The 115343-nt window shown below is 50.4% G+C and carries 107 protein-coding genes and 2 pseudogenes (1 of these 109 running past the window's edge); 47 read left to right on the top strand and 62 right to left on the bottom strand.

Annotated elements, in window-relative coordinates; genetic code table 11:
• Both dgt and EYB30_RS07570 read left to right on the top strand, forming a co-directional pair.
• On the top strand, nt 1-67 hold the 3' end of the coding sequence (gene dgt, locus EYB30_RS07575) for a dGTPase (protein ID WP_166838313.1). The gene continues 1391 nt to the left of window position 1, outside the view; the window shows 67 of its 1458 coding nt (coding positions 1392-1458); its start codon lies off the left edge, out of view; it ends in the stop codon at nt 65-67.
• A 61-nt stretch (nt 68-128) separates the two neighbouring features.
• Nucleotides 129-638: a DUF3617 domain-containing protein gene (locus EYB30_RS07570; protein WP_166838312.1), complete on the top strand. Its 510-nt coding sequence runs from the start codon at nt 129-131 to the stop codon at nt 636-638.
• A gap of 23 nt (nt 639-661) precedes the next feature.
• Here EYB30_RS07570 and EYB30_RS07565 read toward each other — a convergent pair whose 3' ends face one another.
• The 5 genes from EYB30_RS07565 to EYB30_RS07545 all read right to left on the bottom strand — a co-directional run bounded on the left by EYB30_RS07565 (nt 662) and on the right by EYB30_RS07545 (nt 6625).
• Nucleotides 662-1306, bottom strand: a complete 645-nt coding sequence (locus tag EYB30_RS07565) for a TetR/AcrR family transcriptional regulator (protein ID WP_166838311.1) — start codon at nt 1304-1306, stop codon at nt 662-664.
• A gap of 2 nt (nt 1307-1308) precedes the next feature.
• Complete coding sequence (locus EYB30_RS07560) at nt 1309-2757, bottom strand: coniferyl aldehyde dehydrogenase (protein ID WP_166838310.1); 1449 nt, start codon at nt 2755-2757, stop codon at nt 1309-1311.
• A gap of 116 nt (nt 2758-2873) precedes the next feature.
• The gene (locus EYB30_RS07555; protein WP_166838309.1) at nt 2874-3872 is read right to left on the bottom strand and encodes a LacI family DNA-binding transcriptional regulator; all 999 of its coding nucleotides are present in this window, start codon (nt 3870-3872) and stop codon (nt 2874-2876) included.
• Nucleotides 3873-3909: 37 nt separating this feature from the next.
• Nucleotides 3910-5268 (bottom strand): glycoside-pentoside-hexuronide (GPH):cation symporter, encoded by a 1359-nt coding sequence (locus EYB30_RS07550; RefSeq protein ID WP_166838308.1) that lies wholly within the window; start codon nt 5266-5268, stop codon nt 3910-3912.
• Between the two features lie 19 nt (nt 5269-5287).
• The gene (locus EYB30_RS07545) at nt 5288-6625 is read right to left on the bottom strand and encodes a GH1 family beta-glucosidase (protein ID WP_166838307.1); all 1338 of its coding nucleotides are present in this window, start codon (nt 6623-6625) and stop codon (nt 5288-5290) included.
• Between the two features lie 151 nt (nt 6626-6776).
• Here EYB30_RS07545 and EYB30_RS07540 point away from each other — a divergent pair, with 151 nt between their 5' ends.
• On the top strand, nt 6777-8024 hold the full coding sequence (locus tag EYB30_RS07540; RefSeq protein ID WP_166838306.1) for a sugar MFS transporter: 1248 nt from the start codon (nt 6777-6779) through the stop codon (nt 8022-8024).
• Between the two features lie 11 nt (nt 8025-8035).
• Entirely contained in the window at nt 8036-10570 is a 2535-nt protein-coding gene (locus tag EYB30_RS07535) for a glycoside hydrolase family 3 protein (protein ID WP_166838305.1), read from the top strand.
• A gap of 192 nt (nt 10571-10762) precedes the next feature.
• Here EYB30_RS07535 and EYB30_RS07530 read toward each other — a convergent pair whose 3' ends face one another.
• Nucleotides 10763-13774: a TonB-dependent receptor gene (locus tag EYB30_RS07530; protein WP_166838304.1), complete on the bottom strand. Its 3012-nt coding sequence runs from the start codon at nt 13772-13774 to the stop codon at nt 10763-10765.
• A gap of 23 nt (nt 13775-13797) precedes the next feature.
• Nucleotides 13798-16428, bottom strand: a complete 2631-nt coding sequence (locus tag EYB30_RS07525) for a glycoside hydrolase family 16 protein (RefSeq protein WP_241697994.1) — start codon at nt 16426-16428, stop codon at nt 13798-13800.
• A 380-nt stretch (nt 16429-16808) separates the two neighbouring features.
• Between EYB30_RS07525 and EYB30_RS07520 the strand changes: the two genes are divergently transcribed.
• The 4 genes from EYB30_RS07520 to EYB30_RS07505 are packed head-to-tail and all read left to right on the top strand — an operon-like array spanning nt 16809 to nt 21041.
• Nucleotides 16809-17948: an efflux RND transporter periplasmic adaptor subunit gene (locus tag EYB30_RS07520; protein ID WP_166838303.1), complete on the top strand. Its 1140-nt coding sequence runs from the start codon at nt 16809-16811 to the stop codon at nt 17946-17948.
• Nucleotides 17932-18642 carry an ABC transporter ATP-binding protein gene (locus tag EYB30_RS07515; RefSeq protein ID WP_241697993.1) on the top strand — a complete coding sequence of 237 codons (711 nt, stop codon included), beginning with the start codon at nt 17932-17934 and terminating at the stop codon, nt 18640-18642. Before EYB30_RS07520 ends, EYB30_RS07515 begins: the two co-directional genes overlap by 17 nt.
• Nucleotides 18635-19852, top strand: a complete 1218-nt coding sequence (locus EYB30_RS07510; protein WP_166838302.1) for an ABC transporter permease — start codon at nt 18635-18637, stop codon at nt 19850-19852. Before EYB30_RS07515 ends, EYB30_RS07510 begins: the two co-directional genes overlap by 8 nt.
• Nucleotides 19845-21041 carry an ABC transporter permease gene (locus tag EYB30_RS07505; protein WP_166838301.1) on the top strand — a complete coding sequence of 399 codons (1197 nt, stop codon included), beginning with the start codon at nt 19845-19847 and terminating at the stop codon, nt 21039-21041. Before EYB30_RS07510 ends, EYB30_RS07505 begins: the two co-directional genes overlap by 8 nt.
• Nucleotides 21042-21072: 31 nt before the next feature.
• Here the strand turns inward: EYB30_RS07505 and EYB30_RS07500 are convergent, their stop codons facing one another.
• A complete protein-coding gene (locus tag EYB30_RS07500; protein WP_166838300.1) occupies nt 21073-22722 on the bottom strand; it encodes a methyl-accepting chemotaxis protein in 1650 nt (549 codons plus the stop codon).
• A gap of 257 nt (nt 22723-22979) precedes the next feature.
• Between EYB30_RS07500 and EYB30_RS07495 the strand changes: the two genes are divergently transcribed.
• The 4 genes from EYB30_RS07495 to EYB30_RS07480 all read left to right on the top strand — a co-directional run bounded on the left by EYB30_RS07495 (nt 22980) and on the right by EYB30_RS07480 (nt 24149).
• On the top strand, nt 22980-23162 hold the full coding sequence (locus tag EYB30_RS07495) for a ribosome alternative rescue factor ArfA (RefSeq protein ID WP_166838299.1): 183 nt from the start codon (nt 22980-22982) through the stop codon (nt 23160-23162).
• 78 nt (nt 23163-23240) lie between these two features.
• Nucleotides 23241-23582 carry an FKBP-type peptidyl-prolyl cis-trans isomerase gene (locus EYB30_RS07490; protein WP_166838298.1) on the top strand — a complete coding sequence of 114 codons (342 nt, stop codon included), beginning with the start codon at nt 23241-23243 and terminating at the stop codon, nt 23580-23582.
• 81 nt (nt 23583-23663) lie between these two features.
• Entirely contained in the window at nt 23664-23852 is a 189-nt protein-coding gene (locus EYB30_RS07485) for a hypothetical protein (protein WP_166838297.1), read from the top strand.
• Between the two features lie 9 nt (nt 23853-23861).
• Nucleotides 23862-24149 carry a type II toxin-antitoxin system RelE/ParE family toxin gene (locus tag EYB30_RS07480; protein ID WP_166838296.1) on the top strand — a complete coding sequence of 96 codons (288 nt, stop codon included), beginning with the start codon at nt 23862-23864 and terminating at the stop codon, nt 24147-24149.
• A 373-nt stretch (nt 24150-24522) separates the two neighbouring features.
• On the opposite strand, the gene EYB30_RS07475 is transcribed toward EYB30_RS07480, so the two are convergent.
• The 6 genes from EYB30_RS07475 to EYB30_RS07450 form a co-directional block, all read right to left on the bottom strand.
• Entirely contained in the window at nt 24523-24975 is a 453-nt protein-coding gene (locus EYB30_RS07475) for a hypothetical protein (protein WP_166838295.1), read from the bottom strand.
• Between the two features lie 91 nt (nt 24976-25066).
• Nucleotides 25067-25363 carry a type II toxin-antitoxin system RelE/ParE family toxin gene (locus EYB30_RS07470; RefSeq protein WP_166838294.1) on the bottom strand — a complete coding sequence of 99 codons (297 nt, stop codon included), beginning with the start codon at nt 25361-25363 and terminating at the stop codon, nt 25067-25069.
• On the bottom strand, nt 25360-25593 hold the full coding sequence (locus EYB30_RS07465) for an addiction module protein (protein WP_166838293.1): 234 nt from the start codon (nt 25591-25593) through the stop codon (nt 25360-25362). Before EYB30_RS07465 ends, EYB30_RS07470 begins: the two co-directional genes overlap by 4 nt.
• A gap of 127 nt (nt 25594-25720) precedes the next feature.
• Nucleotides 25721-27550, bottom strand: a complete 1830-nt coding sequence (gene glmS, locus EYB30_RS07460) for a glutamine--fructose-6-phosphate transaminase (isomerizing) (RefSeq protein WP_166838292.1) — start codon at nt 27548-27550, stop codon at nt 25721-25723.
• Nucleotides 27551-27595: 45 nt separating this feature from the next.
• A complete protein-coding gene (locus tag EYB30_RS07455; RefSeq protein WP_166838291.1) occupies nt 27596-28363 on the bottom strand; it encodes a DeoR/GlpR family DNA-binding transcription regulator in 768 nt (255 codons plus the stop codon).
• A 59-nt stretch (nt 28364-28422) separates the two neighbouring features.
• Complete coding sequence (locus EYB30_RS07450) at nt 28423-32307, bottom strand: two-component regulator propeller domain-containing protein (protein WP_166838290.1); 3885 nt, start codon at nt 32305-32307, stop codon at nt 28423-28425.
• Nucleotides 32308-32552: 245 nt separating this feature from the next.
• Here EYB30_RS07450 and EYB30_RS07445 point away from each other — a divergent pair, with 245 nt between their 5' ends.
• A complete protein-coding gene (locus tag EYB30_RS07445; RefSeq protein ID WP_166838289.1) occupies nt 32553-34343 on the top strand; it encodes a flavodoxin domain-containing protein in 1791 nt (596 codons plus the stop codon).
• Here EYB30_RS07445 and EYB30_RS07440 read toward each other — a convergent pair.
• Complete coding sequence (locus tag EYB30_RS07440) at nt 34340-34897, bottom strand: YceB family lipoprotein (protein WP_166838288.1); 558 nt, start codon at nt 34895-34897, stop codon at nt 34340-34342. The genes EYB30_RS07445 and EYB30_RS07440 overlap by 4 nt on opposite strands.
• A gap of 156 nt (nt 34898-35053) precedes the next feature.
• On the opposite strand from EYB30_RS07440, the gene EYB30_RS07435 reads away from it, so the two are divergent.
• On the top strand, nt 35054-37960 hold the full coding sequence (locus EYB30_RS07435; protein ID WP_241697992.1) for an EAL domain-containing protein: 2907 nt from the start codon (nt 35054-35056) through the stop codon (nt 37958-37960).
• A gap of 130 nt (nt 37961-38090) precedes the next feature.
• Nucleotides 38091-39230, top strand: coding sequence for a dicarboxylate/amino acid:cation symporter (locus tag EYB30_RS07430; RefSeq protein ID WP_166838287.1), 1140 nt, complete (start codon nt 38091-38093; stop codon nt 39228-39230).
• A gap of 173 nt (nt 39231-39403) precedes the next feature.
• Here EYB30_RS07430 and glmU read toward each other — a convergent pair whose 3' ends face one another.
• From glmU to EYB30_RS07385, 10 genes are all read right to left on the bottom strand, one after another.
• On the bottom strand, nt 39404-40768 hold the full coding sequence (gene glmU / locus EYB30_RS07425; RefSeq protein ID WP_166838286.1) for a bifunctional UDP-N-acetylglucosamine diphosphorylase/glucosamine-1-phosphate N-acetyltransferase GlmU: 1365 nt from the start codon (nt 40766-40768) through the stop codon (nt 39404-39406).
• Between the two features lie 97 nt (nt 40769-40865).
• Entirely contained in the window at nt 40866-41750 is an 885-nt protein-coding gene (locus EYB30_RS07420; RefSeq protein WP_166838285.1) for a TraB/GumN family protein, read from the bottom strand.
• A gap of 51 nt (nt 41751-41801) precedes the next feature.
• On the bottom strand, nt 41802-42155 hold the full coding sequence (locus EYB30_RS07415) for a hypothetical protein (RefSeq protein WP_166838284.1): 354 nt from the start codon (nt 42153-42155) through the stop codon (nt 41802-41804).
• Nucleotides 42156-42163: 8 nt separating this feature from the next.
• Nucleotides 42164-43414: an HlyD family secretion protein gene (locus EYB30_RS07410; protein ID WP_166838283.1), complete on the bottom strand. Its 1251-nt coding sequence runs from the start codon at nt 43412-43414 to the stop codon at nt 42164-42166.
• A 191-nt stretch (nt 43415-43605) separates the two neighbouring features.
• Complete coding sequence (locus EYB30_RS07405; RefSeq protein WP_166838282.1) at nt 43606-43839, bottom strand: hypothetical protein; 234 nt, start codon at nt 43837-43839, stop codon at nt 43606-43608.
• A gap of 119 nt (nt 43840-43958) precedes the next feature.
• Nucleotides 43959-44843, bottom strand: coding sequence for an ATP-grasp domain-containing protein (locus tag EYB30_RS07400; protein ID WP_166838281.1), 885 nt, complete (start codon nt 44841-44843; stop codon nt 43959-43961).
• 161 nt (nt 44844-45004) lie between these two features.
• Complete coding sequence (locus tag EYB30_RS07395; protein ID WP_166838280.1) at nt 45005-47098, bottom strand: peptidase domain-containing ABC transporter; 2094 nt, start codon at nt 47096-47098, stop codon at nt 45005-45007.
• Between the two features lie 150 nt (nt 47099-47248).
• Complete coding sequence (locus tag EYB30_RS18750; RefSeq protein WP_277816731.1) at nt 47249-47371, bottom strand: hypothetical protein; 123 nt, start codon at nt 47369-47371, stop codon at nt 47249-47251.
• 379 nt (nt 47372-47750) lie between these two features.
• A complete protein-coding gene (locus EYB30_RS07390; protein ID WP_166838279.1) occupies nt 47751-47945 on the bottom strand; it encodes a microviridin/marinostatin family tricyclic proteinase inhibitor in 195 nt (64 codons plus the stop codon).
• 26 nt (nt 47946-47971) lie between these two features.
• On the bottom strand, nt 47972-48967 hold the full coding sequence (locus EYB30_RS07385; protein WP_166838278.1) for an MvdC/MvdD family ATP grasp protein: 996 nt from the start codon (nt 48965-48967) through the stop codon (nt 47972-47974).
• Nucleotides 48968-49375: 408 nt separating this feature from the next.
• Here EYB30_RS07385 and EYB30_RS07380 point away from each other — a divergent pair, with 408 nt between their 5' ends.
• The 4 genes and pseudogenes from EYB30_RS07380 to EYB30_RS18785 form a co-directional block, all read left to right on the top strand.
• Nucleotides 49376-49576 (top strand): hypothetical protein, encoded by a 201-nt coding sequence (locus tag EYB30_RS07380; RefSeq protein ID WP_166838277.1) that lies wholly within the window; start codon nt 49376-49378, stop codon nt 49574-49576.
• A gap of 127 nt (nt 49577-49703) precedes the next feature.
• On the top strand, nt 49704-51107 hold the full coding sequence (locus EYB30_RS07375; RefSeq protein WP_166838276.1) for a radical SAM/SPASM domain-containing protein: 1404 nt from the start codon (nt 49704-49706) through the stop codon (nt 51105-51107).
• 187 nt (nt 51108-51294) lie between these two features.
• Nucleotides 51295-51498 (top strand): annotated as a pseudogene (locus EYB30_RS18790) (transposase); the annotation flags it as partial.
• Nucleotides 51497-51664, top strand: a pseudogene (locus tag EYB30_RS18785) (DDE-type integrase/transposase/recombinase); the annotation flags it as partial. The pseudogenes EYB30_RS18790 and EYB30_RS18785, both read left to right, overlap by 2 nt.
• A gap of 191 nt (nt 51665-51855) precedes the next feature.
• Here the strand turns inward: EYB30_RS18785 and EYB30_RS07365 are convergent.
• Nucleotides 51856-51993 (bottom strand): class IIb bacteriocin, lactobin A/cerein 7B family, encoded by a 138-nt coding sequence (locus EYB30_RS07365; protein WP_166838275.1) that lies wholly within the window; start codon nt 51991-51993, stop codon nt 51856-51858.
• 19 nt (nt 51994-52012) lie between these two features.
• Nucleotides 52013-52156, bottom strand: coding sequence for a hypothetical protein (locus tag EYB30_RS07360; RefSeq protein WP_166838274.1), 144 nt, complete (start codon nt 52154-52156; stop codon nt 52013-52015).
• A 306-nt stretch (nt 52157-52462) separates the two neighbouring features.
• Between EYB30_RS07360 and EYB30_RS18745 the strand changes: the two genes are divergently transcribed.
• Nucleotides 52463-52594 carry a hypothetical protein gene (locus EYB30_RS18745; RefSeq protein ID WP_277816730.1) on the top strand — a complete coding sequence of 44 codons (132 nt, stop codon included), beginning with the start codon at nt 52463-52465 and terminating at the stop codon, nt 52592-52594.
• Between the two features lie 22 nt (nt 52595-52616).
• Nucleotides 52617-52745, top strand: a complete 129-nt coding sequence (locus tag EYB30_RS18740; protein WP_277816729.1) for a hypothetical protein — start codon at nt 52617-52619, stop codon at nt 52743-52745.
• 1041 nt (nt 52746-53786) lie between these two features.
• Here the strand turns inward: EYB30_RS18740 and EYB30_RS07355 are convergent.
• The 18 genes from EYB30_RS07355 to mioC form a co-directional block, all read right to left on the bottom strand.
• The gene (locus EYB30_RS07355) at nt 53787-53948 is read right to left on the bottom strand and encodes a hypothetical protein (protein WP_166838273.1); all 162 of its coding nucleotides are present in this window, start codon (nt 53946-53948) and stop codon (nt 53787-53789) included.
• A 40-nt stretch (nt 53949-53988) separates the two neighbouring features.
• On the bottom strand, nt 53989-54636 hold the full coding sequence (locus EYB30_RS07350; protein WP_166838272.1) for a helix-turn-helix transcriptional regulator: 648 nt from the start codon (nt 54634-54636) through the stop codon (nt 53989-53991).
• 28 nt (nt 54637-54664) lie between these two features.
• Nucleotides 54665-54850: a hypothetical protein gene (locus EYB30_RS07345; RefSeq protein WP_166838271.1), complete on the bottom strand. Its 186-nt coding sequence runs from the start codon at nt 54848-54850 to the stop codon at nt 54665-54667.
• Between the two features lie 107 nt (nt 54851-54957).
• Complete coding sequence (locus tag EYB30_RS07340; RefSeq protein ID WP_166838270.1) at nt 54958-57030, bottom strand: winged helix-turn-helix domain-containing protein; 2073 nt, start codon at nt 57028-57030, stop codon at nt 54958-54960.
• Nucleotides 57031-57257: 227 nt separating this feature from the next.
• Nucleotides 57258-57674, bottom strand: coding sequence for a F0F1 ATP synthase subunit epsilon (locus EYB30_RS07335; RefSeq protein WP_027670541.1), 417 nt, complete (start codon nt 57672-57674; stop codon nt 57258-57260).
• Nucleotides 57675-57696: 22 nt separating this feature from the next.
• The gene (gene atpD / locus EYB30_RS07330; RefSeq protein WP_166838269.1) at nt 57697-59082 is read right to left on the bottom strand and encodes a F0F1 ATP synthase subunit beta; all 1386 of its coding nucleotides are present in this window, start codon (nt 59080-59082) and stop codon (nt 57697-57699) included.
• A gap of 33 nt (nt 59083-59115) precedes the next feature.
• A complete protein-coding gene (gene atpG, locus EYB30_RS07325; protein WP_166838268.1) occupies nt 59116-59979 on the bottom strand; it encodes a F0F1 ATP synthase subunit gamma in 864 nt (287 codons plus the stop codon).
• A gap of 52 nt (nt 59980-60031) precedes the next feature.
• Nucleotides 60032-61573 carry a F0F1 ATP synthase subunit alpha gene (gene atpA / locus EYB30_RS07320; protein WP_166838267.1) on the bottom strand — a complete coding sequence of 514 codons (1542 nt, stop codon included), beginning with the start codon at nt 61571-61573 and terminating at the stop codon, nt 60032-60034.
• A 14-nt stretch (nt 61574-61587) separates the two neighbouring features.
• Nucleotides 61588-62121 carry a F0F1 ATP synthase subunit delta gene (gene atpH / locus EYB30_RS07315; RefSeq protein WP_166838266.1) on the bottom strand — a complete coding sequence of 178 codons (534 nt, stop codon included), beginning with the start codon at nt 62119-62121 and terminating at the stop codon, nt 61588-61590.
• Nucleotides 62122-62132: 11 nt separating this feature from the next.
• Nucleotides 62133-62603: a F0F1 ATP synthase subunit B gene (atpF, locus tag EYB30_RS07310; RefSeq protein ID WP_166838265.1), complete on the bottom strand. Its 471-nt coding sequence runs from the start codon at nt 62601-62603 to the stop codon at nt 62133-62135.
• 44 nt (nt 62604-62647) lie between these two features.
• Nucleotides 62648-62881 (bottom strand): F0F1 ATP synthase subunit C, encoded by a 234-nt coding sequence (atpE, locus tag EYB30_RS07305; protein ID WP_166838264.1) that lies wholly within the window; start codon nt 62879-62881, stop codon nt 62648-62650.
• Nucleotides 62882-62930: 49 nt separating this feature from the next.
• The gene (gene atpB / locus EYB30_RS07300) at nt 62931-63791 is read right to left on the bottom strand and encodes a F0F1 ATP synthase subunit A (RefSeq protein WP_166838263.1); all 861 of its coding nucleotides are present in this window, start codon (nt 63789-63791) and stop codon (nt 62931-62933) included.
• 15 nt (nt 63792-63806) lie between these two features.
• The gene (locus EYB30_RS07295; RefSeq protein ID WP_166838262.1) at nt 63807-64187 is read right to left on the bottom strand and encodes an ATP synthase subunit I; all 381 of its coding nucleotides are present in this window, start codon (nt 64185-64187) and stop codon (nt 63807-63809) included.
• 132 nt (nt 64188-64319) lie between these two features.
• Entirely contained in the window at nt 64320-65195 is an 876-nt protein-coding gene (locus EYB30_RS07290) for a ParB/RepB/Spo0J family partition protein (protein ID WP_166838261.1), read from the bottom strand.
• Nucleotides 65196-65237: 42 nt separating this feature from the next.
• Nucleotides 65238-66032, bottom strand: coding sequence for a ParA family protein (locus tag EYB30_RS07285; RefSeq protein ID WP_166838260.1), 795 nt, complete (start codon nt 66030-66032; stop codon nt 65238-65240).
• A 19-nt stretch (nt 66033-66051) separates the two neighbouring features.
• Nucleotides 66052-66669 carry a 16S rRNA (guanine(527)-N(7))-methyltransferase RsmG gene (gene rsmG, locus EYB30_RS07280; protein WP_166838259.1) on the bottom strand — a complete coding sequence of 206 codons (618 nt, stop codon included), beginning with the start codon at nt 66667-66669 and terminating at the stop codon, nt 66052-66054.
• A 9-nt stretch (nt 66670-66678) separates the two neighbouring features.
• Nucleotides 66679-68568 carry a tRNA uridine-5-carboxymethylaminomethyl(34) synthesis enzyme MnmG gene (gene mnmG, locus EYB30_RS07275; protein WP_166838258.1) on the bottom strand — a complete coding sequence of 630 codons (1890 nt, stop codon included), beginning with the start codon at nt 68566-68568 and terminating at the stop codon, nt 66679-66681.
• Nucleotides 68569-69148: 580 nt separating this feature from the next.
• On the bottom strand, nt 69149-69586 hold the full coding sequence (mioC, locus tag EYB30_RS07270; protein ID WP_166838257.1) for an FMN-binding protein MioC: 438 nt from the start codon (nt 69584-69586) through the stop codon (nt 69149-69151).
• A gap of 163 nt (nt 69587-69749) precedes the next feature.
• On the opposite strand from mioC, the gene EYB30_RS07265 reads away from it, so the two are divergent.
• From EYB30_RS07265 to EYB30_RS07240, 6 genes are all read left to right on the top strand, one after another.
• Nucleotides 69750-71519 (top strand): DEAD/DEAH box helicase, encoded by a 1770-nt coding sequence (locus EYB30_RS07265; RefSeq protein WP_174978735.1) that lies wholly within the window; start codon nt 69750-69752, stop codon nt 71517-71519.
• Between the two features lie 156 nt (nt 71520-71675).
• Nucleotides 71676-74177: a M1 family metallopeptidase gene (locus EYB30_RS18645; protein WP_241697990.1), complete on the top strand. Its 2502-nt coding sequence runs from the start codon at nt 71676-71678 to the stop codon at nt 74175-74177.
• Nucleotides 74177-74665: a DUF6702 family protein gene (locus EYB30_RS07255; RefSeq protein ID WP_166838256.1), complete on the top strand. Its 489-nt coding sequence runs from the start codon at nt 74177-74179 to the stop codon at nt 74663-74665. The genes EYB30_RS18645 and EYB30_RS07255 overlap by 1 nt, the downstream gene beginning before the upstream one ends.
• A 66-nt stretch (nt 74666-74731) precedes the next feature.
• Complete coding sequence (gene trxC / locus EYB30_RS07250) at nt 74732-75154, top strand: thioredoxin TrxC (protein WP_166838255.1); 423 nt, start codon at nt 74732-74734, stop codon at nt 75152-75154.
• A 26-nt stretch (nt 75155-75180) separates the two neighbouring features.
• Nucleotides 75181-75672 carry a YbhB/YbcL family Raf kinase inhibitor-like protein gene (locus EYB30_RS07245; protein ID WP_166838254.1) on the top strand — a complete coding sequence of 164 codons (492 nt, stop codon included), beginning with the start codon at nt 75181-75183 and terminating at the stop codon, nt 75670-75672.
• Nucleotides 75673-75785: 113 nt separating this feature from the next.
• Nucleotides 75786-76967 carry a YbfB/YjiJ family MFS transporter gene (locus EYB30_RS07240; RefSeq protein WP_166838253.1) on the top strand — a complete coding sequence of 394 codons (1182 nt, stop codon included), beginning with the start codon at nt 75786-75788 and terminating at the stop codon, nt 76965-76967.
• Here EYB30_RS07240 and mnmE read toward each other — a convergent pair whose 3' ends face one another.
• The 5 genes from mnmE to rpmH form a co-directional block, all read right to left on the bottom strand.
• Nucleotides 76968-78332, bottom strand: a complete 1365-nt coding sequence (mnmE, locus tag EYB30_RS07235; RefSeq protein WP_166838252.1) for a tRNA uridine-5-carboxymethylaminomethyl(34) synthesis GTPase MnmE — start codon at nt 78330-78332, stop codon at nt 76968-76970.
• A gap of 180 nt (nt 78333-78512) precedes the next feature.
• On the bottom strand, nt 78513-80150 hold the full coding sequence (gene yidC, locus EYB30_RS07230) for a membrane protein insertase YidC (protein ID WP_166838251.1): 1638 nt from the start codon (nt 80148-80150) through the stop codon (nt 78513-78515).
• Between the two features lie 3 nt (nt 80151-80153).
• Complete coding sequence (gene yidD, locus EYB30_RS07225) at nt 80154-80417, bottom strand: membrane protein insertion efficiency factor YidD (protein WP_166838250.1); 264 nt, start codon at nt 80415-80417, stop codon at nt 80154-80156.
• Complete coding sequence (gene rnpA, locus EYB30_RS07220) at nt 80372-80740, bottom strand: ribonuclease P protein component (RefSeq protein ID WP_166838249.1); 369 nt, start codon at nt 80738-80740, stop codon at nt 80372-80374. Before rnpA ends, yidD begins: the two co-directional genes overlap by 46 nt.
• A gap of 18 nt (nt 80741-80758) precedes the next feature.
• Complete coding sequence (gene rpmH / locus EYB30_RS07215; RefSeq protein ID WP_008222343.1) at nt 80759-80896, bottom strand: 50S ribosomal protein L34; 138 nt, start codon at nt 80894-80896, stop codon at nt 80759-80761.
• A gap of 439 nt (nt 80897-81335) precedes the next feature.
• On the opposite strand from rpmH, the gene dnaA reads away from it, so the two are divergent.
• The 6 genes from dnaA (at nt 81336) to glyS (ending at nt 90384) form a co-directional block, all read left to right on the top strand.
• Nucleotides 81336-82703 carry a chromosomal replication initiator protein DnaA gene (gene dnaA / locus EYB30_RS07210; protein WP_166838595.1) on the top strand — a complete coding sequence of 456 codons (1368 nt, stop codon included), beginning with the start codon at nt 81336-81338 and terminating at the stop codon, nt 82701-82703.
• Between the two features lie 12 nt (nt 82704-82715).
• On the top strand, nt 82716-83819 hold the full coding sequence (gene dnaN / locus EYB30_RS07205) for a DNA polymerase III subunit beta (protein ID WP_166838248.1): 1104 nt from the start codon (nt 82716-82718) through the stop codon (nt 83817-83819).
• A 3-nt stretch (nt 83820-83822) separates the two neighbouring features.
• A complete protein-coding gene (recF, locus tag EYB30_RS07200) occupies nt 83823-84941 on the top strand; it encodes a DNA replication/repair protein RecF (RefSeq protein WP_166838247.1) in 1119 nt (372 codons plus the stop codon).
• Entirely contained in the window at nt 84925-87342 is a 2418-nt protein-coding gene (gyrB, locus tag EYB30_RS07195) for a DNA topoisomerase (ATP-hydrolyzing) subunit B (protein ID WP_166838246.1), read from the top strand. The genes recF and gyrB overlap by 17 nt, the downstream gene beginning before the upstream one ends.
• Nucleotides 87343-87403: 61 nt before the next feature.
• Nucleotides 87404-88327 (top strand): glycine--tRNA ligase subunit alpha, encoded by a 924-nt coding sequence (gene glyQ, locus EYB30_RS07190; protein WP_166838245.1) that lies wholly within the window; start codon nt 87404-87406, stop codon nt 88325-88327.
• Nucleotides 88327-90384 (top strand): glycine--tRNA ligase subunit beta, encoded by a 2058-nt coding sequence (glyS, locus tag EYB30_RS07185; RefSeq protein WP_166838244.1) that lies wholly within the window; start codon nt 88327-88329, stop codon nt 90382-90384. Before glyQ ends, glyS begins: the two co-directional genes overlap by 1 nt.
• A gap of 115 nt (nt 90385-90499) precedes the next feature.
• Here the strand turns inward: glyS and EYB30_RS07180 are convergent, their stop codons facing one another.
• Nucleotides 90500-91168, bottom strand: coding sequence for a GGDEF domain-containing protein (locus EYB30_RS07180; protein WP_166838243.1), 669 nt, complete (start codon nt 91166-91168; stop codon nt 90500-90502).
• Nucleotides 91169-91373: 205 nt separating this feature from the next.
• On the opposite strand from EYB30_RS07180, the gene EYB30_RS07175 reads away from it, so the two are divergent.
• The 3 genes from EYB30_RS07175 to EYB30_RS18640 all read left to right on the top strand — a co-directional run bounded on the left by EYB30_RS07175 (nt 91374) and on the right by EYB30_RS18640 (nt 92992).
• A complete protein-coding gene (locus EYB30_RS07175; protein WP_166838242.1) occupies nt 91374-92246 on the top strand; it encodes a S1 family peptidase in 873 nt (290 codons plus the stop codon).
• Nucleotides 92247-92337: 91 nt separating this feature from the next.
• A complete protein-coding gene (locus EYB30_RS07170) occupies nt 92338-92553 on the top strand; it encodes a hypothetical protein (protein WP_206674589.1) in 216 nt (71 codons plus the stop codon).
• A gap of 136 nt (nt 92554-92689) precedes the next feature.
• Nucleotides 92690-92992 carry an excalibur calcium-binding domain-containing protein gene (locus tag EYB30_RS18640; RefSeq protein WP_166838240.1) on the top strand — a complete coding sequence of 101 codons (303 nt, stop codon included), beginning with the start codon at nt 92690-92692 and terminating at the stop codon, nt 92990-92992.
• Between the two features lie 9 nt (nt 92993-93001).
• Here the strand turns inward: EYB30_RS18640 and tusA are convergent, their stop codons facing one another.
• From tusA to fadB, 3 genes are all read right to left on the bottom strand, one after another.
• Entirely contained in the window at nt 93002-93250 is a 249-nt protein-coding gene (tusA, locus tag EYB30_RS07160) for a sulfurtransferase TusA (RefSeq protein WP_166838239.1), read from the bottom strand.
• A gap of 419 nt (nt 93251-93669) precedes the next feature.
• A complete protein-coding gene (gene fadA / locus EYB30_RS07155; protein ID WP_166838238.1) occupies nt 93670-94833 on the bottom strand; it encodes an acetyl-CoA C-acyltransferase FadA in 1164 nt (387 codons plus the stop codon).
• Nucleotides 94834-94849: 16 nt separating this feature from the next.
• Nucleotides 94850-97003 carry a fatty acid oxidation complex subunit alpha FadB gene (fadB, locus tag EYB30_RS07150; protein WP_166838237.1) on the bottom strand — a complete coding sequence of 718 codons (2154 nt, stop codon included), beginning with the start codon at nt 97001-97003 and terminating at the stop codon, nt 94850-94852.
• Nucleotides 97004-97192: 189 nt separating this feature from the next.
• Between fadB and EYB30_RS07145 the strand changes: the two genes are divergently transcribed.
• From EYB30_RS07145 to EYB30_RS07135, 3 genes are read left to right on the top strand one after another with little or no spacing between them, the layout of a single operon-like run.
• Entirely contained in the window at nt 97193-99106 is a 1914-nt protein-coding gene (locus tag EYB30_RS07145; protein ID WP_241697989.1) for a transglycosylase SLT domain-containing protein, read from the top strand.
• A gap of 45 nt (nt 99107-99151) precedes the next feature.
• Entirely contained in the window at nt 99152-100477 is a 1326-nt protein-coding gene (pepQ, locus tag EYB30_RS07140; protein WP_166838236.1) for a Xaa-Pro dipeptidase, read from the top strand.
• Nucleotides 100478-100499: 22 nt separating this feature from the next.
• Nucleotides 100500-101951 (top strand): TrkH family potassium uptake protein, encoded by a 1452-nt coding sequence (locus EYB30_RS07135; RefSeq protein WP_166838235.1) that lies wholly within the window; start codon nt 100500-100502, stop codon nt 101949-101951.
• Nucleotides 101952-101985: 34 nt separating this feature from the next.
• Here the strand turns inward: EYB30_RS07135 and trkA are convergent, their stop codons facing one another.
• From trkA to def, 4 genes are read right to left on the bottom strand one after another with little or no spacing between them, the layout of a single operon-like run.
• Nucleotides 101986-103362, bottom strand: coding sequence for a Trk system potassium transporter TrkA (trkA, locus tag EYB30_RS07130; RefSeq protein ID WP_166838234.1), 1377 nt, complete (start codon nt 103360-103362; stop codon nt 101986-101988).
• Nucleotides 103359-104678, bottom strand: a complete 1320-nt coding sequence (rsmB, locus tag EYB30_RS07125) for a 16S rRNA (cytosine(967)-C(5))-methyltransferase RsmB (protein ID WP_166838233.1) — start codon at nt 104676-104678, stop codon at nt 103359-103361. The genes trkA and rsmB overlap by 4 nt, the downstream gene beginning before the upstream one ends.
• Nucleotides 104675-105631, bottom strand: a complete 957-nt coding sequence (gene fmt / locus EYB30_RS07120) for a methionyl-tRNA formyltransferase (protein WP_166838232.1) — start codon at nt 105629-105631, stop codon at nt 104675-104677. The genes rsmB and fmt overlap by 4 nt, the downstream gene beginning before the upstream one ends.
• A gap of 12 nt (nt 105632-105643) precedes the next feature.
• The gene (def, locus tag EYB30_RS07115; RefSeq protein WP_166838231.1) at nt 105644-106159 is read right to left on the bottom strand and encodes a peptide deformylase; all 516 of its coding nucleotides are present in this window, start codon (nt 106157-106159) and stop codon (nt 105644-105646) included.
• A 123-nt stretch (nt 106160-106282) separates the two neighbouring features.
• Here def and EYB30_RS07110 point away from each other — a divergent pair, with 123 nt between their 5' ends.
• From EYB30_RS07110 to EYB30_RS07095, 4 genes are read left to right on the top strand one after another with little or no spacing between them, the layout of a single operon-like run.
• On the top strand, nt 106283-107392 hold the full coding sequence (locus EYB30_RS07110) for a LysM peptidoglycan-binding domain-containing protein (protein WP_166838230.1): 1110 nt from the start codon (nt 106283-106285) through the stop codon (nt 107390-107392).
• Between the two features lie 24 nt (nt 107393-107416).
• Nucleotides 107417-108508: a DNA-processing protein DprA gene (gene dprA / locus EYB30_RS07105; RefSeq protein ID WP_166838229.1), complete on the top strand. Its 1092-nt coding sequence runs from the start codon at nt 107417-107419 to the stop codon at nt 108506-108508.
• Between the two features lie 2 nt (nt 108509-108510).
• Entirely contained in the window at nt 108511-108984 is a 474-nt protein-coding gene (locus EYB30_RS07100; RefSeq protein WP_166838228.1) for a DUF494 family protein, read from the top strand.
• A 15-nt stretch (nt 108985-108999) separates the two neighbouring features.
• Nucleotides 109000-109542: a DNA topoisomerase family protein gene (locus EYB30_RS07095; protein ID WP_166838227.1), complete on the top strand. Its 543-nt coding sequence runs from the start codon at nt 109000-109002 to the stop codon at nt 109540-109542.
• Nucleotides 109543-109557: 15 nt separating this feature from the next.
• On the opposite strand, the gene EYB30_RS07090 is transcribed toward EYB30_RS07095, so the two are convergent.
• Entirely contained in the window at nt 109558-110691 is a 1134-nt protein-coding gene (locus tag EYB30_RS07090) for a 5-(carboxyamino)imidazole ribonucleotide synthase (protein ID WP_166838226.1), read from the bottom strand.
• Nucleotides 110688-111179: a 5-(carboxyamino)imidazole ribonucleotide mutase gene (gene purE, locus EYB30_RS07085; RefSeq protein ID WP_166838225.1), complete on the bottom strand. Its 492-nt coding sequence runs from the start codon at nt 111177-111179 to the stop codon at nt 110688-110690. The genes EYB30_RS07090 and purE overlap by 4 nt, the downstream gene beginning before the upstream one ends.
• A 118-nt stretch (nt 111180-111297) precedes the next feature.
• Here purE and tsaC point away from each other — a divergent pair, with 118 nt between their 5' ends.
• Nucleotides 111298-111852, top strand: a complete 555-nt coding sequence (tsaC, locus tag EYB30_RS07080) for an L-threonylcarbamoyladenylate synthase type 1 TsaC (RefSeq protein WP_166838224.1) — start codon at nt 111298-111300, stop codon at nt 111850-111852.
• A 4-nt stretch (nt 111853-111856) separates the two neighbouring features.
• The gene (gene hemF / locus EYB30_RS07075; protein ID WP_166838593.1) at nt 111857-112786 is read left to right on the top strand and encodes an oxygen-dependent coproporphyrinogen oxidase; all 930 of its coding nucleotides are present in this window, start codon (nt 111857-111859) and stop codon (nt 112784-112786) included.
• On the opposite strand, the gene EYB30_RS07070 is transcribed toward hemF, so the two are convergent.
• On the bottom strand, nt 112783-113205 hold the full coding sequence (locus EYB30_RS07070) for a group II truncated hemoglobin (RefSeq protein ID WP_241697988.1): 423 nt from the start codon (nt 113203-113205) through the stop codon (nt 112783-112785). The two genes, hemF and EYB30_RS07070, sit on opposite strands and share 4 nt — an antisense overlap.
• A 29-nt stretch (nt 113206-113234) precedes the next feature.
• Between EYB30_RS07070 and aroE the strand changes: the two genes are divergently transcribed.
• Both aroE and EYB30_RS07060 read left to right on the top strand, forming a co-directional pair.
• The gene (aroE, locus tag EYB30_RS07065; RefSeq protein WP_166838222.1) at nt 113235-114053 is read left to right on the top strand and encodes a shikimate dehydrogenase; all 819 of its coding nucleotides are present in this window, start codon (nt 113235-113237) and stop codon (nt 114051-114053) included.
• On the top strand, nt 114050-114286 hold the full coding sequence (locus tag EYB30_RS07060; RefSeq protein WP_166838221.1) for a DUF1488 family protein: 237 nt from the start codon (nt 114050-114052) through the stop codon (nt 114284-114286). Before aroE ends, EYB30_RS07060 begins: the two co-directional genes overlap by 4 nt.
• Here the strand turns inward: EYB30_RS07060 and EYB30_RS07055 are convergent.
• A complete protein-coding gene (locus tag EYB30_RS07055) occupies nt 114283-114816 on the bottom strand; it encodes a gamma carbonic anhydrase family protein (RefSeq protein ID WP_166838220.1) in 534 nt (177 codons plus the stop codon). The genes EYB30_RS07060 and EYB30_RS07055 overlap by 4 nt on opposite strands.
• Nucleotides 114817-115343 lie beyond the last annotated feature (527 nt).

Below are 115343 nucleotides of genomic sequence, written 5' to 3'. Positions count from 1 at the left end.
CAGCGGCATGACCGATCACTTTGCCTTTGATGAGTATCAGACACTGGTCAACTGTGTCAGTCGCTAACTGGAAAAGCCGCTGCCGGCCAGCTATGGTTAGCAGCATTTAGTGCGACAAGGAGCCAAGCATGAAAGCAACAGCAATACTGCTAAGTTTGTTCGTCAGCAGCGCCACACTGGCGGCGCCAACGCTGGAGATGGAGCCGGGCCGCTGGCAGCACAGTTTTACCCTGCAAAGTGCTGACGGCGAGTTAGAGCGGGCGATGGCCGAAATGCAAAAGCAGCTGGCAGCGATGCCGGCGCAGCAGCGGCAAATGATGGAAGCGATGATGCAAAGCCAGGGCATGGCGATTGGCCAGAATGGCGGCAGTATAGAGGTATGCTTAAGTGCTGACGACATTGCTAAAGGCCAGCTACCGCAACAAGATGGCTGCCAGCAACAGCTTACTGAGCAAAATGGCAGTTTTAAGATAAGCTTTCAGTGCAATACCAAACCGCCTAGCAAAGGCGAAGGTGAATTCCGCCTGCTTAACCGCAAAGCCTACGAAGGCCAGCTGCGGGTTAACACCACACATAACGGCAAACCCCAGCAAATGACTATGCAACAGCAGGGAAAATGGCTCGGCCCCTGCAGCTAACCTACAACCAACCCTGAGTTAACTTAGCTGACAGTGCCGCGCCACAGTGCAATAAGGGCGTAGTGCAGCTCGGTGTTAAAATCACGCTGCAACTGGCTCAGCCCGGCCTGCTGCAGCAGCGCCAGCACCGCCGGTGGCAAGCGGGTGCTTTGGTATAAGCCCAGCGTTAATGCATAGCTATTTAGTAATAACTGGCTGGCGCCGGTTGCTGTCAGTTCGGTAAAACGCTTTGCTAACTGGGCGCCGAGCGTATCCAGTGCCTGCGCCAGTTGCTGTTTAAATGCCAGTAACTGTGGCTGCGGCAGGTTTTGCTCCAGCACCGCATTTAACAGCGCCAACAGCGGCAGCAGGCTGTCGGACTGCTGCAGCAGGCGCAGATAACCTTTGGCGAAGGGCTCCGCCGCTGCGACGAATGGCTGCGGCAGTGCAGTAACAACCGTTTCCAGCTGGCTAAACAAAGCAGCAAAGTCTTCGCTTAGCAGTGCGAGGAAAATCTGCTCTTTGCTCTGAAAGTAGCGATACACAGTGCCTTTGGCTAAACCGGTGTCAGCGGCAATATCGGCCACTGCCGGCAGCCGCTGCTGCTGTAAAAATAAGGCTCTGGCCGAGCGCAGAAAATCAGCACGCCGCTGTGCTTTGGCCTCTGCTGTAATGGCGTTTTGTTTCATGCTCAGCCTTTTAGTTTAATCAGCCAGTCGGTCATTTTTTCGGCCAGCCTGCCATAGGGCGGCAGCAGCATGCTGACACTGTTATAAGCGCCCTGCTTAAACACCGGCCGCAGCTTACTGAACGTTAAAAAGCCTTCATAGCCATGATAATGCCCCATACCGCTGTCGCCAATGCCGCCAAAGGGTAAGTCATGCTGGCCAACATGTAAAATAGCATGGTTAATGGTCACGCCACCCGACATGACGTCAGCCAGATAGCGCTGTTGCAAGGCTTTATCATGGGTGAAAGGGTAAAACGCCAGTGGTCGTGGTTTGCTATTAATATAGGCAATCACTTCGCTGGCATCGCTGTAGGTTTTCACCGGCAACAGCGGGCCAAAAATTTCGCGCTGCATCACCTGCATATCGTCGGTGACGTTAAACAGCAGGGTAAGCGCAAATTTTCGTGAACCAGGTGCAGCAGTCTGGCCCGGCATCAGGTTAACGGCAGTGGCACCTTTAAGAATTGCATCATCCAGCGTTGCCTGCAAACGCTGATAAGCACGCTCGTCGATAATGGCGGTGTAATCGTTGCTGTTAATGTCGGGGTAGCGCTGTGCTATCAGTTTAAGCGCCAGCTCAGTAAAGGCCTGCTCGCTGCCTGCCGGCAGAAAAAGATAGTCGACATTGGTGCAAATTTGGCCGGCATTAAAGGCTTTAGCCCATAAAATACGGTCAGCGGCTTTATGCAGCGGAAAATCAGGCGCGACCACCGCCGGAGATTTACCGCCCAGCTCCAGTGTGACCGGGGTCAGGTTTTTGGCCGCACTGGCCATCACCGCGCGGCCGGTTTGCGCCGAGCCGGTAAAAAATAAGTGGTCAAACGGTTGGGCGGAAAACGCCGGCCCGCTGCCATTATCATCAGCGAAAAACTGCAGCTTATCGGCCGGAAAATACTGTGGCGTCAGTTTAATCAGTAGCCGGGCTAACTGGTCTGAGTTTTCTGACATCTTCACCATAGCCCGGTTGCCGGCAGCAAAAATGGCCACCAGCGGTGCCAACGCCAGCATAATCGGGAAGTTCCATGGCACTATCACGCCGACCACGCCCAGCGGCTGTGGTATCACAGTGCAGCTGGAGGTGGGAAACAGCAGCCGGTCGATATGGCGCCTTTGCGGTTTAAGCCATTTTTTCAGCTGCTTTTGCGTGCGGGCGATATCTTCCAGTACCATTAAAATCTCTGAGAAGCGGGTTTCAAAGCGGCAGCGGCTGCCGTAATCAGCATTTACGGCCTCGACCAGCGCCGCTTCGTTATCGCGGATCAGCGCTTTAAGCGACTCTAAATTGGCCAGCCGTTGCGCCAGTGTCGGTACAGGGTCAGCATGATACGCCAGTCGCTGCTGTGCCAGACAGGCGGAAAATTGCGCAAACGCCGGATGCGTTTCGGTAGCGGCAGCTGTTGCAGTATTCATGCTTTCCTCAAAAGTGACTAATGGTCATTTATGCTGAAAGCTTAGTGACCATTGGTCATTTTGTCAACTGAGGGGGCAAGGCTTGAGCTGTGACCAACGTATTGCGAATGTTATAACTAGCGTGCGCAGGCCGATTCGCGGCAAACCAGTGCCGGCTCAAACACGTTTTTCAGCGTTAACGTCTGCTGTTGGTAGATATGCTTTAGTACCCAGCGTGCGGCCATGCGGCCCATTTCGCCAATTGGGTAATCGATGGTGGTGAGTTTGGGGTGAATATAGCGCGCTAAAATCAGGTTATCAAAACCGACTATCGATAACTGCTCCGGCACTTGTAAACCCTGCTGACGCGCCACTTCCATCGCGCCGGCAGCCATTTCATCGTTAGCGCACACTAAGGCGGTAAACGGCAGCTTTTTATCCAGCAGCTGCTGCATACAAGCACTGCCGCTGCTGTCCTGAAAATCACCTTCGGCAAATAATGCCGGGTTAAATGTTGCCCCGTATTCGGCCATCGCTCTTAAGTGGCCGGCGTAGCGATCTTTCGCATCACTTTTCCACATCGGGCCGGCAATATAAGCCAGTTGCCGGTGACCTTGTTGCAGCAGTTGTTTAGTGGCCAGATAACCACCTAATTCATTGTTTAAACAAATGCAGTTGTCAGCCAGTTGCGGGATATAACGGTTAATCAGTACCACAGGGATATTGCCCGCCGCCAGCTTAATTAAATAGTCATCTGACACGGCTTCAACATGCAAAATGAGTGCATCACAGCTGCGGCTGATCAGAAATTCGATACCGTCTATTTCGCTGGCCTCTTCACTGTGGCCGGCGGCGATAATAACGTGCTTGCCAGCGGCACGGCACTCGTTTTCGATGCCGCTGAGCATTTCGCCATAAAACGGGCCGTGTAATTCAGACACCAGTATACCCACACTGTTTGAGCGGTTTGATGCCAGCGACTGGGCAATAGAATTAGGCCGGTAACCCAGCTGATCCATCGCTGCCAGCACTTTATTACGCGTCGCCTCGCTGACACGGGCATTGTTGTTCATTACCCGCGATACTGTCGCCAGTGAAACACCTGCCAGTTCTGAAACCTGATAAATCGTTGCCATCGCCTGCCCGTGTGCTTGCCTGCCAGTGTATTAACAATTAAGCGCTTACTTTAGCATGCTGTGCTGCGCTGTCACCAGCTTGCTGCAACTGCTGATGAATTTGCAACACCCGCTCGCCGTGTAAACGGTACCGGCTCATCACCAGCGCCACCAGCACCGAGCCAATAGCCGGCAATATCGTAAAGCTGAGTAAAATGCCCTGCTGTGTGGCAGCGGTTTGAGCGACATCGGCCTGATAGTTATAAAACGCCAGCAGCCAGCCGGCCAGGGCACCACCGAGCGCCAATCCTAACTTGATAAAAAATACGATAGAGGAATACACCAGGCCGGTAATGCGGATACCGGTTTTATACTGGCCGTAATCCACGGTGTCCGCCATCTTCGCCCACAACAGTGGCGTGGCCATCTGCAAAAAGAAGCCCCAGAAAAAATACAATGCAAACGCCAGTGTCAGTTGTTCGCTGCCAACAAAGAAGCTCAGCACACAGATGGCTGCCGAAATCAGCTGTAAGCCAATATAGGCTTTTACTTTATCGACATAACGGCTAAGCCACTGTGCTGCGGCGCAACCGGCAATATTGCCAATCATACCCAGCGTGACAAAAGCGGTGATTAAATCTTCACGGCCAAGAAAATACTTTACGTAAAAAATGGCCAGCGTGGTGCGCAGTACCATGCCGGTTAGCAGAAAAAACGCCGCCACACAAAGAATACGCCATTGATCGTTTTGCCACAGCGAGGCAAAGCTGCCGCGCAGTGTCAGTTGCTGCTGCACCGGAGGGTTAACCCGCTCCCGGGTACCGGCAAAACACAGCAAAAACAGCACTAACCCCAAAGCGCTCATCGCCGCTATCGTTAGCTGATAGCCTTTAGCGTTATCGCCGTTGCCAAAAAAATTCACCAGCGGCAAGGTACAGGCCGTTACCAGCAAGCCGCCCAGCATGCCAAACACAAAACGATAACTTTGCACCGACACCCGCTCGGTTGGATCTGCCGTTAACACCCCGCCTAATGCTGAATACGGAATATTAATCGCGGTATAGGCCAACATTAATAAGGTATAAGTTGCAAAGGCATAGATCACTTTGCCGTTGGCAGATAAGTCGGGCGTGGTAAAGGCCAGCACGCTGCACAGTGCAAACGGCAGCGCCAGCCACAGCAGATAAGGCCGGTATTTGCCATGCCGACTGGTGGTTTTGTCGGCCAGTGCGCCCATTAACGGGTCAGTTACCGCATCAACAATGCGCACCAGTAAAAACATACTGCCAACCACCGCCGGCGAAATACCAAAAATATCAGTATAAAAAAAGGTTAAAAACAGCATCACCGTTTGAAATACGATATTACTGGCGGTATCGCCAAGGCCATAGGCCACTTTTTCGCGCTTTGTCAGCATCGCCGCTGCCCTGCCTTTGTTAGTTATTTTTGCGCCCGGCAAACACATCACGCAGCGCTATCGCGCTGGCCTTCAGCGTACGCTGCTGCGTGGCGTAATCAACATAGACTATCCCAAAACGCTTGGCATAGCCCTCAGCCCATTCAAAGTTATCCATCAGGCTCCAGGCAAAATAACCGTCGATACGCATACCGGCGTTGATGGCGTCTTCTGTTGCCTGCAAATGCTGCTGAAAATAGACCACGCGAGCCTGATCCTGCACTTCGTTGTTTTCCAGCTTATCAGGCATAGCCGCGCCATTCTCAGTGATATACACCGGCGGCAGCGTATAACGCCGGTGCATCGCCAGTAAGATTTCGGTTAGCCCCTGCGGATAAATTTCCCAGCCCATATCGGTAAGCGGCGGCTGTGTCGGCGGCACATCGCTAAACCAGGCTTTGCTATTGGCGCGATACACGGTGCGGGTGTAGTAGTTAATACCAAGAAAGTCCAGTGACTGGGCAATAATGGCCATATCGCCGTCTTGTATCTCCGGCTTATCTTCCGGCGCCAGCTCGTTTAACAGCGGCGGGTAACAACCTTCTAATAATGGCTGAATATACCAGTGGTTATGATATTGATCGGCCATCCGGGCGGCACGGCGGTCCGCTTCGCTGTCTGTCGCCGGATGGCAGGGGCTGAAGTTTAACACTATGCCATTTAGCGCCTGCGGTGCGTATTGCTGTAATGCCTGCATGGCCAGGCCATGTGCCAGTAATAAATGGTGTGCTACCTGCCGGCCCTGCTGACGGTTTTGCACGCCGGGGGCATGGATACCGGCCTCATAGCTTAAATAAGCGCTGCAAAATGGCTCGTTTAACGTAGCGTAAGAGTGCACCCTGTCGCCGAAAGCCTGCGCCACCACTTTGGCATAATCAGCAAATTTATAGGCGGTATCGCGGTTTAACCAGCCACCGTTATCCTGCAGATACTGCGGTAAGTCCCAGTGGTACAGCGTAACAAAGGCCTTGATATTACGTGCTTTTAATGCGTCCAGTAGCTGCAGGTAAAAATTCAGCCCCTGGCTATTAATACTGCCGTCGCGGCGAATAATACGCCCCCAGGACAATGACAGGCGATAGGCATCCACCCCCAGCGCGGCGATTAGCTCAACATCTTCGCGCCAGCGCTTGACATGATCGCAAGCAGTAAGGCCATCAGAGCCATCTTTAATCCGGCCGGGTGTGGCGCAAAAGGTATCCCAGATACAGGGCTCGCGGCTATCGGCCGAGCCTTCAATCTGAAAAGCGGCAGTGGCAACGCCAAATATAAAATCAGGCCGTAGCAGGCGTGAGGTGTGAGCTAAGGTTATCTTCATCTGTTTTGCCAGGTTCCAAACGGGCTGCTGTGCCAGGCACAGGCAACAAAATTATTGCTAACAGCAGGATATATGCTATAAATGAAAGCGCTTACATCATACTAGACGGCGGTTTTGCCGCCGTCAATAAAAATGCATCACGGGGGACAAGATGGCTGCATCACCACTCACTAACGACGCTATCGCCGAGACAGCGCCAGGCCAGAGCAATTACCGCTTTGCGCTAACGTCATTAACTTCGTTGTTTTTTATCTGGGGCTTTATTACCTGCTTAAATGACATCCTGGTACCTTATTTAAAAGGCTTATTCGACCTGAATTACACCCAGGCGTTGCTTATTCAGTTTTGCTTTTTCAGCGCCTATTTTGTCGTGTCGGTACCGGCGGGCATGCTGGTTAGCCGCATTGGTTACCAATCGGGCATCGTTACCGGCCTGCTGATCGCCGGTGCCGGTTGTTTACTGTTTTACCCGGCCGCCGCCGCGCACTATTACCCACTGTTTTTACTGGCGTTGTTTGTACTGGCCAGTGGCATTACCATTTTGCAGGTCGCCGCCAACCCTTATGTCAGTGTGCTGGGCAAGCCAGAAACCGCTTCCAGCCGGTTAACCATGACACAGGCGTTTAACTCGTTGGGCACCACAGTAGCGCCGTTTTTTGGCGCCTGGCTGATATTTGGTGGTATGGACGCGCCTAAACCGGGCGAAGTCACCGAATCTACCGTGCAGCTGCCGTATTTATTGTTAGCCACAGCCCTGATTGTAATGGCGCTGATTTTTGCCTTTTTACGCCTACCCAAATTAGGCAAAAAAGATGCCGATATAACCGTGACCGGTGCAGCCTGGCAGTACCGTCATCTGGTACTGGGCGCACTGGGCATTTTTGTCTATGTTGGCGCTGAAGTGGGTATTGGCAGCTTTTTGGTCAGTTTTATTACCCAGCCGGATATTGGGGCGCTGGAGGCCAAAACGGCCTCGCACTATATCGCCTGGTACTTTGGCGGTGCCATGCTGGGCCGTTTTGTCGGCGCTGTGGTGATGCAGTATCTGGCACCGGGCAAGGTACTGGCGTTTAATGCTGTCTGTGCGGTGCTATTACTGGCGGTCACCATTCTGAGCGGCGGCAAGCTGGCGATGTTTGCTGTGCTGTTGGTTGGCCTGTGCAACTCTATTATGTTCCCAACCATTTTTAGCCTGGCGATTGCCGGTTTAAAACAGCATACCAGCCAGGGCTCAGGCATTTTATGTCTGGCTATCGTAGGTGGCGCGGTACTGCCGCTGGCGCAGGCGGCGCTGGCTGATAACTTTGGCGTGCAACTGGCCTTTATCATTCCATTGCTGTGTTATGTCTACATCGCCTGGTATGGCGCTGTGGGCAGTAAACCCAAAACCACTGCCTGAAGGAGTATCGAATGACAGCTCAGTTTAAACCCTCTTTACTGGCACTTAGCTGCGCGTTGATCCTATCTGCCTGCGGCAGCGCAGATAAGCCGGCAGCGACAACAAGCAGCGATGCCCAGCGCGCTGCCGCTATCTGGCCACAGTTAAACTTACCGGTGGCGCAGGACCCGGCAACGGAGCAACGGATCAGCGAAATGCTGGCCGGCATGACACTGGCACAAAAAGTGGCACAGATGATCCAGCCGGAAATTCGCGACATTACTGTTGAGGATATGCGTAAGTATGGCTTTGGCTCGTTTTTAAACGGCGGCGGTGCTTTTCCGAATGACAACAAGCACGCCACTCCAGCCGACTGGATAGCACTGGCCGAGGCGATGTATCAAGCCTCTGTAGATGACAGCCTGGACGGCAGCACTATACCAACGATGTGGGGCACCGATGCGGTGCATGGCCATAACAATGTCATCGGCGCTACCTTATTCCCGCACAATATCGGCCTGGGTGCGGCCAATAATCCGGCGTTAATCGAACAGATTGCCCGCGTTACCGCCCGCGAAGTGATGGTGACCGGCATTGATTGGGTGTTCGCGCCGACGGTAGCCGTGGTGCGCGATGACCGCTGGGGCCGCACTTACGAAGGTTACTCGGAAGACCCCGCCATAGTGCATGATTACGCCGCCGCTATTGTTGCCGGCTTGCAGGGCGCGGCTGACGCCGACTTTTTAGGTGATGAGCGGGTTATCAGTACGGTAAAACACTTTGTCGGTGACGGCGGTACCGTTGGCGGTGACGATCAGGGCGACAATATTGCCAGCGAGCAGGATTTATTCCGCATTCATGCTCAGGGTTATGTTGGCGGCTTACAAGCTGGCGCTCAGTCGGTGATGGCGTCGTTTAACAGCTGGCATGGCAGCAAAATTCATGGTGATAAGTATCTGCTGACCGACGTGTTAAAAGATCGCATGGGCTTTGATGGTTTTATCGTCGGCGACTGGAACGGCCATGGCCAAATTCCGGGCTGTACTAACGACAACTGTGCTCAGGCGGCTTTGGCCGGTTTAGACGTGTACATGGTGCCGACACCGGCCTGGAAACCACTGTATTACAATTTAATTGCCCAGGTTGAAAGCGGCGTCATTCCACTAAGCCGTATCGACGATGCGGTGCGTCGCATTTTACGCGTTAAGCTGCGTGCCGGTTTATTTGATAAACCCAGCCCGGCTAAGCGGCCGCTGTCGGGCAAGACCGAGCTGATTGGTTCGGCCGAGCATCGTGCCGTAGCGCGCCAGGCCGTGCAGCAGTCTTTGGTGCTGCTGAAAAACAACGATGCCATACTGCCCCTGAAGCCGAATCAACGTATTTTGGTCACCGGTGAAGGCGCGGATAATATCGGTATGCAATCCGGCGGTTGGACCATAAGCTGGCAGGGCACGGGCAACAGTAACAGCGACTTCCCCGGTGGCAGCTCTATTTATGACGGTATAAAAGAGGCGGTTGACGCTGCCGGTGGCAAAGTAGAGCTAAGCCAGGATGGCAGCTACCAGCAAAAGCCCGATGTAGCTGTAGTGGTATTTGGTGAGCAGCCGTACGCCGAAGGTAATGGCGATTTAGACAACCTCGAGTACCAGCGCGGCAATAAAACCGATTTAGCCCTGTTACGTAAGCTTAAGGCCGATGGCATTAAAGTGGTATCACTGTTTATCAGCGGCCGGCCACTGTGGGTAAATCCAGAGTTTAACGCCTCTGATGCCTTTGTCGCGGTATGGCTGCCGGGCAGTGAAGGCGCCGGCGTCGCCGATGTCATCATGGCGAGCGCTGATGGCAGTATAAATAAGGACTTCCACGGTAAGTTATCCTTTAGCTGGCCGGCCACACCACAGCAACATGCTAACGTCGGTGATGCAGAGTATCAGCCATTGCTGCCGTATGGCTTTGGCCTGCGCTATGGCCAGCCCAGCAGCTTAAGCAACAGCCTGAACGAGCAGGTAGCGGCCGATAACAGCCTGGACGATTTAGTGTTGTTTGAGCGCGCTGTTAAACCACCGTATCAGTTGGTACTGCACAGTGATGGCCAAAGCCAGAATATGGACAGCAGCGTGGCGCAACTGGGCAATATCGCCGTGCGTACCTTTGACAACAAGGTACAGGAAGATGCCCGTCGCTTAAGCTTTAGCGGTGGGGCTAAAGTCAGTTTAACCAGCGCTTTTCCAGCCGATTTACGCGCTTATGCCGAGGCCGGCAGCGCCTTAACAGTAGAGCTACAGTACCGTGGCAACCTGCCAGAGCAAGTACTGCTGGGCATGAGCTGCGCACAAAGCTGCGACGCCAGTGTCGACATTACGCCAACACTGCGTTCCCTGCCAGAAGCCAGCTGGCATAGCCTGAGTGTCGATTTAGCCTGCTTTGCCAAACAAGGCGCAGATTTCAGCCAAATCTTTACCCCGCTATCGCTGCAAGCCAGTGGCGCGGTAGAGCTAAGCTTTACCGATATCCGCTTGCTGCCCGGCAAAGCGAATAGCGCAGACCTGCGCTGCCCTGCCGAATAACAACCTTAATTTCTCTCGTGTGTGTGTTCTGCCGGCGAAAGCCGGCAGTTTTTTATCCGGCCTTTACCAAAGTAAAGCATACCGAACACTGCAACAGCCTCTGGCTAAACCCAAGCCATAAAAAAAGCCCCACTGCTAACAGTGAGGCTTTGATGCCTGGCTTACCAGCCTGATGAGCCAGGCTGGACTGGGCTAATTACCCATGGTGTATCTGACACCTATGGCATAGCGTGGGCCGTATTGCGCCGCACTTAAGAACTGCCGCTCGAACCGGCCAAAGCTGCGCTCGGTTTCGTTGGTCAGGTTAATGCCTTCGAAGAATACCGTCAGGTTGTCGTTTACCGCGTAGTTAACGCTTAAATCCCACTGCAGATATTCTTCAACATAGTTTGGCGGCGCGTCGGTGGTGTCTGGCTGGCCCTGGCCGGCCAGATACTCGTCACGCCATGCGGCGGTTAACTTGACTGACCAGCCGTGTTTCTCATAAAACACCTGCCAGTTGGCCGAGTTACTTAAGCCTGGCAGTATTGCCTGTGCCGCCAGCACGAAATTATCGTACTCGACATCACCGTCTACCAGGGTGCCATTGATGCCTGTACCGAAACCGCTGTCACCAAACACGTGCTGCACCGCAAACTCCAGGCCGTTTACTCTCCTGGAGCCTACGTTTTCTGGCGAGTTAATGGTCCACTGAATCAACGGGTCGGTGTTAGGGTCTGGTAATACCCGGTTGTTTTCACCTAACCCCACGCCATTGGCCACGATTTCATTGTAAATCGCGCCGTCGGTAGCCTGCTCGCCACGTGCCTCAATAGCGGCAACTGCATCATTCCAACGCTGGCCCAGATACACGTCATGCAAGCCCTCGAAGGTGGTAGTAACTTGTGAGTTATCGATCCAATCGTCAACGTCTTTCCAGAATAGCCCTATGGCGGCATAGCTGGCGTCGCCATAGTAATACTCCAGCGACAGATCCAGGTTGGTTGACTCAAATGGCTTCAGATTAGGGTTGCCACGGCTACCACTGCGGGCGCCAATCTTAGGTGAAGGCGTCAGACTCAGATTACCCAGCATTTGTCCCAGGGTGGGCCGGGTAATGCTCTTGCCTGCCGAGAAGCGTCCCACCCAGTCATCGGTAATATCTACTTTGACGTCAAACATCGGCAGCAGCAAGTCATAGTTACCGGTGAACTCAACCTCTACCAGTTCCCCACCGCTGGCGAACTGAGTCAGCCACTCTGAACCACCGGCCCAATACACATATTCAGGCACGCGGCTTTTCGCCGGGCTGACAATGTCGGTTTCTTCGTAGCGCAAACCCAGGTTTACATCGACATAGAAACCTTTAACTTCAAATTCCCACTCAGTTGATACATATAGGCTGACGGTTTCTTCTTCAATACGATTCACCGGAAACATGTCTGGCCCGAAAGTGCCTATCTCGTAGGCATCAGCGCCCAGTACATCTGCAGTAAGCGCTGCCAGTTGCCGGGTAATGGCTTCATCGATATTAAAGGTGTAGGCATAGCCAGGCGATACCCCACCTGCACCGAAGGAGAACTCATCCAAAAAGTCACTCAGGTCAACCCGGGTAAACATGCTATCCGGGAAGATTTCAGCAAAGGTACCATTGTTAAAGCCCGGCGCGTTGGCGTTGTTAGAGCCGCCAGAGCCACTGAGCGATTGTTCGGTGTAAGCGGCGCCGAATGACACAGCCGCCAGGCCATAACCGAGTTCAGGCAGCCACTCGCCGCCAAACTGATACTGCGTCACTTCTGATTCACCCGGCGTGCGGGTGAAGATGCTGAAGTTCGAGCCTATTTCATTCGGGCTAAGTTCATTGCTGCCGTTTTGCCAGCGGATGTTGTAACCAGGAACATCACCGTCGCGGAAAAAATATTCCTTCGATGACAGCGCCGCCGAGCCCAGAATAACCCGCGCTTGCGCCCCGATGCCCTTATCTTTGCCATTGTCCGTGGTAGTTTTAGATGTATGTGCATCAAAGTTGAAGCTTAATGCATCAGAAAACGCCCAGGCCACATTAAAGCCAGTGGCTTTGGAGTCGACTTCGCTGGTTTCCCTAAAGCCGGTAAAAGAGCCATCATCGCCAGATGAGTTGTAATAAATGGCGGTACCATTTTCATCCAACTCATAGGCATTGGCGTTGCCGCCGAAAGAGCCGTTCCATACCCCCCAGGACAGCGAGTTATTGCCAGTCACCGCATTGGAAATAGTGTGATCCAGCGTCAGGATCACATTATCCGTAGCGGCAAACTGCAAGGTTACCTGACCATTGGTGCGCTCACGCTGAATATCATCGCGGGCGAAACTGATTTCCTGCGGAAAGAATGCAGCTGAGACAGGTTGTAAATCGCCGTTTTCATCGGGTCTGAAGAAACGGGGAATAACGTCGCCGTTGGCATCCACTGGCCGGCCATCAACAATATCCGCCTCATCTACCGACAAAGACGGGTTCAGCTGCCAGGAACGCACATTGGCTGACTGACGCTGGAAGTCCCGGCGGTGGAAGGAAAAGTTAGCGCTAACGCCAAAACGGTCATCTATAAAGGTATTGCTGTAGATACCCGCAAGTTCAGGCGTCAGATCATCACCGGCTTTATTTGAGCTGTCATGCAGCCCTTTTGCCATCAAAGAGTAACGCTGCCCCGGGTTTTGCAAAGGTTTAGCGGTAACAATATTCACCGTTGCGCCCAGGCCACCTGTGGGTACATCGGCACGGGCGGTCTTGTAGATTTCTAACGCGCTGACGCCCTCGGAGGATAAGTTTTCAAAGTTGAATGACCGTGAAAACCCCGTTCCCGCCATCTGACGACCATTAAGCGTCACCAGGTTAAATTCAGGACCAAAACCCCGCACAGTGATCTGGCTGCCTTCACCGTTGGCCCGGCTTACCGACACGCCGGTAATACGCTGCAGCGATTCGGCCAGGTTGGTATCGGGGAACTTACCCATTTCTTCTGCTGAAATGGCATCCATCACGCCCGAGCTGTCGCGTTTCATGTCCATTGAACGCGCCAGCGAGCCACGAATACCCTTTACCTGGATCACTTCGACTTCAACGTCTTTGGCATTATTTTCCGTTTCGGTTTGCTGAGCCTGAGCAGGCAACAGCAAGCCGGCACCTAACACCACAGACACGGCAAGCGCGACACGATTTTTATTAAATAAGGTTGATTTACGCATTTTTATTATCTCACCGTGCTGAATTAGTTTTTAGAAATTTCAACGTTATCAATCTGGTATACCGCACCCTGGCCAGTGCCCCACCCCGGGAATACCATCAGTACGTTGATATCGCTGATATCTAAACCAGCATCAAATAAACTCTGCAGGCTGAATGTGTAAGTAGCCCACTCGCCCGTTACCGGTGCTGGCCCGCCTGCTGTTAACGGTAGCTCTACTGCAGTCGCTGCGCCGGACGATTCGATTTTAAAGAACCATTCCACATCAGGGGCTGACGGTGCACCTACCACGCGCATATCAAAGCGCACTGCACCATTGCCCAGTATGGCTGAGGCATCATGCGACACATCAGTATCCGCCTGGAAACCCAGTACGGTCTCTGGCGAGCCCAGAATTTCAAACTGGGCTACCGCACCGTAAGGCTCGTCGGTAAACACGCGCTGTGGCGTAGAGCCTGCACAGCAATCCCATAGTTTCCAGTTGCTGGCAACATTATGACGGAACAGGGTAATTTCACTGTTGACTGCGTTAGGGTCAAAGATGCGTACGTTATCCAGCCGGAATACCGCACCGTCACCGGTACCCCAAGCTGGGAATACCATTAATACATCTATGGCGCTGATATCTAAGCCGGCATCAAACAGGCTTTGTAAGCTAAAAGTGTATGTAGCCCACTCACCGGTGACAGGCTCCACGCCACCACTACCATTACTTAACGGCACCTCTACTGCTGACAACGTTTCGCCGGCGGTAGCTTCAATTTTAAACATCCAGCTCGAATCCGGGTTAGTCGGTGCATTTACTACCTTCATTTCAAACTGCACCAGGCCGTTTGCCAGTATGGCTGAGGCATCGAAAGGCTCGCCCGCACCGATATTTTCACGGCTGTTAAAACCCACCACTGTTGGTTCGGCGCCAATACTGAACTCGGCCACTAAACCATGAGCTTCATCGTCAAACTGCTCTGTTGGTTCATTGTTGCCACAGCAGTTCCACATGGCCCAGGCGGCATTTTCACCATCGGTATAAATATCTACAGCAATGTTTTCTACCGGCTGAGCAATTTGTACGTTGGTTACGCGGTATACCGCACCTTCACCGGTCGTCCAGGCCGGGAAGACCATGACAACATCAATCGCCGCTAAATCCAGGCCGGCATCGGCCAACATTTGCAGTGGGAAGCTATAGGTTTGCCACTGGCCGGTCACCGGCGCAACGCCATCACTACCGTTGGTCAACGGAATTTCAACGGCGGTAAAACTGTTGTCGCTCTCAACTTTAAACATCCAGGTAGACGCCGTATCATTTGGCGGCGACACGACCTGCATATCAAAGCTGATGCTGCCGCGTTCAATTAAGCCTGTAGCATCAAACGGGCTGGCCTGACCATTTTCATCGGTAATAAATTCGGTACGGCTGATAAAACCGTTTACCGTAGGCTGGGCGCCGACGACAAATTCATACACGCTGCCAAACTCGGCATCGTCAACCAGGGCCGGGGTTGAGCCACCACAGCAATCCCAGGCCGGCCAGTTCGGGTTAGGCGTGCCACTGAAAATGGTCAGGTTTTGTGGAATGCTACTTGGCGGTGGCGGCGGATTTGGTGCCTTACCTTCTACCAGCGTCTCGGCATCATCGTAACCTGCGCGTATGGTTTCGCAGCCTTTACCGCTGTCTAAATCCTGTCCGCACTGGTATACCCGTACATAGTCAATTTCATAGGTTTGACCATCAGCAAAGGCTTCAGCGTCAATACCCAGATTATTCACATTCTCTGGCCAGTTACCGCCTACCGCCAGGTTTAACAGCAAGTGGAAGCGCTGATCAAAGGGTGCGGCATTCCACTGGGTTTCCAGCTCGCCACTGGCAATATTAAAATACTCGGCAAACCAGCCACGGTGGCTTAAAGACACGGGTATACCGTCCGCATTGCGCCGTAGTTGAGAGGCGCGCTGGGTTTGATACAGATAACCGTCAACATACCAGCGAATTTCGCCTTCCTGCCACTCTATGGCATAGGTATGAAAATCATCGGCCGGGTTAATGTCATCCGGCAGCAAATAGGCTTTACCTGAACTTTCATTATTGGGGAAGTCACGGCCATAATGCAGGGTGCCGTGCACATTGGCTTCGGCCACGCCTTCGGCATTCACTGTTTTCAGGTTTACCGCTTCCATAATGTCGATTTCGCCGGACTTTGGCCAGCCGCCATACACCTCATCCGTGGGTAGCATCCAAAACGCTGGCCAGGCACCCTGACCAGAGGGCAGCTTGGCGCGCATTTCAAAACGGCCGTATTTAAAATCGCCCTGATATTTCGTGTTTAACCGTGCCGAGGTGTAAGGCAGCGGTGAGCCCTCTGGCGCCGGCAGTGCGACGATATGCAGCTTACCGTCGGCGACAAAAGCGTTATCCGCGCTGTCGGTGTAACACTGTTTTTCGTTGTTACCACCGCCGGCACAGTTTACTTCGTGGGTCCACTTGTTACTGTCGATACTGCTACCATCAAATTCATCACTCCACACTAATTGCCAGTCGCTGACCGGCTCGGTGGGGTTAACCGCATTAACATCGGTATTGGTGGCGACATCGCCACCGCATCCGGCTAAGCCGGCCGCCATAAGCACGGCGGTTAACGCTGAAAGTTGTTTCATTTTTATTCTCATCCCCTGGGTTTTGCTACCTGCTGACTGAAATGCCATACCAAAAAGGTACCTGCAACATAAATGTAAGCGCTTACAAAAGGTAGATGATTAAATTTCGCCCGTCAATAGCCAGGCACTAAAAAGCCGAACCAGAACAGGGCGAACTATGTCAACAAAATGAATTTTATATTAAATTTCAAACGGTAAGCTTGCACCAACAACACAGCCGCCAACTCTGGTTGCTAACTTTTGGTGCAGTACAGCCCTGTTTCTGGCTGGCATTAGCGGCCATGAGGTTTAACGCCGGTTTTTGATCTAAGCCAGCCCAGCGGATAGCGATGCCAGCTACACTTAGCCATAGGTCCTATGGTTAAAGCCTGAGATAGCCGATGAAAAAATGGGTGTTCGTTGCGTTGCTTGCTGTAGCAGTTGTTAGCTGGTGGTGGCTAACACCAACGTCGGCATTACCGGTAAGGCTGGTTGCCGCTACTACCGGCCCTGTTGCACAACTGGTAGCCAATACCCGCGCTGGTACAGTGCGCGCCTGCCAGCGTTCTAAGTTATCGCTGACCGGCGGGGGTACCGTGGCCACGCTGCAGGTGCAAAATGGTGATCGGGTGGAGCCAGGCCAGCTGTTAATGTCGCTGTGGGATCAGGATCAACAGGCCAGAGTGCAACAAAGCGAAGCGCAGCTCACCGTGGCAGCGCTTAGCAAAGCCGAGCGCTGTGATGTCAGCGAGCGGGCCAGCCGCGAGGCAAAGCGGGCACTCAGCCTGGCCAAACAGCAGCTGTTATCTGATGAAGCGCTGGATCAGGCGTTAACCAACGCCGAACTTGCCCGCCACAGCTGCCAGCGCGCCGAGGCCGAAATTAGCGTCGCCAAAGCGCAATTAGCACTGCAGCAGGCCCTGCTTAGCCAGACCCGCTTACTGGCACCCTTTGCCGGCGTCGTCGCTGAAATTAACGGCGAAGTCGGCGAATTTGTTACGCCGTCACCACCGGGCATTCCAACCCCGCCGGCGGTGGATTTAATTGATGATAGCTGCCTGTATGTGCGCGCGCCGATAGATGAAGTCGATGCCGCCGGCATCCGCGTTGGCATGCCGGTAGTGGTTACGCTGGACGCCTATCGCGGCCGCCAGTTTAGCGCCACGGTCAGCCGCATTGCGCCCTATGTGCAGGATTACGAAAAGCAGGCGCGCACTGTGGATGTCGAAGCCCGCTTTAATCAGCTACCAGACGATGTGTTGCTACTAATTGGCTACAGCGCTGACATCGAAATTGTGCTTAAGCAGCAAGACAACACACTGCGCCTGCCCACTGAGACTATTTTTGCGCAAAATCAGGTATTGGTGCTGGGTAACGACAACCGGCTGCAGCTGCGTACTGTCAGCACGGGTATCAGCAACTGGCGCTGGAGCCAAATTACCAGCGGCCTGACAGAGGGCGAACAGGTGCTGCTTAGCCTGGATACGCCAGAGGCAGTGGCTGGCGCCCTGGTAACCCCTGCAGATGACAGCCATGATTGAACTGCATCAGCTATGCCGTAGTTTTTTGCTCGGTGACCAGGCCGTAAAGGCGCTGGATAACATTAACCTTAGCATCCGGGCGGGTGAGTATATTTCGGTAATGGGGCCATCCGGTTCGGGCAAGTCGACGCTGCTGAATATGCTGGGGCTGCTGGACGCTCCCGACAGCGGCCAATATCTGCTGCAGGGCACCGACACCACCCTGCTAACCGATAACGAGCGCGCCCGTTTCCGCCGCCAGCATATTGGCTTTGTGTTTCAGTCGTACCATCTGGTGCCGCGCTTAACCGCACAGGAAAACATCGAGCTGCCTCTGGTGCTGGCCGGCGTGCCGCCGCAGCAACGTAAGCCAAAAGTTGCGGCGATACTGGCTCAGCTTAGCCTGACAGAACGCGCCAGCCATCTGCCGAATCAGCTGTCCGGCGGCCAGCGCCAGCGCGTCGCCATCGGCCGCGCCATCGTGATGCAGCCGCAACTGCTGCTGGCCGACGAACCCACCGGCAACCTTGACTCGCAGTCAGGCTTAGATGTAGTAAATATACTGGAGCAATTAAATCAGCAGGGCATTACGCTGCTGGTGGTAACACACGACCCGGCACTGGGCCAGCGTGCGCGCCGGCGGATCCGCATGGTGGATGGCCGTATTGTTGCCGACGAGCAGCACAGTACAGCGGCAGGCACACTGCATGCGTAGCGCCGATTTACTGCACTTTAACCTGCAACTGGTATTGCGCCACCGTTTTCGCAGCCTGATGATTTTGCTGGCGCTGGCCATTGGTGTGGCGGCGGTAAACCTGCTGACCGGCCTGGGTGAAGGGGCCAAAGCCTATGTACTGAGCCAGTTTTCGCTGCTGGGCAACGAAACCCTGATCCTGCTGCCAGGCAAAAAAGAAACCCGTGGCACCATGCCGCCGCTAACCGGCGAGTCACCGCGCGATATCACACTGGACGATGCCAGTGCGATCAGCCGCCTGCCTGGCGTGGTTGCAGTAGCACCACTCTCTGTTGGCATGGCACAAGTACATATTGGTGCCCGCACACGTGAGGTGATCGTTACCGGCACTAACAGAGCGTTTTTTGATATCCGCCAGTTGCAGCTGCAGCAGGGGCAAATGCTGCCAGCGCGGGATCTGGATATTGCCAGCCCGGTGGCGGTGATTGGCAGCACGCTAAAGCAGGAGTTGTTTGGCAATACCCCGGCACTGGGGCAATGGCTAAAAGCCGGCGACAGCCGTTTTCGGGTAATAGGCGTGCTGGACAGCAAAGGCCAGGCCATGGGCATGGATATGAATGATCTGATGCTGATACCCATCGCCAGTGCACAGCGCTTGTTTAACAAACCGGGCTTATTCCGGCTGTTTATCCAAAGCCAGAGCAGTGATGCGATACCCGCCGTAAAGCAACGGGTAGAGCAACTGATGCAGCGCCGCCAGGGCGGTGTCGCCGATATTACGCTGGTAAGCCAGGATGCTATTTTAAGCGCCTTTGCTGACATCCTCAGCGCGCTGAATCTGGCCGTTAGCGGCATCGCAGCAATTAGCCTGCTGGTAGCCGGTATTCTGATCATGAATGTAACGCTGATTTCGGTTAGCCAGCGCACCGCTGAAATAGGGCTGTTAAAAGCCTTAGGCGCCAGCAACAGTGATGTTCAAACGCTGTTTTTAACCGAGGCGCTGCTCATGGCACTGCTGGGCGCCGCGGCCGGCATTTTGCTCAGTGAGCTTGGCCTGTGGGCAATGCGGCTGCGTTTTAGCGATCTGGCCTTTTATAGTCCCTGGTGGGCCAGGTGGCTGGCACTGGCCATCGCGGTTGCCACCTCAGTGTTGTTTGCCTGGGGGCCGTCACGCCGCGCGGCCGGTTTGCAGCCGGTTAACGCACTACAGGGTAGGCGCACAGATGCGTAGCGCCGATTTTGTTAGGCTTATTCTGCAAAGCCTGAGCGCCGCCAAACTGCGCAGCAGCCTGACGGCGCTGGGTATCGCCGTTGGCATATGTGCCGTCACCTTACTCACCTCTTTAGGCGAAGGGGTGCGCGACTATGTGCTAACCAACTTCTCTCAGTTTGGCAGCCGCATTATCGCCATTAACCCTGGCAAAACCATCACCGGCGGCATGGGCGGCCTGCTGCAAACTGACCGGCCATTAACGCTGGACGATGCAGAGGCATTAACCCGGTTGCCGCATGTAACGCACGTTGTGCCGATAGTGCAGGGCAGCGGCACCGTTGAAGCCGGCGGCCGCACCCGCAGCACCGACATTATTGGCGCCAACCATGCCATTCACAGTGCCTGGCAGTTTGATCTTGCCTTAGGCCGTGGTTTGCCAGCAGACGAGAGCGGCCGCAGCCGCAGTTTTGCCGTACTGGGCCATAAACTGCAGCAGGAATTATTTGCCGGGCAAAATCCGCTGGGCCAGAGCATCCGCGTTGGCGGTATGCGCTTTCGCGTGGTTGGCGTAATGGCCGCCAAAGGCCAGATGCTGGGCTTTGATTTAGACGATATGGTGTTTATTCCGGTAGATAAAGCACTGATGCTGTTTAACCGCAACGGCCTGATGGAAATAGACGTTGTGTTCGCCGACAGCGCCAGCACAGATAAGGTATTAGCCAGTATCCGTAAGCAATTAATCACCCGCCATGGTGCTGAAGATTTCAGCCTCATTTCGCAAGACGATATGCTACAAAGCCTGGATAATATTTTGCAGGTGCTAACCGCCGCGGTAGCAGCGCTGGGGGCGATTTCGTTACTGGTGGGTGCCGTCGGCATTGTTACCATTATGAGCACCGCCGTGCGCGAACGTACCAGTGAAATTGGTCTGCTAAGCGCGCTCGGTGCCAGTCAGCGCCAGATATTGCTGCTGTTTTTAGCCGAAGCAGTGGCGTTATCTTTTGCCGGCGGTATTGCCGGTATTGCGGTGGCCATCTCGCTGGTGCTGAGCCTGCAGCTGTTGCTACCGGCGTTACCACTGCAGCTAAGCCTGTTTTATTTAAGCCTGTCGCTGCTGTTATCCATTGCTATCGGCCTGGCCGCCGGCATTACCCCGGCGCGCCAGGCTGCCATTATGCAGCCGATAGCCGCGCTAAGGGCAGAGTGACAACCAACCGGTAGCGCCAGCTTTTTACTGCCTAACTGGTTTTAAACCGGCTAACCTGGCCGCTTAAGCCCTGCGCTACCTGCTGCAATGCTGCCACCACACCGCGGTTTTGCTGCATAGCCACTGCGGTTTCGCGCGACATCGACGCTATTTGCTCAATGTGTTGGGCCAGCTCACGCACCGCAGCAAATTGCTCAGTGGTAGAGCGCGACACATCTTTGACATTATGCAGCGAATCGTCAGCCTGGCTGCGGATTTGCTGTAACATCGCCGCCGCCTGATTCGCCAGCGCTAACCCCTGGCTAACCCGCGGTGCCGAGGTTTCCATCGCCTGCACCGCCTGCTGGGTTTCATCCTGCACCAGTTGGATCATAGCGGCAATTTCATTGGTTGCCTTGCTGGTGCGCTCAGCCAGCTGCCGTACTTCATCGGCAACGACCGCAAAGCCACGGCCAGACTCGCCGGCTCTGGCAGCTTCAATAGCAGCATTTAGCGCCAGTAAATTGGTTTGCTCGGCAATACTGCGAATAACACCAGCAATACCGGCAATATCTTTTGAGCGCTGCTGCAAGCTGCTGATTTGTTCAGCCGATTGCTGTACTGTCGCCGCCACTTCAGCAATTTCTGCCGCGGCATCTTGCACCAGGCTGGCACCCTGTGCTGATAACGCCGCCGTTTTTTGCGAATTTTCTTCTGTTTGCTGCACCGTATTAGCCACATTGTTCAGGCTGACCGTCATTTGCTCAATGCTGGCAGCAGAGGCGGTAGACGATGAAGCCTGCAATTCAGCAGCGTGTAAGGCTTCTTTTGACGCCAGATCCAACTCGGTCGACTGCACAGAGACTGTACCGGCAGCATCTATGACCTTTTGCAGGGTTTGCCGCAGCTGTTGCTGCATCTGCGCCACGGCAGCCAGCATACTGTTTGGCGGGCATTGGCCAATAGCCGTGGTGAGATCGCCACCGGCAATCTGGCTTACCACGCCGGCCGCCACAGCCGGCTCACCTCCCAGTGCCTGACGTAAATAACGGCTAATGTACCAGGCCGTACCACCGCCAATAACAATGGCCAGCAGGGTCAGTAACACCATAGACATTGCAAAACCGGCCGCCACGCTGCGGGCATAGTCGGTCGCCTGCTGATTTTTTTGCTCCTGAAAATCAATAAACGCATTGATACTGGCCAGCCAGTCAACGAAGGCCGGGCTCATTTGCTGCAACAATAGCTGCTGAGCCTGCGCCTGCTGGCCTTGCTGGCGCAAACGGATCACTTCAGCCGCCAGTGGCTGAGCACGGCGTTCAACCTGATGGATCGCCTCAAGCAACTGCCGCTCCTCAACACTGATACCTGCTACCGATTGAAACAACTGGTCCATCGGTTGGCGCGATGCCTGATAGAACGTTTCCAGCCGGCTTATTTCTGCCTGCACCGCCGGCAACGCTGATAAGTTGGGTACCAAAGTAACATCGCGCAGCGCTATGGCTCTGTCATGCACACTGCCACGAAAATTAATGGCATAGCGCTGTTTCACCGAGTTTACTTCAGTAATATCGGTCAGGGTTTTGTTGATCTGACTCACCCGCTGCACACCAAATAAGGTCAGGCTCAGCATTAGCACAAGGATCACGCCAAACCCCAGACCAAGCCGCATCGCTACGGTCATTGACTTAGTATCCTGCATACCGCTTACTCCACAATGTCACGCACCGGACGTGCGCAGTTTCAGGCACTATAGCGGCAAAGAGTTATCGAATCTATTGAATAAAACTGCGCCACTCTATCGATAAAAAAGATTGATCCATAACGCCAGTGTAACGTAGCCAACTTGGTAACATGACAAAATACGCGCTGTAACCTGGCTTAAAACGGAACTTATGCCTGTTGCGACAACCTAAAGCCGCAGGTACACTGCGAGCGGTTTTTAATCAGGAGGAAAATATGGCCAAAGCAGCCGCCGAGCATGGCCGCGGTGAGATCCGCGACAATGCGATTAAGGCATTAGTTACCAGTAAGTTGTTTCAAACTAAAATAGTGAAAGCGAAAAAGGGCAAAGGCTCATACAACCGCAAAGGGCGTAACTCGAAAGATTACGCCCTTGTTGTTTCTGCCACAGCACACTGATAATACCCGCTTTTTTACTAACAAACCGCCCTACCTACACGTTATACTGCGGCAAAACAAATAAATGCCGTAAGCATTATGACTGCTGAAGTAAAAATTAAAGATATCATCGAAGGCACCGGCAAAGCCGCCGAGCGTGGCGCGCTAATCACCGCGCATTACCGCGGCTGGTTAGAAGATGGCACCGAGTTTGATTCCTCCTACAAGCGCGGCGAGCCGTTTCAAATAGTGCTAAGCAACAACCGCGTTATTCAGGGCTGGATTCTAGGCTTAAAAGGCATGAAAACCGGCGGCAAACGCAAACTCTGGGTACCGGCGGCACTGGCCTACGGCGAGCGGCAGATTGGCACTATGATCCCACCGAACAGCAATCTGGTGTTTGAGATAGAACTGCTGGAAGTGCTGACGCGGGATGATTGATAGCAATAATTCGATGCCGGTTTAAACATTGCTTTTCAACATAAAGCGGCTAACAATTAAGCCTCTGCCGGAGAATTAACTATGCCAAGCCCGTTAAGAAAAGATGAAGCCCACAAACTGATCGACCAGTTGCCCGCCGATGCCACCTGGGAAGATTTAATGGAGCAGATTTATGTGCGTCAGGCCATCGAACAAGGCCTTAGCGATAGCGAGCAAGGCAAACTGCAATCGGTGCATGAAATCCGCAAGAAATATGGTTTAACGCAATAAGGTCAACACATGAAGGTGCTTTGGACCGATAACGCCGCTGAACACCTTGATGCCATATTTCATTACATCGCCGCTGATTCGGCTGTGTATGCACTAAAAACCGTTGATGAAATTACCCGCCGCTCAGCACAAATTGCTGACCACCCATTATCCGGTCGGGTTGTCCCCGAGTACAACCAAACACAAATCCGCGAAGTGCTGTACCGCGACTATCGAATCATCTATTACATCAAGCCTGATCAAATTGAAGTATTAGCGGTGATCAGTAGCAGGATGCGGCTATCTGATAGTAATTAGGCATTTTACCATTCATATAGAAAACGTTATTTTCTATACATTTCAGGCCGGACATATATAGATTATTGCGTTTTCTATACATGTTTATCGTATCGTCAAACTAAATCCATCAAGCAAAAAAAATGTGTTCATCAAAGAAACTTGTTCATTGCGAATGAACAACAGCGATCATTGAACAAGAAATAAAAGAGTAGCGCAAGTGCTCCGCCAACACCGCGCCAGCAGGCCTTGGTGAAGTTTTACCATAAAGGCTTTACCAATCTGGCGCTTATTACCCTGCCAGCCACAGTGCTAATTATTATGTGGCTGGCAATGTCAAAGCAAGCGATTTGGTGAGATTACAACAACAAACGTTAAGTTTGTCCGAACCCGATTATTCAAAATGAAAAACTCTGCTATCCAGCCCGGCATTGTTTCCCAGTTCGGAATCGTTAAATTCAATCAGATAAAAGGACTCAGACGAGTTGGGCCTGTCATCAGTAACGACTTTAAAGTAAAAACGATTTGTGAAAAAAATGGAGTTACTGCCGTAAACACCGGTAATTTTGAACATAGAGCCAGCAGCAACGTTAGTTCTTGATAGCACTTCTGGACCAGAGAAGTTAGGCTCTGGAACAATATAAACGTAATCTATTTTCTGATCTCTTATTGAGCCAAAAGTAACGCCTAAGGCTTCAGTTTCAATCTTTGTGCTGATGTTTTTACCGATGAAAGCGCTAAATCTGACATAGTCACTGATATCGACGTATTTTGTCGGTGTACATGACGCCAGAGTCAGTAATGACAGCAAAAACAAGGCATGGAAAGTCTTAAATTTGGCAATCAATATGTAAATCCTTTTAATTTCTTAATACCCTAAACTTGGTTATACAAAAAGCAAAACGATTTTTGGTACAAGGGCAGTGTGGTGTAAAGGCTTAAGCTTTACGACTGTGCCAGAAACCTGGTCTGCGGCTTTGGTGCATTACGGCAACTACATATAGCTCGTTATTAAATGGAAAGTACACTACGGCAAATGGAAAACGATGCAGTAGAAAACGGCGGGCCTTTTTACCAAATTTGGGCCAGCTTTGTGGCATTTGGCTTATTAAACTGTAGGCTGACTCCAGCTCGTTGATAAAGTCATCACCCAGGCCATCTAACTGCAATTGATACCAGTTGTAGGCATCGGCAATATCCTGATAGACCGCGGGGTGAAACTTAAGCGGTGTCATTCAGCTAGGTCTTTACCCAACTGCTTTTTTATATCCTGCCACGACACAGCAGCTACATAACCAGCTTCAATTTCGCCTACACGGTGCTCAGTTGTTGCCAGCCACTGCTGTTCGGCATCGTCATCCTGTTGCTGATCGAGGCTGGCGATCAGCGCATGCGCCAATCTGGCGCGCTCATCTGCTGTCAGGCTTTTACTGGACGCCAGTACTTGTTCAAATAAGGTAGTCATGTTTGCTGCCTTAACGCTGTGGAATTTTGATTGTAGCAGCTTGGTTTACTGAGCCAAGCTGGGAAAATGGCAATAAAAAAGGCCATCACAGTAAACTGTTGATGGCCTTATTATTTTTAAGCGTAAATTATTCTACCGTTACACTCTTCGCCAGGTTGCGTGGCTGGTCTACGTCGGTGCCTTTGATAATGGCGACGTAGTAGCTCAGCAGTTGCAGTGGCAGGGTGTAGACGATAGGTGCCAGGATGTCGGCGACGTGTGGCACGTTAATTACCCGCATAGTGGCGTCAGACTGGAATTTGGCATCGGCGTCGGCGAAGACGTATAAAATACCGCCGCGGGCGCGCACTTCTTCGACGTTAGATTGCAGCTTTTCTAACAGCTCATTATTCGGTGCGACCACGATAATCGGCATTTCTGCGTCAATCAGCGCCAGCGGGCCGTGCTTTAACTCGCCGGCGGCATAGGCTTCAGCGTGAATGTACGAAATTTCTTTTAGCTTTAACGCGCCTTCCATTGCAATCGGGTATTGATCGCCACGGCCTAAGAACAGCGAGTGGTGCTTGTCGGCAAACTCTTCGGCCAACGCTTCAATTTGCGGCGCTAAAGTTAAGGTTTGCTCTAGCTTGGCAGGCAGGCTCTTTAAGGCGTCGGTCAATTCACGTTGCTGCGCCGCGGTTAGGCCGTTGTACTTACCAATGGCCATCGTCAGCATGGCCAGGCCTACCAACTGAGTAGTAAAGGCTTTGGTGGAGGCGACACCGATTTCAGCGCCAGCGCGGGTCATAAAGGCGAGATCTGACTCACGTACCAGTGATGAGCCCGCCACGTTACAGATGGTTAAGCTGCCCAAATAGCCGGCTTCTTTGGCTAAGCGCAGCGCGGCTAAGGTGTCGGCGGTTTCGCCGGATTGCGAAATGCTGACCAGCAGGCTGTTTGGCTGTACGAACGATTTGCGGTAACGAAACTCTGAGGCGATTTCAACGTTACAGGAAATGCCGCCTAACGACTCTAACCAGTAGCGTGCCACCATACCGGAATGGTAACTGGTACCACAGGCGACGATTTGCACGTGTTTTACTTGTTTGAACAGTTCGGCAGCGCCGTTACCAAAGGTTTCGTCCAGCACAGAATCGGCGCTTAAACGGCCTTCCAGCGTGTTGTTAATAGCATGCGGCTGCTCGTAAATTTCTTTAAGCATAAAGTGGCGGTACTGGCCTTTGTCGCCGGCGTCGTAGCTAACGTTAGACTCGTGCACTTCACGCTCTACCGGCTTGCCGTCTTTATCGAAAATGGCCACGCTGTGACGGGTAATTTCGGCCACGTCGCCTTCTTCTAAGAAGATAAAACGGCGCGTTACCGGCAGCAGCGCCAGCTGATCAGAGGCGATAAAGTTCTCACCGATACCCAGGCCAATGACCAGCGGGCTGCCAGAACGGGCCACCACTACGCGGCTGCTATCGGTTTTATCCATTAATACGGTGCCGTAAGCGCCATGTAACTGCTTAACCGTGGCTTGCACCGCCGCTAACAGTGAACTGGCGGCTTTTAACTCTTCTTCCACTAAATGGGCAATAACTTCGGTGTCGGTGTCCGAGGTAAACACATAACCTTTGGCTTTTAACGCTTCACGAAGCACAGCGTGGTTTTCGATAATGCCGTTATGCACCACGGTAATGTTGCTGGACACGTGCGGGTGGGCGTTGCGCTCGCTTGGCTCGCCGTGCGTAGCCCAACGGGTGTGAGCAATACCAGTACCGCCGCTAACCGGCTGGGCAGCAACGGCATCAGATAACTCTTTTACCTTACCTAAACGGCGCAGCCGGGTTAATTCGCCGCTTTCGGTGACCACTGCCACACCGGCCGAGTCATAACCGCGGTATTCTAACCGGCGCAGGCCTTCTACCAGAATGTCTACTACATCACGCTGCGCTACTGCGCCAACTATGCCACACATATGTCTTCTCCAGAATTTAAAATCGTATTGGTTATAGCAGGGCGTTTACACCGCAACGCGGATAACTTTGACGCCCTGTTGTTCAATTTGTGCCGCATCTGCTGCGGCTAAGCCTTCATCGGTTACCAGCACTTTAATCATTGACCAGGGCAATTCCAGATTGTGGATTTTGCGCCCCAGCTTGTCAGACTCCAGCATGACGATCACTTCGCGCGCCACTTCAGCCATCACCCGGCTTAAGCTGTACAGCTCATTATAGGTGGTGGTGCCGCGGGCCAGGTCGATGCCGTCGGCACCGATAAACAGCTGATCAAAGTCGTAATTGCGCAGCATTTGCTCAGCCAGCTGGCCCTGAAAGGCTTCTGATTGCGGATCCCAGGTACCGCCGGTCATCAGCAGCGTTGGCTCGTTTTCCAGCTCGCGCAGCGTATTGGCAATGGCCAGTGAGTTGGTCATCACCACCAGGCCGCGCTTGCTTGCCAGCTCCGGCAGCAGGGCGGCAGTCGTGCGGCCACTGTCGATAATAATGCGGTAGTGATCTTTGATCAGGCTGGCGGCGGCTTTGGCAATGGCAAGCTTTCGTTTTGAAACCTTTTCTAAACTGCTGTCGCTGACAAAGTCCTGCGGTACCGGCACAGCGCCACCATAGCGGCGTAGCAATAATCCGGCCTGCTCCAGCACAGTGAGGTCTTTGCGAATCGTCACTTCTGAGGTATGAAACTGCTCGGCCAGCTGCTCAACCGACAGTTCGCCCTGTTGCTGCAGCTGGCTGACAATCAGATGCCGGCGTTGTTGAGTATTGCGTTTATTCATATCTTTCGATTAAGTTTCAAAACGAAAGATATTTTAGCGACATTTAAGAATTTTGCAACTTACGCTGACGATTTATCCGCCGCCCTAACACCAGGCAGACGAATACTGTACTGCAACCCCGCTCCTGGTGGGCTACTGACGTCAATTTGACCTTTTAACCGCACCGTAACCAGATTGTAGACGATATGAGTCCCCAGGCCGGTACCGCCCTGATGCCGTTTGGTGGTGAAAAACGGATCGAACAAACGCTGCAGATTAGCGGCGTCCAGGCCACTGCCGTTGTCGCTGTAGTGCCAGTGCAATTCTGTGTGTTCGACGTGCAGCTGCAAATGAATTTGCGGCTCTGCTACATCGGTAATGCCATGCAGCAGACTGTTCATGATCAGGTTAGTTAATATTTGTGCTATCGCCCCGGGATCGGTATGCATGTTTAACTGCTCAGGCGCCTTTAGCGTGACATTGCAGCCGTACTTTTTTAACTGCGGCTGCAAAGACAGCAGCACATCACCGATATAGCTGACTAATTCTATATCACGCACGCTATCGTTTGACTGATCGACTGAGATTTGTTTAAAACTTTGTACCAGATCGGCCGCCCGGCGGATATTACTGTGCAATATGCGCAAACCGTCGTTAAACTGCAGTAAAAAGCGCTCAAATACACTTTTTTGCATCCCCCCCTGCTGATAACTGCTTTGTAGCAGGCTAAGTTCTGTTTGCAGATGACTGGCCGCAGTAACACAGATACCCAGCGGCGTATTAATTTCATGCGCTACGCCGGCCACCAGGCTGCCCAAAGACGCCATTTTTTCCTGCGTAACCAGCTGTTTCTGCGTCGCCTGCAACCGGGTATAAGAGTCTGCATTGGCCAGGGCAATGGCGATATAGCTGGCAAGCGTGCGCAACAGCGCAATTTGCGATTGACTGTAGGCATAAGGCCGCGGACTTTGTACCGATAACACCCCAACCGCTTTATTCCCGACAACCAGCGGAAAGTACAGCACTGACTCCATGCGCTCGCCATACAGTGGCTCGGGTAAGCAAGGTACATAGTGCAGAAAATCGGACCGCTGCATCACTAACAATTCTTGCTGCTGGCGAAAGCACACTACCGGTAACGCATCGCTGTTATTCAGGCTGATCTCAAATACCGGTGCCAGGCTGTTGTTTTCCATCCAGAATACAAATTCCAGCTTATGTTCTTGTTCGCGGTGCAAACCAATAATCAGCACATGCGCATCCAGCATCTGGCTTAAATGCTGATGGCAGCGCAGTAATACCTGCTCGGTGTCCAACGAGGCGGTAATTTCCCGTCCCAGTTGCTGCAACAACGTCATATCCTGATATGACAACTGCAATGCCCGATGCTTTTCCTCCAACTCGGCGGTGCGTTCTGCAACCTGCTGCTTTAGCATTTTACGAATAGTGCGTTCACGACGGATCCGCTGCACCAACCAACCACCAACAGCCAGTAAAACACTGGCGATACAAAGCAAACGAAACCACCAGCTCATCCACCAGGGAGGTAATACCGTTATCGGCAAGCTGATTTCATGCTGCCACAGCCCCAGCGGTAACCGGCTGGCCAGTAAAAACTGATAGCGACCTGGCGGCAACCGCGTATAGGTAGCAACCTTGTTGCCGGCACTGGTTTGCAGCCAGTCCCGGTCAAACCCCTGCAAGCGGTAACGGTATTGCCGCAACTGCGGTTGCACAAAGTCGGGGGCGGCAAAATGCAGACTAAACATATCCTGGCGGTAGTTCAGGCGAAGCTGCGATAAATAAGGCAAGGCAACCGGCAACAGGTCGTTATCTGCACTGGCCGGCGTTACCGGCTGATTAAATAAACTAAGGCCGGTAAACTGCACCTTTACCGGATCGGCTGCCGCGCTAAGCCGGCCAGGTTGGTAGTAATCCAGCCCATAGCGGCCTCCGCGAAACAACCAGCCCTGCGCCAGTGCCCAAGCGCCAATCCAGGTAGTACTTTGTAAACCATGTGCCTCCGACAGCGGCAAATAACCTTCGCCGTGCGGCAATAAATAGTTGCGATACAGCATACGAAAGCCGTTGGCACTGCGATAAATGTTGTCGTCATCGGCACTGCTGCGATAGGCTTTAAAACCGCTGACACGGCCCGGCTTAGCCGCATCGCGCAGCACACGGTGATCAACATTACCTGCGCGCACCCACAGTTGGCCATGTTGTTCGTACAACAACTGGATACCGTTAAATAATAAGCCGTGGTTGCTGCCGGCATGCTGTTGCCAATAATCCATCTCTGCAGCTGACAATCGCACCAAACCTTTGTCGGTAGACCCCAGCCAGATGGCGCCGAAATAATCTTCCGTGATGGCGGTAATAGCGTCAAACGGCAGTTGATACTGCGCAATGTCAGCCTGGGGATGGTAGTGCGCCAACACGCGGCGATCAGGGCCGAGTAAAAACACACCGTCACCACGGCTGCCTACCCATAGCTGCTGTTTAGCATCCTGATAAATGACGCTGATATGCGGTTGGCGCGATGCATTCAGTAAGGGAAAGCGTTGCCAATGCTGCTGCGCCGGCGCCAGCAGAAACAAACCCTGGTCGGTACCCACCCACAGCTGCCCCGTGGCATCCTGCTTTACCGCGCGCGCCAGCGTAGGCGAATGCTGCGCCAGTTGCGGTAAGGCTAAATGTTGTTGCAAACGATGTGTTATAGCGTTAAACCACAGCACGCCCCCCTGCCGGTTTGCCAGCCACACTTGTTCAGGCGACACTATATCGATGCCAAAAATATCAGCCGCCGGCAGCAGGGCACTGTTATCGGCCTGGTGCGGCAAAGTCCGTATTTCGCGGGCAAAACGACTTAAGCCACTAAAACCGGCCTGACTGAGTAGCCACAGTGTCCCCTGACGATCAAACAGCAGCCTGCTCAGGTTATTGTCCGCCAGACTAAACGCCAGCTGTGGCTGGTGGGAGAAATGCTGCCAGTGTTCGCTGTGTGCCGGCCGGTACCACAACCCCTGGCCATAAGTTGCCAGCCACACCCCGTGCTGGCTATCAAATTGCAAATCGGTAACCGGCGCCTGTAGCAGCGCGGCAGGTTGTTGCGCTGGTAACGCAATATTGCCATCGGCATTAACTGTTGCGATGCCACCACCATAGGTGGCCAGCCAAATCATATTGTCGTTGCCAACCTGAATACGGCTAACTGAATCAGCCGGTAATGCCGAATTAGCGCTGTGATAGCCGCGTAACTGTCCGCTTTGAGGCTGCCAGCTAATCAGGCCGCCGGTCTGCTCTGCCGCAGAGCGCAGAGGGGCATTGCCACTGCCCAGCCAAAGCCGGCCATCGGCCGCGGCATAAATGTCATTAATATAACGGCTGCTAACACCGTCAACCAACGCAGGTAGCTCTACCCGCTCTAAACTCTGGCTATCAGCCTGCCACTGAAACAAGCCCTCACCATAGCTCCCCAGCCAGATCGTACCCTGGTTGTCCTGGTGGATTGCTGAAATTTCTACCGTTGCACTGTCAGGCTGTAATAATGGCAGCGCAATGCGGCTAAAGCGCTGCGTTAGCGGATCATAAAGGTTTAAGCCGCCATAGCGGGTACCTATCCATAAACGTCCATCAGCGGCAACCAACAGCGCCGACACCCAATCGGCCGATAAACTGTCAGCATCATCGGCAACAGCGCGAAACAACTGCACATTATCACCATCAAACCGGTATAAGCCATGCTGAGTACCCAGCCAGAGAAAGCCGGCCTGATCCTGGGCGATAGCCGTGGCCAACGGCGAAATATTGTGGCGTGCCGACAGATGAATAAAGCGGCTATATACAGAGGCAACTGGCTCAGCGGCCGCAGCAGATGTCGCGGCAGTGGTAGCAGAAGGTAATACTAACAAAACCGTCGTCAGCCAGAGCAGCAGTGCTAAACGGCTACTTGCAGTGTTCACATCACACCCGCCTGCGGTTCATCCATCCTTGAAGTATTGCCGCAAATGTTAACAGCTGCAAGGCAACAGCTGACCGCAAATTATTAATGATAACTATTTGCATTTAATAATAGTTCGTATTATAGTCATTGCCGTCAACGGACTGACAGCGGTAACCGGCCCCGGATGGGCTTCTCTGGTTGTTGTTTTACTTGTCTTGCACATTAAGGGGTGGGTTTTGCCGCCCCTGCTTTTTCTGAGGCTTTATGTTACAGCGCTGGCAAAATATGCTGGAATGGCTCAGCATCGCTTTGATATTGCTGCTCCCCCTGCATCAGTTTTATTATCACCCCGGTGAACTGCCCAGCGCTGCTATCCTGTTATACCTGCTGCACAGCATTACCGTTGCCGCCAGCCTGCAGCTGAAGCACCATTGCCCGCCCGTGCCCACCATACAAGGCTTTGCCTGGCTGGAGCAGTTTTTACTGCTGGCGCTGCTAATAACACTGCTGTACTACTGGTATTTACCGCTGGCGCCGTTCAGCGCACCGGCGATACAGTGGCTATGGCTGGGCTGTCAGCTTAGTAGCGCCGGCCTGATATTACGCCTGTACCTGACGCTAACACGACGGAATGTTACTAACACGGTAAATACCAACAGTCCCGAGCCAGCTCAGCGCTGGCTGGTTGCTTATGCCAGTCAGTCAGGTATGGCGCTACAGTTGGCCCGGCGCAGTGCGCAGCAATTGCAGCAGGCTGGCTTTAAGGTGCTGCTGACTGAACTGAATCAACTGAGCCGGCAACAGCTGGAGCAGTATCAGAAAGCGTTGTTTATCGTCAGCACCTATGGCGAAGGTGAGCCACCGGATAACGGCCAGCAGTTTTATCGCCTGGCACAACAATGGCAGCATAATTTGCAACAGCTGGAATACGCTGTACTGGCATTGGGCGACCGCAGTTACCGGCAATTCTGTGCCTTTGGCCATTGGCTGCAACACTGGCTACACAGCCGCAACGCTACAGCTTTACAACCCCTGCTGGAGTTGGACAGCGCTCAGCGCGATAGCAACAGCTTACAACAGTGGCAGCAGCTAATAAGTGGTGTTAGCGACAGCAACGCTGTGCTAACTGAGCCAGATTGGCTGCAGTTGCCCCTGCTGAGCCGCTATGTCGCCAACCCCGGCAGCACCGGCTTACCCTGTTATGTTATTAAGCTGGCATTGCCTGCCGGCCAACAATGGCAGGCCGGCGACCTTATTGAAGTACAACCCGAAAATAGCAAATGCGACGTTGCGCTGTGGCTGACCCGGCAGCAACTGCACGGTTGTCAGGCGGTACGCTACCAGGGCCGGCATGTGCCGCTGTGCTGGGCACTGGCCGAACTGCAGCTGGACAAGGTGCAGCACCCGGCCGCTGACGAACCACTGGACATCTGGCTTAGTAACCAACCCCGCTTACCGCTGCGTCGCTATTCGATTGCGTCAACACCGGATGAAGGCTGCTTAATGCTGCTGGTGCGCCAGGTACAGCGCCCTGACGGCCGCCTGGGCATAGGTTCCGGCTGGCTAACTGCCTGGGCGACAGAACAACAACCAGTGCGGCTACGGTTGCAGGCGCATCATCAGTTTCATTTACCCGACACTCACCGGCCATTGATTTTTATTGCCAATGGCACCGGTATCGCCGGTATCAGAGCACTGCTGGCACAACGGGTAAAGCACGGCCAACGACGAAACTGGTTGCTGTTTGGTGAGCGGCGCCAACAAAGTGATTTTTTCTTTGCCCGGGATATTCAGCAGTGGCAGCAACAAGGCTTTATCAGCCATTGCGATTTGGCCTTTTCACAGGATCAGACGGAAAAACGTTATGTGCAGCACCTGCTGGCAGAGCAACAACAGCGCCTGTTACAGTGGCTGGCACAGGGGGCGGCCATTTACGTTTGCGGCAGCCGGCAGGGCATGGGGCAAGCGGTGCATCAATCTTTGCTGGCCGCCGTGGGCGAAGACGGCCTTAATCTGTTACAACAGCAAGGCCGCTATCGGCGTGATCTGTATTAATTTTTACCCGGCGTAAAGCTAATACGGCCGTTTTGTACCGCCATATTCAGCGGCACCGCGCTGAGCAACTTTAACGTCGGGTTACTGCTATCCAGTTTATACACCGGATTATTGGCTAAATAACCATTCACCAGCTGCAGTAGCTCATTGCTGACCGGCGCTAAATTACCGCGATAGCCTGCGGCTTCAATGCTGGAATCAAGCAACTTAACCGAGCGTAGGTATATTGCCTGCTGCGCGGCATCATAATAAGGCACGCCCTCGATCTGCAATTGCAGATTGGCCGGGTAACTTAAACCAAACAAGGATAAAGCGGCACTGGCCGTGGTATTTAACCGCACCAGCTCAGAATTATCCGGGCCTATATCTACCTGCATCGACTCCACCTGCATTTTCAGCGGGATACCGGCAACATTCGCCTGCCGTGTCAGTTTCGGCACCTGCTGGCGTAGCAGCTGCTCTACATCTGCCTCTGTTACGTGATAGGCCGACAGCTGTTGTAGCTGGCTACAGGCAGTTAACAATAGCACTATTACCCAAGGTATAAACTTCATCTGTGCTCCTTTATATGGCCTGCCTCAGGCAGCGCCCGCCACTGTACTATTAAAAGCCTTAGCCGCCGCTGAACACCGGCTGGCAGCACCTGCGCCAAATCAACCTTGGCGCTAAAGTATATCGGCAGAATGCTTGAATAAACAACTAAAGCAGGTATGCTCACTTTAGTAGTAATTACTAATTTAACGAACGACACCAACGCCCTGATGCCAAACCCTATACCCGTTTATGTTATCGCTGCTCCGTCATTAGCCAAACCGGCGCTGTTCTTGCTGGGGTTAACTTTATTGACCTTTTTTCCCCTGCTATTCGGGCTGAATTTACCCCAGCTGCCACATGACGTCTATTTGCCATTGCATACTACGCTGGAAGTGATCGCCGTGGTTATAGCGGCGATGATCTTTGCCATTATCCGCGAACAGGCGCTGGTACAGATGACATTACGCGGCGCCGTGATTGCCAGCGCTTTTTTTGCCGTATTCTGGTTAGATTTAGCCCATTTATTGTCATACAAAGGCATGCCTGCCTACTTCAGCGACAATAACCCGGAAAAAGCGATTAACTTCTGGCTGGCGGCACGGCTGTTGGCCGCCAGCGCAATTTGTGTGGTCATGCTGCCGGTTGCTGATAAGGCTATCCCGCTGAAACGCTATTATCAGTTGCTGCTTAGCGCCACCGCCTTGGTGTTGCTGTTACATTACTGGTTTATTTTGCAACCCGATAGCGTGCCACGCACCTATATTGACGGCCTTGGCCTGACACGCTTTAAAATCGCCGCTGAATATCTGGTGATCTTGCTTAATCTGCTGACCGTGTTTTTAATGCTGCGTTATCGCCGTCAGCATAACGCCTTTCATATGCCGGCTCTGCTGGCTGCTGTGATCACCATGATGCTAAGTGAGTTTTACTTTACGCTATACAGCGAGCTTAGCGACAGCTTCAATATCATTGGTCATTTACTGAAACTATTGTCGTATTTGTTCTTGTACCGGGCGCTGGTCTACGAGACGCTGGCGGCACCTTATGCCCAGATACAACAAGCCCAGGCAGAGTTATCCGCCACGCTGGCTGCAATACCGGATATTTTATTTGATGTCGATATGCAGGGCCGGTTTTACCAGGTGCATCGCCGGCCCGAAACGCAGCTATATCTGGAGCCGGAGCAGTTTATTGGCAAAACTGCACAACAAGTCTTACCGCAGCATGTCAGCCAGGCCATGCAAACGGCGATAAGTCAGGCCTATCAGCGCCAGGGCTGCTCTGATGCCCAGCAGTATGCGCTAACGATAGGCCGGCAAGCTGAACCCAACTGGTTCCAGGTAATAGCCGCGTTAAAACCATCATCAAGAGGCAACGCCCGCTTTATTCTGGCGGTGCGAGACATCACAGCACAGAAAAACGCCCAGGCCACAGAGCAGCTGAACGCGTTGGCATTTCATACCCGCGAAGCCATTATGATCACCGATGCACAGCGGCGGATTATTCGCGTTAATCCGGCATTTACCGATATTACCGGCTACAGCGAAGCCGAAGTGATCGGCCAAAAACCCTCGGTACTGAGCTCAGGTTTACACGACAAAAAATTCTATCAACATCTGTGGGACATCCTGCAACAGCATGATGTCTGGAGCGGCGAAATCTATAACCGGCGTAAAAACGGTGAGGTGTACCCGGAGCATGTAGTGATTAATGCGCTGAAAAACAGTGAGGGTGAGGTTACGCATTATATCGCCAGCTTTAACGATATCAGCAAGGCCAAGGCAGACCAGCAGCGTATTCACCGGCTGGCGTATTATGATCCGCTGACACAGTTACCTAACCGGCGTTTATTGCTGGAAAAAATTGCCGAAACTCAGGCCGAATGCAAACGCAGCGGTGATTACGCCGCCTTGCTGTTTATTGACCTGGACCATTTTAAACGGCTAAACGACAGCCTGGGCCACTCTTATGGCGACGAGCTGCTGTACCAACTGGCAGACCGGCTGCAACTGAGTATCAGGGCCACAGATACCCTGGCACGGCCCGGTGGTGACGAGTTTATTTTGCTGGCACGCTTGCTGACAGACGATGAAACCAACGCCGCGCTGGACGCGCAGAATCTGGCAAATAAACTGCTGCAGGAAATCCGTCAGCCGTTTATGTTAAAACAACACCAGTACTTTATTACCGCAAGCATAGGCGTGGCGCTGTTTAATGACGACAGCAAAGCAATAGATGAGCTGATGTCGTCTGCCGATCTGGCGATGTATCATTCCAAAGAAAGTGGCCGCAACCAGTTATACTTTTTTGAACCGCAAATGCAGCAAAACCTGCGCCAACGTCAGCTGCTGGAGTCGGCGCTAAAACAAGCACTGGCAAACAACGAGTTTAGATTGTTTTACCAACCCAAAGTGAATAAACAAGGTGAAATAGCCGGTTACGAAGCCCTGATACGCTGGCAACACCCGCAGCAGGGCCTGGTATCACCAGATGTGTTTATTCCGCTGGCGGAAAGCTCAGGGCTCATTATCGAGATTGGCCGCTGGGTACTGCAAAGCGCCTGTAAGCAAATCGGACAATTTTGTCAGCAGGGCACACCATTACCCATAGCGGTCAATGTCAGTGAGCGCCAGCTGGCGCAAAAAAGCTTTGTCGCTACAGTACAGCAGATCCTGGCGGATACCGGTATTCGGCCGCAGCTGTTGGAACTGGAACTGACCGAAAGCATGCTGCATGACAACCTGGAGCAAACCCGGCAAAAACTGGCAGCACTTAACACGCTGGGGGTGGTATTGTCGCTGGACGACTTTGGTACCGGCTATTCATCGTTGTCCTACCTGAAAAACCTGCCGATCAGCGTGCTAAAAATTGACCAATCTTTTGTGCGCGAATTTCTTACCCAGCAGACTGACCACGCCATAGTGCGTACCATCCTGGCGATGGCAGAATCATTATCGCTGACGGTGGTAGCCGAAGGTGTCGAACAACAAGCACAGTTTGATGAGCTGGCTCGGTTAGGCTGTGATCTGTTTCAGGGTTACTTATTTGGTAAACCGGCGCCGCTACATGCGCCGGACACTTAACCTGGTTGCTCCACGTGAAACACCGCAGACCAGCCAAACGCAGTCAGCGCTGTGAAGTTATGCTATGCTCAGCCGCGATGCCTCCGGGGTTACATCAGGTATAACGAGAACTTTATATAACGAGAAGAGTATGGCGCTAATTTTAAAACTGATTGCCGGCATCGTGCTGGGTATACTTTGCGGCCTGTATGCACCGCACGCTGTCACACAACTACTGCTGACCTTTAAAGCGTTATTTGGTCAGCTGCTGTTTTTTATTATTCCTTTGCTGATTTTATTCTTTATCACCAGCGGTATCGCTGCCTTGCCTCGTAATTCTGGTAAGTTGCTTGGCCGCACGCTAAGCATTGCTTATCTATCAACTATTGTCGCCGGTGTACTGGCGTTTTTAGTGGCCAGTGTTGTCGTGCCTATGCTCACCACAGCAGCCAGTGCAGCACCTGCCGCCAGCGGCGTGAGCTTAACGCCCTTTGTTGAGATGAATATTCCGCCGGTATTTAGCGTGATGACAGCACTGACGCTGGCCTTTGTGTTTGGCTTAGGCATAGCAGCCACTCAGGCACAGCAATTAAAGCAGTTGTCTGATCAGGGCCGCGATGTGATCCAGCTGACACTCAGCAAAGTGATTATTCCACTGCTACCCGTTTATATCGCTGGTGTCTTTGCCCAGATGGCCGCTGCCGGCACCGTATTTGGCACCTTAAAAACCTTTGGTGTGGTGCTGGTATTGGCGGTGGTGCTGCACTGGGCCTGGATTATTACACTCTACGTGATTGCCGGCATTAAAGCTGGCCGCTCGCCGTTTGGCTTAATTAAAAATATGCTGCCAGCCTATTTTACCGCCTTGGGTACAATGTCGAGCGCCGCCACTATACCGGTATCGCTGCAGGCCACCAAAGCCAATGGCGTAAAGCCGCATGTGGCTGATTTTACCGTGCCGCTGTGCGCGACCATCCATTTATCCGGCTCTACTATTACTATTGTCAGCTGTGCGGTGGCGGTAATGGCGATGCAAAACGGCCTGGAGATCCCTTCGCTACTGACTATGCTGCCATTTATTTTAATGCTGGGCGTGGTGATGCTGGCCGCGCCGGGCGTGCCGGGCGGCGCTGTGATGTCGGCTGTCGGTTTACTTGGCTCTATGCTGGGCTTTGGCGAAGCCGCCGTAGCCTTAATGATAGCATTGTATATGGCGCAAGACAGCTTTGGCACCGCCTGTAATGTGACCGGTGATGGCGCTATCGCCGTGCTGGTAGATAAAGCAGAGTAAAGGATACCTGATGGCGTAGGTTGGAATCCCGATTTGGTCGGCACAGAGTGTCTGAGCCCTGCCGTAGGCAAAAGGGCGAGTTGCTGTGACGCGCCAAAGCGGGAGTTGCAACCGAAGCCCCAAAAGTATTACTGAAATAAAACAGCCCGCAAAAGCGGGCTGTTTGGTTTAGCTTACTTTTTAATTTTCACCGGCCGCTGCCAGCCTTCAATATGCCGCTGTTTAGCGCGGGCTACTACCAGCTCGCCGTCGGCGGCATCGCGGGTTAACACTGAACCGGCACCGACAGTCGCATTAATGCCTACAGTAACCGGCGCCACTAATGAGCTGTTCGAGCCGATAAAGGCGCCATCTTTAATGGTAGTAACAAACTTATTGGCGCCGTCATAGTTACAGGTGATAGTACCGGCACCCACATTGACCTTGTCGCCTATTACCGCATCACCCAGGTACGTTAAGTGGTTAGCTTTTGAGCCTTTGCCCAGCGTGGTTTTTTTCATCTCGACAAAGTTACCCACATGGCTGTCGTCCAGCATTACGCTATCCGGCCGCAGGCGGGCATAAGGGCCAACCGAGCAATCGGCGCCAACACTGGCTTTTTCGATCATCGAATTAGGCTTTATTTCGCTGTTATCGCCAATAACACAGTCTTTTAAAATACAGTTGGCACCAATCGTCACGCCTTTACCCAGTACCACTTTACCTTCGAAAATCACATTGATGTCGATCATTACATCGTTGCCTACTTCAACGCTGCCGCGCACGTCGATACGGGCAGGGTCACGCAGGTTAGCGCCAGCCAGCATCAGCTCTTCCGCTTTACGCTGCTGATAAGCCCGCTCCAGCGCCGCTAATTGTACGCGGTTATTGGCGCCTTCTACTTCCATCGGGTTCTGCGGTTGGGCGGTGGCAATGTCAACGCCTTCGCTATGCGCCATGGCGATAACATCGGTTAAATAGTATTCGCCCTGGGCATTGCTGTTTGATAACCGGCCTAACCAGTTTTTCAACTGCTTACCCGGCAGCGCCATAATGCCGCTGTTAACTTCCTGTATTTGCAGCTGCGCAGGCGTGGCATCTTTTTGCTCAACAATACCGACAACTTTACCGTTATCACGCACAATGCGGCCATAACCCGTCGGGTTAGCCAGGTTTACCGTCAAAATGGCCAGGCCATCGGCCGGCTTTACCGCTAATAATTGCTGCAGGGTTTCTATGCGGGTTAACGGCACATCACCGTATAACACCAACACGGTGTCATCATCAGCAATATTCGGTATCGCTTGGGCAACGGCGTGGCCGGTACCTAACTGCTCGGCCTGTAACACCCAATGCAGTGACTGTTCCCCCAAGGCGGCTTTTAACGCGTCAGCACCATAGCCGAACACCAACTGTGGTTTATCTGCACCTAAAGCGCGGGCGGTATCAATTACATGCTGTACCATCGGCCGCTCGGCGACCTTGTGCAGTACCTTGGGTAAATCGGATTTCATTCTGGTGCCTTTGCCGGCAGCCAGGATCACTACATTTAATGCCATAACAGAATCCCTGTAATCGTGTTTGTATCGACAATGGCGCTATTCTAATAGATAACGCCGCAGATTACAGGGGCAGGGTGAAGTTTTGCTGAATAGGCTAATGAACTTGCTGTACCTTGTAACCCGCCTGTTGCAGCAGCGCCAGCACACTATGCTCACCCGCTAAGTGGCCAGCACCAACCAGCACCAGCTCTTTTTCTGTGTTAGCAAACATTTGCTGTATTTGTGGCAACCAGGCCTGATTGCGTGCCACAAACATCGCCTGATACAGCACAGGATCCAGCTGTTGTGCGGGCTTTACCACCAACTCGTCCAACTTAGTCATATCTCCGGCGCGCCAGGCATCAATCATGGCGCTAAAGTAAGCTTTAAAGTCGCCAAATTGCGCTAAGTTCATGCGGATAAAAGCATCTTCATAGCCCTCACCCATGTTGGCCAGCAGCTGGATTTGGCTATCAAGGCTTTCTAAATACGCTAACGTTTTACCGTCGGCCTGGGCTTTTCTGTCAAAATACACATCAACACCTTCGCCAGCCATTTGCGCTTTCATCACTTCCAGCGTCAGCATTTGCAGTACAAGAAAGCCCGGTTTATAGCCATCCAGCTGCTGTAGCGGTACATCGTAGGCTGCAAAATAGTCCGCGACCTGCTGGTACACCTCCGGCGACAACACCGTTGATAAACTGCGGCCGTCACGATAAGCCATGGCCTGCATCATTGCACTTTGTGCGGCGGTGTCAGTAGGCTCGGGCATCTTGGCTTCCAGCACCAGGGTATCAGTCGCGTTATAGGCCATTTCAAACTCGGGGGGTAATGGAAAGGCCGATGGCGGCAATAAATGCACAGTGCCGCCAATATACAAATAGTCATCGCCTTTGCTAATTTTCCATAGCGAGCTTTGCGCCAGCGCTGAGGCACTGCACACCGCCAAGGCCAATATCAGTGCACCACGGCACAAACGACCAAGATGGTTATAGATCATTTTTTCTCTTATCGGTTTCAACAGCCATTGTCACGCTCTGTGTCAGTGCTTTTACCTATAGGCCGGCGGCAGTCCTGTGGCGCGATATTGCACTGCGGCCAGTTCAAGCGTTTTATCATTTGTTGGATAAAAACCCAACTTCATTTCATCCGGCTTCAAAGACGCATAGGTAATAGAAAATAACTCCAGTTGCACCTTTTGCCCGTCAGCTTCCAACTGATAAGCTTGCCCGACTGTAAAAAAGCTTTTGTGCCTTTTTGCCGCCCAAAAATATACCATATTGTCGCTGGCTTGACTGTAGCGATAAGGCTCAGGCAGTGTCAGGTGCACCGGCAACCAGAACAACCAATACCACAACGCACTTAGCGCACACACTATTGTTATCAGAATGGCTTTGTTCATCATAGCCTCTGTTACAGCCGGCCACGTAAGCTCAGAATAGGTTCAAATAACCAGTTCAACAGGCTACGCTGCTCTAATACAATATCGGCACTTAGCAACATGCCTGATTGCAAAGGGACCTCAGCACCATAAGCGCTGACCGCCTGAGATGCCAGCTTAACATGTACCTGATACACAGGCTCATTTACCGGTACCGGCGTGCTGACCTCGTTTGGCAACAAAATTGACTTTGAATACTGAGTGACTTCACCCTTATATAAACCAAAGCGCTGATAAGGAAAGGCGTCATAGCGCATACGCGTTTCCTGGCCTGGGCGGATAAAACCAAACGCACGGGTAGGTACCAGCAACACTGCATATAAATTGCTGTCTTCGGGCACTATGGTCAATATCGATTTACCGGCCACCGCCATACTGCCTAGCTCGGCGACCAGATTGGTCACCCTGCCTGCGACGGGGGCTGTTAATAGTACTTCGCTGCGGGCCGACATTTCAGTTTGCTGTTGCGATAACAGCGCCAGCTCGGTTGAGATTTGCACCTTTTGCTGTTCATATTCACGCGGCAAGGCATCAAGCTGCGCCTCCAGCTGAATAAGCTGGCCATGCTGTGCCTGATAATTTATCTGCAGATCTTTTTGCTGTTGCTGCATACTCAGCACCAGCTCACGCTGATTGTTCAGTTCAGTGTTAGATATATGACCGAGCTGGCGTAAATGATCAAAATCGGCCAAACGCTGCTCATTTAATTTAAAGCGCTCAGCCATTACTGCCTGTTGTGAACGGATTTCGTTCAGCTGCGCTTTAATGTTACTGATACGTTCTTGTAATGCCTGCTGTTGTTGCTGAAAGCTCACCTCGTACTCTTGCAAGCGAAAATGTAAATTGCTGCGCTGTTGCTCTAATGCATTGAGCAACTGTGAACTAAGATTGAGCCCCTGCACCAAGTGTTCATCTGACGAAATTAATGCCAGTTTTTGCCCGGCCGTTACGGTTTGGCCGTCTTCTACAAACAGCGAAACCACAGTACCATTACGTTGTGGCGCTATTCTTGCGACACCTAAATCGGGTTTTAAATAACCGCTGACGGTTTCTTTGCGGTTAAAAGATGCCTGGCTTAAAAAGATAATGGCCAACAGCACGACGGTGATCAGCGCAGCAACCAGCACTGTCGCTTTAATTGGCTGGGCAATGATGACATCGCCATCTAACTTTACACCTTGCTGTTTTACGGCTTCAGGCCGGAATAAACTTTCAGAACTCATGACCAATCCCCTTGAAACAATTACACACCAGTCTAGGGCAGTACAAATTTATAACCAGCTGCTAAAAATGACAGGGTAGAATATTGACAGACGGCTAATGCGGTTATATCTTTAAGGTCACATAATCTAAATCTCCATTAAGATTGTGACCGCCGGGTGCTGCAGCAACAGCCCCGGCTTTTTACTGCCTGTTAGAACAGCGGCGGTAAATCACCACCTTCTTCACCTACCGCCTGAGTAGTGTAGATGGGGCCATTGCCGTCTTCACCTAACGCCGTGGTGAATACCTTGCCGTCACCGACGCCATCTTCTGGTACTTTCATTGTTACCAGCTTGAAGTCACCTTTTAATGAGCCGCCATTAACTTGCTCTACGTCTGTTGATGCCAGTTGCGCGAACGGATGTGCAGTGTGTTTAGTGTTCATCTTCTTAATCTCCATTAATGTTGTTTCAGGCCAGGCCTGGTAAGTTTCAGTGGTGTTACACACCGCCTTAGCGGTGTATTTGTCAGAGGTGCAGCAACACCGACCGACAAATGCGGTTATCAGGCAGCCAACAGTTGCGCCAAACTTTGCGCTACGGGCAAGCCGGTATAGGTTTCGAAATTGGCAAACATCGGGCTGGGGTTTGCCTCCAGGAAAAAGTATTGGCCCGCTTCGTCGCGGCGCCAATCAATGCCGGTCCAGGCTAAACCCAGCGCAGCTTTAATGGCCAGCGCCTGCTGCCGGATAGTTTCGGGCAGTTCCAGTACTTCCAAAGCAATATCGCCATCGGTTCTGAAGTCGGTCTGCTCTGAACGGATTTCGGCGCTAAACACCTGCTCACCGACGACATAGCTACGAATATTAGTGCCCTTGATATAGCGCTGCAGCGTCACCGGGGCTTGCTGCAAACTGCGGCTAAGGTGCTCAACCGACAGATGTTCTGCCGTGATCAATCTTGCATAATCACCGCCGGACACCGGTTTAAAAATCACCTCAGCATGCTGTTGACAAAACGCCAGCACAGCATCGGCGTCATTACCAACGTAGGTATCCGGGATCTGCACACCCAATTTTGCCACCACAGCAAGCTGACGCGGTTTTTCCTGATGAAACTGCACTGCAGCAACACTGTTTTTCGCTTTGTCACCCAATGCGTTTAACATTGACATCAGCAGACTGGTGCAATCTTTATGTGCGATAGCATTATCTACACCGCTGTCGGGGCGCATATAGTTGCGCCAGTACATAGCCTTGATATCTGCCAGCGCCAGCGGCTTACCTGCGATATTCAGCAACATTTCACCGCTTAGAGGCTGGTAACCTATGGTATCCCGCTGAGGAAACGCCGAGCTGTCAAATACACAATAAGCTTGCTGCATTGCATCTAGCTTTGTCGCCACACTACATATTTGTACATCGTCTTTAGCGCCCATCAGTAAAATCATCTTTTGTGCCTCATTGCGTTAATCTGATAGTGCTATCTTGCCGCATGATGCCAGGTTACGAAACTGTCAGCCTTGACAGGTTTCAGCTAAAATTCAATGCTTTATCCGCACTTTAAAGAAAAAAAACAGCGCCGTAGCGCTGTTTTTCCCCAGATACCCAATCAGGCTGTTTTCGCTGCCATCGCGGCATGATACTGCTCGGTAATATCGATTATCTTACCCTGGTGCAGCTGCACTATGCGGTCTGCGCTTCTGATGGTTTCAGGCCGGTGGGCAATAATAATACGGGTCATATTTAGCTGTTTGATGGCATTGTTCACATGATGCTCCAGCTGCACGTCCAGATTACTGGTAGCTTCGTCCAGAAACAGGATCTTCGGCCGCCGGTACAACGCCCGGGCCAGCAGAATACGCTGGCGCTGTCCGCCGGATAACGAACTGCCCATATCGCCAATCAGGGCGTTGTAGCCCATCGGCATCGCGACCACGTCCTGATGAATACCCGCCAGCTGTGCACATACCACCACCCGATCCATATCCATCTGGGCATCAAAAAAGGCGATATTCTCTGCCAGCGAGCCTGACATCAATTGGTCGTCCTGCATTACCGCAGCCACTTGCTGCCGGTATTGCCGCAGGCCCAGATGACGAATGTCGGTGCCATCAACTTCAATCTTGCCATTTTCGGCTGACAATAAGCCCAGCATTAGCTTAGCCAGTGTGGTTTTACCAGCACCCGATGGGCCAATAATGGCGATGCTTTCACCAGCCTGCACCTCAAAATCCAGCTCATTAAACAGCAATGGATCGGTAGCCGAATAGCGGTATGACAGGCCACTCACTTTGATTGCACCACTGATCTCACGCTGCTGACCAACACCGCCTTCATCTTCTTTTTCGGTCAGGGCTATATCCGCCAGGCGGTTTAAATGTAGCCGCGTCATATAAAGCTGCACAATTTTTTCAATCAGTGCCGCCATACGTTCAGTAAACTGGGATTTATACGACATAAATGCGAATAACATACCAACGCTGATCATGCCGTCCATCACCGCATACGCGGCCAGAAAAACCACCAGCGTATTTTCAATGCCAAATAGCAGCTGGTTAATGGTTTGGTAAGAGATCTGCCATTTACCCAGACGAAAGTCTTCATTTACCGAGTCGGCAAAGCGATTTTGCCATAAATTCAGTCGCTGGCTCTGCTGGCCGAAAAGCTTAATGCTCTGCATACCACGCACAGTTTCCATAAAGTTAGACTGCTCTTTGGCGCTGGCAATAATGCTGGCTTCAGTGCGCTCGCGCAGTGGCTTATACAATGCCCAGCGTAATAGGGCATACAGCACCACAGCGCCAATTACTACCAGAGCTAATTGCGGGCTATAGATAAACATCATCACCAATACAGTGATGGCCATAATGCCATCGATAACGCCCTCGACCAGGCTGGTTGTCAATAGTTCACGCACCTGAGCCAAAGAGCCAAAGCGCGAGACAATGTCACCAATATGTCGTTTTTCAAAAAAATTAAGTGGCAGGTGCAACAAATGACGGAACAGGTTGGTGGCCATTTGCAGGTTCATTACCGAGCCCAGGTGCAAAATAACCCAACCGCGTAAGGCCTGGGTAATCACCTTAAGCAGCATCATAAAGCCAAACCCAAGTGCCAATACAGTGAGCAGCGGTTGGTCCATGCTGACCAGCACATCATCCACCACTAACTGCATATAGTAAGGTGAGGCCAGTAAAAATAGTTGTAACAATAAAGATAAAGCAAAAATTTTAAGTAGCGACGGTACCAAGCCCTCTACCCGGCTCCAAAACGCGCTTAAGCCAAGCTTTACCCGTTCATCAACTTTCTTAAACTCCTGCGTTGGTTTAAGCTCCAGCGCCACACCACTAAAGGCACCGGACACCTCGTCCATTCCTACTTTACGCTCGCCTGAACCGGGGTCCAAAATAACAATATGTTTGGCAGTGACCTTTTTTAACACGACAAAATGGTTCATGTTCCAGTGCAAGATACACGGCAGCTGCAGTTGGCCCAGATGCTCCAGATCCAGCCGCAATGCCCGACCCGCCAGACCAAGCTGATCGCCCAATTGCATTAGATGTTGTAAATTGGCACCTTTTAAAGACACCGCATACCGGTTACGTAGTGTGCTTAAATCCAGCTTATGGCCGTGATGATTAGCGATCATTGCCATACAGGCCAACCCGCATTCAGCGGCTTCAGATTGATATATTAGTTGCACGTGATATCCCTCAAAATTTGGACAAGCCACTATGACTTGGCATGAGCTCAAACCTTAAAGGTCATTTTGGGATAAAAAGCTAAGCGGCATAAGCTGGTATATCTGACAGGCAAAGAAAAACCGCAGCACGCTGCGGTTTTATTTCAACCATTATGGCTGCAAATAACCACCTTCGTAGTAATCGCGCCATTGCCAATAGTCCATGCCGGGCGTGTACGCCAGGAAAGCACCACCAAACACATGATTCAACTGATTTTTATTAAGTTCTCTCATGACTAATCACCATTAATACGTAAAAGGAAAACTAATTTTAATCGGGTTAGGAATACAGCCTTCGCCATTTTCACCTTCCCATACACCGGCTGCGACCGCTTTTAACTGCATAGCATTTAACGTAATCATATCTATCTCCTCAAGCCGTTATTGTTGCATTTCATAAACTGGGAATGGAAACGGATCCGGGTACGGTGAAGGCCACGGCGACGGCCACGGTGACGGTGGATATGGAAACGGATAAGGATCCGGAAACGGGTAGGGATAAGGCACTGATACGGCACCTGAGACAACAGTGCATTCAAGTTCGGTTAAATATTTCATCTTATTCTCCATTAAATCGTTTATGGCATTGCAGCAACAAGCCAGTGAACGTCGATTAGCTATCCTGACCAACGCGAGGGTCAATACCATCACTGTCTGACGGATAGGCCATAGTTACTGCCATGCCATCTGATGACGGGCCGGTAACCAGCTGATCTTTCAAATTGTTGGTGACTGTCAGGCTACCAGCAGACACCTGCTCAAGGTCGGTTTGTGTTTCTAACAGCGTTGCAAATAATGGTTGTTTCATTGTTAATTACCTTTAGATATTGAGTTTTATGCAGCTTTCACTGCGACAGGATTTACTGGCTGACAACTTAATAACTGCGCTAACGCTCGGGTAATCGCCATATCATTAAATTGCTCGGCCCAGTAAAATTCACCGGAAGGATTAACTTCCAGGAAAACGTAACGGCCATCGGTGTCGACAATGATGTCGATGGCGCCATAATTCAGATTTAATTTGCGGCACAATGCCAAACATTGCGCTTGAACTTCGGCCGGTAACGCCTCAACCTGCCAACGATCAATGAGTTGCAGCCCCTGCCGGCGCCAGTCGACTTCGGCACCACTATAGTTCTGACTTTGCAGTCCGATGCAAAAACACTGCTCACCGACCACCGTAATGCGCAGCTCGCGTTGTTTAGCAATTTTCTGCTGAAACACCATAGGGCACAGAGTTAACGACTCATTGATATGCTCGGCCTGAATATCGGATGTAAAGACAACCTGCTCTTTGTTGTCTTGATACACGGCAAAAGAATGCAGCATTTTGGCTACAACGTTTTTATGCTTCTTGATAAATGCCTTTACCTGATCCGGTTCGTTACTGATCAGCGTAGCCGGTATGGTCATGCCCAGTTCCCGCGCCACTGCAAGTTGCAACTCCTTCTGTCCGGCACGGCGCACCGTCCAGTAATCATCAACTTTAAAGCAGGTTAAATTTGCCAGAAAATTCAGCAATACTTCGCGGCTTTCCCCCATAGCAGCATCAAGATACGCCTTATCAACCGCCCCCACTAAGCCAGCACCGGGCGCAAAACGCCGATACCAAACTGCATCAATCTGCGCGCCGCTAATTCGCGCTGTTGGAGTAGTCAGCGCATAATCCAGGCCGTTATCATCCTGGAATAACGATAACGATACTTTCGCTGGAAAAAGATCGGTATCCAGCCTTATGGCATGATGGCCATCAGCTTCCAGGTGAGCAATAACCTTATCAACACCTTCATGGTCGTTGCTATGGGTTACAATCAAAATAGTCTTTTTCATTTATATAACCGATATTAGTTTGACAATATAAAAACATTAATAGCTTTATTAAAATTAGGAAACTGTCATAAATCACAGTGTAATATGGAATATATCGATACGGACAAAGAAGCCCCTACATCTTCTCAATGTAAAGTGTTAGATTACATATTTTACAAATAAACTTTTGCACATTGCGGGATAATTTAAATCGTCGTTGCCTAAAAATATCGGCGGATACTTTATAACTTACACCGATAGTTATCTAAAAGCTGTTAAATCTGGCAGGTATATGCTCAGGCTACTTCAGCTAAACACACACTTCTCCCCCTGTTAGAACTAACAGCTTATAAAATCATTTTTTATCCTTAGCATGATGCTGTCATGTGGTTGCTGCCACTTGGCTTTTAAAAACTTAATGGAGATAAAATGATGAAAAATTTACAGCATGATAAAAACCATATTATTGAAGCTGCAGAGCTTTTGAACAAAGTTGAAGGCGGTACAGTCACAGGCAGTATTTTAACCCCTATTGATTACGGCTGCTTTAACCCCTTTTTATGTTCCGTGGCTATGTACGGTGGCGTAATCGATCCTATTCGCTTTCCTAACGCATGGCGAGAGCTGTAAGCAAAAGCTTAATACCGACTGCCCTTATTATTAGGGCAGTCGTTCAGGTTATATCTCCGCTTTATCTGAACGAAATCATCATCAATTTTTTGCCTGGCAGTTAAGCCTGGCCAATCTGGAGAAAGCAATGACATCGTTATCAAATTCAGGCATCCAGCTTAAACACCGGCAAACCTATGCGGTATGGGAAATTACGCTTAAATGTAATCTTGCCTGCAGCCACTGCGGTTCAAGAGCGGGTGACTCAAGGGTTAATGAGCTCAACACTACTGAAGCTCTCGATCTGGTACAGCAACTGGCCGACCTTGGAGTTAAAGATGTATCACTGATAGGTGGAGAAGCGTTTTTAAGACCAGACTGGCTAATGATTGCAGCAGAAATAACCCGATTGGGCATGACCGCCAATATGACAACTGGTGGCTATGGCATCTCACTGGGAACTGCCAAACGTATGAAAGAAGCAGGTATAAGAAATGTGTCTATCTCTATTGATGGTTTAGAGCAAACTCATGACAAACTCAGAGGTAAAGTCGGCGCGTGGCAACAGTGCTTTAAAACCATGGAGCATCTGAGAGCCGTCGGTATAAATGTTGGTAGTAATACACAAATCAACAAGTACTCTGCCCGTGAACTGCCTTTACTTTATCAGAAGTTAGTAGACCAGGGTGCAACAGCCTGGCAAATTCAGCTGACGGTACCAATGGGCAATGCCGTAGAGCACAATGATATGTTGTTGCAACCTTATGAATTGCTTGAGCTCTATCCTGTGCTTGCTTACTTATCAAAGCGCGGGCGAAAAGATAATCTAATGATCCAACCGGGCAATAACATCGGCTATTTTGGACCTTACGAGCGCCTATTACGTGGACCAATATCGCAACACCCTGACTTTGCTTTTTTCCGTGGCTGCAGTGCGGGCTTGAGTACCATCGGCATAGAAGCAGACGGCAAAATTAAAGGTTGCCCGTCTTTACCCTCAGATCAGTATACCGGAGGGAATATTCGTGAACGTAGCTTAAAAGATATATATGAAAATACCAAGGAGCTAAGATTTAACGACATTCACAAACCGGAGGATATAACTGCGCATCTCTGGGGTGAATGCGCCAGCTGTGAATATGCTAAAGTCTGCCGTGGCGGTTGCAATTGGACCTCTCATGTATTCTTTGGTAAGCGTGGCAATAATCCATACTGCCATCACCGAGCTCTTAAAAAAGCGGTTCAGGGCCGAATTGAGCGTTTCTATCTGAAAACAGCAGCGGCTGGCAACCCCTTTGACCACGGCATCTTTGAATTAGTTGAAGAGCAAATGAAACCTATTGACCCGCTCGACGAAAACTATTTCAGTATAGCGCAAACACGGTTCCCTCAAAGCTGGCTGGATGCAGAACCAAACTTACAAGCTGAATTAGTGCTTGAACGTAGCCTGCTAATGCTGCAATACGTCGAAAGCGGTATAGTAAAGGAACAAGATTCTCCCTGGTTCGATTTAAAGAAGCGCGAAGCGCTTAAGCAAGGTATAGCAATATAACTCAACGCAAAAAAGTAAAGGGTCAATCCTGGCAATAAATGCAGAAGAAAAACAACTGCTTTTAACTCCGGTATCGCTGTCATCTTGTTAAATTTATATATTAACAAGATGACACAACTAAACCTGAATCGCCACTAGCGTCCTAGACTCCTCTTAGTTAGATAAACTAACCCAAAGTGGGCTGCTTATGAGCGGCAAAAGCTACCCTGAAGAATTCAAAATCGAAGAAGTTAAACAAGTTGTTGATCGCGGCCATGCCATCACTGATGTTGCTAAACGTCTCGATATCACCGCACATAGCCTGTATGCCTGGGTTAAGAAGTATGGCCCTGATAATAAAGAACACAGTGATTTGAGTGATGCTCAAGCTGAGATTAAGCAGCTAAAAAAAGCGTCAATTTAATCCAGTGACACCTGATGAGGTTTGAGTAACCGATATCACCTATATCCGCACATACGGAGGCTGGTTGTATCTGGCCGTTGTGGTGGATCTGTTTTCCCGTAATGTTGTTGGGTGGTCTATGCATTCTAAAATCAGCAAAGATATCGTGTTAAACGTGACCTTTCCCCCCGATTCAAACAACGAAAAAAGCCACTAAAAAATAGTGGCTTTTATTGAAAACTTCAAAATGACTATCAAAGCTACTCATATACTGACTTCAAATCAGAAGTCATAGAATCACCTAAAATAGGTAGATTAATCTCTACTCCGCCATTTATAGTGCTTCTTCTTGAGCCTTCAAATTTCTCACTTTTCAGTGAAGCCTTCATAAACACCGATTGAAAAATCTACGATTGTAATCGCAGCGGCAACAAGACCGATTCCGATGATTACAGGATGGCCACCGTTGATATCTTCCATTTGCTCAAATTTAAGTTCGTACATGTTTTATATCTCCAATTAATTAGCTCAATGCCCATTCAAAAAAATCAGTTGTTGCTTCTACTGCAGCGTCATATGCGTCACGTAGAGCGCGACCAACCTCGCGACCCAGCTCTCTTGATGCGCCAGAAACATTCTCTATTTCAAAATTATTTAATTCTTTCATTTTAAATCTCCAATAAGTTGTTTTTATATCGGCGCCAGCAAGCTACCGACGAATTAAATTTAGTCGAGCATTTTAATTTTGTTTAGCTGGTAGAAATTACAGGTAAGATATAAATATCGTATTCTTTTTCTTTGATCATTAGAGCAAGTCAGCATACCCCCTCAATATTCCTCATCCTGTAAAATATTACAGTTTAAATCCAATTACTTATCGAGGTATAAATAACTGTCACCGTGAAAACGTTCGACACAACACTTTTAAAAAGTTCGATACACGAACTGAATGTAAATTAATGGAGATATAAAAATGAAACAAATTAGTTATGATGCTACAGCAGAAGTTAATGGTGGGGTTGCACCTCTTCTAATGTGGGCAGGTGCGGCTGCATATAAAGCAGGTTCTACTTATCTATTCTGTGTAATGATGAGCAAACAATAAACTTTCAGAAAAAGGAGCAATAATGAAAGAATTAAATTTAAATCAGGTTAATGAAGTATCTGGTGGCGCTTTGCCAATCGTGTATGGCATCGCCAGAATAGCAATACCGCGAATAATCGCTTATGCTTTAGTTCAAATGGAGCGTGAGTAATACACTGTATGTGTATAGCTCTTGTATCCGATAAACCCCCTGGTCCCAGCAAAGCTGGGACCTTTAATTTAAATAAAATTATGAGAAAGTTATGATAATTACATTTACACTTACTGTGATAGGGCTACTATTTTTGTCACAGGGATGGTTTATACTTGGGTTTATATTTCTTAGCGCCGCCATCGATTCAATATTCGGCCTACTTTTATTTAAAAATAACAATAAAGAATAAACTCTGCTTTAAAAAAGTATCACTACAAATCAAAAAATCTAACCAATTCCGATCACTTATTGCGCAGTATTTTATATAATAACTTAAGGTTACCCTCGAGTTTGATCATCGCTTCAGTTCTTTTCCAGCTTGATCACTACCCTGTGCATCTGAACGCCGCTTCTCAGCGCATGATTTGCCGTCTTGATGCCTGAATTTCTTCTTCGGTCTAGCCAAGGTTGTGGTGATCAACTTCTTGCCGCATCGAGCTCATGACTTACAAGCGGTCAATCTCATAACTCAGCTCCCGCTCCAGCCCTTCCAACTCTTGAATTCGCTGCTACTCCGGCGTCAGAGTCTAAGCATTCGGTGTGGCGCTCTTGATTAAGCTGCTCAACCCAGCTACAAAGTGCCGTCTTACCCACACCAAGTGACTTAACTGCCTCTCCCTTGGCAATCACCAGACCGGCTATATCTCGCTTAAATTCTGTTGAAAACGTACAACATTGCTTTGCCAGTGAACACCTCTTTTAGGTGGTAATCCTAACACCTAAAATGGTGTCCGGTTATATTAGACCACTACAGGTGAGCGACTTGAGATAATCGCACATCTAAGTCAACCAGACCCTAAGGCATAGCGCTCTTGGCTAATCTCAGCCCAGAAAATTTTGAATTGAAGAGCAGTGCCTAGCGAAAAGTCGACTGTTGCTGGTACAGATCAGTCAGTCTATCGATTGCAAGTAGCTGCTTAACGGATTGGAATGCTTAGACGCTCTGGAAAGACATCTAGCCCAGCTTAACTGCAGCTGGGCAGCTAGATTCTAACTGTACTAAGCAGCGTCTTGCGATAGCTCTTGATAGTTTTCCAACTGTGGTTGCATAAACTGTATTTGGCCAGATGTTGTCTTTTCAACTTCACTGACCAGCATAAACAACGCAGACACCTCGATATTATTTGCTGAGGGGATACCCCCTGTTTGACTAACGTTCATAACTCTCTCCATTAAGTACAGAGCAGCAACTCTGTTTTGGTTAAATATGAATGTGACCGCCGGCAACGCACTTACTGATAGCTTGCTGCCTGTTACAACTATTGGTTTTACGAATACAGTTACCTAAATGAAAGTTAACTGTGCGCTCTGATATCGACAGAATCTGACTGATTTCCCAGGACGTTTTGCCCTTTGCCGCCCAATTCAAGCAGGCCTGCTCCCGGCTGGTCAGACTGAAGTCTTCTTCAGTTTTATTCAGCGTGGTTAAACGATGTATTGCTTCGTACAGATAATTGGCAATAATCGTCCAGTACCAGGCAATTTGTTGCGCCATTGTCGATTGTCCATCCTGTAAGCCGATAATCAGCGCCGCCACTTCAACCCCGCCACCACGCAATGGCACCACCAGGCTGTCTGACGATGTTGATAGCACCGGTTGTAAGTCGGAACTTAGCGCCGGCGTAAACCGCCTCAGACAAAATTGTCTGAGTGCGGTTTGGCTGGCAACAGCCTCAAATTCATCTGATAACCGCGTGCTGATAATGTCTCTTTTATTATCCGCGTGCCAGATCACCAGACCAAAAAACGGGTACTGATACTGCTGTTGAATCGTGGCAAACAGCTCAGGTAATGCGTCCAGCGACGTCATAGCCTGCAGCTGTTGCACTAAGGGTTCAAGTTGGCTCATTCGTGCCTCCTGAAATAAAAACTATCAGTTAGCGTCTAATACCCGGAATTACCGGATCGATAGGATCGACCGGGGGGCATACGAACCAAACACAAAGTGGTTGAAGTATTTTACTATCCTCTTTAATTGTCTTGCTGTCGGCTGCCGCAACCGGCTTAACGATTAGTAAAGACATTACAACAATGGCGACTTTAACAACGATATTTTTTAGCATGGTTTTCCCCTGTTAATAATAGTTATGTTTGACGCAGATTGACTTTGGCTAAACCAACTGTCTTTATCGATAACTAATGCAATACTAAGTGCGGACTTTAGCTGGCTTTAGTTATAACCAAAGTTATAACCATACTTAACCAATTGATTTTCCTCTTTTATATTTGTTTTAAAAATCAAATTCAGCCCATTACTGTCAATCGAGAAAGGCACACTAAAATCATGAAAAGCTATGCTGCGCTGCCAGATTTGGTGTGAAGTTAAATTAATATCGGCTAGTATCCAATCACCCATAAACGTTCGATATGCCATTACCAGCTTATCGTCACGCACAATAAATTGATATTCCAGGTCAAATAGCACCCCCTTATACAGTAAGCCAGTTCTGTTATAGTCAGTATCCAGGCGCCAGACATTGCCACTACTGTCTGCAGCGACATAGCCATCGGCAATATCCTGAATATACATATAGTCTTGTAGTAGTAATCTTTGAGTGTTATCGGCAAGGCTATAGCGTTTAACCAACCACTGATCTTTTACCCGCTCAGTGAAAAATACAAAATCGCCGGTTTGGCTAAAATTGCCTGTTCGCACGTCCTGAGTTGATACTGATACGGTAGTTGACTCTGCCGTTATGGTATTAAAAATTTCCAGCCGGTTATTGCGCTTTAACAGCAGAAACTCACCATCTTTGGTCTGATCCTGAAGTGTAATCGGCTCCGGTGATTCCATCACCAGCTGGCGCAGATTTTTATTATCGGAATAACGATACAGGCGTTGTAAATTGTGTTCTTTTTCAACTAGCCACAGGGTATCAGCATCCTGGCCAAAACTTAGCGTACGTATATTAGTGCCAAGCTGATAACTTTTATTAAAGTTATCAGCTAGCGGCCAACGTGCCTGATAAATATTTGGTTCTGAGCGCTGATAACTTAAGGCATAGAGCTCGCCCGTTTGGCTAAAGCTAAATTCATGCAATGGATGAGGTTCAGCTGCTATTGCGGTGCGCTCACCAGTATCACCAGCTATGAGATAAAGCTTATCACCGATGCGTGTAAGTAAGTTATTGTTATCGCGCCAGCTTATACGGAAATCCCGCAGACTATCCTGTAATTTATATTCTGCTATCAGCTCTTTATCAGCGATACGATAAATCTGGAGCATCATGTTTTTCTTATAAAGATTAGCCCGGCCTAAGGCTAAAAACTGCCTGTCTGCGGAAATAGTGGCAAACGCATCCTGAATACCGTCTTCACTACTATAGGTAAACTGCTCGAAGCTATTGGTTAGCAAATCATATTTATAATAATGAAAGTTATCTGAAATAGATTTTGCAGCGGCTATTAATATTTTGTCCTTTGCTAGTTCAACCGAGTTCCCCAGTAGCTGAAAAGGTGCTGTAGGGTGTAAGACGGGAGCTTCAGCCAAATTAACCACCGATTGTGTATACAATTTAGCCTCGCTACCGTCATAGCCGACGTAAGCCAGCCGGCTGTCGTTGTCGATAAAGCTGACAAAGCGGCAGTGCTCTGTTGGTGTTTCAATCTTCTGTAGCTGACCGGCTTTTGCATCATATAAATACAATTCCCAGTTGCTGCTGTTATCAATCTTACTGACAAATGCCTGCCAACGACCATCTTTCGATATCGATAAGCTGGTCTTCTGGCCGGGAATTGAGAGTAAGGTTTCAGTCTGTACCAGTTGATTAAGGCTGCGCTGTGGCTGGGCATACAGATAATAAATCGTCGCCAGCATTAAAATAGCTAGCACTAAGCAGAACAAGATCGGCTTCGTCGGCAGTGCTTTTTTACCAGGATTCACAGCAACCACCGCAGGCCCTGGCGAAAACTGCGGTACCGCCACAGACTCAGTGCCGACGCTGCAAACCAGCTGATAACCCCGCTTCATTTGTGACTTTATATAACGCGGATTTTCTGCCTCACTATCTTCCAGCAGTACTCTGAGCTTGCTGATGGTTCTTCTGACTGCGGTATCTGTTACCACCCTGCCAGCCCAAACGTTTTCATGTAGCTCATTCAGGCTCACAAAGCGTTCTCGGTGCTCAATCAGGTAACATAACACCTCGATCACTTTTGGCTCAGCAGCCAGTTCAGTTTGTTGCCGGAAAATACGACGTTCATCAAGGTCGACGGTAAACTCGCCAATACTCACTAAGTTCATAAGCAGTTTTACCTAAAAAATAAACAATGTAATTGTTTTATCAAATTTTATTATACATATATAAGATGTTTATAAAACAATTAAACGACTTTCTGCTTACCACGGCTTTAATTCGTTTAGAGTAATTTGTTATAACGATATATTGATGGAGGATATTGGGTAAATGTGTATTTATAATTAATAAAAAAGCCACCCTAAGGTGGCTTTTGTTACTTCGGAACCCGAACTTATTTTTTACGCATTTTCTGAATAATGCGCAGCTGGGCAATGGCTTCGGCCAGTTGCGCCGCAGCTTCAGCATAGTTAAAGTCTGCGCCAGCATGCTGCATCGCTTCTTCAGCACGCTTTTGTGCGTCTAAAGCGGCTTGCTCGTCTAAGTCTTCGCCGCGTACCGCGACATCGGCCAATACAGTGATGGTATCGGGTTGTACTTCAAGTACGCCACCAGCTACGTAAATCACGTGTTCTTCGCCAAATTGTTTTACGATACGGACCATGCCAGGTTTCAGGGTGGTCAGTAATGGGGCGTGGAAAGGTAAAATACCCAGCTCGCCCTCACTGCCTGTGACCTGCACGGATTCGACAAGGCCGGAGAAGATTTTTTCTTCGGCACTTACTACATCCAGTTGCACTGTCATCGCCATCTCGCTCTCCTAAAGCCTGAACTTACAGTTTCTTCGCTTTTTCGATCGCTTCGTCGATAGAACCAACCATGTAGAACGCTTGCTCTGGCATATGGTCGAACTCGCCGTCCAGAATACCTTTGAAGCCACGGATAGTTTCTTTCAGCGGTACGTATTTACCTGGTGAACCAGTAAATACTTCAGCTACGAAGAATGGCTGCGACAGGAAACGCTGAATTTTACGCGCACGGTATACAGTAGTACGGTCTTCATCAGACAGTTCGTCCATACCCAGAATGGCGATGATGTCTTTCAGCTCTTTGTAACGCTGAAGTACTGACTGTACGCCACGTGCTACTTCATAGTGCTCTTTACCGATTACCAGCGGATCTAACTGACGAGAAGTTGAATCCAGTGGATCGATCGCCGGGTAAATACCCAGAGATGCGATGTTACGGCTCAGTACTACGGTCGCATCTAAGTGCGAGAACGTGGTCGCTGGTGACGGGTCAGTTAAGTCATCCGCAGGAACGTAAACGGCCTGGATTGACGTGATAGAACCGGTCTTAGTAGAGGTAATACGCTCTTGCAGCGCGCCCATCTCTTCTGCCAGCGTTGGCTGATAACCTACTGCTGATGGCATACGGCCCAGAAGTGCTGATACTTCAGTACCGGCCAGGGTGTAACGGTAGATGTTATCAACGAAGAACAGTACGTCACGGCCTTCATCACGGAATTTTTCCGCCATGGTTAAGCCGGTTAATGCTACGCGCAGACGGTTGCCTGGTGGCTCGTTCATCTGACCGTACACTAACGATACTTTATCCAGTACGTTAGAGTCTTTCATCTCGTGATAGAAGTCGTTACCTTCACGGGTACGCTCACCTACACCGGCGAATACGGAGTAACCGCTGTGCTCGATCGCGATGTTACGGATCAGTTCCATCATGTTTACGGTTTTACCTACACCGGCACCACCGAACAGACCCACTTTACCACCTTTGGCGAACGGACATACCAGGTCAATAACCTTGATACCGGTTTCCAGCAGCGCGTTTGACGCCGCCTGATCTTCGTATGAAGGGGCAGCGCGGTGGATTGACCAACGCTCTTCTTCACCGATTGGGCCCGCTTCGTCGATTGGCTCGCCTAATACGTTCATAATACGGCCCAGTGTGGCTTTACCCACCGGAACCTGAATTGCTTTGCCGGTATTCGCTACAGCTGCGCCGCGACGTAAACCGTCAGTTGTACCTAATGCGATAGTACGAACAGTACCGCCACCCAGCTGTTGCTGAACTTCCAGCACCAAACCAGCCAGATCACCGTCGGTCACGTTTAACGCGTCATAGATACCAGGTACCGCATCTTGTGGAAAATCGATATCCACAACGGCGCCAATGATTTGGACGACCTTACCTTGACTCATGATGTTTCCTCAAATTTCTCAAAACTGTTTACCTTAGCCTACAGCTGCCGCACCTGCGACGATTTCGCTAAGCTCCTGGGTAATCGCGGCCTGACGTGCTTTGTTGTACACCAGCTTCAGGTCGTCCATCAGGTTACCGGCGTTGTCGGTTGCAGCCTTCATGGCTACCATCCGCGCCGCGTGCTCGCTGGCAGAATTTTCTACCACGCCCTGATAAACCTGCGACTCAACAAAACGGTCCAACAACATATCTAAAATAGGTTTTGGATCCGGCTCGTACAGGTAATCCCAGTTATGTGCTTTTTGCTCAATATCTGCTTTTGGCAAAGGTAAGAGTTGATCGATCACTGGCTCTTGCTTCATGGTGTTAACAAACTTGTTGTACACCAGGAATAAGCGGTCGATACGGCCTTCGTTAAATGCTTGCAGCATCACTTTTACCGAACCGATCACATCAGCCAAACGTGGTACGTCACCTGAACCCGCCTGTTGTGCTACTACCTTACCGCCAAAACGCTTGAAGAAGGCGGTGGCTTTGTTACCGATAACGGCAAACTGCGCATCAACACCTTTGTCTTTCCAGCTTTTCAGTTCCAGGGCAACTTTCTTAAACTCGTTGGTATTCAGGCCACCGCAAAGACCACGATCAGTAGAAATGACAATGTAACCAACCCGCTTTACCTCACGATCCGCTAAATACGGATGGCGGTATTCCAGGCTGCCATTGGCAACATTACCGATCACTTTGCGCATACCTTCAGCGTATGGGCGAGTTGCAGCTACGCGGTCCTGCGCTTTGCGCATTTTGCTGACCGCAACCTTTTCCATAGCACTGGTGATCTTGCGAGTATTGTTAATACTCCCGATCTTACTTTTTATCTCTTTACCACCGGCCATGACTGTATCTCCGATTCATTCAACGAATGGGGTGGCATGCCACCCACATTGATTACCAGGTCTGCGTTGCCTTGAATTTCTCAATGGCAGCTTTGAACGTAGACTCGATTTGGTCGTTGTAGTTACCGGTTTTATCGATATCAGCCATCAGCTCAGCGTGTTCTGCTTTCATGAACGCGATCAGCGCAGCTTCAAAATCCAGGATCTTGGCCACATCGACATCTTTCATAAAGCCTTTTTCGATAGCGAAAATAGACACACCCATTTCAGCAACAGACATCGGGCTGTACTGTAACTGTTTCATCAGCTCAGTAACCTTTTGGCCATGCTCTAACTGGGCGCGGGTAGCTTCGTCAAGGTCAGACGCAAACTGCGCAAATGCTGCCAGTTCTGAGTACTGGGCTAATGCCAGACGAATACCACCACCTAATTTCTTGATGATCTTGGTTTGTGCTGCACCACCTACCCGCGATACCGAAATACCGGCGTTAACCGCAGGGCGGATGCCGGCGTTAAACAAGTCAGTTTCTAAGAAGATCTGACCGTCAGTAATCGAGATTACGTTAGTTGGTACGAACGCAGAAACGTCACCGGCCTGAGTTTCGATAATTGGCAACGCCGTTAATGAACCGGTTTTGCCTTTCACTTCACCCTTGGTGTACTTTTCTACGTAGTCAGCATTAACGCGTGATGCGCGCTCCAGCAGACGTGAGTGAAGATAGAATACGTCACCCGGGTAAGCTTCACGGCCTGGTGGACGACGTAACAGTAACGAGATCTGACGGTAAGCCACAGCTTGCTTAGACAGGTCATCGTATACGATCAGTGCATCTTCACCGCGGTCACGGAAGTATTCACCCATAGTACAACCAGAGTATGGCGCCAGGAACTGCAGCGCAGCCGCTTCAGACGCAGATGCCACAACCACAATAGTGTGAGCCAGGGCGCCGTGCTCTTCCAGTTTACGTACCACGTTAGCAATAGTAGAGGCTTTTTGGCCAACAGCAACGTAGATACACTTAACGCCGGTGCCTTTCTGGTTGATGATGGCATCGATTGCCAATGCGGTTTTACCGGTTTGACGGTCACCGATTAACAATTCACGCTGACCACGACCGATAGGGATCATGGCATCAACCGACTTATAACCCGTTTGCATTGGCTGGTCTACTGACTGACGGTCGATAACGCCCGGGGCGATTTTCTCTACCGGCTCAAAACCAGCAGCGTCAATTGGACCTTTACCGTCGATAGGTGCACCTAAGGTGTTAACCACACGGCCTAACAGCTGTGGGCCAACCGGTACTTCTAAAATACGGCCAGTGCTTTTTACTTTAGTGCCTTCAGTTAAGTCCGCATACGGACCCATAACTACAGCACCAACTGAGTTGCGCTCTAAGTTCAGCGCGATAGCATAACGGTTGCCAGGAAGCTCAATCATCTCGCCTTGCATACAGTCGGCAAGGCCATTGATACGGATGATACCGTCAGTTACCTGAACGATAGTACCTTCGTTACGAGCTTCACTGACCACTTCGAACTGAGCAATACGACTTTTGATCAGTTCTGATATTTCAGTGGAATTCAGTTGCATTCTCTGTTCCCCAATTAAGACTGCAGCGCAGTTGCTAAACGGTCCAGCTTACCGCGGACCGAGCCATCAATTACCATGTCACCTGCTTTGATCAGCATACCGCCAACCACTGCAGGATCTTCGCTACAGTTCAATTTAACTTTGCGTGCCAAACGTTTTGAAAGTGCCGCAACTAACGTATCCTGTTGTGCTTTTGAAAGCTTGGTGGCAGAGACAACCGACACGTCGATTTCCTGCTCATACTCAGCTTTCAGCGCAACAAAGGCGGTTAACACTTCAGGCAACGCCAGCAAACGATGATTTTCTGCCATCACTTTAATCAAGTTTTGACCGTGCGCATTGAGTTGCTCACCACATACCTGAATAAACAGACCGGCTTGCTTTTCAGCAGAACCGTTGGCGCCTAAGTAAGCGCCAACCTGGTCGTTCTTTGCTACTTCAGCAGCAAAGGCCAACATCTGTAGCCAGGCGTCCAGTGCATTTTGCTCTACAGCAAAATCAAAGGCAGCTCTGGCATAAGGACGAGCAATATTAGTCAAATCAGACATAGCTCATCCTCTTACAGTTCTTGAACCAGTTTTTCCAGAATGTCGCTGTGAGCAGCTTCATCAATAGAACGTTGCAGAATTTTCTCTGCGCCGGCTACCGCTAATGCAGCAACTTGCTTGCGCAGCTCTTCACGTAAACGATTACGCTCGGCTTCTAATTCTGCTTTAGCCTGCGCCAGAATGTTTTCACGTTCGGCATTGGCTTTATGCACGGCTTCATCAATCATCTTGGCTTCGCGTTTTTTCGCTTGCTCAATAATTTCTGCCGCCTGCGCTTTAGCATCTTTTAGCTGATCTTTGGCTTTGTCCTGGGCTAATGCCAGGTCTTTTTCTGCCCGATCAGAAGCGGCTAAACCGTCAGCAATTTTCTTCTGGCGCGCTTCAATCGCATTGATCAGCGGCGGCCAGACAAACTTCATACAGAACAGTACGAACACCGCAAATGCGATTAATTCGCCTAATAGAGTGGCGTTTAAATTCACGACCGCTCCTCCTTAATAGTAAGTTGTTCGAATTCGCCCGTTAATTACAGAACGAACAACAATACCATTGCGATACCAACACCGATCATCGCAACAGCATCGATCAGACCTGCCAGGATGAACATTTTAACTTGCAGTGAAGGCGCCAGCTCTGGTTGACGGGCACAAGACTCTAAGAACTTACCACCCATGTTACCGAAACCTATTGCGGTACCAATAGCACCGAAACCGATTAACAGAGCAACTGCGATATATTTAAGGCCTAATACTAGTTCCATTTTTATCTCCGATATTTCAATAGTTAAAGTTAAAGTAAAGCAAAACCGATTAATGATTGTCTGAACTGGCCATACTCAGGTAAACGATGGTCAGCATCATAAACACGAATGCCTGTAGCACGATTACCAGAATGTGGAATACAGCCCAAATAAAGTGCAATGGCAATTGAAGTAGGCCGACAGCACCAATCAGAATGAAAATAAGTTCACCTGCATACAAGTTGCCGAACAAACGCAGTGCTAACGAGAATGGCTTAGCCACCAGCGCAATAGTTTCCAGTAACAGGTTAAAGGGGATTAGTAAGATCTGCACAACCAGGTTTGACGAGCTGAACGGATGTAAGGTCAGTTCTTTGATAAAACCGATTACGCCTTTAATTTTTACCGAGTAGCCGATCATCAGCAGAAACACACCAATCGCCAGTGCTGCAGTCAGATTGATATCAGTTGTCGGTACAATTTTCATGTACACGTCGTGACTATCCATACCGAAAGCTTGTTCACCAACAAAACCAGCAAAAGCAGGCAGGAAATCCACCGGTATTAAGTCCATCAGGTTCATTAAAAACACCCAGACGAAAATCGTTAACGCCAGTGGTGCAATTAAGGCACTTTTACCGTGGAAGGTGTCTTTAACGTTCGCCGCAACAAACTCGACGACCATTTCGATAAAGCACTGGAATTTACCTGGAACACCCGTGGTCGCACTTTTCGCCGCACTACGGAATATCCACAGAAATAATAAACCCAGGCCGATTGACCAAGCTAAAGTATCGATATGCCATGTCCAGAAACCGGCCTCACTACACGCTTTATTAAATGCGACACTGCCATCGACAGTACACATTTTGGCGTTGGTAAGGTGGTGCTGGATATGGCCGGAGAGGGTTAACTCTTCACCTGCCGCCATGTTTCCATCCCAATTTTAATGTTTAAAGAAAAACGTTGCAGACCATTGCATGAGTAATGTCAGACTAAAGCCTACAGCAAAAGCGGCGGCGACATTATCCGGTTGTTGCAAAACCAGCGCACACAATACAACGATCAAAATCATTTTTACTGAATGGCCCCGCATCAACGCGGCTTTCGCCAGTTCAGGTTGCTCTGCAGCATTCACGCGGAATGTGAGCAAAGCAAAAACAAAATTCGCTATCGCGGCTACCAAACCGCCTTTGAAAGCGGATTTGGCCGCGGCTGCATCTGCAGCTAAAAAAAAAGCCAGTGCGATAACCCCGGCTACTGCTAACTGGAAAAATGCCAGTTTGTAGGCTGATTTACGCGCAATTGCAGCACTTTTATCAGTCACTGTAAGTCCCCCTGAAATAACCCAAGATGGGGGTATAAAAAGCTTGCGAAAGTATACTTACTTGCCTTTAATTTGCAACAAAAAGCGGCACCAACCCGGCGTGAGTACAGATATCGGTAACAGATTGCTGTTTTATTGCTCGGTTGCATTCAGCCTGGCAATAATGCCATCCAGCTCATCCAGGCTGCTGTAGGCAATTTCTAACTTGCCCTTACCTTTATTGTTGTAACTAATTTGCACCGGTGCCGCAAAGCGCTCACTTAGCCGTTGCTCTAATGCCAGTACATCCGGATCGCGCGGTTTTTCGGCCACCGTCGGTTTGGGTTCCAGAATACGCCGTACCAGGTTCTCTGTTTCGCGCACCGTTAATTGCTTTGCTGCCACTAAACGCGCAGCATCGGACTGCTCAGAATCTTTTAGCGCCAACAAGGCACGGGCATGGCCCATTTCAATATCACCGTGCTCCAGCAATAGTTTTACATCGTCATTTAACTGGTTTAAGCGCAGTAAATTGGTAACAGAAGCCCGTGATTTACCTACCGCATCGGCCACCTGCTGATGTGTTAGGGCAAATTCGGTCAATAAGCGTTCCAGCGCCACGGCTTCTTCCATCGCGTTTAAGTCTTCGCGCTGAATATTTTCGATCAGCGCAATGGCCACCGCGGCTTCGTCAGGTACGTCTTTAACAATACAAGGTACGTCGCTTAATTGCGCCAACTGGCTGGCACGCCAACGCCGTTCACCGGCGATAATTTCAAATTTATCTTTAGCCAGCGCCCGCACCACTATTGGTTGAATAACTCCTTGAGCACGGATTGAGCTGGCTAAATCTTCCAGCGCTTCCTGTGACATATCTTTACGCGGCTGATATTTACCCGGTGTCAGAAACTCAACCGGCAAGAGTTGCAACTCAGCGCCACTATGCTGAGTCGCGCTGCTGTTATTGGTTCTATTGGACGTTAATAAGGCATCCAGACCCCGGCCCAGGCCGCGTTTCTTTACCGACATGTTACTTCATTCCCTAAACATGATGCTCCGCTAACAGCCTGTTCAGACTGCTGCTGTGCTGTTAACGGTTTTCTTATCTGCCCGGCGTAACATTTCACCAGCCAGTGCCAGATAGGCTTTAGCCCCGGTTGAGCTTTTATCGTAATACATTACCGGCGCCCCGAAACTGGGCGCCTCTGCAAGTCGCACATTACGCGGGATCACCGCACGGTACACCTTATCACCAAAGTGCTGCTTTAATTGTTCTGATACATCGTTTGCCAGCCGGTTGCGCGGATCGTACATGGTTCTTAAGATCCCTTCGATCTTAAGCTCAGGGTTCACTGCAGCAGCCAGTTGGTTAATGGTTTCAACCAGCGCCGTTAAACCTTCCAGCGCAAAATACTCGCACTGCATCGGCACCAGCACCGTATCGGCGGCGGCCATTGCATTTACCGTTAACATATTCAGTGACGGCGGGCAATCGATAAAGATAAAGTCGTAACTGTTGCGGAATTCTTTTAACGCATTACGTAAGCGTAATTCGCGCGCAAAGACATTCATTAAACGCACTTCAGCAGCGGTAAGATCGGCATTAGCGCCGACCAGATGGTAACCGCCACTGGTGTCTTTTACCAACACTTCCAGTAACGGCTTGTCATCAACCAGCAGTTCATAAGCGGTAGCAGGCAGGTCATATTTATCGACGCCGCTGCCCATAGTGGCGTTGCCCTGTGGATCCAGATCAATCAGTAGCACCTTGCGTTTGGTCGCCGCCAGTGACGCAGCCAGATTGACTGCTGTGGTGGTTTTGCCAACACCACCTTTCTGGTTAGCTATTGCGATCACTTTCGCCACAAGATGTCCTCGTTATCAGTTAGCAGGGGTCCAGTATTACTAAATGCCGCTGCGCATGCAACTGCGGCACACTCAGGGGCTGAACGCTGGTTACTTTAACAAAATCGGGCAAAGCTGCAATTTCTTCTTGTACTGCGGCACCCTTCATGGCGAAAAAGCGGCCATTCTGTGCCGGTAAGTGCCGACACCAACTGAGCATATCATTGATTGACGCAAAAGCACGGCTAATTACGCCGTCATAACCTTGTTCAGGCTTGTGCTCTTCTACCCGGCTTTGCAGCGGTTGAATATTGTCCAGTTTCAGCTGCAGCTTTACCTGGTTTAAAAAGCGGATGCGTTTGCCCAGGCTATCAAGCAGTGTGAACTGTTTTTGTGGATAGTAAATAGCCAGTAGCACACCCGGTAAGCCCGGGCCTGTGCCAACATCAATAAAACGTTCGCCGGTTAAATAGGGCGCAACGACCAGGCTGTCCATTACGTGTTTTATCAGCATCTCGTTTGGATCACGCACTGATGTCAGGTTATAAGCGCTGTTCCATTTATCCAATAATTGCACATAAGCAACACATTGCTGCAACTGCTGTTCTGATAACTGCAGGCTACTTTGTGCCACCAGCGCCCGTAATTGTTCTAACATGAGGATCCTTTACGCTGATTTTCGCAGTAAGCCTTGTTTTTTTAAGTACACCAGCAACAACGAAATAGCAGCCGGCGTAATACCGGAGATACGCGAAGCCTGGCCTACCGTTTCTGGCTGGCTTTGGTTCAGTTTAACAATGACCTCGTTGGACAGCCCTTTAACCGCTTTATAATCAAACTGTTGTGGTAATCGCGTTTGCTCATTGCGTTGTTGCTTGGCAATTTCATCTTGCTGACGATGAATATAGCCTTCGTATTTAATCTGAATTTCAACTTGTTCAGCAGCAGCGTGATCCGCTAAACCCGGACCAAGATCAGCAATTTGCATCAGATCGGCATAGGTTACTTCCGGCCGGCGCACTAACTCTTCTAAGCTGGCTTCTTTGCTGAGAGGGGTTTTCACTAAAGCGTTCACAGCTGGTAACGCAGCATGCTGCGGATGGATCCAGCTTTGTTTTAACCGTTGCCTTTCCAGCGCGATCTGCTCCATTTTCTGGTTAAACGCCGCCCAGCGTGCATCATCGACCAGGCCTAACTCACGACCTTTTTCAGTTAAACGCGCATCAGCGTTGTCTTCCCGCAGCATTAAACGGTATTCAGCACGGCTGGTAAACATGCGGTAGGGTTCTTTGGTCCCCAGGGTGGTTAAGTCATCCACCAGTACTCCAAGATAAGCTTGTTCCCGACCCGGCGACCAGCTGTCTTTTTCCTGGCTGAATAAGGCCGCATTTAGCCCGGCTAACAAGCCTTGTGCCCCGGCTTCTTCATAACCAGTGGTGCCGTTGATCTGGCCGGCGAAAAATAAGCCGCTGATAAATTTGGTTTCCAGGCTACTTTTCAGATCGCGTGGATCAAAAAAGTCATACTCAATGGCATAGCCAGGGCGGGTAATGTGGGCGTTTTCCATGCCTTTTATTGAGCGAACTATGCTCATTTGTACATCAAATGGCAGGCTGGTAGAAATGCCGTTCGGGTAAACCTCATGCGTCGTTAAGCCTTCCGGTTCAATAAAGATCTGATGTTTATCTTTATCGGCAAAGCGCATAATTTTATCTTCAATGGATGGGCAATAGCGTGGGCCTATACCTTCAATGACGCCGGTATACATCGGCGATCTGTCCAGATTATTGCGGATCACATCATGCGTTTGTTGATTGGTATAAGCTATGTAACAAGCGATTTGTTGTGGATGATCGCTGGCTTTACCCATAAACGAAAACAGTGGCGTTGGGTTATCACCTGGCTGTGCCTGCATCACACTAAAATCTATGGTTCGGGCATCGATGCGTGGTGGAGTACCGGTTTTTAATCTATCGACCCTAAAGGGTAATTCACGTAAACGTTTTGCCAGTGCAATGGATGGCGGATCACCGGCTCGGCCGCCCGAGTGACTTTGCAAACCAATATGGATTTGGCCACCTAAAAAGGTGCCAACGGTTAATATTACCGCTTTGGCGCGAAATTTAAGCCCCATCTGAGTAACTACTCCGGTTACCCGATCCTGTTCAACAATCAGATCATCACAAGCTTGTTGAAAAATACTTAAATTGGGCTGGTTTTCCAGTGTCTGGCGAATAGCTGCACGGTACAACTGACGATCGGCCTGGGCACGGGTTGCACGAACTGCCGGGCCTTTTGAACTGTTGAGGGTGCGAAATTGAATACCGCCTTTGTCAGCAGCAATGGCCATAGCGCCGCCTAAGGCATCAATTTCTTTTACCAAATGGCCTTTACCAATACCACCTATAGCGGGGTTGCATGACATCTGCCCCAGGGTTTCAACGTTATGGGTTAGTAACAGGGTTTTACGTCCCATACGGGCTGCTGCCAGAGCGGCTTCGGTGCCGGCATGACCACCACCTACAACGATTACATCGAATGTCTCTTGGTACAGCATAGTTGCCTCTGGATCTGGGTTGTCTGAACATTGGTTTAAGGGGCGTTATTGTAGCTTGATCTGCCCTGAAGTGGAATGGTGCAACGGGCTTAGGATCTTCTAAATTAAATAAGATCTTTTTAGAGATCTTTTTATTATGTTTACTACTAAGCAAGTGATTTTTGGTGGATAAGCAGATCTTCACAATAAGGATCAGTTGCTTAGAAAGGATCAGATCCTGTGATCAAGCTAGGATCAGTTGCTGTTTAACCGGTGATCAATATGCCATGTTATCCACATGTCTAAAAAATATTTTTTTTATATTTAGGATAAATACAGCTTAATCACCGGTTAAACGGTAAGTTATGCACAGTAGTTAAGTTTTTATTTGGCTTGTGTGCATAACTCTGTATAACAAGATCAACTTACAGATCGGGCTTTTATCAGGCCTTTATCATGCCGTTATCAAGACATTGCCAGCCCGCCGCTGTACTGTAGCGACAAGTTGGTTTTATTGCTGAGGCCAACCCGGGAGAGACTAACGTTATCCTGTTCTTCCTGAGATATACTTGTGTTTGCGGGTGCTTTGCACCCGCTTTTTTTATGGCAAAACCTTGATAAGTTCTGGCAACCAGGCCAGAGCGATGTCCTCAGGAAGATCGGCTTGTTGTGCATCGATTTCCAGTGGGGCTAATAATAGCTTTGCTGCTTTACCTGCCAGGATGCGGTTTAATTTTCTGCCCGCTTCGCAAAAAGTATCGTATCCGGAGTCACCTAAAGTGATCACGGCGTAAGAAAGTGTGGTAAGATCACGCCGATCTTGTGCTAATTGATCCGCAAAGGGTTGAATATTATCAGGCAGATCTCCTGCGCCATAGGTGGATGTGATTACTAACCAGACATTGGTCGGGTTAAGGTGATCCAGTTCGGGTTTCAGATGAATGTTAATCTCATAGCCCGCTTGTACCAGTGTTTCAGCAACTTGTTCTGCCACATATTCCGCTGCGCCCATTTGGCTGCCAACGAGGATGTCTATCATGATAGGCCTCTTGTCATAAGAATGTTTGGCTATACTACTGGAATAAAATCAACCAAGGCTATGGTTTTGGTTTGATTTACTTGTTTTTACTGCTCTGCAGGCTAAGTAAAAGCAACAATAGCACTACCACTACGCCTGCGTGTTATTGAGGTTTAAACAACGTATGTCTGACACTGTGTCATTTTCCCAGCTAATGCTGCCTGAAGCTATTGTTCGTGCTGTCACTGAACTTGGCTATGAAACACCGTCGCCTATCCAGGCTGCGGCTATCCCTAAACTATTAGCTGGCGAAGATGTATTAGGCCAGGCGCAAACTGGTACCGGTAAAACCGGTGCTTTCGCGCTGCCTTTATTAGCACGGCTTGACCCTGCACAGAACGATCCGCAAATTCTGGTATTAGCGCCTACCCGTGAACTGGCCATTCAGGTGGCTGAAGCGTTTCAGGCTTATGCCCGCTATATGCCGGCATTCCATGTTCTGCCGTTATATGGTGGTCAGAGCTATACAAACCAGCTTAAGTCACTAAAGCGTGGCTCTCAGGTGATTGTTGGTACACCGGGCCGTATTCTGGATCACTTAGATCGTGGCACCTTAAAGCTGGATAAGCTGCGCGCTATCGTGCTGGATGAAGCCGACGAAATGCTGCGCATGGGTTTTATCGATGATGTGCAAACCATTATGGATGCGACACCGGCCGGCCGTCAGGTGGCGATGTTCTCGGCCACTATGCCGCCACAAATCCGGGCTATAGCGCAAAAGCACCTGAAAGATGCCGAAGAAATTAAAATTGCTTCTAAAACCAGTACCGTAGAGCGGATCAAGCAAAGCTATGTGATGTTGGATGGCAACCAGAAACTGGATGCGTTAACCCGTGTGCTGGAAGGTGAAGAATATGATGCTTCCATCGTGTTCGTGCGCACTAAAAGCGCGACTGAAGAAATTGCCGAAAAGCTGGGTGCCCGTGGCTATGCCGTCGCCTGCTTAAACGGTGATATGAACCAGGCGCACCGCGAGCTGACCATTCGTAAGATGAAAGCAAACCAGCTAGACATTATTGTTGCGACCGACGTCGCTGCCCGTGGTCTGGACGTTGAGCGTATCAGCCTGGTAGTGAACTATGATATTCCTTACGATAGCGAAGCCTATGTGCACCGGATAGGCCGCACTGGCCGGGCTGGCCGCGAAGGTAAAGCCATTCTGTTTGTTTCGCCACGAGAGCGGCGTTTACTGCGCACCATTGAACATGCAACTAAGCAGCCGATCGAAAAAATGTCACTGCCATCCGGCCAGGTGATTGAACAGCGCCGCATCGAGTCGTTCCGTGAGCAACTGGCACAAACCATTGAAACGCAGAACTTAAGCTTCTTCCAGGACTTAATTAACGACTGGCGCGAGAAGATTGATACTACCGAGAATGATTTGGCTGCTGCGCTGCTGTATTTAGCACAGAAAGATCAGCCGCTGAATGTTGCCAGCCAGTTCCCGGAAATCCGTGAGCCGCATGCCCGTGGTGAGCGTGATGATCGTCCACGCCGTGAGCGCGGTGACCGGCCAGAGCGTGGCGAGCGTCCGGACCGCGGTCCGCGCCAGCGTCGTGAAATGAAAGGTGATTACCAGACCTACCGCATTGAAGTAGGTAAAGAACACGGTGTGCGGGCCGGTGATATCGTCGGTGCCATTGCTAATGAAGCCAATATCGACAGCCAGTTTATCGGTAATATCAAACTGTTCGATCATTTCAGCACGGTAGAGCTGCCAGCAGCTATTCCGAATGAAATTTTCCAGCATCTGAAAAAAGTCTATGTGCGTAAGCAAAAGCTGAATATCACCGTTGACAGCGGTGCTGCACCGGCAGGTGATCGCCGTCCGTCAAATGGCCCCGGGCCGCGCCCGGGTGCAGCGCCACGTGCACCGCGCAAGCCTCGTGACTAAGATGATTGGTGTTTAACAAAACCCTGCTGCGGCAGGGTTTTTTATTGGCGACAGAATAACCGCTGTGCGTGTTGAATAGCGCTTGTCTGGTTGGCAGAAGTTTCATATTGTATTTGGCTAACTTCAAATACTTAAAACAATAACAGAGTCGTTTTTATGTCCGATATGTTTTCCCGCTCTGCCCTACGCCGGCTGTCGCTTTTCAGCCTGGTTGCGGCACTACTGTGTAGTACTGCTGCCGGCGCCGATGCCATTCGCCAGACCAAAGGTGATTTTGAAGATAAATTTCGTCAACTGGATGAAGTGCTGCCAACACCGAATGTGTACCGTAATGCCGCCGGTGAGCCGGGTCAACAGTACTGGCAGCAGCAAGTGAATTACAATATGGACGTGGTGCTGGACGAAGCCAAACGGCGCTTAAGCGCCAGCCAGCAAATTCATTACAAAAACAACTCGCCTTATACGCTGAAGTACCTGTGGCTGCATCTGGATCAGAATATTTTTAAAAACGATTCTATGGCCGAGATGAGCACTGACTTTGGTGGCATTGGCCGCCGTGGTCCGGCCACGTCCATTGGCGAGGGTGACATTACTGCCCGTTTAAGCCTGGAGGAGCTACGTCGCCAGCAGTTTATGGCCGATAACGAATTGGGTTTTGTCATCAGCAACGTGAAAAGCAGCAAGGGTAAAGCCTTGCCGGTAACGCTGGTGGGTACGCTTATGCGTATCGACTTGGATAAGCCGTTAAAACCGGGCCAGGCGACCGATATCAGCCTGGACTTTGCGTTTGATATTGTCGAAGAAGACGCGGTATCTGCCCGCTCTGGCTATGAGCATTTCCCGAAAGATGCCCGTGAAGGTGGCAATGATATTTTCTTACTGGCGCAGTGGTTCCCGCGGTTAGTCGCTTACACCGACTACGAAGCCTGGACCAACAAAGAATTTTTAGGCCGCGGCGAGTTTACGCTGGAATTTGGTGACTATGATGTGAAATTAACTGTGCCGGCCGACCATATTGTATCCTCGACCGGTGAGCTGCAAAACAGCAGCAAGGTGCTGACCAAACAGCAATTGGCCCGGTTAGAGCAGGCAAAGACTGCCAAGCGGCCGGTGTTTATTGTTACCGAGCAGGAGGCGCTGGAAAACGAGAAAGAAGGCACCTCTGCCGCCAAAACCTGGCATTTTAAAGCGAAGAATGTGCGCGATTTTGCCTGGGCCTCATCGCGTAAGTTTATCTGGGACGCCAAAGGTTATCAGCAGGGCGGCAGCGAACAGCCGTTTGTGATGGCGATGTCGTTTTACCCGAAAGAGGGCGGCGAGCTGTGGCAGAAGTATTCCACCGAAGCCATAGTGCATACCATGGAAGTGTATTCGCGCTTCTCGTTTGACTATCCCTATCCGGTGGCGCAATCAGTAAATGGCCCGGTCGGTGGTATGGAATACCCGATGATCACCTTCAACGGCCCACGCACCAAGTTGCAGGATGACGGAAGCCGTACTTACTCTCAGGCAGAAAAGCGCTTTTTAATCGGCGTGGTGATCCACGAAGTGGGGCATATTTACTTTCCAATGGTGGTCAATTCTGACGAGCGGCAGTGGACCTGGATGGATGAGGGCTTAAACAGCTTTTTAGACGGTGTGGCGGGCCGAGAGTGGGACCCGACTATTCCCTGGGGTGTTGAGCCGCGCGATATTGTCGACTATATGAAGTCGGACGTGCAGGTACCGATTATGACGCAGTCTGACAGCGTGCTAAAACTGGGCCCCAATGCGTATACCAAGCCGGCGGCAGCGCTGAATATTCTGCGCGAAGTGATTTTAGGCCGTGAGCTGTTCGATTTTGCCTTTAAAGAGTATGCCACGCGCTGGAAGTTTAAGCGGCCAACACCGGCAGACTTTTTCCGCACGATGGAAGAGGCGAGCGGCGTTGACTTAGACTGGTTCTGGCGCGGCTGGTTTTACAGCACTGACCATGTCGATATCTCACTGGATAAGGTGTTTCAACTGCGGTTAGACACCAAAAACCCGGATATTGATTTCGAGCGCCAGCGCCAGCAAGAACGGGATAAACCAACCTCATTGTTTGTTGAGCGTAATAAAGCCGAAGGCAAAGTGTTGTGGATTGATAAAAACCCGGACGTGCGTGACTTCTATGACGACAATGACCGCTTTACCGTCACCAACAAAGAGCGTAATGCTTACACCAAGTTCCTGCACGATTTAGAGCCGTGGGAGCGTAAGGCGTTTGAGCGAGCCGTGGCCGAAGACAAAAACTACTATGTACTGCAGTTTAGCAACCGGGGCGGTCTGGTCATGCCGATTTTGCTGCAGCTAAACTATACCGATGGCAGCAGTGAGCAGCAGTATATTCCGGCTGAGATCTGGCGGCGTAACCCCAAAGCAGTTAACCGCCTGGTAGTGACAGCAAAAGATAAAGTGCTAAAAGATGTAGTGGTGGATCCGAAGTGGGAAACGGCCGATGTGGATATGGAAAACAACCATTATCCACGGCGCATTATTCCGTCACGCATCGAGGCGTATAAGTCAGAGAAAAGCAAAGCTAAAGTGAGCCGCGATATAATGCAGGATGTAAAAACCGAGCTGAAAGATCCGGCGAAGAAAACTGACGCGGCAGCTGTAAAAAAGGACGGTAACTAATGCGCCAACTGTGCTGTGTTGCGCTACTGGCCGCGTTAAGCTGCCAGGTTGCCGCGCACGAGATGAAAGCGGCGCTGAGCAAAGTGCTGTTTAATGACCGTAGCGGTAATATTGAAGTGATGCACCGCTTTTATGTGCACGATGCTGAACACGGCGTAAAACAGCTATTTGATAAAGGCGCTGATCTGTTAAACAACGCCCAAACCCAGCAAACCTTCAGCCAGTATGTTAGTGAGCATTTTGCCCTGACCACGCTGGCGGGTGAGGCTATTACGCTTAGCCTGGTGGGTGGTCAGCTGGACGGGCGGTTTTTCTGGGTGTATCAGGAAGCGCCTATTCCTGCTGAGCTACAGGGCCTGCGTATTAAACACAATGCCTTGCAGGCCTTATGGCCGGCACAGGTTAATACCGTTAATATTGAAGGCCGGGGCGAGGTGAAGAGCCTGAGTTTTGACAGTAAAACCGGCTGGCAGCAGTTAAGTTTTTAGCGGCTGCTTTAAAAACGCTTTGCCAGGCGCTATATAACTGACTATTAGCTTACTGTGGAGAGTGTCATGATCGTTGCCTGCCCGGATTGTAATGGTTTAAACCGCTTGCCGGCGGATAAGCCAATGCTGGATGCCCGTTGTGGTAAATGTAAGCAACCGTTGTTTCAGCATAAGCCGCTTGAGCTGACGGCAGCAAATTTTGCTGCCCATGCACAAAAAGCCGAGCTGCCGCTGGTGGTGGATTTTTGGGCCAGCTGGTGTGGCCCTTGTCAGAATTTCGCGCCGGTATTTAACCAGGCCGCCAGCGATCTGGAGCCGCATTTTCGTTTTGGTAAAATTAATACCGAACAGCAACAACAGTTGGCGGCACAGTTTAATATTCGTTCTATTCCTACTTTAATGGTGTTTAAACAGGGCAAAGTTGTCGCGCAGCAAGCCGGGGCTTTTCCTAAACAAACCTTTTATCAATGGTTGTCACAGTATAAGTAAGTATTTACTCACTTTTTGGAGGCAAGATGACACAACAGGTTTTCACTCTAACCAGCCCGGATATTAAAGAAGGCCATTTTATGGCTAAAGATCACGAGTTTGACGGCTTTGGCTGTAGCGGCAACAATGTATCACCTGAGCTGAACTGGGCCAATGCCCCGGCCGGCACCAAAAGCTTTGCGGTTACCGTGTTTGACCCGGATGCACCCACTTGCTCGGGTTTCTGGCACTGGCTGGTTACGGATATTCCTGCTGCTGCAACCGGTTTAGCCCGTGGTGCCGGTAAAGGCAGCCTGCCGCCCGGTTGCCGCAGTTTTACTAATGACTACGGCATAAAAGACTTTGGTGGCGCCTGCCCGCCAGAGGGTCATGGAATGCACCGTTATCAATTTACCGTGTGGGCCTTACCGGAAGAAACCCTGCCGGCCGCCGATGGGGCCAGTGCTGCAGTAGTGGGTTTTATGCTAAATGCTATGGCGCTCGGTAAAGCTACGCTGACTGCAACCTACGCCCGTTAAGCAGTAAAAACAGGACCATCAGACTAAGGCCGTATATCACGGCCTTTTTTGTTGCGTTAAGCTAAGTGTTTTAGCCTGTCGGAGGCATTATTCTGACGATCTCAGCTAACCGCATGCCACAACGTTTTTATGTGTTGCTGGCCGGCTTTTTTAGTCAGTTACTTTGCCTTGGCGTAGCGCGCTTTGCGTACACGCCGCTATTACCGCTGATGCAGCAGCAAAATGTACTGGATGATGCCAGTGGCGGCTATCTGGCGGCGGTGAATTACCTCGGTTACATGGTTGGTGCGCTGCTGGCCGCCAGCCTGAGCAACCTGCGTTTAAAAGACAGCCTGTACCGGCTTGGTTTACTGTTAGCTGTGCTTAGCACCCTTGGTATGGCGTTAACCGAAAACATCTGGCTGTGGTCGCTGTGGCGCTTTGTCGCGGGCTTTAGCAGTGCCTGCTCTATGCTGATAGCCTCCGGCCTGATTATGCACTGGCTGTTAAGCCATAAACAGCGGGCTGAATTGGGTATCCATTTCGCCGGATTAGGCTTTGGCATAGCATTATCGGCGCTGTTGGTCGAGCTGATGCTAGGCTTGCAGCTGGATTGGCGTGCGCAGTGGCACTACTTAGCCTTGTTCGGCGTGTTGTTGGCTGTTCCGGCCTGGCGCTGGTTGCCAAAGCCGGCGCAAACGGCACAAAGCGGGCAAACCGGCGTGGCCGATACGCCACCAGCCAAACGTTTTATTCGGCTAATGCTGGCCAGTTATTTTTGTGCCGGCTATGGCTATGTGATTAGCGCGACCTTTATTGTCACTATAGTCGAGCGCATGCCGGGTTTAAGTGGCAGCGGTAACATCAGTTTTATCATCTTGGGATTAGCGGCCACACCGGCGGTAATGCTATGGGATTTAATCGCCCGTAAAACCGGTTATCTGAAGGCCATTATGCTGGCGTTACTGGCGCAAAGTGCCGCTATTTTACTGCCATTGTGGTTTAGCTCACTCAAGGTGGTGCTGTTAAGTGCAGCCCTGTTTGGTGCGACTTTTGTCGGCGTAGTCAGTTTGGTATTAACCATGGCAGGGCGCTTATATCCGAGTAAACCGGCGAAACTCATGGGTAAAATGACGTTAGCTTACGGCAGTGCTCAGGTGCTGGCGCCGGCGTTAACCGGCTATCTGGCCGAAGCCAGCGGCCAGTATGATATTGGGCTGTATCTGGCAGCAGGTTTTGTTGCTTTGGGCGCTGCACTGATTGCGCTATTAATCACAACAGATAACACCGCACAGCGGCTCGATGCGATGAAGTAGCTATTTCCCGATACAAAACGAGCTGAAAATCCTGCCCAGCAAATCGTCTGAGCTAAATTCACCGGTTATTTCATTTAAATGCTGCTGGGTTAACCGCAGCTCTTCCGCCAGGATTTCGCCGGCGATAAAGCTGTGCAGTTGTTCCTGGCCGATGGCTAAATGCTCGGCGGCGCGGTCTAATGCGTCTAAATGGCGGCGTCGGGCGAGGAAGCTACCCTCGGTACTGGCATCAAAACCGATACATTGTTTTAAATGCTCGCGCAGCGCATCGATACCGGCACCGGTTTTGGCGGACAACCGATACACGGGGGTATGGCTATCGGTATCCGGAGTCATCGGCTCGCCGGTTAAATCGGCTTTGTTGCGAATTACAGTCACGCCTAAACCTTCGGGTAGGCGGTCGATAAAGTCGGGCCAGATATCATGCGGATCGGTGGCGTTGGTGGTGGTGCCATCAACCATAAACAGTACGCGGTCGGCTTGTGCTATCTCTTGCCAGGCGCGTTCTATGCCAATTTGTTCGACCTGATCGGTGGCGTCCCTAAGGCCTGCGGTGTCAATAATATGCAGCGGCATACCGTCGATATGAATATGCTCGCGCAGCACATCACGGGTGGTGCCGGCTATTTCGGTAACAATAGCCGCTTCGCGGCCAGCAAGGGCATTTAACAAGCTGGATTTACCGGCGTTAGGCCGGCCGGCAATCACCACCTTCATCCCTTCGCGCAAAATGCTGCCCTGGGTGGCCTGTTTTTTTACTGTGGCCAGATAGTCGATAATTTCTGCCAGATCAGCGGCCACCTTGCCGTCGGATAGAAAGTCGATTTCTTCATCCGGAAAGTCGATTGCCGCTTCAACATACATGCGCAGGTGAATCACTTTTTCGACCAGCTCATGAATATGGCGGGAAAATTCGCCCTGCAATGACTGCATAGCGCTGCGCGCTGCCTGCTCGCTTGAAGCGTCGATTAAGTCGGCAATGGCTTCGGCCTGGGCTAAATCCAGTTTGTCGTTTAAAAAGGCGCGCTCGGAGAATTCACCAGGTCGGGCAATACGCACATTTGGCAGAGCTAACACCTGTTTTAACAGCATATCCAACAATACCGGGCCGCCGTGGCCTTGCAGCTCCAGCACGTCTTCACCGGTAAACGAATTTGGCCCGGGGAAGAGCAGGGCGATGCCCTGATCCAATATCTTTGCTTCACTGTCAAAAAACGGTAAGTACTCGGCGTAGCGCGGTTTAGGCAGCTTGTGCAGTATGGCGTGAGCTACCGCTTTGGTATCGGGGCCGGAGATACGGATAATACCAACACCGGCGCGGCCGGGGGCTGTAGCTAAAGCGGCGATGGTGTCAGTAGTAAACATGGTGTTGCCTCTTAATAGAAAAAGCCTGTCAGCATAATGCGACAGGCTTAAGGTAATACTGCAAGTATTAGGAAATCATCATTTCGCCGCTTTCGACAGCACATCCCTGTACTGTCTCAATCTCCGCGACATCCTTGTCGCTGCTACATGATGGCACCTAATCCTTGCTTCAAAGTTCAGTTAAGCCTTTTTAGTATGTAAGCCTTTCTTTTCCATACCTTTGTAGATGTATAACATCTGCGCCAGAGAAATCAGGTTACTAACAAACCAGTACAGTACCAGACCGCTTGGGAACCAGAGGAAGAATACTGAGAATGCTACCGGCATCCACATCATGATCTTCTGCTGCATCGGGTCGGTAACCTGCATCGGTGTCAGCTTTTGCATTAAAAACATGCTTAAACCGAACAGCACTGGCAATACATAGTAGGGGTCTTGTGCCGACAAATCGTTAATCCACAGCATAAAGGGGGCGTGGCGCAGCTCAACGCTTTCAACAAATACCCAATACAGTGCCAGGAAGATTGGCATTTGGAGCAGCATCGGTAAGCAGCCACCCATAGGGTTCACTTTTTCTTTGCGATACAGTTCCATCATGGCCGGGCCCATTTTCTGGCGGTCGTCTTTGTAACGTGCCTGCAGCTCTTCAATTTTCGGCTTTAAGTTACGCATCTTCGCCATCGACTCGTACTGCACCTTAGTTAGCGGGTACATTACGCCTTTAACGATGATGGTAATACAGATAATCGCCACACCCCAGTTCACGACAAAGCCCTGGATCAGCGTTAATAACCAGAATAAGGGTTGTGAGATAAACCACAGGAAGCCGTAATCAACCGTCAGGTCTAAACCATTGGCCAGTTTTGCCAGGTTGTCCTGTGTTTTTGGACCAGCATAAAAGCTGCTACCAAGGCTAACGCTGGCACCGGGTTCAATATTCACTGCCGGGCCTTTAGCACCTATTACGCCCTGGCCATTACGTACCAGACTGTATAATTGGTTGTCTGCTTGCTGATCCGGTACCCAGGCCGAAACAAAATAATGTTCCAGCATGGCTACCCAGCCGCCGGTGGTGGCTTCTAACAGGTTCTTTTCCTGCATATCGTCAAAGGTGTACTTGTTGTAACGCTCAGCACTGGTACCAAAAGCTGCACCGCGGTATATCGGCATCATCATGCTGCTGCTTTCACCGTTGTCGATACTTTGTACCAGATGCTGGTATGGCTGCACGGTTTTCACTTCAGCGCTTTGGTTATGCAGTAAATATTCTACCCGGACATCATATTGGCCGGCGGTAAAGGTAAAGCGTTTTTCAATTTGCAGGCCGTTGTGATTAAAGGTTAATGGCACGACTAACTCAGTGGCACCATCGGCCAGGCTATAGCTGTTTTGCGTTGTGCTATACACCGGACGCGGGTTACGGCTGTCATCCGGGCCGTCGCGGCCAATCAGACCGCTTTGCGCGACATATTCAAAACCGTTCAGGCGGCGCATGAGTGGGTAGGCGTCGCCTTCACCTTTATTTAATTCAAAGGCGGGCAGCTGTAAGTCGACGATATCGCCGCCGCGGCTGTCTATGCTTAGCTGCAGCACATCGGTACTGACGTTGATGCTGCGTGCTTTTGCTGCGACAGAGGTGGCTGGTTGTTCCGCATCGGCTGTGGTCAGTTGTAAATCAGCAGAGCTGCTGCCAGAGGCCGGCCCTGGCTGTGTGACTGCGGCTACTGGTTTTGGCGCCGTGTCGATATTCCACTGTTGCCAGAGTAAAAAACTGACCAGCGCCAGACCAATAACTAATAAACTACGTTGTGATTCCATGGCTTAGCTTTTCTCATTGTGCTTTTCAGGAACAGGATCATCACCGCCTGCATGTAAGGGGTGACATTTTAATAAACGTTTCGCTGCTAACCAACTGCCTTTTAGTACGCCAAAGCGTTCTATCGCGGTGATAGCGTAATGCGAGCAGGTTGGATGAAAGCGGCAGCTTGGCCCAAACAGCGGACTAATCAGTCGCTGGTAACCGCGTAGCAGCGTTAATGCTATGCTGATAGCGAAGCGGTGTACTGGCGAGCGATCTTGCGCCATAACTTTTCCAGTTGCCTATGTAACTCATCATTAGCGGTGTTGCTAATATCACCTTTTACCATCAGTACCAAATCGACGCCAGGCAACTCATGTTGATGCAAACGAAAATTGTCACGCACGCAGCGCTTAATGCGATTGCGGTGCACGGCTAATTTAACACGTTTTTTCGCGATAGTAAGGCCTAATCGGGGATGAGGCAATTGATTGGCTTTAACAAGGATAGTAAACAGCGGAGAAGCTACCCGGAACGGGTTTTGGAAGACGTTATCAAACTGACTGGGAGTTAACAGTCGTAACTCCCTGCCGAATTTCAGGCTGACCACTCAGCGGCTAACCGCTGATTAAGCAGTTAAACGCTTACGGCCTTTAGCACGACGACGCGCTAATACCTGACGACCATTTTTAGTGGCCATACGAGCACGGAAACCGTGGTTACGCTTGCGCTTTAATACGCTTGGTTGAAACGTTCTTTTACTCATAATTTCATCCGTCCGGTCGAAATATTTACTAAAGGTTTCTGTGTTTTAGCAAATATACCAAAACGCAGCTGACAAAAATGAGCGCGAATTTTAAGTAGTCTGTAGGCTAAAGTCAATCTGATCCTGCGTTTTATTGCACCGCGATCAACACCGATCCTGTTTTTACTGAAGTTTTCCACAGGTTGCTAGGGTGGTGTTGAATAAAATGTGAGTTACTTTCTGTTAAGTCCAAATTGTCCTGGCAAAAAGCAGTGGTATTATGAAATGGTATAAGAGAAATATTGTGATAAAAAACAATGTATTATTGGTAATTTTCTTAAAGGTAGGTAATTTTAAAAAAGTCAATATTGAACTTGTGGATAAGATAGTACCATAATGTGCGCTTCGTTAACTTACGCCAGCCTTTTTAATCATAATAACTAAGGCTTCAGGAGATATGGTGTATCAGTCCGTTTGGCAAAATTGCCTGCAAGCGCTGCAAGCGGAATTACCGGCGCAGCATTTCAGTATGTGGATCCGGCCACTGCAAGCTGACAGTTCTGACACAGGGCTAACTTTATACGCACCGAACCGCTTCGTGCTGGATTGGGTGCGCGAGAAATACTTAAGCCGGATCCTGGAGTTGATCCAGGACTACTGCGGCGACGACGCGCCGCGGTTAAAGTTCGATGTTGGTTCCAGCCAGAGCAACAAAGCCCGTTCAGCTGCACCAGCACCCGCAGTACAAGTGACGCCACACGAGCCCGTTGCCCGGGAAGCCGCTGAGCCGGCGCCCAAGACGATTGTTACCAGCAATGTGCGCGCCAATTACACCTTTACCAACTTTGTTGAGGGTAAGTCGAACCAGCTCGCCCGCGCCGCTGCCAGCCAGGTTGCTGATAATCCTGGTACTGCTTATAACCCGCTGTTTATTTATGGTGGCACCGGTTTGGGTAAAACCCACTTATTGCACGCTGTGGGTAATGGCATTTTAGCCAAAAAGCCCGATGCCAAAGTTATTTACATGCACTCTGAGCGTTTTGTGCAGGATATGGTAAAAGCGTTACAGAACAATGCTATAGAAGAGTTTAAGCGCTATTATCGTTCGGTAGATGCCTTACTTATCGACGATATTCAGTTTTTTGCCAACAAAGAGCGCTCGCAAGAAGAGTTTTTCCATACCTTTAATGCCTTGCTTGAGGGAAATCAGCAAATTATCCTCACCAGTGATCGTTATCCAAAAGAAATCGATGGTGTGGAAGACCGGTTAAAGTCGCGTTTTGGTTGGGGCTTAACCATTGCCATAGAGCCGCCGGAGCTGGAAACCCGGGTGGCTATTTTGATGCGCAAAGCGCATGAAAATCAAATCCGCTTGCCGGAAGAAGTGGCGTTTTTTATCGCTAAACGCTTGCGGTCTAATGTGCGCGAACTAGAAGGCGCATTAAACCGGGTTATTGCTAACGCTAATTTTACTGGCCGGCCCATTACCATCGATTTTGTCCGCGAGGCGCTGCGCGATTTGTTAGCGCTACAGGATAAGTTGGTGACCATTGAGAATATTCAGAAAACTGTCGCTGAGTATTACAAAATCCGCGTGGCAGATTTGCTGTCTAAGCGGCGCTCGCGTTCTGTGGCGCGGCCACGGCAAATGGCGATGGCGTTGTCAAAAGAGCTAACCAACCATAGCTTGCCAGAAATTGGTGATGCTTTTGGTGGCCGCGATCATACGACAGTGCTGCATGCCTGCCGTAAAATCGAGTCGCTAAAAGAAGAAACGCACGAAATAAAAGAAGACTTCCAGAATTTAATCCGTACTTTGTCATCGTAAAGGGACTTGGTCATGCAATTTACTATCAACAGAGACGCCTTACTCAAACCACTACAAATGGTGTCTGGTGCTATAGAGCGGCGGCATACGCTGCCCATTCTATCTAATGTTTTGCTGGAAGTCGGCGACGATGCTTTGTCTCTTACCGGTACTGATTTGGAAGTTGAGCTGGTCGCGACAACGGATGGCTTAACGGTACAAAGCCCCGGCCGCATAACCGTGCCAGCCAAGAAACTACTGGATATTTGCCGCAGCCTGCCGGAAAACGCTGATATCCGCGTGCAGTTGCAGGGCGATAATTGCGTGCTTAGTAGCGGCAAAACTAAGTTTACCTTATCTACCCTAAGTGCTTCTGAGTATCCTAATTTGGAAAGCTGGCAGGGTGAGGTTGATATTCAGCTAACCCGGGCCCAGCTGCGTAAGCTGCTGGACGATACCGCTTTTTCGATGGCGAATCAGGATGTGCGTTATTACTTAAACGGCTTACTGTTTGAAGTGGATAATGGCGCCGTAAAAGCCGTTGCTACCGACGGCCATCGTCTGGCGCTCAGCAGCCTGGATTTGCCAGGCCTGGTGGCCCAGCAAAAGCAAATTATTATCCCGCGTAAAGGGGTGTTAGAAGTGATGCGTTTGCTGGCCAGCGACGAGCAACTGATTACCTTAAGCCTGGGCCAGAACCATATCCGTTTAACCGATAGCAACTATGTCTTTAGTAGTAAGTTGATTGACGGCCGTTTTCCGGATTACCGCCGGGTATTACCGCGCAACAGCACCAAGTTGGTTACCGCACATCGTAGCGTGTTGAAAGATGCCTGTACCCGGGCGTCTATCTTATCTAACGAGAAGTACCGTGGTGTACGTTTTACGTTAAGCAGTGGCGAGCTGCAAATTGTGGCGAACAACCCCGAGCACGAGCAGGCAGAAGAAATTATCGAAGTTGAATATCTGGGCGATAACCTGGAGATTGGCTTTAACGTCGGCTATTTGCTGGACGTGCTTAACACCCTGGCGACCGATTTGGTGCAGCTGCATTTGAATGATGCCAATTCCAGTGCTTTGGTGGAAGGCGTGGGCAATGTTGGCGCCAGCTATGTTGTTATGCCAATGCGCCTGTAAACCATGTCACTGCTGTCACTCAGTGCTGCTCAGTTTCGCAATCTGACGGCAGTCTCTTTTGCGGCGCACCAACGTTTTAACTTAATTGTTGGTATGAACGGCAGTGGCAAAACCAGTTTGCTGGAAGCGATTTATTATCTTGCCCATGGCCGTTCGTTTCGTACCAGCCGGCCCCAACGGTTGGTGCAACATGATACCGCTGCCTTTACGCTGCATGCTAAAGTGAGTAGCAACCAACAGCAGCACAGCCTTGGTCTGCAGCGTGACAAGCAGGGCGATATGCTGTTACGGCTGAATGGTGCCACGGTACACCGGCTGGCAGAGTTTGCCAGTTTGTTGCCGGTGCAACTGATTACCCCTGACAGTTTTCGGTTGTTTTTTGGTGGTCCGAAAGAGCGGCGGCAATTTTTTGATATGGGTTTGTTCCACGTGGAACCTCAATTTTTTGAACGCTGGCTGCGGTTTAATAAAGTGCTTAAACAGCGCAATGCCTTGCTAAAGACTAGCCGGCAGTACGACAGCCAGTTTCAATTTTGGGATGAGCAGTTCGCCGTTTTGGCTTTTGAGCTTCAGCAGTTACGTCAACACTATATCGCTCAGTTAGAGGCGGCGTTTCGGCAGTTAACTGCTGCTGATGAATTAATGCAGCAACTGAGCCTGCAATTGTTGCAAGGTTGGCCGGAAAAGATCACTACACCTGCTGAGTTACAACAGCTGTTGCAGCAAAGTTTTGCCCAGGATAGCCGGATGGGCTTTAGCCAGTATGGGCCACAAAAAGCCGATTTAAAGTTAAAAAAAGACCAATGGGCAGCAGAAGAAGTGTTATCCCGTGGTCAGTTAAAAGTGTTATTATTTGCGCTTAAAATTGCGCAAAACAATGTAATTCGCGACAACGGCCAAAAACAACCGTTGTTGTTGATCGATGATTTGGCGTCGGAGTTAGACCAACAATCTACCCGACAGATATTTAGCTATTTACGCGATATAAACTCACAGGTTTTTATTACTGCAATTAACGCTGATCAGGTTTCACCTTTTATCGCCACAGAACAGCAGGCGATGTTTCACGTGGAACACGGGCAGCTAACAGCACGGACAGATAACGATGGCCGAACAACATAACTACGATTCCTCGAGCATAAAAGTATTAAAAGGACTGGATGCAGTTCGTAAAAGACCGGGTATGTACATTGGTGATACCGATGACGGTACTGGCTTGCACCATATGGTGTTTGAAGTGGTTGATAACTCAATCGACGAAACCTTAGCTGGCCATTGTTCTGATATTTGGGTCACCATTCATAGCGACGGCTCGGTATCGGTGCGTGATAATGGTCGCGGTATTCCAACCGATATGCACGAAGAGGGCGTGTCTGCAGCCGAAGTTATCATGACGGTATTACACGCCGGTGGTAAGTTTGACGATAACTCTTACAAAGTATCCGGCGGCTTGCACGGTGTGGGTGTGTCGGTGGTTAATGCGTTATCAGATAAACTTGAATTGACGATACGCCGTAAAGGGCAGGTACATCAGCAAATTTATCATCTGGGTGTACCACAAGCGCCACTGGCGGTAATTGGCGAAACCGAAGATAAAGGCACCTCTATCCGTTTTTGGCCCAGCCCAACTATCTTTAGTGATATTAATTTCCACTTCGATATTCTGGCGAAACGCCTGCGTGAGCTATCCTTTTTAAACTCCGGCGTTAGCATTATTTTGACCGATGAGCGCAACGATAAAAAAGATCACTTCAAGTATGACGGTGGTATTGAAGCCTTTGTGCAGTACTTAAACCGCACCAAAACCAGCGTACACCCGAAAGCATTTTATTTTTCTGATCAGCGTGATGATGGCATCTCTGTCGAAGTGGCAATGCAGTGGAACGACAGCTACCAGGAAAATGTATTCTGTTTTACCAACAATATCCCGCAGCGCGACGGCGGTACCCACTTAGCGGGCTTCCGTGGCGCTTTAACCCGTGTGCTTAATACCTATATTGATCAGGAAGGCTACGCGAAAAAGATGAAGGTGCAGGCCTCGGGTGATGATGCCCGCGAGGGTTTAACCGCAGTAATCAGCGTCAAGGTGCCGGATCCGAAATTTAGCTCGCAAACTAAAGATAAGCTGGTGTCCAGTGAAGTGCGCTCGGCAGTAGAAAGCGTGATGGCAGAAAAGCTAAACGAATACCTGCTGGAAAACCCAAACGACGCCAAAATTATCGTCGGCAAAATTGTTGATGCCGCCCGTGCCCGTGATGCTGCGCGTAAAGCACGTGAAATGACACGGCGTAAAGGTGCGCTGGATATTGCTGGCTTGCCAGGTAAGTTGGCCGATTGCCAGGAAAAAGACCCGGCATTATCTGAACTCTACATAGTGGAGGGTGACTCTGCGGGCGGGTCTGCTAAACAGGGCCGCAACCGCAAGAATCAGGCTATCCTGCCTTTGAAGGGTAAAATTCTAAACGTGGAAAAAGCCCGCTTCGACAAAATGTTGTCATCGCAAGAAGTAGGTACGCTGATCACTGCGTTAGGCTGTGGTATTGGCCGCGAAGAATATAACCCGGACAAAACCCGCTACCACAGCATCATTCTGATGACGGATGCGGACGTCGACGGCTCGCACATTCGTACGCTGTTGCTAACCTTCTTCTATCGTCAGATGCCGGAGCTGATCGAGCGTGGCTATATCTATATTGCCCAGCCACCACTGTATAAAGTGAAAAAAGGCAAACAAGAGCAATATATTAAAGATGAAGCCGCCTTAACCGAGTACCTGACCACACTGGCACTGGATGAAGCGTCACTGCACGTGAATGCCGACGCGCCGGGCATCGGTGGCGAGGCACTGGAAAAGCTGGTGCGTCAATATCACAAGGTATCGGCAACGATTGAGCGTTTAACCCGTAAGATCCCGTACAACCTGTTAAACGAGCTGATTTATGTGCCGGCGCTGGATGTCACGCAGGCAAAATCCGCCGAGTACAGCGAGCAATGGGCTAAGACGCTGGTGCAGCGGCTGGATGACAAAGAAGGCGACGGTTCTAGCTACACTTATGCCGTACATGAAGATCGTGAGCGCCAGCTATTCCTGCCTAAAGTGATTATCCGCCAACACGGCATCGATAACGAATACCTGTTGCACCATGACTTTGTTACCTCGCGCGACTATTTAAGCATAGCGGCGCTGGGTGATGAAATTCGTGATCTGATGGAAGAAGGCGGCTACATTCGCCGCGGTGAGAAAATCAAGCCGGTAGAAAGCTTCCTGGAAGCGCTGGAGTGGTTAATGAGCGAGTCTAAACGCGGCCTGTATATTCAGCGCTATAAAGGGCTGGGCGAGATGAACCCGGAGCAGCTATGGGAAACCACCATGGACCCACAAAGCCGCCGTATGCTGCAGGTTACTATTGAAGATGCCATTGGTGCCGACCAGCTATTTGCCACGCTAATGGGTGATCATGTAGAGCCGCGCCGCGCTTTTATCGAAGAAAACGCGCTTTATGTTGCCAACCTGGACGTATAGTTTTACCTATTAATTGCGAAGGGGCTTCGGCCCCTCAGTCATTTTAGCGAGTTAGAAGCGCATGCATAAATATGATATTAAAACCTTCCAGGGCCTGATTTTGGCCCTGCAGGATTATTGGGCACGCCAGGGTTGCGTTATCGTGCAACCGCTGGACTTAGAAGTAGGTGCCGGTACTTTCCACCCGATGACCTTTTTACGTTCATTGGGACCAGAGCCAACCAATGTGGCCTATGTACAGCCGTGCCGCCGGCCAACCGATGGCCGCTATGGCGAAAACCCGAACCGTTTACAACATTACTATCAGTTTCAGGTGATCTTAAAGCCATCGCCAGACAATATTCAGGAGCTGTACTTAGGTTCGCTGCGCGAACTGGGTATCGATACCCTGGTGCATGATATCCGCTTTGTTGAGGATAACTGGGAATCACCAACGTTAGGCGCCTGGGGCCTGGGCTGGGAAGTCTGGCTAAACGGCATGGAAGTCACGCAGTTTACGTATTTCCAGCAGGTGGGGGGCTTAGAGTGTCGCCCGGTTACTGGTGAGATAACCTACGGTTTAGAGCGGCTGGCGATGTATATTCAGGGTGTCGACTCGATTTATGATCTGGTGTGGACCGACGGACCATTGGGCCGGGTAACCTACGGCGATGTCTTCCACCAGAATGAAGTAGAGCAGAGCACTTATAACTTTGAGCACGCCGATGTGGCCGCACTGTTTGCCTCTTTTGACCAATGCGAAAAAGAAAGCCAGTACTTAATTGAGCAGGGGCTGGCCTTGCCGGCCTATGAAAAGGTGATGAAGGCATCGCACGCCTTTAACCTGTTGGACGCGCGTCATGCCATTTCGGTTACCGAGCGTCAGCGCTATATCTTACGGGTTCGCGCCTTAGCTAAGGCCTGTGCCGAGGCGTATTACGCCACGCGTGAAAAGCTGGGTTTCCCGCTGTGTAAAAACAATAATAGTGCTAAGCAGGAGGCATAATGGCAGCGCAAGATTTTTTTGTTGAAATTGGCACGGAAGAGTTGCCACCAAAGGCGTTAAAAACGCTGGCTACCGCCTTTGCCGATAACCTGCAGGCTGAGCTGGCTAAGCTGGAGCTAAATCACGCAGACGTTAGTTGGTATGCCGCGCCTCGCCGCTTAGCCGTGCGTATTAACGCTCTGGCAGCGCAGCAGGCCGATAAAGTGGTAGAAAAGCGTGGCCCGGCTATCGCATCAGCATTTGATGCTGATGGCAAGCCTACCAAGGCAGCCCAAGGCTGGGCTGCAGGTTGTGGTATTACGGTAGAGCAGGCCGAAAAGCTGGAAACCGATAAGGGTGCCTGGTTACTGCACAAAGCCAAAGTGATTGGTGCTGCCACGGTCAGCTTACTGCCAGACGTCGTGCAGCAAGCACTGGCCAAACTGCCGATAGCCAAGCCAATGCGTTGGGGTAATTCTACAGCTGAATTTATCCGCCCGGTACACACCATTATTATGCTGTACGGCAAGGACGTAGTACCTGCGACTATTCTGGGCCGCAGCAGTAGTAACCAAACGCACGGCCACCGTTTTCACGCGCCGGCAAAGGTTGCTATCAACCATGCCGACGACTATCTGGCCACCCTGCGCAAGGCTTTCGTGGTCGCAGACTTTGCCGAGCGAAAAGCCTTTATTGCCGCTGAAGTGACAAAAGCCGCTACGGCATTAAACGGCAAAGCACTGATGGACGATGCCTTACTGGAAGAGGTGACCGCACTGGTCGAATGGCCGGTGGTGTTAGTTGGTAGCTTTGAAGAAAGCTTCCTGCAGGTACCAGCCGAGCCGTTAATTTCTACCATGAAAGATAACCAGAAGTATTTCCCGCTGCTGGATCAAAACGGCAAACTGCAGAATAAGTTTATCTTTGTCGCTAACATTACCAGCAAAGATCCGCAGCAGATTATCGAAGGTAATGAAAAAGTGGTGCGCCCGCGCTTATCAGACGCGCAGTTCTTCTTTAACACCGACCGTAAGCAAAAACTGGCCGATCGGTTAGATAGCCTGAAAACGGTGCTATTCCAGCAACAGTTAGGGACGCTGGCCGAAAAATCTGAACGTATCAGCAAAGTGGCAGGCTTTATCGCGGCGAAGATTGGTGCTGATATCGGCGCAGCCGAGCGCGCTGGTTTATTGTCGAAAACAGACTTAATGACCAATATGGTTGGCGAGTTCCCGGAAGTGCAGGGCATTATGGGGATGCACTATGCCCGTTTAGACGGTGAGGCAGAAGCTGTTGCGCTGGCCCTGAACGAGCAGTATATGCCACGCTTTGCCGGTGATCAGTTACCAAGCCGGTTAGAGGGCGCGGCGGTCGCCATTGCCGATAAACTGGATACCCTGGTCGGTATCTTTGGTATTGGTCAGGCACCGAAAGGTGATAAAGACCCCTTTGCACTGCGCCGTGCAGCTATCGGTGCGCTGCGCATTATGGTTGACAAGCAGCTACCGGTTGACCTGATAGAGGCGATAACCTTTAGCCAGCAGACTTTTGGCACTAAGCTAAGTAATGCTAAGGTGGCGGAAGATGTGCTGGAGTTTATGTTGGGCCGCTTCCGCGCCTGGTATGAAAGTGAAGGTTACAGCGTCGATGTGATTCAGGCCGTATTAGCACGCCGACCTACTAATCCGGCAGATTTTGACCGCCGTGTTAAGGCGGTAGCAGAGTTTGGTAAGCTGGACGCAGCCGCCGCCTTAGCGGCAGCCAATAAGCGGGTCGCCAATATACTGGCTAAAGTAGAAGGTGAGATTGCCTCCAGCGTAAACGCCGCGCTGTTACAGGAAGACGCAGAAAAAGCGCTGTTTACTGCAATTGAAGCAGAACAAGCGTATCAGGCGGGCGAGCACAGCTATGCTGAAGGTCTGGCGCACTTAGCGGCGATGCGTGAGGTCATCGACTACTTCTTCGACAAGGTAATGGTAAACGCTGATGACACTGCCGTGCGGGCTAACCGCCAGGCACTGTTAAAACAATTACGTGAGTTATTTCTACAGGTAGCTGATATCTCGGTTTTGCAGTAATTTATTGAAATAAAAAGAAAAAGCCAGCTTTATTGCTGGCTTTTCTATTGCAATGAAATAACAACTGATACTCATCAATCTTAACGACAGCCTCAGCAGCGGCAGGTAAAACGGGTTAATTCACCTGGTTACGGCCATTGCGTTTAGACAAATACAGTTGTTGATCCGCTTGTGTTACCGTCTGGTTAAAGTCTTCAGCATTATCGCACAGAGCAACACCAAAACTGGCAGTGAGGCGATAGTTTGGCTGCGTTTTAAGTAATACCTGTTGCTCAAACTGGCTGCGTATTTTTTCGGCAACGATAAGAGCATCTACACGATGGGTATTCGGTAATACCAGCAAAAACTCTTCACCGCCGGTACGACAGGCGATGTCCTGTTGACGCAGATATTGTCGAAACAGTTGTGCCACGGCTTTTAGTACTTCATCGTCAGCATCATGGCCGAAGCGATCATTTAACCGCTTAAAGTGGTCGATATCACACATAATAAGCGACAGCGGCAAAAATTGCGCTGGCTGCAACGCCAGGCTCGGTAACAGGCTGGCATCAATAAAACGCCGATTGGCAAGTTCGGTCAGGGCATCAGTGTTGGCCTGTATTTCTTTACTTTGTTGCAGTAAATCCATTGCTTGATGGCTGCGCTCACGATAGTGGTCGTTAATCCAACATACCGTGATCACGATCAGCAAAGAGGCAATAAAGCGGCTGGCTTCAGCCTCCTTGTATTGCGCCAGAATAATCTGCGCTTGTCTGTTGTTGGGCTTATGTATTGCTGCGTGCAAAGCTATTGTTCTTGTTGTCGGCAAATACTCTTGAGGCTAGCACAAAAAACTACGATCAGACGGCAATGTGGGCCAAGTGCGAAATTATAACAACAGGTGTGAGTAAACTATTGCAGCCAATAAATCTACTTACATTTAATGACTTAACTGTTACGCGGTTTTCTGTCAGTTTAATATTTATCAAAAGCCCTGTAAGAATACACTAATGCGCAGTAATACCCATTTAAAGTTGTTAAGCGTAGCTTTGCTAATATCCACTGCTATGCTGACTGCCCCAGCCTCGGCCATTGTTATTCGTCATGATAAACCGGCAGAGCAGTATCTCGCCTCGAAAACAGATTTTCCGCCGTTGGCGACCTTTTACAATATAGGCGTACACGGCACGCTGATTGCGCCACAATGGGTGCTGACGGCAGCGCATACCGTGTTTTGTCTTAATCCGGGCCAGACCATTTCGGTAGGCGACGAACTGGTTCAGGTGCAGGCACGTTATAGCTATCCGTCTTATCAATTAGGTGAGCAGAATGATTTAGCCCTGATCCAGCTGACCAAGCCGGTGCTGAGTGTTGAACCGGCAAAACTATACCGCCAGCAGGATGAGCGTGATCAGGTGCTGTGGTTTATCGGCAGTGGCGGAACCGGGACGGGGTTAACCGGCGAAACTATTGGCTACAAAGAAAACAACGGCGTGCTGCGTAAGGCACAGAATAAAGTGACCGCCGTGACGCAATCCGATTTGAGGTTTGTGTTTGAGCAAGGCCAGAACGGACTTGAGCTGGAAGGCGTATCGGGCAATGGCGACAGCGGTGGCCCGGCGTATCTGAAAAAAGACGATGGCTATTACCTGCTTGGCGTCAGCTCCAGAGTAGATTCATGGTTTAAAGACGTTGGCGAGTACGGCGTTAAAGAGCTGTATACCCGCGTATCCAGCCATGCCAATTGGATCGATCAGGTAATGACTGCTGACGACAGTGATAGAGCCAAACTCAGCTCATCCGACGGCTTCCTGCAAGATGGCATGACAGCAGAAAATTTACCCGGTATTTGTGCATCGATAAGTTTGAAAACGCCGGTGTAATGTTAAAAGTGACAGAAGGCAGGGATTAAAGTGAAAGTAAAAACTCATGCCACAGGTTGACGTTAGAACGTTATCTGTCTGCATTCAGGCGTTGCAAACGGCCATTAAGCATAATGATTTCTTGTCGCAATCGGCCACAGTTGATAGCGATGACTATGAAGAAAGCTCATATATGTTTGAGCTCGAACTGGCCAAGCTGATAAAGCTTTACCAGCAAGAAGAAGCTGCAGGCAATGTAAATATCCCGCTTGCTGAGTTACTTAAACCGCCTTTTGATGGTGTAAATGATAACGAACACCGAAACTAATGCTGTTTAGCGTTCAACATTAGCCGCAATAGTCTGCTCGAAAACAAAACCATTGCCGTTACCTGTTTTATCCACTAAGTTAGAAACTTGCAGCCACCTAAGAGTGGTAAGGGACCATATAACAGGGAAGCTCGCATTGAAAAAACTGTTACTTATCGCGCTGATTGCCTTCGGTGCCTGGAATTACTACCAAAAACAAAGTTCATCATCAGTAGCAGAACCTATTTCTGTGCCAAAAGTGTTGCCTGATTACACCGTGCCAATTAATAAAGCCCTTGCGGTGGCTAATGCCTCACAGTTTCGCTGCGACGGCCGGCAACACTGTAGTGAAATGAACTCTTATGAGGAAGCAGTATTCTTCCTAAGAAATTGCCCGGATACGAAAATGGATGGTGATGGGGACGGTGTACCTTGTGAAAGGCAGTTCAATCGCTTTTAATTAGTAAAGTTAACCAGATAATTTTTTAACTATGTAGCGATATGGTAATTCAGTCGTATTACTGCCCACTAACTCATGATCCATAAAGCGGCAGAATGCCGGAATATCGCGGGTGGTGGCCGGGTCGTCGGCGATAATCAGCAAGGTTTCACCCACCAGCATTTTGCGAAGTTGCAGCCGTACCATCATTACCGGCTCGGGGCAGCGTAGGCCTAAGGCGTCCAGTGTTTGATCTGCGCTGCTGAAAATATCTTCCATCTGTACTCCGATAAAATTGTACGTTACAGCACCACGAAACGGGCGCTGAGGTTAAAACATTGACAGCACAGCCACAGACTACGAGCGCAGCGAATGCGACTGGCGAGGCTGCAGGAGCAGCAGCGCCCGGCGTAGCCGTGTCGCACAGTTGTAGGGCAGGATGCCCGTAAACCCGCTGGGGCGAGCATGGCAGTGTTTAAACCGGTGCAGAGTTATCATCAGCAGCTTTGCGAAGTTTGTAACACCCGCTGTCCTCACCACAGCAACTCGGCTTTGCTGGCGCAAATCCTCAGACACTCTGTGGTTGCGGGATCGGGGTTGCAAGCTTCAGGGCTGCAGTTTGCCGCACCGTTTCAGCCAATAAATAAGGGCCGTTAAAACGGCCCTTATTCTATGCGATTGTGCTTATGGCTGCCAGTTTATGGCCGCTCAAACACCGTAGCAATACCCTGGCCTAGGCCGATACACATGGTGGCCAGGCCAAACTTACCGCCTTTGTCTTCCATCACGTTAATCAGCGTGGTACTGATACGTGAACCCGAGCAACCCAGCGGGTGACCCAGCGCGATAGCGCCGCCGTTCAGGTTTACTTTCTGCTCGGCCACTTCCAGTAGGCCTAAATCTTTCATCACTGGCAGGGCCTGAGCGGCGAAGGCTTCGTTTAGCTCGGCATAGTCAATGTCGGCTATGGTAATGCCAGCCGCTTTTAACGCCTTTTTCGACGCCGGTACCGGGCCGTAACCCATAATAGACGGGTCGCAACCGGCTACACCCATACCGCGCACGTAAGCACGAATTGGCAGGCCCAGTGCTTTGGCTTTGTCTTCGCTCATAACTAACATGCCAGAGGCACCGTCAGATAACGCAGAAGATGTACCAGCGGTTACCGTACCGTTGGCCGGGTCGAATACCGGGCGCAGTTGGCTTAAGGCTTCTACTGTGGTTTCCGGGCGGATAACTTCATCGTAATCCATCAGCTTTAACACGCCGTCGGCGTCGTGGCCTTCGGTTGGGATAATTTCATTTTTAAACCGGCCCTGTACGCTGGCTTCTTGTGCCAGGCGGTGCGAGCGGGCGCCGAATTCGTCCTGCTGCTGACGGCTGATACCGTGCAGCTTACCGAGCAATTCAGCGGTTAAGCCCATCATACCCGCGGCTTTGGCTACTGAGGTGGATAAACCCGGGTGAAAATCGACACCGTGGTTCATTGGCACATGGCCCATATGTTCAACGCCGCCGATTAAATACACCTCACCCATGCCGGTTTGAATGGCGCGTACGGCGTCATGCAAGGCTTGCATCGACGAGCCGCATAAGCGGTTTACCGTAACGGCTGGCACCGAATGCGGAATACCGGCTAACAGCGCCGCGTTACGCGCGACGTTAAAGCCTTGCTCTAAGGTTTGCTGGACACAGCCCCAGATAACATCATCAATATCGGCCGGGTTTAACGCCGGGTTGCGGGCAACCAGTGATGCCATAACATGGGCAGACAGTTGCTCAGCGCGCACGTTGCGGTACATGCCGTTTTTTGAACGGCCCATCGGGGTACGAATGCAATCTACTATAACTGCGTGTTTCATTATTTTGCTCCTGCGCTTAAACCGGGAAGAAACGCTGGCCAGCTTCGGCCATAGCGCGGGTTTTGTCTGTTACCTGATAAATTTCGCCTAAATGGGCGTACTTATCGGCCAGCGCGACAAAGTTAGCTAAACCGATAGTATCGGCATAACGCAGCGGGCCACCGCGGAACGGAGGGAAGCCTAAGCCATAAATCAGGCCCATATCAGCCTCAGCGGCGCTGGCGACTATGCCTTCTTCCAGACAACGAATAGTTTCGTTAATCATTGGCACCATCACGCGGGCAATAATCTCGTCGCTGCTAAATTCCTGTTTGTCGGTGGCAATGCCGGCCAGTAAGCTAAGTGCCGCCGGATCGATATCTTTTTTCGGCTTACCTTTAGCATCTTTGCTGTAAGCGTAGAAACCAACTCCGTTTTTCTGACCATAGCGGTCTGCTTTATACATAGCCGCTACCGGATCGTTCTCCAGCTTGGCCATCCGTGTTGGGAAGCCGGCTGCCATTACGTCAGTGCAGTGATAAGCCGTGTCTAAACCAACGACATCTAACAGATAGGCCGGGCCCATTGGCCAGCCAAACTGCTTTTCCATGACCTTATCGACCTGAGCAAAGTCGGCGCCGTCTAACACCAGTTTGCTAAAGCCGGCGAAGTAGGGGAACAGTACGCGGTTAACAAAGAACCCCGGGCAGTCATTGACGACGATCGGCGATTTGCCCATTTTAGCCGCGTAAGCCACTACGGCGGCAACGGTCTCGTCGCTGGTGTCTTTACCACGGATTACCTCTACCAAGGGCATACGGTGGACCGGATTAAAGAAGTGCATACCACAGAAGTTTTGCGGCCGGCTTAAGTTAGCTGCCAGCGAGTCAATGGAAATGGTCGAGGTGTTAGACGTCAGAATGGCATCGTCAGCCAGTAAGCCTTCTACCTCTTTTAACACCGCGCCTTTCACTTTCGGGTTCTCTACCACGGCTTCTACCACGATATCGACGCCCTTAACGTTTTCATTGCTCAGCGTAGGGGTAATAGATGCGATAACCTTCGCCATACCTACAGCGTCGAGCTTTTTGCGCTCAACCTGTTTAGCCAGTAACTTAGTGGCTTCGCCCATACCCAGCGCTAACGCTTTGTCTGCGATGTCTTTCATGACCACCGGCACGCCTTTTAACGCTGACTGATAGGCGATACCGCCGCCCATAATGCCCGCGCCCAATACTGCGGCTTTATTGACGGCTTTGGTGGCGGTTTTAGCGGCTTTCTTTGCTTTGCCTTTGATCAGCTGGTCATTTAAAAACAGACCAATCTGAGCGGTAGCGGCATCGGTTTTTGCCAGTTTGGCAAAGCCGGCGTTTTCCAGCGCCATAGCACCGGCGCGGTCCAGTGTCGCCGCCGCTTCAATAGTAGTAACGGCCAGCATGGGGGCCGGATAGTGTTTACCGGCGTTGGCAAATACCATGCCTTTGGCCGTGTTGAAGCTCATCGTGGCTTCGGTTTTATTCAGTTTTAGTGGCTGCAGTTTAACTGCGCGCTTTTTGCGCCAGTCCAGTTTGCCGGCAATGGCGTCTTCCAGCATGCTTAGCGCGGCCGCTTCCAGTTTTTCCGGCGCCACAACCGCATCAATTAAACCAAACTTTTGTGCCTGCTCAGCGCTGTAGTCTTTACCGGTGGTGATCCATTCCATCGCATTGTCTGCACCAATAATACGCGGCAGGCGCACGGTGCCGCCAAAACCAGGCATTAAGCCTAATTTTACTTCCGGCAAACCAATACGGGTTGTGGTATCAGCTACACGGTAGTCTGAAGTTAGTGACCACTCACATCCGCCACCCAGTGCGAAACCTTTGATAGCAACCACAGTGGGTACCGGTAAGTCTTCCGCCAGATCAAAAATATCAGATGCTTGTTTAATCCACGGGATCAGTTCGCTTTCCGGACGCTGAAAGGTGCTTAAAAATTCGGTAATGTCGGCACCAACAATAAAGGCGTCTTTCTCGCTACAAAAAATAACACCTTTTAAAGCGCTATCCGCGTGCAGCAGGTCTAAAGCTGTCTTACAATCAGTAAGCGTTTGCTGATCAAATTTGTTAACAGAGCCCTTAGCATTAAAGGCAAAGCGGGCAATACCAGGCTTGAGGTAGGCAACACTAATGTTGTCACTCTGGTAAATCATAACGGTGCTCCTTGGTCGCGTATATTAGGGTTCTTCGCAACTGGTACGATGAGGTTGTCGTGCTCAGTGTGTCGCGGTTCGCAAAAAAATTCAACCGTTATTTAAACGCATGTTTGAATTTGCAGGCGACGTTTAGCACTAACTATAGGTGTTATTTTTCTTTTTCGTGTTTTTATCGGGGTTATCACAGTGAAACGTGCGGTTTTAATGTTGAGTAACCTGCTCCTGATCCCGCTGGCTGCGGCATCAGTGTCTTCTGAGGCAGCGTTACGTAACGAGTTTATTCAGGCCGAGCGCCAGATTGGCAGCCTGCAGTACCCACAGGCGCAAAAGTTGCTAAGTAAATTTGCTGACTATCCGTTGCAACCTTATTTACAGCAGCGGCGTTTACAGCAGTTTCTTAATGCTGATCAGCGTATTGCCGACTTTTTGCAGCAATATAAAAATACGCCACTGGACTGGCCGTTACGCAAACCCTGGCTACTGGATTTAGCCCGTCGGCAACAGGCTGGCACCTATCTGGCTAACTATCCGGGATCCGGCGATGCTGAGCTGGAATGTCTGGCCCTACGTTTTCAGCTGGCGGCGAAAGATGTCGATAGCGCCGCACTGTGGCCTGATGTCAGCAACCTGTGGCTGGCGGGCAAATCTCAGCCTAAGGCCTGCGATCCCTTATTTAGCGCCTGGCGCAAAGCTGGCCAGCAAACCCCCGCTTTGGTATGGCAACGCATAAGGTTGGCGGCGGAAGGGGGCGACGCCAGCTTAATTCCTTATCTGAAAACCCAACTACCGGCAGCGCAGCACTATCTGGCTGACATGTATTTAAAAACGCGGCGCAACCCTGCCGTGATCGCGGGGGCTAAATTTTTTCCGCTGAAAAAAGTGCAGGAACGTGATGTGCTGGCCTATGGCTTAAAACGTCTGATCTGGCGTAATCCAAAGCAGGCGCTGGCGCTGTGGCATAAGTTTGTTAATGATCCTTATTTTACGCCTGCGCAGCGGCTGGATGTGCAGCGACAGTTTGCTATAGCGCTGGCCAGCAAGGGGGATGAACAAGCTGGTAGTTGGCTGGCGCAGCTGCCGGCAGAGCTACTGGATCAAACCCTGGCGCATTGGCAGGTTAGCCATGCTTTGGCGCAATTGGATTGGCCCCGCGTACAGCAGGTGATAGAAGCCTTTCCGCCAGATATTCGCGACGACAGCAGTTGGCGCTATTGGCTGGCCCGAGCCTATGAGCAGCAGGGCCAGGCAGAAAAAGCTAAGCCGTTATTTGAACAGTTAGCCCTGCAGCGGCACTTTTATGGCTTTATGGCTGCAGCCAAATTAGGTTTGCCGCCAAGCCTGGCGCATGCACCAGTGACGGTATCCGAGCAAGAGCTAAACAGCTTGCAGCAGCATCCGGCAGTACGCCGGGCGCAGGAATGGCTGGCGCTGGGCCGTTTAACCGAAGCGCGGCGTGAATGGAACCACCTGCAGGATAGCTCTGATGAGCAGCAAAAGCTGGTATCCGCCAAGCTAGCGCATCAGTTGCAATGGTATGAGCGGGCTATTTTCTCGCTGGCCGATGTTGGCTACTGGGATGATGTCGAGCTGCGTTTTCCGCTGGCGTTTCAGGAGGAAATTAACCAGTCGGCTGCCAAAGCCGAGATTGATTCGGGGTGGGCGATGGCAATAGCCCGGCGTGAAAGCTCTTTTATGGCAGATGCCGCTTCGCCGGTAGGCGCACGCGGTTTAATGCAGCTTATGCCGGCGACAGCGCGTGAAATTGCGAAAAAGCCGGTAAAGTTGGCGCAGCTGTATAATCCGGTTACTAATATTGACTACGGTACCGACTATTTAAACTACCTGCGAAAGCGCAATGATGGCAACCTGTTGATGGCAACTGCGGCCTATAACGCTGGCTATAGCCGGGTAAAACAGTGGGTACCACAAGATTATGCCGTGCCGGCGGATGTCTGGGTAGAAACTATTCCGTACCGGGAAACCCGTGATTACGTCAAAGCGGTAATGGCGTATTATCAGATCTATAATATCCGCCTGAATACGCCTAATGACGTATTCAAGCCACTGACGACAATGCAGATTGGGGTCGTGCTAGATTAATGTTATGATGCCCGGCAGCGTTTTCAGCCAACAGGTCAGACACTTATGACAGCTTCTTATCAAAGCCTGTATCAGGCGCATATAGCCGAGTTACAACTGCGTAGCCGTCGCTTACTCGAGCGTGAAAATCTGGATGCACTGGTAGTGCATTCCGGTCAGACGCAGCGCAAATTTCTTGATGATATGGACTACCCGTTTAAAGCCAATCCGCTGTTTAAAGCCTGGCTGCCGGTGGTAGATAATCCGCATTGCTGGCTGATTATAGATGGCGTGAACAAGCCGAAATTGATTTTTTACCGGCCAAAAGACTTCTGGCACAAAGTACCGGATGAACCGCATGATTTCTGGGCTGAGCATTTTGATATTCAGCTGCTGGATAAACCAAACAAAGTAGAAACTCTGCTGCCTTATGATAAAGCCAGATTAGCTTATTTAGGCGAGCATATAGAGGTTGCCAAGGCCCTGGGGTTTAACGAAATAAACCCGGAACCGGTATTGAATTTTATCCATTTTTACCGCGCGTATAAAACACCGTATGAGCTGGCGTGTTTGCGTATTGCTAACCAGATGGCGGTGGCCGGACATAATGCTGCCAAGGCCGCATTTTACAGTGGTGGCAGTGAGTTTGATATTCAGCTGGCTTACTTAGCCGCGGTGCGCCAAACCGAAAACGAAGTACCGTACGGCAATATTATTGCGCTGAATCAGCACTGTGCCATTTTGCACTACACGGCGCTGGAGCGCAGGGCACCAAAGCAACATCATTCATTTTTAATTGATGCCGGTGCCGAGTTCAACGGCTATGCCGCCGATATTACCCGTACTTATAGCTTTAAACCTGATGATGAATTTGGCAGTTTAATTGCCGCTGTCAATGCAGTAGAGCTGCAGCTGGTAGACGGCTTAAAGCCAGGGCTGAAATATGGCGAGCTACATGTGCAGTGCCATCAGAAAATTGCTGAGATTTTGCAACAATTTGATTTTGTCAGACTATCGCCAGAAGCCATAGTGGAAAGCCAAATCAGCCGCACCTTCTTTCCGCATGGGCTGGGCCATCACCTGGGGCTGCAGGTGCATGATGTTGGTGGCTTTATGGCGGATGAGCGTGGCACCCATGTTGCAGCGCCGGACAGTCATCCGTACTTACGCTGTACCCGCACTATAGAAGCCAATATGGTGTTTACCATTGAGCCTGGGCTGTATTTTATCGACAGCCTGCTGGCTGATTTAGCCGCAACCGAGTTTGATAAGTATATCAACTGGCAGAAGGTTGATGCGTTTCGGCACTATGGCGGCATTCGTATTGAGGATGATGTGATAGTGCATCAGGACCGCAATGAAAACATGACCCGTGATTTTAAGCTGGCATAAGCGCAGGGAGTGCGGCTAAGGTATGCAATACCGCTCAATAATCCGTATTCTGGGCCTGCTGATCGCTATTTTTAGTATCAGTATGGTACCGCCGGCATTTGTCGCTTATGGCTACAAAGATGGTGCCGGAGTCCCTTTTATATTGTCTTTCGTATTGTGCTTGGTCGTAGGCTTTTTAATCTGGTACCCAAACCGGCGCTTTAAAGCGGAATTAAAAGTACGGGATGGCTTTTTAATTGTCGTACTGTTTTGGATAGTACTGGGCGCCGTGGGGGCCATACCGCTGATGCTGGCCAGCAACCCGCAGTTGAATCTGGCCAGTGCTATGTTTGAGGCATTCTCCGGCCTGACGACGACAGGGGCCACAGTATTAACCGGCATTGAGTTTCTGCCAAAAGCGATTTTGTATTATCGCCAGCAACTGCAATGGTTAGGCGGCATGGGGATCATCGTACTGGCGGTGGCGATACTGCCGATGCTTGGTGTCGGGGGTATGCAGCTGTACCGCGCGGAAACGCCGGGGCCAGTAAAAGACAACAAGATGACGCCACGCATTGCCGATACGGCTAAGCACCTGTGGTATATCTATCTGGCGTTAACAATGGCCTGTGCGCTGGCGTTTTTTCTGGCCGGCATGAGCTGGTTTGATGCCATCTGCCATGCATTTTCTACTGTCGCCATTGGTGGTTTCTCTACTTATGATGCCAGTATTGGCTATTTTAACAGCCCGCTGATTAACGCTATCTGTGTCATTTTTCTGCTGCTCAGTGCAATCAATTTTCCGCTGCACTTTGCTGCTATTCGTGGAAAAAGCGTCAGCACCTATTTTCGTGATCCCGAATTTAAAGCGTTTTTGTTCATTCAGGCTGCGCTGATTTTTATCTGCTTTGCGGTGTTACTGTATACCAATGTTTATAGCAGTAGCGCCGAAGCATTAAATCATGCGGCTTTTCAAGCGGTTTCCATTTCAACTACCGCAGGCTTTGCCACTGACGGCTTTGCCGCCTGGCCGCTGTTTTTACCTATTTTACTGATATTTTCCAGTTTTATTGGCGGCTGCGCCGGCTCTACCGGTGGCGGCATGAAGGTGGTACGGGTAGTACTGTTGTTTTTACAGGGTACCCGCGAGCTAAACCGGCTTATCCACCCCAGAGCCGTGTATGCCATTAAGCTGGGCCGGCGCGCGGTGGCTGACCGTATCGTAGAAGCCGTGTGGGGCTTTTTTGCCGCCTATGCGCTGGTATTTGTGGTGATTATGCTGCTGTTGATTTTAACCGGGCTGGACAATATTACGGCTTTTACCGCCACGGCGGCCTGTCTGAATAACCTGGGGCCGGGTTTAGGTGAGGTTGCGGCCAATTTTGGCAGCATTCCTGATAGCAGCAAATGGTTGCTAATCATTGCCATGGTATTTGGCCGTTTGGAGATCTTCACTTTGCTGGTGCTGTTTACGCCGGCTTTCTGGAAAGATTAAGCCGCGGCCTGAGGCGGCTTAACATTGGCTGCGCTCAGATAAAGATGGCGCTGACCTGGAATAGCTTTTCTACTTCGACGATATGCTTTTTATCCACCATAAATAAAATAACGTGGTCGTCGGTCTCAATCACGGTGCTGTCGTGCGCTATCAGTACTTCTTCGCCGCGGACTATGGCGCCTATTGTCGTGCCCGGCGGCAGCTTAATGCTGCCAATGGCTTTGCCGACCACCTTGCTGGTGCTACTGTCGCCATGGGCGATGGCTTCTATGGCTTCTGCGGCACCGCGGCGTAGTGAGTACACGTTAACAATATCACCACGGCGGATGTGGGTAAGTAACGCTGAGATAGTGGCTTGCTGTGGCGATACGGCGATATCGACTTCGCCGCCTTGCAGTAAATCAACGTAGGCGCCGCGTTTTATCAGCACCATGGTTTTTTGCGCGCCCATACGCTTGGCCAGCATGGCAGACATAATATTGGCTTCATCGTCATTGGTTACTGCAATAAAGACATCGACCTGCTCGATGTTTTCTTCCTCTAACAGCTCCGGATCAGAAGCATCGCCAACATACACCACGGTATTGTCCAACGCGCTGGACAGGAACTCGGCCCGCTCTTTGCCGCGTTCAATCAATTTAACGTTATGGGTTTTTTCCAGTGCGCGGGCCAGGCCAAAACCAACGTTGCCGCCACCGGCAATCATAATGCGACGATAGCTACGTTCAAGCTTTTGCAGCTCGCTCATCACGGCGCGAATATGCTTAGTGGCGGCGACAAAAAATACTTCATCGTCGGCTTCAATAATGGTGGTGCCCAGTGGCTTGATAGCATGGCCACGGCGATAAATGGCGGCCACCCGGGTTTCAATATTCGGCATATGTTCTTTTAATGCCGACAAGGCATGGCCAACCAGCAAACCGCCGTAATAGGCTTTAACGGCAACCAGGCTGACTTTACCACCGGCAAATTCCACCACCTGCAATGCGCCTGGGTAATCAATTAAACGACGAATATAGTTGGTCACCAACGCTTCGGGCGCAATAAAGTGATCAACCGGCATATCGTCTTTATGAAACAGCTGATCGCGGTACTTCAGATACTGGTTAGTGCGGATACGGGCAATTTTTAGCGGTGTACTAAAAATGCTGTAGGCAACCTGACAGGCAACGATATTGACTTCATCACTATTGGTCACCGCAATGACCATGTCAGCATCTTCGGCGCCGGCCTTTTTCAGGATATCCGGGTGTGAACCATGGCCATGTACGACCTGCAGGTCAAAACGATCCTGTAGCGCGCGTAATTTGTCGAAATTGCTATCGACAATAGTGATATCGTTCTGCTCGCCAACCAGGTTTTCTGCCAGCGTCGCCCCGACCTGGCCTGCACCTAAGATAATAATTTTCATACTGTCTCGCTGTGTGTCGCCGTTTTGATCAGGCGGGCGTAGAAAAAGCCATCCATGTCGTTTTCGCCGGGTAGCAATTGCCAGCCAAAGGGGTGTTCTGCGGTTTGCTGTGGCAGTACATCCAGCCTGGCATCGCTATGTTGCTGCAAAAATTGCGCTATCTGGGCGCTATTCTCTTCCGGTAGCACGCTGCAAGTAGCATAAAGCAGGATGCCACCCGGGGCCAGTAGCGACCAACATTGCTGTAAAATACGTTGCTGTAGCTCAGCTAGCGCCGCAATATCGGCTTTTTTCCGCAACCAGCGGATATCCGGATGGCGACGGATCACGCCGGTAGCCGAGCAGGGCACATCAAGTAAAATGCGCTCAAACAATTGACCTTGCCACCAGCTATCAGGTTCGGCGGCATCTGCTGCTATGACATGTGCGCTCAGGCCTAACCGGGCCAGGTTATCATGTACCCGCAGCAGGCGTTTGGGGTCTTTATCCAGTGCGGTCAATTCAGCCTGTGGTGCCAGCTCAACAATATGGCAGGTTTTGCCACCCGGCGCACAGCAAGCATCAAGGATATGCTGGCCATTATCCGGTAGTAGTAATTGGGCGGCATACTGCGCTGCACCATCCTGTACTGAAAACCAACCGTCACTGTAACCAGGCAGGGTGGTAACATCCTGCGCCTGTGCCAACTTAATTGCCGCAGGCAAGTCAGCTATTGGTCTGGAATACTCAATACCGGCGCGGGTTAATGCTGCAGCGTAGTCTGTCGGATGAATTTTATTGCGGTTGACTCTAAGCCAGAGCGGCGCTTTTTGCTGATTGGCAGTCAGTATCTGTTGCCAGCGTGCGGGGTAGGCCTGTTGCAAAGCGTTAATCAGCCAACCAGGGTGGTTAAATTTAACGGCGTCAGCGGCAGTGTCAAAATCGAACAGTGCTGGCTGACGCTGCACGTTACGCAACACAGCATTAATCAGCTTAGTCAGCGACTGGCCTTTTAGCTCGCGCGCTGCATCTACGGTTTCGCTGATGGCAGCATGATCGGGTATGCGCATAAACTTCAGCTGGTAGATGCCAACATAGAGCAAAAACTGTAGCGGCCGCAGCTGTTTTACCAGCGGTTTTGTCATTAACTGGCTACACACCGCTTCTAACTGTGGCAGATAGCGCATAACGCCAAAACAGATCTCCTGCAACAGGGCTTTATCCAGCGCGTTATCTAGCTGTGCCTGTGCTTTGGGCAACACTTCTGATAACGACATGCCCTGATCGACCACATCAAAACAGCTGCGCGCGGCCAGCACGCGAACGTTACGGCTCATTTGTCCTGGCCAATAAGAGTGCCGGGGCTAAGCCAGTCGGCGCGGCCATTTAAGAAGTCGGCGGCAGCCATAGCTTTTTTACCGGGGGGTTGTAACTGAGTAATAATCAGCACACCTTCTGCACAGGCAATGGTAATGCCCTGCTTGTCGGCTGCCAGCACGGTACCGGCCGGTTGCCCGCTATTTGCAGTGTCGCTGTGCGCTTGCCAGATCTTGATATTGCCTTGTGGCAGACTAAGGTAACTGACAGGCCAGGGATTAAAAGCGCGGATCTCGCGCTGCAGCGCGTCAGCGCTTTTGCTGAAATCAAGCAGGGCTTCGTCTTTGTGCAGTTTTTCCGCATAACTTGCCAGCGCGTTATCCTGAGCGTGCGCCTGTTGTTGTAATGCCGGTAAATCTTGCAGGGCGCTGAGTAGTGCGTCTGGCCCCAGTACTGCCAGTTTGTCGTACAGTGAGGCACTGGTGTCAGTATCGCTTATAGCACAACTTACCGTGCTTAACATGGCGCCGGTATCAAGCCCGGCGTCCATTTGCATAATGGTTATGCCGGTTTCGCTATCACCAGCCCAAATTGCCCGCTGTATCGGCGCTGCGCCACGCCAGCGTGGTAGCAAAGAGCCGTGCACGTTAATACAGCCCAGCCGGGGTGTATCCAGCACGGCCTGCGGTAAAATTAAACCATAGGCGACAACTACCATCACATCAGCGTTTAATGCGGCCAATTCGGCCTGGGCTGCGGCTTTTTTTAAGGATTTCGGTTGATATACCGCTATGCCATGCTGCTGTGCCAGTTGCTTTACGGCACTGGGTTGCAGTTGCTGGCCGCGTCCGGCGGGGCGGTCTGGCTGAGTATAAGCAGCAATAACCTGATGTCCGGCACTGATCAACGCCTGCAAATGGCGGGCGGCAAAATCCGGCGTACCGGCAAAAATAATACGTAAAGGAGTGGTCACTGTGTATCCTGTTTACAGCGCGTGGCGCTGTGCCATTTTGGCTTCTTTTTCCAGTTTTTTGCGGATCCGATCACGTTTTAACGGTGACAGGTAATCGATAAACAGCTTACCCACTAAATGGTCCAGCTCGTGCTGCAAACAAATTGCCAACAAGCCATCAGCTTTTAATTCAAAGGGGTTGCCGTTCTTATCCAGCGCTTTTACTGTAATGTCAGCCGCGCGTTCAACTTTGGCATAACTTTGTGGCACCGACAGACAGCCTTCTTCATAGCTGGTGTCGCCGCTGCGGGCAATGATTTCCGGGTTGATAAACACCATAGGTTCGTTGCGATCTTCCGACACGTCGATCACGACGACGCGCTGATGTACATTGACCTGGGTAGCGGCTAAACCGATACCATTTTCGGCGTACATGGTTTCCAGCATGTCAGCAACCAGCTGTTGAATTTCTGCATTAACACTGTCAACGGGTTTGGCGACAGTACGCAGTCTGTCGTCGGGATAATGTAAAACATGTAAAACGGCCATAACACCTACAAAAATATGCTTTGTTTCAAAGGTTGTGGTATGTTTTAATTTTAGCCATTAATCCGCTGTATTAACAGCTTAGTGTGCAATAATTACAACAAGATCGAGCTCAAGGATGCAGGCATGCTGAAAAAAATTGCAACTGTCGTCACTCTTCTGGTTATGAGTGGCTTTTTTAACGTGTTAGCGGATGTGTTAAAAATCCGCGACGATGCGCCTGCGAGCTATGTGGTGCAAAAGGGCGATACCCTGTGGGATATCTCCGCCTTGTATCTGAATGAGCCCTGGCTGTGGCCTCAGTTGTGGCAAATGAACCCGCAAGTGGACAACCCGCATTTAATTTACCCGGGCGATACCCTGACCCTGACTTATGATGCCCAGGGCAAGCCGCGTTTAATGGTAAACGATAATGTAAAACGGTTGTCGCCCACCGCGCGCAAAACGATGAAGGGCGGTGATGCCATCAGCACACTGCCGCTGAGCATGATCCGGCATTACCTGACGTTTGAGCAGGCATTAACAGAAGAGCAAATCGCGGCCTTACCTTATATTTTGGGGTCGAATGCCAACGTAAAGAATTCTGTAAACGATCATATTATTTATGCCAAAGGCGTGCTGGAGTCCGGCGCGTCTTACGGTGTGTATCGTAAAGGTAAGCCTTATGTCGATATTGATGATGGTACCGTGCTGGGTTTTGAAACTAAATTAATGGCGACAGCCAGAGCATTCCGGCCCGGGCGTGCAGCCACTGAAGAGTCACCAACCGAAGCGGCCTCACTGAATGTGCTGAGCGTAAAGCGCGAAATTAAGCAAGGCGATCGTCTGATGCCGGCGCTGGAAGGGCAGGCACTACCGGCATTTTTTATCATGCAAAAGCCAGATTTTGAGATAGACGGCCGTATTATTGATACCACGTCAAACCTGCGTGAGTCATCTAAGTGGGACATAGTGGTATTAAACCGCGGTGGTTTGAATGAGCTGAAAGCCGGCCATATGCTGGGTATTTATCGCAATTCACCGCTGGTTATTGACGGCAAAAATGGCCCAGTCTACGTTGAAGATGCTAATAAGCTGCAGAAAGCTATGAAAAACTTCGGTGACGATACCATTCAGTTACCCCGTGAGAAAGTGGGTGAGCTAATGGTGTTCAAAGTGGCGGAGCGGCTTAGCTTTGCCATTATCACTAAAACCCAGCAGCCAATTCGGGTTGGAGACACTATAGCTAACCTGTAACGATCAATTTGGAGCCAGTTTGCCATGGAAGACCTTCGCAACTGGCTCGCTTTAGCCACTGTGCATGGCCAGGATGGCCTGAAGTTCCAACGTCTGAGCGAGCAAATATCTTTAGCTGAGCTGGTCAGGTTACCGGCCAGCACCTTACGCAATATCGGTTTTACTGAACGTCAGGCCTATTTACTAACCCAGGAAGCCACCCCCAAGGTAAGCCATGCGCTGCGCTGGTTTGAGCAAAGCGAGCAGCATCATATTATTACCTATCAGGACCCGCGCTATCCGCCGCTGTTAAAGCAAACCAAGCAGCCACCCTTATTGCTATTTGTCAAAGGCGACCCGGCCATTCTCGTGCAGCAACAACTGGCCATGGTGGGTAGCCGCACCCCAACACCCACCGGCCGTAAAGTGGCGCAAAGCTTTGCCGCCGAGTTGTCGCAGCAAGGTTATGTGATCACCAGTGGTATGGCGCGCGGCATTGATAGCGAAAGCCATAAAGGCGCCTTGCAGGCTGGCGGTCTGACCATTGCCGTATTAGGACACGGCTTAGAGCAGGTGTATCCGGCGTCTAACAAAGCACTGGCTGAGCAGATAGCCGCGCAGGGAGCCCTGGTGTCGGAATATTTTCCCGATGTGCAACCCCGCGCCGAATGGTTTCCGCAGCGCAACCGCATAGTGGTAGGCCTGAGTATCGGCACTATAGTGGTTGAAGCTGGTCTAAAAAGTGGCACCTTGATCAGTGCTAATCTGGCGGCAGAATATAGCCGTGATGTGTTTGCTGTGCCTGGCTCAGTGTACAGTCCACAGTCACAGGGCTGTCATCAGTTAATTCAGCAAGGCGCTAAACTAGTGACCTGTGTGGCCGATATACTGGAGGAATGGCACTTTTTTGCAAAAAGTTGTCTGAAAGTTGAGGCTGGGGAAGAAAAAAGTCAGCAAACGGACTTGTTTGCCGGTCAGTTGTTGGCTAACGTAGGAGATGAGGTTACCGCAGTTGATCTTATTGCACAGCGCGCAGGCTTAGCGATTGCTGATGCAAGTATAGCGCTGCTGCAGCTGGAGTTAGCTGGTGAAGTAGCAGCAGTTCCCGGTGGCTACATAAGAGTGAGGAGTACCTGAGCATGTTTGATATCCTCGTTTATCTGTTCGAAAACTATATTCACAATGAATCTGACATTTACGTTAATCATGCTGACCTTACCAAAGAGTTAAGCCGGGCAGGTTTTCATGACGACGATATCTTTAAAGCGTTAAAGTGGCTTGATAACCTGTCTGCACTGCAACAGAGTCATGTAAAGCCTTACTTATCCAAAGGGACTTCCAATGCCACCCGCATCTATAGCGCGCCGGAACTGGCCAAAATGGATGTTGAGTGTCAGGGCTTTTTGCTGTTTTTAGAACAAATCAACGTACTTGATGCAGTCACCCGTGAAATGGTGATCGATCGGGTAATGGATTTGGATAGCAACAGTATCAGCCTGGAAGATTTAAAATGGGTGGTATTAATGGTGCTGTTTAATGTACCCGGCCATGAGAATGCCTATGCCCAAATGGAAGATTTAATTTTTGATGAACCTGAAGGGCCGCTGCATTAAGCGGCCTTTAACCTTATGAGCGACGATTCCGAGCTATTTTCGCTGCCGCATCAGCAGCAGCTTTGCCCTTTATGCCAACAGCCTTTAGTGATTAAGTCCGGTAAGAGCGGCCCGTTCCTCGGTTGTAGCACCTATCCGGCTTGCAGCTACTTAAAGCCGCTGCACCAGCACGAAACCAGCGTTGTCAAAGTATTAGACTCTGAAGCCTGCCCGCAGTGTGGTAATGCGCTGGCGGTAAAAAACGGCCGTTACGGCATGTTTATCGGTTGCACTAACTATCCGCAGTGTCACTTTATTGTGCACGAGCAGGATGAACAGCCCGCAGCACAGCGCTTGCCATGCCCCAAGTGTAAAGATGGCCAGTTAACTGAACGGGTAAATAAGTTTGGTAAAGCATTCTGGGGTTGTGATAACTACCCAAAATGTAAGTTTTTACTAAATGACAAGCCTGTAGCCGGACATTGCGAACTATGCCACTTTGGTTTACTGGTAGAGAAAAAACATCAGCTGTTTTGCGCTGATAAGCGATGTGGCGTAAAACAACCGGCGCCAGAGTAGCGCCGGTTAAGCTGTTTAATTTAGTCTGGCGGCCATTTGTGCCAGTTCCGGAAACGCCTGTTCAGGCAACAAGCTTATTAACGTTTCAAACCGCGCTTTAAGCTCAGCCGTCGTTGCGCCGGACACATTGATGTGGCCCATCTTCCGACCAGCCCGTTTCGTCTTACCGTACCAATGCAGGTGCAGGCCAGGTATTGCCAGGATCTGCTCTGGTACTGTGTCTTCGCCAAGAATATTCACCATTAAACTCGGCCGTACCAACGAAGAACTGCCCAGCGGTAAGTTGCAAACTGCACGCAAGTGCTGTTCGAACTGACAAACATCAGCGCCTTGCTGAGTCCAGTGGCCGGAATTATGCACCCGTGGCGCAATCTCATTAACCAGCAGTTTGCCGTTAACGTCAAAAAACTCAATCGCCAGCACGCCAACATAATTCAGTTGGTTTGCCACTGCGGTAAACATTTGTTGTGCCTGCTGTTGCAGTTGTTCGTTGCCTGGCAGCGCCAATGACGCACTCAGTACGCCGTTAACGTGGTGGTTTTCGGTTAATGGATATACCTGTACTTCGCCTTGGCGGTTGCGGGCGCCGATCAGTGACACCTCACGCTGAAACGGTATAAACTGCTCAGCCACTATCGCTTGGCTGCTGTCGGCGGCCAGAAAAGCACTGATCTCCTGCCACAGTGCCGCGGTATGCTCAGCTTGCTTTAACCGCCACTGGCCTTTGCCGTCATAACCGGCTAGCGCACTTTTAAATACCAGCGGTAAGCCTAACTTGCTGATGGCAGCATTAAAGTCGACTTCGCTGTTAACAATATGATAGGCGGCTGAGTGTACGCCGGCCGCATCCAGTAGTTGTTTTTCTAAACGGCGATCACCACCGGCTTTAATCGCTGTTTCACCAGGCAGAAATTTTCCGCTTTGCTGGCACTGTGCTAATACCGGTAGTGGAATATGCTCAAATTCGGCAGTCACCACGTCGGCATCGGCAATAGCGTTGGCCAGGCCTTTACCTAAATTTTGCTGTGTTAACGGATGCACTATGCTGTCGCTGTTGACATCATAAGCGCTGATACTGATATTCAGTGGTGCACCGGCCAGCGCCATCATGCGCGCCAGTTGGCCAGCGCCCAACACTAAAACTTTCATAATTGCACCTGCGACGGGTCGGGCTGGCTTAATACCATCTCAGTTTGCGCCTGGCGGAAGGCATCAATTTTTGTCATTAACTCCGGGCTGTGCGTCGCCAGAATTTGTGCGGCCAGTAAACCCGCATTGGCAGCGCCGGCATCACCAATCGCCAGCGTACCTACGGCGACACCTTTAGGCATCTGCACTATAGATAACAGCGAGTCTAAGCCTTTTAATGCTTTAGACTGTACCGGCACGCCCAGCACCGGCAGGCTGGTAAAGGCGGCGGCCATACCAGGTAAGTGGGCTGCGCCACCGGCCCCGGCGATAATCACTTTTAAACCGCGATTAGCGGCAGAACTGGCATAATCGGCCAACAACTGCGGTGTGCGGTGTGCGGAAACAACCTTGGTTTCATAAGCAATACCAAATTTATCCAGCATATCAGCAGCGTGCTTCATAGTAGGCCAGTCGGAAGTCGAGCCCATGATAATGCCAACTTGCATGTGTTGTTTCCTTATCTACGTGATGAACAAAGCGCGTGAAGGCGCTATTATAGCCAGTTGCGCAACTGAAGAAAATTTTAAACGTATTTTTCCTGCTTAACCGGAGCTTTTACCCTAAATGACAGCATTAGATCCTGTAGTACAGGCATTAAATGAGGGTGGTGTTATCGCCTACCCAACCGAAGCCGTGTATGGCCTGGGTTGCGATCCGGATAACGAAAGCGCTGTGCTGGCGCTATTAGCGATAAAGCAACGGCCGGTAGAAAAGGGCCTTATTCTGATTGCGGCCAACTACTCGCAGCTGCTGCCCTATGTTGATGACAAAGCGATACCGCTGGAAAAGCGTTATCAGATTTTTTCCAGCTGGCCCGGTCATATCAGCTGGGTATTGCCGGCCAGCAACACGGCACCTAAGTGGATCACTGGCCAGTTTGATAGCATCGCCGTGCGGGTAAGTGCGCATCCGGTGGTGCAGCAATTATGCAGTGTTTATGGCAAACCACTGGTGTCGACCAGCGCCAACTTATCCGGTCAGCCTGCTATCACCGATAAAACAGTGCTGGAGCAGAAGTTAGGTGCCATGCTGGCAGCCATAGTGCCCGGCGCTTTAGGTGGCGCCACTCAGCCCAGTCAAATTCGTAATGCTGTTACCGGCGATATCGTAAGGAGTTAAGGTGATACATACACAACCACATGATCAGTTAGCTGCGGTGCAGCAGTTTTTACAGCAGTTGCAGGACACGATCTGTGCCGCCTTGCAGCAGGCCGACGGCAGCGCGCACTTTGTTGAAGATGCCTGGCAGCGGCCGGAAGGTGGCGGTGGCAAAAGCCGGGTGCTAACCGGTGGTAAGGTGTTTGAACAAGCCGGGGTGAATTACTCGCATGTGTTTGGTGCCAATATGCCGGCCTCGGCCACAGCACACCGGCCTGAGCTGGCAGGGCGTAGCTTTAATGCTTGTGGGGTATCTTTAGTTATTCATCCGAATAACCCCTATTTGCCAACGACACATGCCAATGTGCGGTTTTTTATTGCCGAAAAAGCCGGTGAGCCAGCGGTATGGTGGTTTGGCGGCGGTTTTGATTTAACGCCGTTTTATCCGTTCGAAGAAGATGTCGTGCACTGGCACCAAACGGCTAAAGCCGCAGTGGATCCTTTTGGCGCTGAATATTACCCGGCGTATAAAAAGTGGTGTGATGATTACTTTTACTTAAAACACCGCGGCGAAACCCGTGGCGTGGGCGGCTTGTTTTTTGACGACTTAAACCAGTTAGGTTTTGACACAAGCTTCGCGCTAATGCGCGCTGTCGGTGAGGCCTTTATCCCGGCCTATCTGCCAATAGTAGAACGGCGCAAAGCTACACCCTATGGTGAACGAGAGCGCCAGTTCCAGTTATACCGTCGTGGCCGTTATGTCGAGTTTAACCTGGTGTACGACCGAGGCACCTTGTTTGGCTTGCAAAGTGGCGGCCGTACTGAGTCTATTTTAATGTCGATGCCGCCTTTGGTGCGCTGGCAATATGGCTTTCAGCCAGAAGCGGGTAGCGCTGAGGCATTATTATACGAGCGTTACCTGAAACCGCAGGACTGGCTGCAGCTTAAGGCTTAACAGTTAACCATATGGCTCGCCAGTTGGCCTATCGACTGGCGAATGCCTTCACGCAAGGTTTTATTTTCTACCACCTCATCCAGCGCTTTATTCATACAAAACATCCACTGATCGCGTAGCTTTTCGTCTACCGGAAACGGCAAATGCCGGGCGCGCAGGCGCGGGTGGCCATATTGTTGTTCAAACAATGGCGGGCCGCCCAGCCAACCGGATAAAAACTGAAAAAACTTTTGCCGGATAGTATCCAGCGGTAGCGGATGAATGGCATACAGTGCTGCGGCTTCAGGCGCAGTTTCCATAATATCGTAAAAGCGGTTGGCCAATCGGAACACTGCTGCTTCACCACCCATCATGTCATAAGGCGTTTGTTGCGGTGTCGGGTGCGCCTTGCTATTTGCGCCGGTTTTATTAACAATCATCTGCACTAATTTCTTTATGGGCATGTTCTGTGGATCGCTATGCTGTGTTCGGTAACCCGATAAACCATTCTAAGTCACCGGTCATTCATCGGCAGTTTGCTGCAGAACTTGGTGAGCAACTGCAATACGACGCCATTTTAGCACCGCTGGATGGCTTTGCCGACAGTTGGCACCAGTTTGTCGCTGCTGGCGGCAAAGGTGCTAACGTTACTGTGCCGTTTAAAGAACAAGCTTATCAGTTAGCGGATGTGTTATCCGTGCGGGCCAAACAAGCCGGTGCCGTGAATACGCTTTATATAGATAGTGCAGGACGGCTTTGCGCTGACAACACCGACGGCACTGGTCTGGTGACTGATCTGCAACGCTTAGGTGTTAATTTGCAGGGCATAACGGTATTACTACTTGGCGCTGGCGGTGCCAGCCGTGGCGCTATTGGCCCCTTACTCGATGCGGGTGTGGCAAAGTTGGTATTGGCTAACCGCACTGTTAGTAAAGCCCAAGCGATAGCAAGGAATTTTGACCAAAAGGTGACAGCCTGTGGCTATGATGATATTCCCAGTCAGCCATACAAGTTAGTGATAAATGCCACCTCTTCCGGTTTAAGCGGTGAGCGCCCCAACATTGAGGCTCGGCATGTAGAGCACTGCCAACTGGCGTATGACATGTTGTATGGTGCTAAACCAACGCCGTTTTTGCAGTGGGCGCAGCAACAGGGTGTACCACAGCAAGCTGATGGTTTAGGTATGTTAGTCGCGCAGGCAGCAGAAGCTTTCTATATCTGGCGCGGCAAACGACCCGACGTGACGCCGGTACTAGCGTTATTACAACAGCAGGTACAAGCAGCATGAACCAACAGCTGATCTTTAATAATGACTTTGCCTTTGATGCAACCAGACAAGCCGTTAGCTTTAGTTGCCTGGTCAGTGGCTTAAAAGTGCGCTGCTATATTGCTCTGCCAGCAACGCAGCGGGCAGAAGCTTATTTACAACAGATAAAGGCAGACGCCTTTCACTGGGAAGACGCTGTTGAACAGGCAATAGCTGACGACGCTTATAATACAGCTGGCGAGATCTGGCTTTAAGCTTCTGCCAGATACTCGTTCTTCAATATTACATAGTTCGCTGCTGACTCCGCTAAAAAAGCCTTTTCAGCATCGTTTAGCGGCCGTGCCTGTTTTGCCGGGCTGCCAACATATAAATAGCCACTCTGCAGGCGCTTACCTGGCGGTACTAAACTGCCGGCACCGATAATGACATCGTCTTCTACTATTACATCATCCATGACTATAGCGCCCATACCGACCAGAATACGATTACCCAGGGTGCAGCCATGCAACATGACTTTGTGCCCGACAGTTACGTCTTCCCCTATTACAAGTGGAGAACCTTCAGGTTTGCCCTTGCTTGGCCGGGACAAGTGCAGCACTGCGCCGTCCTGTATATTAGTGCGGGCGCCTATGCGAATAGTGTTCACATCACCACGCGCAGCAACCAAAGGCCAAATACTGACATCTTCTGCCATTTCTATATCGCCAACCAACACGCTGGACGCGTCTACATAAACCCCTTTTGCCAGTTTCGGCAACACACCTTTATAAGCTCGTATCGTCATAATGTCCTCCAATGCTGCGATATTATGCAGTAAATGTACTAAAAAAGCGCTTTTCGCTGCATTTTTCTGCGAACGATCTAAAAGTGGCAGATTTTCTCAAATAACCGCTTGCGCCAGTTTAAAAACGCCCTATAATGCGCGCCATGCCACGGGGCGCTGCACTTAGCAGGCTTCGGGTGAGATAAGACGGTTCGCAAAAATCTTTTAAAAAGACGCTTGACAGACTCTCTTAAATCACTAAAATGGCGCCCTCGCTTCACGGTGGTAGTTAACGCGGTGAAATGAGGTGAAAAGTCTGGTGTGACGATGTGTTTTTAAATAAGAATCATCGTCACGCTTGACTTAAAATCTGGGAAGTGTAACATACGCCTCCCGCTTCTTAAGCGAAGCACGCTCTTTAACAATTCGCAATCAATCATCTGTGTGGGCACTTATGATGGATTTCACAAAATGAAATTTATCGGTTGAGTGACTTACATAGAAATATGTTTTAAGTCAGTAAGACTGAGCAGTCCTTAGGGACAGCA

Origin of the sequence: Rheinheimera pleomorphica, from assembly GCF_011634895.1 — a bacterium.
Classification (GTDB): Bacteria; Pseudomonadota; Gammaproteobacteria; order Enterobacterales; family Alteromonadaceae; genus Alishewanella; species Alishewanella pleomorphica.
This window is presented reverse-complemented; position numbering and strand designations above follow the sequence as displayed.

Excerpts from the sequence above, each read along its gene's own strand:
- atpH (WP_166838266.1), bottom strand. The coding sequence starts at position 62,121 with ATGTCTGATTTGACTAATATTGCTCGTCCTTATGCCAGAGCTGCCTTT.
- EYB30_RS07380 (WP_166838277.1), top strand. The coding sequence starts at position 49,376 with ATGATGAAAAATTTACAGCATGATAAAAACCATATTATTGAAGCTGCA.
- EYB30_RS07070 (WP_241697988.1), bottom strand. The coding sequence starts at position 113,205 with ATGATTGTTAATAAAACCGGCGCAAATAGCAAGGCGCACCCGACACCG.
- dnaN (WP_166838248.1), top strand. The coding sequence starts at position 82,716 with ATGCAATTTACTATCAACAGAGACGCCTTACTCAAACCACTACAAATG.
- yidD (WP_166838250.1), bottom strand. The coding sequence starts at position 80,417 with ATGGCGCAAGATCGCTCGCCAGTACACCGCTTCGCTATCAGCATAGCA.
- EYB30_RS07390 (WP_166838279.1), bottom strand. The coding sequence starts at position 47,945 with ATGAAACAACCATTATTTGCAACGCTGTTAGAAACACAAACCGACCTT.
- EYB30_RS07550 (WP_166838308.1), bottom strand. The coding sequence starts at position 5,268 with ATGCTGACAAAGCGCGAAAAAGTGGCCTATGGCCTTGGCGATACCGCC.
- EYB30_RS07355 (WP_166838273.1), bottom strand. The coding sequence starts at position 53,948 with ATGAACGTTAGTCAAACAGGGGGTATCCCCTCAGCAAATAATATCGAG.
- EYB30_RS07525 (WP_241697994.1), bottom strand. The coding sequence starts at position 16,428 with ATGAAACAACTTTCAGCGTTAACCGCCGTGCTTATGGCGGCCGGCTTA.
- EYB30_RS18750 (WP_277816731.1), bottom strand. The coding sequence starts at position 47,371 with ATGAGAGAACTTAATAAAAATCAGTTGAATCATGTGTTTGGTGGTGCT.
- EYB30_RS07100 (WP_166838228.1), top strand. The coding sequence starts at position 108,511 with ATGTTTGATATCCTCGTTTATCTGTTCGAAAACTATATTCACAATGAA.
- EYB30_RS07470 (WP_166838294.1), bottom strand. The coding sequence starts at position 25,363 with ATGACACCGCTTAAGTTTCACCCCGCGGTCTATCAGGATATTGCCGAT.
- tsaC (WP_166838224.1), top strand. The coding sequence starts at position 111,298 with ATGACAGCATTAGATCCTGTAGTACAGGCATTAAATGAGGGTGGTGTT.
- EYB30_RS07055 (WP_166838220.1), bottom strand. The coding sequence starts at position 114,816 with ATGACGATACGAGCTTATAAAGGTGTGTTGCCGAAACTGGCAAAAGGG.
- EYB30_RS07350 (WP_166838272.1), bottom strand. The coding sequence starts at position 54,636 with ATGAGCCAACTTGAACCCTTAGTGCAACAGCTGCAGGCTATGACGTCG.
- glyS (WP_166838244.1), top strand. The coding sequence starts at position 88,327 with ATGGCAGCGCAAGATTTTTTTGTTGAAATTGGCACGGAAGAGTTGCCA.
- EYB30_RS07500 (WP_166838300.1), bottom strand. The coding sequence starts at position 22,722 with ATGCAGGATACTAAGTCAATGACCGTAGCGATGCGGCTTGGTCTGGGG.
- EYB30_RS18645 (WP_241697990.1), top strand. The coding sequence starts at position 71,676 with ATGTCCGATATGTTTTCCCGCTCTGCCCTACGCCGGCTGTCGCTTTTC.
- glyQ (WP_166838245.1), top strand. The coding sequence starts at position 87,404 with ATGCATAAATATGATATTAAAACCTTCCAGGGCCTGATTTTGGCCCTG.
- tusA (WP_166838239.1), bottom strand. The coding sequence starts at position 93,250 with ATGGAAGATATTTTCAGCAGCGCAGATCAAACACTGGACGCCTTAGGC.
- EYB30_RS07345 (WP_166838271.1), bottom strand. The coding sequence starts at position 54,850 with ATGCTAAAAAATATCGTTGTTAAAGTCGCCATTGTTGTAATGTCTTTA.
- EYB30_RS07375 (WP_166838276.1), top strand. The coding sequence starts at position 49,704 with ATGACATCGTTATCAAATTCAGGCATCCAGCTTAAACACCGGCAAACC.
- EYB30_RS07410 (WP_166838283.1), bottom strand. The coding sequence starts at position 43,414 with ATGAGTTCTGAAAGTTTATTCCGGCCTGAAGCCGTAAAACAGCAAGGT.
- EYB30_RS07540 (WP_166838306.1), top strand. The coding sequence starts at position 6,777 with ATGGCTGCATCACCACTCACTAACGACGCTATCGCCGAGACAGCGCCA.
- recF (WP_166838247.1), top strand. The coding sequence starts at position 83,823 with ATGTCACTGCTGTCACTCAGTGCTGCTCAGTTTCGCAATCTGACGGCA.
- EYB30_RS18745 (WP_277816730.1), top strand. The coding sequence starts at position 52,463 with ATGAAACAAATTAGTTATGATGCTACAGCAGAAGTTAATGGTGGGGTT.
- fadB (WP_166838237.1), bottom strand. The coding sequence starts at position 97,003 with ATGATTTACCAGAGTGACAACATTAGTGTTGCCTACCTCAAGCCTGGT.
- EYB30_RS07455 (WP_166838291.1), bottom strand. The coding sequence starts at position 28,363 with ATGAATAAACGCAATACTCAACAACGCCGGCATCTGATTGTCAGCCAG.
- EYB30_RS07530 (WP_166838304.1), bottom strand. The coding sequence starts at position 13,774 with ATGCGTAAATCAACCTTATTTAATAAAAATCGTGTCGCGCTTGCCGTG.
- rsmB (WP_166838233.1), bottom strand. The coding sequence starts at position 104,678 with ATGAGCCGTAACGTTCGCGTGCTGGCCGCGCGCAGCTGTTTTGATGTG.
- EYB30_RS07555 (WP_166838309.1), bottom strand. The coding sequence starts at position 3,872 with ATGGCAACGATTTATCAGGTTTCAGAACTGGCAGGTGTTTCACTGGCG.
- EYB30_RS07480 (WP_166838296.1), top strand. The coding sequence starts at position 23,862 with ATGAAGGTGCTTTGGACCGATAACGCCGCTGAACACCTTGATGCCATA.
- EYB30_RS07290 (WP_166838261.1), bottom strand. The coding sequence starts at position 65,195 with ATGTCGGTAAAGAAACGCGGCCTGGGCCGGGGTCTGGATGCCTTATTA.
- EYB30_RS07535 (WP_166838305.1), top strand. The coding sequence starts at position 8,036 with ATGACAGCTCAGTTTAAACCCTCTTTACTGGCACTTAGCTGCGCGTTG.
- EYB30_RS07360 (WP_166838274.1), bottom strand. The coding sequence starts at position 52,156 with ATGAAAGAATTAAATAATTTTGAAATAGAGAATGTTTCTGGCGCATCA.
- mioC (WP_166838257.1), bottom strand. The coding sequence starts at position 69,586 with ATGATAGACATCCTCGTTGGCAGCCAAATGGGCGCAGCGGAATATGTG.
- EYB30_RS07400 (WP_166838281.1), bottom strand. The coding sequence starts at position 44,843 with ATGATTTTACTGATGGGCGCTAAAGACGATGTACAAATATGTAGTGTG.
- EYB30_RS07110 (WP_166838230.1), top strand. The coding sequence starts at position 106,283 with ATGCTGAAAAAAATTGCAACTGTCGTCACTCTTCTGGTTATGAGTGGC.
- glmU (WP_166838286.1), bottom strand. The coding sequence starts at position 40,768 with ATGGCATTAAATGTAGTGATCCTGGCTGCCGGCAAAGGCACCAGAATG.
- EYB30_RS07245 (WP_166838254.1), top strand. The coding sequence starts at position 75,181 with ATGACACAACAGGTTTTCACTCTAACCAGCCCGGATATTAAAGAAGGC.
- EYB30_RS07445 (WP_166838289.1), top strand. The coding sequence starts at position 32,553 with ATGTTACAGCGCTGGCAAAATATGCTGGAATGGCTCAGCATCGCTTTG.
- mnmE (WP_166838252.1), bottom strand. The coding sequence starts at position 78,332 with ATGTTTACTACTGACACCATCGCCGCTTTAGCTACAGCCCCCGGCCGC.
- def (WP_166838231.1), bottom strand. The coding sequence starts at position 106,159 with ATGGCCGTTTTACATGTTTTACATTATCCCGACGACAGACTGCGTACT.
- EYB30_RS07440 (WP_166838288.1), bottom strand. The coding sequence starts at position 34,897 with ATGAAGTTTATACCTTGGGTAATAGTGCTATTGTTAACTGCCTGTAGC.
- EYB30_RS07135 (WP_166838235.1), top strand. The coding sequence starts at position 100,500 with ATGCAATACCGCTCAATAATCCGTATTCTGGGCCTGCTGATCGCTATT.
- dprA (WP_166838229.1), top strand. The coding sequence starts at position 107,417 with ATGGAAGACCTTCGCAACTGGCTCGCTTTAGCCACTGTGCATGGCCAG.
- EYB30_RS07265 (WP_174978735.1), top strand. The coding sequence starts at position 69,750 with ATGTCTGACACTGTGTCATTTTCCCAGCTAATGCTGCCTGAAGCTATT.
- EYB30_RS07385 (WP_166838278.1), bottom strand. The coding sequence starts at position 48,967 with ATGAAAAAGACTATTTTGATTGTAACCCATAGCAACGACCATGAAGGT.
- atpE (WP_166838264.1), bottom strand. The coding sequence starts at position 62,881 with ATGGAACTAGTATTAGGCCTTAAATATATCGCAGTTGCTCTGTTAATC.
- EYB30_RS07435 (WP_241697992.1), top strand. The coding sequence starts at position 35,054 with ATGCTCACTTTAGTAGTAATTACTAATTTAACGAACGACACCAACGCC.
- EYB30_RS07505 (WP_166838301.1), top strand. The coding sequence starts at position 19,845 with ATGCGTAGCGCCGATTTTGTTAGGCTTATTCTGCAAAGCCTGAGCGCC.
- atpG (WP_166838268.1), bottom strand. The coding sequence starts at position 59,979 with ATGGCCGGTGGTAAAGAGATAAAAAGTAAGATCGGGAGTATTAACAAT.
- EYB30_RS07560 (WP_166838310.1), bottom strand. The coding sequence starts at position 2,757 with ATGAATACTGCAACAGCTGCCGCTACCGAAACGCATCCGGCGTTTGCG.
- EYB30_RS07515 (WP_241697993.1), top strand. The coding sequence starts at position 17,932 with ATGACAGCCATGATTGAACTGCATCAGCTATGCCGTAGTTTTTTGCTC.
- EYB30_RS07090 (WP_166838226.1), bottom strand. The coding sequence starts at position 110,691 with ATGAAAGTTTTAGTGTTGGGCGCTGGCCAACTGGCGCGCATGATGGCG.
- trkA (WP_166838234.1), bottom strand. The coding sequence starts at position 103,362 with ATGAAAATTATTATCTTAGGTGCAGGCCAGGTCGGGGCGACGCTGGCA.
- fadA (WP_166838238.1), bottom strand. The coding sequence starts at position 94,833 with ATGAAACACGCAGTTATAGTAGATTGCATTCGTACCCCGATGGGCCGT.
- EYB30_RS07495 (WP_166838299.1), top strand. The coding sequence starts at position 22,980 with ATGGCCAAAGCAGCCGCCGAGCATGGCCGCGGTGAGATCCGCGACAAT.
- purE (WP_166838225.1), bottom strand. The coding sequence starts at position 111,179 with ATGCAAGTTGGCATTATCATGGGCTCGACTTCCGACTGGCCTACTATG.
- atpD (WP_166838269.1), bottom strand. The coding sequence starts at position 59,082 with ATGAGTCAAGGTAAGGTCGTCCAAATCATTGGCGCCGTTGTGGATATC.
- EYB30_RS07490 (WP_166838298.1), top strand. The coding sequence starts at position 23,241 with ATGACTGCTGAAGTAAAAATTAAAGATATCATCGAAGGCACCGGCAAA.
- EYB30_RS07175 (WP_166838242.1), top strand. The coding sequence starts at position 91,374 with ATGCGCAGTAATACCCATTTAAAGTTGTTAAGCGTAGCTTTGCTAATA.
- EYB30_RS07565 (WP_166838311.1), bottom strand. The coding sequence starts at position 1,306 with ATGAAACAAAACGCCATTACAGCAGAGGCCAAAGCACAGCGGCGTGCT.
- rpmH (WP_008222343.1), bottom strand. The coding sequence starts at position 80,896 with ATGAGTAAAAGAACGTTTCAACCAAGCGTATTAAAGCGCAAGCGTAAC.
- EYB30_RS07510 (WP_166838302.1), top strand. The coding sequence starts at position 18,635 with ATGCGTAGCGCCGATTTACTGCACTTTAACCTGCAACTGGTATTGCGC.
- yidC (WP_166838251.1), bottom strand. The coding sequence starts at position 80,150 with ATGGAATCACAACGTAGTTTATTAGTTATTGGTCTGGCGCTGGTCAGT.
- EYB30_RS07365 (WP_166838275.1), bottom strand. The coding sequence starts at position 51,993 with ATGTACGAACTTAAATTTGAGCAAATGGAAGATATCAACGGTGGCCAT.
- EYB30_RS07240 (WP_166838253.1), top strand. The coding sequence starts at position 75,786 with ATGCCACAACGTTTTTATGTGTTGCTGGCCGGCTTTTTTAGTCAGTTA.
- EYB30_RS07415 (WP_166838284.1), bottom strand. The coding sequence starts at position 42,155 with ATGATGAACAAAGCCATTCTGATAACAATAGTGTGTGCGCTAAGTGCG.
- EYB30_RS07095 (WP_166838227.1), top strand. The coding sequence starts at position 109,000 with ATGAGCGACGATTCCGAGCTATTTTCGCTGCCGCATCAGCAGCAGCTT.
- EYB30_RS07570 (WP_166838312.1), top strand. The coding sequence starts at position 129 with ATGAAAGCAACAGCAATACTGCTAAGTTTGTTCGTCAGCAGCGCCACA.
- EYB30_RS07520 (WP_166838303.1), top strand. The coding sequence starts at position 16,809 with ATGAAAAAATGGGTGTTCGTTGCGTTGCTTGCTGTAGCAGTTGTTAGC.
- EYB30_RS07335 (WP_027670541.1), bottom strand. The coding sequence starts at position 57,674 with ATGGCGATGACAGTGCAACTGGATGTAGTAAGTGCCGAAGAAAAAATC.
- EYB30_RS07545 (WP_166838307.1), bottom strand. The coding sequence starts at position 6,625 with ATGAAGATAACCTTAGCTCACACCTCACGCCTGCTACGGCCTGATTTT.
- EYB30_RS18740 (WP_277816729.1), top strand. The coding sequence starts at position 52,617 with ATGAAAGAATTAAATTTAAATCAGGTTAATGAAGTATCTGGTGGCGCT.
- EYB30_RS07405 (WP_166838282.1), bottom strand. The coding sequence starts at position 43,839 with ATGAACACTAAACACACTGCACATCCGTTCGCGCAACTGGCATCAACA.
- rsmG (WP_166838259.1), bottom strand. The coding sequence starts at position 66,669 with ATGTTAGAACAATTACGGGCGCTGGTGGCACAAAGTAGCCTGCAGTTA.
- gyrB (WP_166838246.1), top strand. The coding sequence starts at position 84,925 with ATGGCCGAACAACATAACTACGATTCCTCGAGCATAAAAGTATTAAAA.
- pepQ (WP_166838236.1), top strand. The coding sequence starts at position 99,152 with ATGACAGCTTCTTATCAAAGCCTGTATCAGGCGCATATAGCCGAGTTA.
- atpA (WP_166838267.1), bottom strand. The coding sequence starts at position 61,573 with ATGCAACTGAATTCCACTGAAATATCAGAACTGATCAAAAGTCGTATT.
- EYB30_RS07060 (WP_166838221.1), top strand. The coding sequence starts at position 114,050 with ATGAACCAACAGCTGATCTTTAATAATGACTTTGCCTTTGATGCAACC.
- trxC (WP_166838255.1), top strand. The coding sequence starts at position 74,732 with ATGATCGTTGCCTGCCCGGATTGTAATGGTTTAAACCGCTTGCCGGCG.
- EYB30_RS07255 (WP_166838256.1), top strand. The coding sequence starts at position 74,177 with ATGCGCCAACTGTGCTGTGTTGCGCTACTGGCCGCGTTAAGCTGCCAG.
- EYB30_RS07465 (WP_166838293.1), bottom strand. The coding sequence starts at position 25,593 with ATGACTACCTTATTTGAACAAGTACTGGCGTCCAGTAAAAGCCTGACA.
- EYB30_RS07340 (WP_166838270.1), bottom strand. The coding sequence starts at position 57,030 with ATGAACTTAGTGAGTATTGGCGAGTTTACCGTCGACCTTGATGAACGT.
- EYB30_RS07420 (WP_166838285.1), bottom strand. The coding sequence starts at position 41,750 with ATGATCTATAACCATCTTGGTCGTTTGTGCCGTGGTGCACTGATATTG.
- EYB30_RS07430 (WP_166838287.1), top strand. The coding sequence starts at position 38,091 with ATGGCGCTAATTTTAAAACTGATTGCCGGCATCGTGCTGGGTATACTT.
- glmS (WP_166838292.1), bottom strand. The coding sequence starts at position 27,550 with ATGTGTGGCATAGTTGGCGCAGTAGCGCAGCGTGATGTAGTAGACATT.
- EYB30_RS07485 (WP_166838297.1), top strand. The coding sequence starts at position 23,664 with ATGCCAAGCCCGTTAAGAAAAGATGAAGCCCACAAACTGATCGACCAG.
- atpB (WP_166838263.1), bottom strand. The coding sequence starts at position 63,791 with ATGGCGGCAGGTGAAGAGTTAACCCTCTCCGGCCATATCCAGCACCAC.
- mnmG (WP_166838258.1), bottom strand. The coding sequence starts at position 68,568 with ATGCTGTACCAAGAGACATTCGATGTAATCGTTGTAGGTGGTGGTCAT.